Consider the following 113,850-nt stretch of genomic DNA (forward strand, 5'->3'; position numbering starts at 1 on the left):
AGATCACCGGGCTGCATCTGGTCCCGCGACACGGGCTGTCCGCCACGGGCCAGCGCCTGGCTTGAGTGCGGCAACGAGACACCGGCCTGCTGGAACGACCACATCACCAGACCCGAGCAGTCGAACGCGCTGGGCCCGGAGCCGCCCCACGAGTACGGAGAACCGATGCGGCTGAGCGCCGCCTGGATCACGGTGTTGGCCACCGGCGTGCCCGGCGCGGCCACGTCACCCGGCGGGATCGCGCCCGGCGCCGGCGGCGCAGGCGGCGCCGCCAGCACAGCCGGATCCTGACCGGGCGGAGGCGGCGGCAGCGGCGCACCCGGCGCCGGCGCTCCCGGCGCGGGCGGAGGCGGCGGCATCGCGGCCAGCGCGTCGCGCTGCGCCTGGGTCAGTGAGTCGTACTGCGCCTTGACCACGGCAATCTGGGCTTGGAGCTGACTCTGTTTGGCCTGCAGGTCCGCGCGCACCGCGGCGGCCTGCTCGGCGGCGGTCTTGGCTTCGGCGGCCGAAGCGGCCGAGGCCTTCTCGGCCAGTTCGGCCTGCTGACCGAGATCGATGAAGCGCGCCATCTGGGCCGACATCTCCGAGGCCATCACTCGTTGGATCGACAGTTGCTCGATCAGCCCCTGCGGCGAGGAGGCGGTCAGCATCGCGTCGAAGCCGGACGTGCGGCCACCCATGTACTGCGCTGCGGCGAGCCGGTCGACCTTGCCCTGATAGTCGGTGAGCTGCAGACGGGCCGACTCGAGGGCGGCGATGTCCTCAGCGTGCTTGGCCTCCGCCGCGCGCTGGATGTCGAGCTTGTTGTTGAGGTCCAACTGCGCCGAGTGCATGGCCTCGGTGGTCTGCTCGGCCTGACGGGACAACTGCTGGAGTTTGGCCAGCGCGTCTTCGGCGGGATCGGCGTGACCGTGCCCAGCGAGCATCCCGACGACAAGGGCCAAGCCGGCTATCGCACTGATGAAGATGCGTCGAGAACGACTGGTACTCCGGTGCGCGCGGTCGAACGTCAAGATTTCGTGTCCTTACAACTGCCGTAAACGAGCCGCCTCGAACTGCGATTAGGTCTCAGACAGGTTACGAAACGGCATCGGCCTTGTCCAACAAGAGACGCAAATTTAACAGTCGGTGCGCGTGATGCGCTGAGCCCCAACGATAACGCGTGTCGTCATGCCACACCCGCACCACCTTGTCGGTGGATGGGCACCAGACGCAACCTCGGCGCCAGCCCGACTTCGGCGAGCGCCTCGAGGGCCCGCTGCTCGTCGACGTGCAGCGTCTCGGGCACCCCGAGCAACACACTGACCACGCAGTCCTGGCATCCGGGGCCACGCACCGCGCAGTCGTCACAGTCGATGGTCAGCGTGCCGGTTTGGTCAGTGTTGTCGTCATCTCGGGTCATCACATCCGTCCTCTCGATCGGCGTCCAGCGCACGGTATCGACACCGACCGACAAGTCCTCCGACTCGGCGCGACGCCGCGTGTGTACCGGTATTTGTCACCGTCGCGGCTTACGTTTCTGCGCATGGATCAGTTGAGCTTCGCCGACATCGATCCATCGGCGGACCCGTTCGCCGGGCCGACGCTGCGGGAGACGACGTTCGTCGTCGTCGACCTCGAGACCACCGGTGGACGCGCCTCCGGGGACACGCACGACGAGATCACCGAGATCGGGGCGGTCAAGGTGCGCGGCGGCGAGGTCCTCGGCGAATTCGCCACCCTCGTCGACCCCGGACGCGCGATCCCGCCGCAGATCGTCGCGCTGACCGGCATCACCACCGCCATGGTCTACGACGCTCCGCGCATCGACGCGGTGCTCCCGGCGTTCCTGGAATTCTGCCGCGGCACCATCCTGGTCGCCCACAACGCGGGCTTCGACATCGGTTTCCTGCGCGCGGCCGCCGAACGCCACCACCTGCCGTGGCCCAAACCGCCCGTGCTGTGCACGGTTCGACTGGCCCGCCGGGTGCTGACCCGCGACGAGGCGCCCAGCGTGCGACTCTCGGCGCTGGCCCAGCTGTTCGGCGCGACCACCCGACCCACCCACCGCGCGCTCGACGACGCCCGCGCCACCGTCGATGTGCTGCACGGGCTCATCGAGCGCGTCGGCAACCAAGGCGTCCACACCTACGCCGAACTGAAGTCCTACCTGCCCGACGTCACCCCGGCCCAGCGTGCCAAGCGACACCTGGCGCGGGCACTCCCCCGCAGCCCCGGCGTGTACCTGTTCCGGGGACCGTCCCGGGAGGTTCTCTACGTCGGCACCGCCGTCGACCTGCGCCGCCGGGTCACCCAGTACTTCAACGGCGCCGACCCGCGCACCCGGATGAAGGAGATGGCCTCGCTGGCCACCGCGGTCGATCACGTCGAGTGCGCGCATGACCTCGAGGCCGGCGTACGCGAACTGCGTCTGCTGGCCGCACATGCCCCGCCCTACAACCGGCGGTCGAAGTTCCCGCACCGGTGGTGGTGGCTGACGCTGACCGACGAACCGTTCCCACGATTCTCGGCGGTGCGGACGCCGCGCACCGACACTGCGATCGGCCCGTTCCGCGCGCGGGCGGACGCGTACGACGCGGCAGAGCTGATCGCGCGGCTCACCGGCCTCCGCACCTGCACCACCCGGCTGGCACGTTCGGCCATGCACGGACCCCGATGTCCCGAACGCGAGATCGCACCGTGCCCGACCGCCCGGGGAATGGACGCCGACGCCTACGGCGCCACTGTCCGACACGCGCTGGCGTTCATGGAGGGCCGGGACAGCCGGCCGCTGGAGGTGGTGCTCACCGAGATCGCCGACCTGGCACAGCGCCACCGCTACGAGACAGCCGCGCGGTTGCGCGACCGCGCGGCCGCCGCGATCGACGTGCTCTGGCGGGGTCAACGCCTACGGTCGCTGACGACGCTGGGAGAACTCGTCGCGGCACGGCCCGACGGTCACCGGGGTTGGCACCTCGCGGTGATTCGGCACGGCCGGCTCGCCGCGGCCGGCTGCGCGCCGCGCGGCGTGCCACCGATGCCGGTGGTCGATGCGCTGTGCGCCGCCGCCGAAACCGTGCTGCCGGAGCCCGGTCCGCTGGGCGGAGCGCTGATCGAGGAGACCGCGCTCATCGCGCGCTGGCTGAGCCAGCCGGGAGTGCGGATCGTCCGCGCTGAGGAGGGCTACTGCACGCCGATCGGCGCCGCCGGACGCTGGGCGGACTGGGCGGCCACGGCGCGGTCCGCGCGGCTCGCGGCCGAACAGGCCGTCAGTTCAGAGCTGCTGACTGAACCGCACCCAACGCGCGAGCAGCTGTTCGGCCGCCCCGGAGTCGATCGCGTCCTTGGCGCGGGCCAGGCCGGACTCCCAGGCCGGAACCCACTTGGCGTCGCTGGATAGCCCGGCGTGGGCGACCATCGCCCCGGCCGCGTTGAGCAGCACCGCGTCCCGCACCGGCCCCTTGGCTCCGCCGAGCACCGCGCGCGCCTCGGCCGCGTTGGACTCCGCGTCGCCACCCACCAGCTCAGAAATCTCGGCGCGCGCGAAACCGAACGCGGCCGGATCGAACGTCAGCCGTTCCACGGTGCCGGCCTGAACGCGCCAAATCGTGCTGGTGGTCGTCGTCGTCAACTCGTCCAGGCCGTCGTCGCCGTGCACCACCAGCGCGCTGGACCCACGCGCGGCGAACACGCCGGCCATCACCTCCGACAGATCCGCCCAGGCACAGCCGATCAGACCGGCGCGCGGCCTGGCCGGGTTGGTCAGCGGCCCGAGCAGGTTGAAGACCGTCGGCACCCCCATCTCGCGGCGCACCGCGCCGGCATGCCGGTACGACGGATGGAACTGCGGGGCGAACGCGAAACCGATGCCGATCTCGGCGACGCTGCGCGCCACCTCGTCGGGCCCCAGATCGATCCGCAGCCCGAGCGCTTCGAGGGTGTCGGCACCGCCGGACAGCGAGGACGCGGCACGGTTACCGTGCTTGACCACCGGCACTCCGGCCGCCGCCACCACGATCGAGGCCATCGTCGAGAGGTTGACGGTGTTGGCGCCGTCCCCGCCGGTGCCCACGATGTCGACGGTCGCGGTACCGATCGTGTCCGTCGGCACCGGGACCGCGTGCTTGAGCATGATGTCGGCCATCTCGGTGACTTCCGCCGACGTGGGCCGCTTCATCTTCATCGACACACCGAACGCGGCAATCTGCGCCGGTGTTGCGGTGCCCGTCATGATCTGGTCCATCGCCCACGCTGTCTGGCCTGGCAGGAGCGATTGGTTGGTGGTCAACCTGCCCAGGATGACCGGCCAGGTCGGCTCGTTTCCGCGTCCCGTCGAGCCGGCGCCGGACTGGGGAGAAGGAGAAGTCACCCGCTGATTATGACGAATTGCCAGACCCGGGTGGAGTTCGACAACTACAAAGCGTCATACTTGCTCCTGTGACGAGCGTTGTAGGTACTTCGGGAACTGCCATAACGTCGCGCGTACATTCGCTGAACCGGCCGAACATGGTCAGTGTCGGCACGATCGTCTGGCTTTCCAGTGAACTCATGTTCTTTGCTGGACTGTTCGCGATGTACTTCACCGCGCGTGCCCAATCCGGTGGCGAGTGGCCGCCGCCACCAACCGAGTTGAACCTCGCCCTGGCGGTGCCGGTGACGCTGGTGCTGATCGCGTCGTCCTTCACCTGCCAGATGGGCGTGTTCGCGGCCGAGCGCGGCGATGTGTTCGGGCTGCGACGCTGGTACGCACTGACCCTGGCGATGGGCACGTTCTTCGTGCTCGGCCAGGGCTACGAGTACCTCCATCTGGTCGAGCACGGCACCACCATCGCCGGCAGCGCCTACGGCACTGTCTTCTACCTCGCGACCGGTTTCCACGGCCTGCACGTGATCGGCGGTCTGGTGGCGTTCGTCCTGCTGCTCTTCCGCACCAAGATGAGCAAGTTCACGCCGGCTCAGGCCACCGCGGCCATCGTGGTGTCGTACTACTGGCACTTCGTCGACATCGTGTGGATCGCGTTGTTCGCCGTCATCTACTTCGTCCGATGATCGGCTCGCCGATGAGTCCGATGATCGGCTCGCCGATGTGTCCGTTTATCGGCGTCCGATGCGTTCGATGATCAACTCGCGGATGAGGAAGACCTCTCCAAACCAGCGGATGAGAAGGGGTTCGATGCCTAGCAAGGCACCTGGAGCCGGTGGTCCGGCGACCATGAAACGCCGTCGGCTGCGCCGTCGGTTGTCGGCAGCGTTGCTGCTCGGTCTGGGTCTGACGTTTGCCGGCGGACTGGCCGCGACGCTGACCCCGACACCGCAGGTCGCGGTGGCCGACGAGTCGGCATCGGCGATGCTGCGCACCGGCCAGCAGCTCTACGAGACCTCGTGCGTGTCCTGCCACGGCGTCAACCTGCAGGGTGTGGCCGACCGCGGCCCCAGCCTGATCGGCGTGGGCGAGGCCGCCGTCTACTTCCAGGTCTCGACCGGCCGGATGCCGGCGATGCGCAACGAGGCCCAGGCCCCCGAGAAGGCGCCGCTGTTCGACGAGGGGCAGACCGACGCGCTGGGCGCCTACATCCAGGCCAACGGCGGCGGCCCCGTCGTCCCGCGCGACGAGAACGGCGAGGTCGCCGGACACTCGCTGCGTGGCGACAACCTCGCCCGCGGCGGCGACCTGTTCCGTCTGAACTGCGCGTCGTGCCACAACTTCACCGGTAAGGGCGGCGCACTGTCGTCGGGCAAGTACGCGCCCGATCTGGGCAACGCCAACGAAGCGCAGATCTACACCGCGATGCTGACCGGCCCGCAGAACATGCCCAAGTTCTCCGACCGGCAGCTGTCGCCGGACGAGAAGCGCGACATCGTGGCCTACGTCCGCGATTCGGCAGAAAGTAGATCCCCCGGCGGGCTCGGCCTCGGCGGCTTCGGCCCGACGTCGGAGGGCATGGTGGCGTGGATCGTCGGCATGGTGGCCATCATCGCCGGCGCGCTGTGGATCGGAGCACGGGCATGAGCGACAACCGCGACGACGACCTGAGGGGTACCGACGCACCGGGACAGACCGGAGAGCCGGGACAGCCCACCGACGCTGAACTCGCGCGGATGTCGCGCGAGGAGCTGGTCGAACTCGGCGGCAGACTCGACGGGGTCGAGGTCATCTACAAGGAGCCGCGCTGGCCGATTCCCGGCACCAAGGCCGAGAAGCGCGCCGAGCGCGCGGTGGCCTACTGGCTGCTGCTGGCCGGGTTCTCCGGGCTGGCACTGCTTTTGATCTTCCTGTTCTGGCCCTGGGAGTGGCAGCCCACCGGCTCCGAAGGTGAGTTCGTCTACTCGCTGGCCACCCCGCTCTATGGCCTGACGTTCGGCTTGTCCGTCCTGGCCATCGGCATCGGCGCCGTGCTGTACCAGAAGAAGTTCATCCCCGAGGAGATCTCGGTTCAGGACCGCCACGACGGGAGCTCCCCCGAGCTGCACCGCAAGACCGTGACGGCCAACCTCACCGATGCGCTGGAGGGCTCAACCCTCAAGCGCCGCAAGTTGATCGGCCTGTCGCTGGGTATCGGCTTCGGAGCCTTCGGTGTCGGCACCCTGGTGGCCTTCATGGGCGGTTTGATCAAGAACCCGTGGAAGCCGGTCGTGCCCACGGCCGAGGGCATGAAGGCCGAGTTGTGGACGTCGGGATGGACGCCGCGCTTCGAGGGCGAGACCATCTACCTGGCTCGCGCCACCGGACGGCCCGGCAATTCGCCCTACGTCAAGATGCGGCCAGAGGACCTCGACGCCGGCGGCATGGAGACGGTGTACCCGTGGCGTGAATCCGATGGCGACGGCACCACCGTCGAGTCCGAGCACAAGCTGTTCGACATCTCGATGGGCGTGCGCAACCCCGTCATGTTGATCCGCATCAAGCCGGGCGACATGTCACGCGTGGTCAAGCGCCGCGGGCAGGAGAGCTTCAACTTCGGTGAGCTGTTCGCGTACACGAAGGTCTGCTCGCACCTGGGCTGCCCGTCGTCGCTGTACGAGCAGCAGACCTACCGCATCCTGTGCCCCTGCCACCAGTCGCAGTTCGACGCACTGGAATTCGCCAAGCCGATCTTCGGCCCGGCCGCCCGCGCCCTGGCGCAGCTGCCGATCACGGTCGACCAGGACGGCTACCTCGTCGCCAACGGCGACTTCATCGAACCCGTCGGACCGGCATTCTGGGAGCGCAAGTCATGAGCCCACGTCTAGACGCAGCCGCGATCGCGGCCCGGCAGGGAAACGCGATCGACTCGCGGTACCACCCCTCGGCGGCCGTGCGGCGGCAGCTCAACAAGGTCTTCCCGACGCACTGGTCGTTCCTGCTCGGTGAGATCGCGATGTACAGCTTCCTCGTGCTGCTCCTCACCGGCGTCTGGCTGACGTTGTTCTTCGACCCGTCGATGGCACACGTCACCTACGACGGCGTCTACCAGCCGCTGCGCGGCGTGGGGATGTCGCGGGCCTACGAGACGACCCTGGACATCAGCTTCGAGATTCGCGGCGGTCTGTTCGTCCGCCAGGTCCACCACTGGGCCGCTCTGCTGTTCGCGGCGTCGATCATGGTGCACCTCGCGCGCATCTTCTTCACCGGCGCGTTCCGGCGCCCGCGTGAGGCGAACTGGGTCATCGGCTCGCTGCTGCTGATCCTCGCGATGTTCGAGGGCTTCTTCGGCTACTCGCTGCCTGACGACCTGCTGTCGGGTACCGGTATCCGCGCCGCCCTGTCGGGCATCACGATGGGCATCCCGGTGGTCGGCACCTGGCTGCACTGGGCGCTGTTCGGCGGCGACTTCCCCGGCGACATCCTCATTCCCCGCCTGTATGCCCTGCACATCCTGCTGATTCCGGGCATCATCCTGGCGCTCATCGGTGTGCACCTCGCGCTGGTGTGGTTCCAGAAGCACACCCAGTTCCCCGGCCCGGGCCGCACCGAGACGAACGTGGTCGGCGTGCGCGTCATGCCGGTGTTCGCCGTGAAGTCCGGCGCGTTCTTCGCCGTCACCGTCGGCGTCCTGGGTCTGATGGGCGGTCTGCTGCAGATCAACCCGGTGTGGAACCTGGGGCCGTACAACCCGTCGCAGGTCTCGGCGGGTAGCCAGCCGGACTTCTACATGATGTGGACCGACGGTTTGATCCGTCTGTGGCCGGCGTGGGAGTTCTACATCGGCAACTACACGATCCCGCAGGGCGTGTGGGTGGCCGTCGGTATGGGTCTGATCTTCGCCCTGCTGATCGCCTACCCGTTCCTGGAGAAGAAGTTGACCGGTGACGACGCGCACCACAACCTCTTGCAGCGGCCGCGTGACGCTCCGACACGCACGGCCATCGGCGCCGCAGCGATCTCGTTCTACCTGCTGCTGACCTTCGCCTGCATGAACGACATCATCGCGCTGAAGTTCAACATCTCGCTGAACGCGACGACCTGGATCGGTCGCGTGGGCATGGTGTTGCTGCCGGCGATCGTCTACTACGTCACCTACCGGTGGGCGGTCGGTCTGCAGCGCAGCGACCGTGAGGTGCTGGAGCACGGTATCGAGACCGGCATCATCAAGCGGTTGCCGCACGGCGCCTACGTCGAGCTGCACCAGCCGCTCGGCCCGGTCGACGAGCACGGCCACGCGATTCCGCTGGAGTACCAGGGCGCAGCTCTGCCGAAGCGGATGAACAAGCTGGGTTCCAGCGGTGCACCGGGAACGGGTGGCTTCCTGTCGGCCGATCCGATCGCCGAGCACGAGGCGCTGACCGAAGCCGCCCATGCTGCCGAGCGCAAGGCCCTCACGGCCCTGCGCGAGGTGCAGGAGCGCAACAGCGCGGGCAACGGCAACGGTTCGACCAACGGGCATCACTGACACCCGAAGAACTAAGTACGACAAGCTGATCCGTCTCGGCCGACAGGCCGGGGCGGATCAGCTTTTTGCGCTCCCCTCCCCCGACGTCGTGCGCCCACGGCGGAAAACCAGCCCAGTCGCCGCCACCACCGCACACCCGCTGCACGGCGAGGACCCAACCGCCCCCACGATCCGTCAGCGCAGGGCCACACAGCACAGCCGGCCGTCGTCAACCAACCAACGCGCACTCACGGCGACCGACCCCAACCAACGTGCACTCAGGGCGGAAAACCAGGCCGGTCGCCGCCACCACCGCACGCCCGCTGCACGGCGGAGACCCAACCGCCCCCACGATCCGTCAGCACAAGGCCACACAGCACAGCCGGCCGTCGTCAACCAACCAACGTGCACTCACGGCGACCGACCCCAACCAACGTGCACTCACGGCGGAAAACCAGCCCAGTCGCCGCCACCACCGCACACCCGCTGCACGGCGAAGACCCAACCACCCCCACGATCCGTCAGCACAGGGCCACACAGCACAGCCGGCCGTCGTCAACCAACCAACGTGCGCTCACGGCGACCGACCCCAACCAACGTGCACTCACGGCGCAAAACCAGCCCAGTCGCCGCCACCACCGCACACCCGCTGCACGGCGAAGACCCAACCGCCCCCACGGTCCGTCAGCACAGGGCCACACAGCACAGCCGGCCGTCGTCAACCAACCAACGTGCGCTCACGGCGACCGACCCCAACCAACGTGCACTCACGGCGCAAAACCAGCCCGGTCACCGCCACCACCGCACACCCGCGAACGCGCACGCTCGGCGACAGAGCCGGCAGAACGGCAGGGAAAGAGGCTCAGGACTCCAGCGCGGTACCGAGCTCGCGCAGGAAGTACCACGGAATGGCGGCCATCGCGACGGTCACCACCGCAGCGAGGCCGTACAGCACCCAGGCCACCACGTCCGTGCCGACAGCCATCAGATATGTCGACACCCCGACCAGCAGCGTGGCGACTCCCATCGCACCGGCCAGCGAGGTGGTGCAGCGCAGCCAGATCTGGTCGACGAGCGGCGACACGCGAGATGCTGTCGGTTCAGCCGACGCCTGTGGCCGCGGCGGCGCCGCGGCCGTCGCCGGAGGCACGCGCAGCTTCTCGGTCGGCGCCTCCGCACCACGCACGGGAGCGCTGACGGGCTCCTCGACCGGAGGTGCCGGCGCGGCGGGACGCGACTCGGTCGCTCGCCGCGCGCGCAGCAGCAGCGGCACCGCGGCGGCGATGACGGCCGCCGACACGGCGATGACGACATAGAGCACCCACGGCGTCCCCGTGTCGCCGGATGAGTCGACGTGGCCACGCCCGAGGTCGACCAGCGCGACCGTCGCGGCAACGGCGGACCCCAAAGCGGCCAACCACACCACTGCAGCGCCGACCAGCAGCAACCGGTCGTTGCGCTCGAGGGCGAACGGATCGAAGGTGATCCGCGACCGATTCGCGGAATCCGTCAGAGATGTCATCACTGGGCTCGCTAGCAGCTGGTCTGGGCGGCGTTGTTGGTGTTCGACGACAACACTTCGCCGTCGCTGGTGGTGATCGAACAGTTCAGCCGGCTCACCAGGAACAGGCTGGAGGCCTGCACGGAGCCGACCTCGGACTGCGAGATCGGGGTCACCGTCAGCGACCACGGGATGTAGACGTTGCGCTGGGTGCGGCTGCGCCCGGACGCGTCGATGTAGGTGACGGTGATGATGTCGCCGGGGGCCTTGGTCCCGGTCACCGAGTAGGTGACCTGGCGCGGCCCGGCCCGTGTGGTGGTCGGCGGCGGAGGCGGCGCTTCGCTCGTCGTCGGCGGAGTGGTCGTGGTGATCTCGTCCTGCACCGGCGGCAGGGAGCTGGTCGTCGTCTGCGGAGTGGCCAGATTTTCGGTCTCGCTCCGGGTGACCAGCACAGAAACCGACACCACCAGAGCCACCGCGGCGATGATCGCGACCACCCCGACCACCCAGGGCCAGCGGGGCGGATCCTGCGGCTCACCCACATCGGCGGCCGGGTCGTAGCTGTCGTAGTCATAGAGTCCCGCGTCGCCGGCGACGTACGGTGCGCTGACGAACTGTTCGGACTCGGGAGCCGAGTAGGCCCGCGGGTACTCCTCGGCCGCTCCGGCGTCGAACGCGTCGCCGTGGGAGGACGGCTGGCCCGGCTCCTCGCCTGGGAAATCCGCGCCGCCTGAGTCCGGTCCGGGGGGATTGGGCCCGCTCATCTACGCTAGTCCTTCTCGCCTGGCTGTCCGGCACCGGCGGGGGCCGTCACCGGCCCACGGTGCCCCGGCAACACTACCCAACGGGAGCACCGAAACGAGACGCTCACCGCCCGTTGCGGGCGAACTCATGCCTGATTGTGACCTTGCCCGGAAGGGCCGGCCGGGCACGCCGGACTCAGTGCTTCTCGGGTCCGATGTGGTACTCGAAGACCAGGCCGGAAACGGTTGCGATCACAAAGCAGATACCGGCGATGATCAGCCACGGCAGCCAGAACGCCAGCCCGACCGCGGTGACCGAGGCGGACAGCGCGATGAAGATGGGCCACCAGCTGTGCGGGCTGAAGAAGCCGAGTTCACCGGCGCCGTCGGCGATTTCGGCGTCTTCGTAGTCCTCGGGGCGGGTGTCGAGACGGCGGGCCACGAAGCGGAAGAACGTGCCGGTGATCAGCGTCAGACCGGTGGTCAGAACCAACGCGGTGGTGCCGGCCCACTCGACGCCGCCCTGGGCGAAGACCGCGGTCAGCCCGCCGTACACGATGGCGGACAGCGCGAAGAACGCCGTGAGGAACTCGAACAACCTGGCTTCGATATGCATCTGCTGTCCTACCTGTTCGCCTGGGCAATCTCAGGGGCACCCTCGCCGCGCCGCGTGTCGAACGGGCGCGTGGTGACTGCCACCGGGGACTGGTTGATCGCTTCCAGCGCCTCGGCGTTGGAGCGGCCGGCGATGCGCTGGTCGAGATAGGCCTTGAAGTCGTTGGGCTCGACGACCCGGACCTCGAAGTTCATCATCGCGTGGTAGGTGCCGCACATCTCGGCGCAGCGCCCGACGAACGCGCCGGTCTCGGTGATCTCGCTGACCTGGAACTTGTTGTCCGAGTTGTTCTGCTCGGGGTTCGGGTTCACGTCGCGCTTGAACAGGAACTCCGGCACCCAGAACGCGTGGATGACGTCGGCCGAGGCGATCTGGAACTCGATCCGCTTGCCCTTGGGCAGGACCAGGACCGGGATCTCGTTCGACGAGCCGAGGGTCTCGACCTTGTCGAAGTTCAGGTAGCTGCGGTCCTGGGGGTCCAGTCCGGCGATGGCGCCGACGCGCTCCTTGCCGTGGCTGTCCACGCCGCTGGGCTTGGAGGCCACCGCTTCCTTGCGCTCGTTGTCGACGCCGTCATAGGTCAGCGTGCCGTCGGCGAAGTTCACCGACTGGTAGCCGAACTTCCAGTTCCACTGGAACGCGGTGACGTCCACCACGACCTCGGGGTTGGGGTCCTTGTGCAGCATCTTCTCCTGCACCACCACGGTGAAGTAGAAGAGCACCGAGATGATCAGGAACGGCGTCACGGTCAGCGCCAGTTCCAGGGGCATGTTGTAGCCGAACTGACGGGGCAGTTCGGTGTCGCCCTTCTTCTTGCGGTGGAACAGGCTGGTCCAGAACAGCAGGATGTAGACGATGGCCCCGACGACGAGCGCGGCGATCAACGAGCCGATCCACAGCTCCCGGTTCGCGTGCGCTTCGGGAGTGATGCCCTTGGGCCATCCCAAACCGAGAACGTCTGACCAACTGCATCCGCTGAGCAGGACCGCCGTCCCTCCCAGGAGCAGGGACAATGCCACCAACTTAAGGCCGCGAGCGGACACGTTGGCGCCTCCTACCAAGTTCGTTGGACCGCCGTGCGGTCGACGGTTGCACTGAATACTACGCAGCGTAGACCACCCGATTCCAGCGAACCCAAGCGACCGTCACTCGACCGCCGTGGCGGGCCGGAACGGCCGCACCGATTAGGCATACTGGCGCGGTGTGCGGACTGCTGGCGCTGGTGACCGACCCTGCAACTGAGGTGTCTTCGGACGTCGTCGAGACCGTCTCCGGGGCCACCGCGTTGATGCGTCACCGTGGCCCCGACGAACCCGGCACCTGGAACGACGACCGTGTGGTGCTGGGCTTCAACCGGCTGTCGATCATCGACATCGCGCACAGTCATCAGCCGCTGCGCTGGGGGCCGCCGGAGGCGCCGCAACGCTATGCGCTGGTGTTCAACGGCGAGATCTACAACTACCTGGAGTTGCGCGACACCCTGCGCGCGGAGTTCGGCGCCCGCTTCCACACCGACGGCGACGGGGAGACCATCCTGGCCGCCTACCACCACTGGGGCACCGACGCCCTGACCCGGCTGCGCGGCATGTTCGCGTTCGCGCTGTGGGACAGCGTCGAGCAGGAGCTGCTGTGCGCACGCGACCCGTTCGGCATCAAGCCGCTGTATCTCGCCACCAGCGCTGCGGGCACGGTCGTCGGCAGCGAGAAGAAATGCCTGCTGGAGGTCGCCGGACCGTTGGGCATCGACCTGACGCTGGACGACCGGGCGGTGCAGCACTACACGGTGCTGCAGTACGTCCCTGAACCCGAGACGCTGCACCGCGGGGTCCGCCGCCTGGAGTCGGGCAGCTATGCGCGGATCCGTCCGGGGCAAGCGCCGCAGATCACCCGCTACTTCCATCCCACGTTCGACGCGGTCCCGTTCCCGGCGTCGGGTTCTGCGCAGCAGGAGCGCTACGACGAGATCACCGCGGTCCTGGAGGACTCGGTGGCCAAGCACATGCGCGCCGATGTGACGGTCGGGGCGTTCCTGTCCGGAGGTATCGACTCGACCGCGATCGCGGCGCTGGCCATGCGGCACAATCCGCGGCTGATCACGTTCACCACCGGCTTCGAGCGCGAGGGTTTCTCCGAGGTCGACGTCGCGGTGGCCTCGGCCGAGGCGATCGGCGCCCGCCACGTCACCAAGGTGGTCAGCCAGGCCGAGTTCGTCGAAGCGCTCCCGGAGATCGTCTGGTACCTCGACGAGCCGGTCGCCGACCCCGCGCTGGTCCCGCTCTTCTTCATCGCCCGCGAAGCGCGCAAACACGTCAAGGTGGTGCTCTCCGGCGAGGGCGCCGACGAGCTGTTCGGCGGCTACACGATCTATCGGGAACCGTTGTCGCTCAAGCCGTTCGACTACCTTCCCCGCGGACTGCGCAAGTCGGTGGGCAGGGTGGCCGCACCACTGCCGGAGGGGATGCGCGGCAAGAGTCTGCTGCACCGCGGCTCGTTGACGCTCGAGGAGCGCTACTACGGCAACGCGCGCAGCTTCTCCGACGCGCAGCTGCGCGCGGTGTTGCCCCGGTTCCGGCCGGAATGGGTGCACACCGACGTCACCGCACCGGTGTATGCACGCTCGGAGGGTTGGGATCCGGTGGCGCGGATGCAGCACATCGACCTTTTCACGTGGCTGCGCGGCGACATCCTGGTCAAGGCCGACAAGATGACGATGGCCAACTCACTGGAGCTGCGGGTGCCGTTCCTGGATCCGGAGGTGTTCGCGGTCGCGTCGCGCCTGCCCCACGACCAGAAGATCACCCGGTCGACCACGAAGTACGCGCTGCGTCGGGCGCTGGAACCGATCGTGCCGGCCCATGTGCTGAACCGGCCCAAGCTGGGGTTCCCGGTGCCGATCCGGCATTGGCTGCGTGCCGGGGAACTCCTGGACTGGGCGTATGCCACGGTGGCGTCCTCCGGCGCGGGCGACTACGTCGACCTTGCGGCGGTCCGGTCAATGCTCGACGAGCACCGCAACGGCACCACCGATCACAGCCGCCGCCTGTGGACGGTGCTGATCTTCATGCTGTGGTACGCGATCTTCGTCGACGAGACGGTGACGCCGACGATCCAGGAGCCGCACTACCCGGTGCAGCTCTAAGCGAGCGCTTGGGCGATCTCCTGGCCGGCCTGCTCGCCGTAGGCGGCGGTGAGCCGTTGCATCGCGGAGTCCTTGTCCCACGACCATTCCTGCGGGCCGGGGGCCTCGAGGACCAGTGTGGCCACCAGGGACGCCAGCTGGGCGGCCCGCTCCAGGGACAGGCCGGCGTCGCGGCCGGTCAGGAAGCCGGCGCGGAACGCGTCGCCGATGCCGGTGGGGTCCTCTTTGTGGGTCTCGGGAACCACGTCGACATGGATGAAGGTGCCGTCGCGGCCGACGAGGTCGACGCCCTTCTCCCCCAGCGTCGTGACCCGCAGCTGGATCTGGCTCATCACCTCGGCCTCCGACCAACCGGACTTCTGCAGGAGCAGGTCCCACTCGTAGTCGTTGGTGAACAGGTAGGTGGCGCCGTCGATGAGCCGCCGGATCTCCTCACCTGAGAGGCGGGCCAGCTGCTGGCTGGGGTCGGCGGCGAACGCCAGGCCCAGCGCGCGGCACTCCTCGGTGTGTCCGAACATCGCGTCGGGATCGTTGGCGCCGATGATCACCAGATCCGGTGCGCCGCCGCGCTCCACGATGTCGGCGAGCTTGATGTTGCGGGCCTCGGACATCGCGCCGGGATAGAAGGACGCGATCTGGGCCATGTCCACGTCGGTGGTGCACACGAAACGGGCGGTGTAGGCACTGTCGGAGACCAGCACGTGATCACAGTTGACGCCGTGGGAGGTCAGCCAGTCGCGGTACTCGTCGAAGTCCTTGCCGACGGCCCCGACCAGCGTGGGGTTGCCGCCGAGGATGCCCATCGCGTAGGCCATGTTGCCGGCGACACCGCCGCGGTGCAGAACCAGGTCATCGACGAGGAAGCTCAGGGACACCTTCTGCAGGTGGTCGGCGAGCAGCTGCTCGGAGAACTTCCCCGGGAAGCGCATCAGATGGTCAGTTGCAATCGATCCGGTCACCGCTATGGTCACGCAGTCGCACCCTTCATGTCGTGAGTCCCGCCCCGTTGTGTCTGTTGTCACCGGCTCGACGAACCGCGTGGACGAATCCCGTTCACCATAGTGTCGTCTCGGGCCGGCGGCTCGTCTCACCCCGTCACCTCGGTCGCGGACCCGAAGCCTCCGACCGGAGTTGCGCTAACCTGCGTATGAATCGCAGCGCAGTATTTGCACGCTGCCGTGCCGTATCCAGCGAACCCTCGGGAGAACATGTATGACTGGTCCGTACCCGCCCCCATACGGCGCTGGACCAGCAGGCCCGCAGAACTATCCGCAACCGCAGTACGGCGCACAGCCGTATCCGGGGAGTTTCTCGGGCGGCTACTCAGGCGGTTTCGATGGGGGTTATCCGGGGGCGCTGCCGCCCCCGGTCCCGTATCCGCCGCGGCGACGCAAGTGGGTGATCGGCGGGGTGGTGGCGCTGGCCGTCGTCGCTTTGGCGGGCGGGGCGATCGCGGTGGCGGTGTCCGGTGACGACGCAGACGAGGCGGCGGGTGGGCCGTTGACGGAGGCGGCCGCGCAGGCCGCGATCCAGGACTACGTGGACGCTCTGAACAACGGTGACGCCGAGGCGGTGGCCCGCCACACGTTGTGCGGGCTGTTCGATGCGGTGAAGGAGAAGCGATCGGATCTGGCGCTGGCCAGCTTGTCCAGCGATGCGTTCCGCAAGCAGTACAGCAGCGCGCAGGTGACGTCGATCGACAAGATGGTGCGGTCGTCGCCGACGCAGGCTCAGGTGTTGTTCACCATCCGGGTCACGCCGAAGACGTCGTCGTCGCGCAATCAGCCGAAGGAAGCCGACGAGCAGGCCGTCGCGCAGGTGTTGTCGATGGACGACCAGGTGCTGGTGTGTTCGTACCTGCCGCGCACGGCCGGCCAGTACTGATACCGACCGGCCGCCGCGGGCGGATCAGTTGAAGGAGTCGCCGCAGGCGCAGGAGCCGGTGGCGTTGGGGTTGTCGATGGTGAACCCCTGCTTCTCGATGGTGTCGACGAAGTCGATGGAGGCGCCCTGCACGTAGGGGGCGCTCATCCGGTCGACGGTCAGGTTGACGCCACCGAATTCGACGGTCAGGTCGCCATCGAGCTCCCGGTCGTCGAAGAAGAGGTTGTAGCGCAGTCCGGCGCAGCCGCCGGGCTGGACGGCGATCCGCAGCGCGAGGTCGTCGCGGCCCTCCTGGTCGAGCAGCGCCTTCGCCTTGGCAGCAGCGGCGTCCGTCAGGATCACGCCGTGTTGTGCCTGCACTGCCGACTCGTCCTGAACAGTCATCGAATCTCCTGTGTGATGTACGTGGGCGGAGCCCCTCCTACCCGTGGCTCCACATCGTCAACCGTACCCGCTCGCGACCGTATTCCCCATCTATCTCCAGCCTGTCGCGACCTCGGCGGCCAGCGCGCGCAGCTGGTCGGAGGCCTCGTCGATGGCCCGCTGGACCGATCCCGCGCGTTCGGCCAGCGAGTATGCGGCGGTGATCCCGGCAGCGTCGGCGGCGGCCGGTTCGAGGGTGACCTGACCGGCGAGCACGATGACCGGCAACCCGCGTGTGCGGGCGGCCGCAGCCAGCGCGCTGACGACCTTGCCGTGCAGCGACTGGTCGTCGCACCGGCCTTCTCCGGTGAGGACCAGGTCGGCGGCGGCGATGTCCTGGTCCAGGCCGGTGTGCGCAGCGATCACGGCGGCCCCGGACTCGCGCCGGGCGCCGAGGGCGAGCAGCGCGGCGCCGATGCCGCCGGCCGCACCGGCGCCGGCTTCCCCGCTGACGGCCCTGCCGGCGACGGCGTCCAATTCGGCGGCCCAGTGGGCCAACCGGCCCTCCAGGACGTCGACCGTGTCGGGGTCGGCCCCTTTCTGCGGGCCGAACACGGCTGCGGCACCCATCGGTCCGAGGAGAGGGTGTTCAACATCACTGGCGGCGATCAACTCCACCCCGGCCAGCCGGTCGCGTGCGGCGGTCAGTCCGCCCAGCGCGTCGACCATGCCGCGGCCACCGTCGGTGCAGCAGCTGCCGCCCAGACCGACCACGATGCGAGTGGCGCCGGCGGTGAGCGCGTCGGCGATCAGTTGCCCGACGCCGATGCTGTGCGCGTCGAGCGCGGTGCGCACCGTGGGGGGTCCGTCCAGCAGCGCGAGACCGCAGGCCTGCGCGCATTCCAGGTAGGCGGTGACCGGCGCCTGGTCGCCGTCGAGCACCCACCGGGCCGTGACGTCGGAGTCCAGCGGGCCCCGCACGGTCGACGTCCGCACCTCGCCGAGCCGCGTGGCCAGGACGTCGACGAAGCCCGGTCCGCCGTCGGACTGCGGCGCCAGGGTGAGGCGGTCATCGGGACGCGACGACGCCCAGCCCGCGGCGATCGCGCGGGCCGCCGCCACCGCGGTGAGGCTGTCGCCGAAGGAGTCCGGCGCGATCAGCACAGAGCGGCTCATCCGGGCAGACTATGACCTGATCACAGCCGTCGCACGCCGACGTGACGGCCACCGGCCGGGGTTCGGAGCACCCGTTGCGGACAGTAACCTGGCAGGCGTGAAACTCCTGGGCCGCAAGAACGACGACGCCGGCGACCCCGGGGACGACTCGTCCTCCGGTGCCGACGAGGGCGCGCAGGCCGCGCCGCAGAACCCGCGCTCCGGTCGGACGACCACCGCCCCCAAGGGCCGACCGACGCCGAAGCGCAACGAGGCTGCGCGCACCCGCAGGCCGGTGGCTCCGGCACCGATGACCACGGCCGAGGCCCGTAAGCGGCGCAAGGAGATGCGCGGCCCGAAGCTGTCGCGTGAGGAGAAGAAGGCGGTGCGCGCGGAGCGTCGCCTCGAGATGAACGAGCGCCGCGACCGGATGATGTCCGGCGACGAGGCCTACCTGCTGCCGCGGGACAAGGGTCCGGTGCGCCGCTACGTGCGCGACGTGGTCGACAGTCGCCGCAATCTGCTGGGTCTGTTCATGCCGTCGGCACTGTTCCTGATCTTCGTCATGCTGGCGGTGCCGTCGGTGGAGGTCCAGCAGCTGCTGTCGCCGGCGATGCTGGTGCTGGTGGTCATCATGGTGATCGACGGCTTCATCCTGGGCCGCAAGGTCAACCGCATGGTGGACGAGAAGTTCCCCAACAACACCGAAACAGGTTGGAAACTCGGGTTCTACGCCGCCAGCCGCGCCTCTCAGCTGCGCCGGATGCGCGCGCCGCGGCCGGCGGTCGAGCGCGGCACGCGCGTCGTGTGACGGCGTCGGTGTCCTATTTCCCCGAGGTCGCCGCACCTGACCCGCAGGCCGCGGCGGCCGCGCGGGAGCGCCAGGGTCGACTGACCAAGCCGGCCCACGCACTCGGTCGGCTCGAGGAGCTGTCGGCCTGGGTCGCATCCTGCCAAGGGGTCTGTCCGCCACGACAATTCGAGCGCGCCCGGGTGGTGGTGTTCGCCGGCGACCATGGCGTGGCTTCGTCCGGCGTGTCGGCCTATCCGCCCGAGGTGACGGCGGCGATGGTGGCCAACATCGACAGCGGCGGGGCCGCGGTGAACGCTCTGGCGGCGGTCGCCGACGCCACGGTCCGCGTCGCCGACATCGCCGTGGACACCGACCAGGCGCTGTCCCCGGCGATCGGGTCGCACCGGATCCGGCGTTCGAGCGGCAACATCGCGGTCGAAGACGCGTTGACCCCCGACGAGGTCGTCGAGGCCATCGAGGCGGGCCGGCGTATCGCCGACGAGGAGGTCGACTCGGGTGCCGACCTACTGATCGCCGGCGACATGGGGATCGGCAACACCACACCGGCGACCACGCTGGTCGCCGCGGTCACCGACACCGAACCCGTGGCCGTGGTGGGCCGCGGCACCGGCATCGACGACGCCGGCTGGGCCCGCAAGACCGCGGCGATCCGCGACGCGCTGTACCGCACTCGCGGACTGTCCGCCGATCCCGTTGCGCTGCTGCGGATCTGCGGCGGCGCCGATCTGGCAGCGATCGCGGGGTTCTGCGCGCAGGCCGCGCTGCGCAAGACGCCGCTGTTGCTCGATGGAGTTGTGGTGACAGCGGCCGCGCTGGCCGCCGACGGTTTGGCGCCCGGTGCGCGGGCATGGTGGCAGGCCGGGCACCGCTCGACCGAGCCGGCGCACTCGGTGGCACTGCGGCACCTCGGCCTCGAACCGCTGGTCGAGCTCGACATGCGTCTCGGCGAGGGCTCCGGTGCTCTGGTGGCGTTGCCGGTGCTGCGCGCCGCGGTGGCCACGCTGGCATCGATGGCGACCTTCGAGGAAGCCGGGATCAGCGGAGGCTGATCGTGATCCGTTCGGTCACAGGCGCGTTGGCGTTCGCGACGGTGACGCGCCGGGCGCCGCGGTCGAGGTGACCACGACGGTCGCCGCGCTGTGCCCGGCGGTCAGCTGAGCTTGGCCATCCAGCCGTGCGTATCGGCGAAGGTGCCGCGCTGGATTCCGGTGAGGGTGTCGCGCAGGGCCATGGTGATCTCGCCGGGTTCGCCGTCGGCGATGGTGAATTCGCCGTCGCTGTGCTTGACGTGCGACACCGGGGTGATGACGGCGGCGGTGCCGCACGCGAACACCTCGGTGATCTCCCCCGCGGCGGCCTTCTTCTGCCACTCGTCGACGTCGATCTTGCGCTCTTCGACCGCGAATCCGGCATCGGTGGCCAACTGCAGCAACGAATCCCGCGTGATACCGGGCAGCAGCGACCCGGAGAGTTCGGGGGTGACCAGCCGCGCGCTGCCTCCGCTGCCGAACACGAAGAACAGGTTCATGCCGCCCATTTCCTCGACGTAGCGCCGTTCCAGCGCGTCGAGCCACACCACCTGGTCGCAGCCCTGCTCGGCGGCCTGGGCCTGCGCCTGCAGCGAGGCCGCGTAGTTGCCGCCGAATTTCGCCGCACCGGTGCCGCCGGGCGAGGCGCGCACATACTCGTGGGACAGCCACACGCTGACGGGCTTGATGCCGCGCGGGAAGTAGGCGCCGGCCGGCGACCCGATGACCAGATAGCGGTACTGGTTGGCCGGGCGCACACCGAGTCCGGGTTCGGTGGCGAAGATGAACGGCCGCAGATACAGCGATTCCTCGCCACCGGCGGGTGGCACCCACGCCTCGTCGACGGCGATCAGCTGCCGCAACGATTCGATGAACAGCTCTTCGGGCAGTTCGGGAATGGCGATGCGGCGCGCTGAGGCACGCAGCCGTGCGGCGTTGGCCTCCGGGCGGAACGACACCACCGATCCGTCCGCCCAGCGGTAGGCCTTCAGGCCTTCGAAGACTTCCTGCGCGTAGTGCAGCACGATCGCCGAGGGGTCGAGCTGGATGGGCCCGTACGGGAGCACCCGCGCGTCGTGCCAACCCTTTCCGGCGGTGTAGTCGATCGACACCATGTGGTCGGTGTAGTACTTGCCGAAGCCGGGGTCGGCCAGGATCTGCGCGCGCACCTCGTCACTCGCCGGGTTCGCGGTGCGATCGACGGTGAATTCGAGGGCGTCAGTCATGCGGCGATTGTATATCTCGGCGGCCAGCGAATTTCCGGCCCCGACCGCACAGCTCAGCGGGTCTTGGTGTCCACGAACGGCGGCTTGACCACTTCGCACTCGACGCGGCGGCCGCGCACGTCGACGGCGAGCGTGGCACCGTCGGCGATGTCGGCGTCGGTGTCGATCAGAGCCAGCGCGATGCCGACTTTCAGTGTGGGCGAGAAGGTTCCGGATGTCGTGACGCCGACGCGGCTTTCCCCGTCGAGGACGTCGAGTCCGGCGCGCAGGACGCCGCGGCCCACCGCGCGCAGCCCACGCAACGTGCGTCGCGGTCCGGCTTCTTTCTCGGCGAGCAGGGCGTCGCGGCCCCAGAACGCGTCTTTCTTCCAGCCCACCGCCCACCCGCAGCGGGCCTGCACCGGCGAGATGTCCAACGACAACTCGTGGCCGTGCAGGGGATAGCCCATCTCGGTGCGCAGCGTGTCCCGCGCACCGAGGCCGGCCAGTTCGCCGTCGGCGGCCTTGACGCGGTCGACGAGGGCGTCGAACACGACGGCGGCGTCGTCCCAGGAGGGCAGCAGTTCGTAGCCGTGCTCGCCGGTGTAACCCGTCCGGCACACGCGCACGTCGACGCCGTCGAAGGTCGCGTCGGCGTAGCCCATGTAGTCCATGTCGGTGGGCAGCCCCAACGCACCGACGACGTCGGCCGAGCGAGGGCCTTGCACGGCCAGCACCGCGCGCGAGCGGTGTTCGTCGGTGACGGTGATCTCCGCGGGCGCGTGCTCCTGCAGCGCGGCGACCACGGCCGCGGTGTTCGCGGCGTTGGGGACCAGGAAGATCTCGTCGTCGGCGACGTAGTACGCGATCAGGTCGTCGATCACGCCGCCCTGTTCGGTGCAGCAGAGCGTGTACTGCGCTTTGCCGGGGCCGATACGGCGCAGGTCGTTGGTGAACGCCGAGTTGACGAAGTCGACGGCGCCGGGACCTTTCACCAGCGCCTTGCCCAGGTGGCTGACGTCGAACAGGCCGACGGAGGTGCGGGTGGCGGTGTGTTCGGCGACGGTGCCGGCGTAGGACACCGGCATCAGCCAGCCGCCGAACTCGGCGAAGCTGGCGCCGTGCTCCCGATGTCGATCCTCCAGCGGTCCGGCCAACAGGTTGTCGCTCACGGCGAACCACACTAGTAGGCCAGTGGATAGGGTGGTTGTCCGTGAGCACTGAAGTCGGTTACCAGTCCCCGTCCGTCACCGTTGCCGCCGCGTTGCCTGAGCAGCCGGTGGCGTCCTCGGTCCTGATCGTGCCGGTCGTCAGTGCAGGTGACGACGACTCCCGCGCCACTGTCCTCGACGCCGGGTTCCTCGCCGGCGACCGCATCACCGAGATCGAGAACGCGCTCGCGGCGCTGGGCGCCAAGGGCGGCGCCGAGCAGGTGACTCGAGTGGTCGTGCCGGGCCTGCCGGTCGACAGCGTGCTGGCCGTCGGGCTGGGCAAGCAGCGCGACGATGTGCCCGCCGAGACGATCCGCCGCGCCGCCGGTGTCGCCGCGCGGGCGCTGTCCGGGGTCGAGTCGGTTTTCACTTCGTTGTCGGCGCTGGACCTGTCGGCCGCGATCGAGGGTCTGGTGCTGGGTTCCTACCGGTTCACCGCGTTCCGCTCCGACAAGACCGCCCCGAAGGAAGCCGGGGTCGCCAAGATCGTCGCCCTGACCCAGAGCGAGGACGCCGAAGCCGAGGCCGCGCGCGCCGCGGCGATCGCCGGCGCGGTGGCCACGGCCCGCGACTTCGTCAACACCCCGCCCAGCCACCTGTATCCCGACGAGTTCGCCCGCCGCGCAAAGGCTTTGGGTGAAGCCGCCGGGATGGAGGTCGAGGTTCTCGACGACGCCACGCTGGCCGAGCAGGGCTTCGGCGGGATCATCGGCGTCGGTAAGGGCTCTTCGCGGCCGCCGCGACTGGTGCGGCTCGTGCACCGCGGCGGCTCGGGGCCGGACGCCAAGACCGTCGCACTGGTCGGCAAAGGCATCACGTTCGACACCGGCGGCATCTCGATCAAGCCGGCCGCCAACATGCACCACATGACCTCCGACATGGGTGGTGCGGCGGCGGTCGTGGCCACGGTGGTGCTGGCCGCCCGCCAACAGTTGCCGGTCAACGTCATCGCCACGGTGCCGATGGCCGAGAACATGCCGTCGTCGACCGCGCAGCGGCCCGGCGACGTGCTGACGCAGTACGGCGGGATCACCGTGGAGGTGCTCAACACCGACGCCGAAGGCCGGCTGATCCTGGCGGACGCGATCGTGCGGGCGTGCGAGGACAATCCGGATTACCTGATCGAGACCTCGACGTTGACCGGCGCACAGACTGTCGCGTTGGGCGCGCGCACGCCCGGGGTGATGGGCAGCGAGGAGTTCCGCGACCGCGTCGCGACCATCTCGCAGTCCGTCGGCGAGAACGCGTGGGCCATGCCGCTGCCCGAAGAATTGAAGGACGACCTCAAGTCGACGGTGGCCGACCTGGCCAACGTCAGCGGCTCCCGGTTCGCGGGCATGTTGGTCGCCGGGACGTACCTGCGCGAGTTCGTCGCAGAGAACGTGCAGTGGGCGCACATCGACATCGCCGGCCCGGCGTACAACTCGAGCGGGCCGTGGGGCTACAACCCCAAGGGTGGCACCGGGGTGCCGACGCGGACGTTGTTCGCGGTCCTGGAGGACATCTCGGTCAACGGCTAACGGTCCAGTTCTTCGCGGGCGGCGCGTTTGCGTTCGATGCGCCGGCGCGCGTCGTAGTCGCGCATCCGCTGCGGGTAACCGACCTTCTGCACGTCGTAGACGGGGATCTTGAGCTGCTTGGACAGCCGGCGGGCTCCGGCGTCTCCCCCGGCACGTCGCCGAGTCCACTCCCCGTCGGCGGCGACCAGCACGACGGTCACGTCGGTGACGGTGGTTTTCGGCTCGACGAACGCCTCGACGCCGGTGTGCTCGGCGACCCAGCGCTGCAGATAGCGCAGGTCGGCGGCAGGGTCGGACCCTTTGGCGGCCTGAGAGCGGCGCCGGCCGCGGAGCTTGTCGAACAGTCCCACCGTGGGCGCTCCCTTCTGTCGGCTCGGCCGACCCAGCCCCGACTGTCGGCTCGCCGACGGCGACCCGCCGATTTCGATAGTGCCAGAGCGACGCGAACCCATGTCCATGGCGAAACGTGTAGCCAGACGTGACAGGATGGGTACGCGAGACTTCGACTACTGCGACTGACCGTGCAAGGGAGCCACAACACATGGCCATCTCCGTTCAGATGCCCGCACTCGGGGAGAGCGTCACCGAGGGGACCGTCACCCGCTGGCTCAAGCAAGAGGGTGACACCGTCGAGGAGGATGAGCCATTACTGGAGGTGTCGACCGACAAGGTCGACACCGAGATTCCGTCTCCCGCCTCGGGTGTGCTGAAAAAGATCGTCGCGCAGGAAGACGACACCGTGGAGGTCGGCGGCGAGCTGGCAGTCATCGGCGACGCCGGTGACGATGACGGCGACGACAGCGGTTCGGACTCCGGCGATGCTGACGAAGACTCCGACGAAGAGGACAGCGCCGAGGAGCCTGCCGCCGACGAACCGGAAGACGAGCCCGCCGAAGAGTCCGAGCCCGAACCCGAACCGGCGAAGTCGTCGAAATCATCGGGAGGCGGATCGGGGTCCTCGACGCCGGTTCTGATGCCGGAGTTGGGTGAGTCCGTCACCGAGGGCACGGTGACGCGTTGGCTCAAGAGCGTGGGCGACACCGTCGAGGTCGACGAGCCCTTGGTCGAGGTGTCCACCGACAAGGTCGACACCGAGATCCCGTCGCCGGTCGCCGGAACGCTGCTGTCGATCACCGCCGAGGAGGACGACACGGTCGAGGTGGGCGGCGAGCTGGCCAAGATCGGGGAACCCGATGACGAGTCCGGCGACAGTGAACCGGAACCCGAGCCGGAGCCCGAGCCGGAACCAGAGCCCGAGCCCGAGCCCGAGCAGCAGACCACTCCGTCGGCCAAGCCGTCCGAGGAAGCCAAACCGGAGCCGAAGTCGGAATCCAAGCCCGAGCCCAAGGCCGAGCCGAAGTCGGAGCCCAAACCGGCAGCGGAATCGTCGGGCGACTCCGGTCCGTACGTCACCCCGCTGGTGCGCAAACTGGCCGCCGAGCACGACGTCGATCTGTCCTCGGTCAAGGGCACCGGTGTCGGCGGACGCATCCGCAAACAGGACGTGCTCGCCGCGGCGGACGCCAAGAAGGACGCCGGCAAGGCTCCGGCGGACAAGCCGGCAGCCGAGGCCCCGGCGAAGGCGGCCACCACCGCGCCGGCACCCCAGGGCGCACTGGCCCACTTGCGGGGCACCACCCAGAAGGCCAACCGCATCCGCCAGATCACGGCCAAGAAGACGCGTGAATCTCTGCAGGCCACAGCGCAGTTGACGCAGACCCACGAGGTCGACATGACCAAGATCGTGGCGCTGCGCGCCCAGGCCAAGACGCAGTTCGCCGAACGGGAGGGCGTCAATCTGACGTACCTGCCGTTCATCGCGCGCGCCGTCATCGATGCGTTGAAGATCCACCCGAACGTCAACGCGAGCTACAACGAGGACAGCAAGGAGATCACCTACTACGACGCCGAGCATCTCGGCATCGCAGTCGACACCGAGCAGGGCCTCTTGTCACCGGTGATCCACAACGCCGGCGACCTGTCGCTGGGCGGGCTTGCGCGCGCCATCTCCGACATCGCGGCGCGGGCCCGTTCGGGCAACCTCAAGCCCGACGAGCTCGCCGGTGGCACGTTCACGATCACCAACATCGGCAGCCAGGGCGCGCTGTTCGACACGCCGATCCTGGTGCCGCCGCAGGCGGCGATGCTGGGCACCGGCGCGATCGTGAAGCGTCCGCGGGTGATCGTCGACGAGTTCGGCAACGAGTCGATCGGTATCCGCTCGGTGTGTTATCTGCCGCTGACCTATGACCATCGGTTGATCGACGGCGCGGATGCCGGGCGGTTCCTCACCACGATCAAACGACGGCTCGAGGAAGGCGCCTTCGAGGCCGACCTGGGACTGTAGGCGCCAGTGTCGATGCCATCGGATTCGGTAATCGCGGTCGCGGGATCGTCGGGTCTGATCGGCACGGCGCTGGTCTATGCGCTGCGCGCCACCGATCGCCGGGTGCTGCGCCTGGTCCGTCGGGCGCCGACGAACGCTGACGAGGTGTTCTGGAATCCCGACACCGGCGAGTTCGACGCAGAAGCACTGCGCGGGGTCGACGCGGTGGTCAACCTGTGCGGTGTCAACGTCGGCCAGAAGCGGTGGTCGGGGGCGTTCAAGCAGAGCCTGCGGGACAGCCGCATCGGCCCCACCGAGGTGCTCTCCCGCGCCGTCGTCGACGCCGGTGTGCCCGTTCTGGTGAACGCCAGCGCGGTCGGTTTCTACGGGGACACGGGCAGCACCCCGGTCGACGAGACCGCCGGTCCCGGCGACGGTTTCCTGGCGCGGTTGACCGTCGACTGGGAGGCCGCGACCGCCACCGCATCGGCGCAGGGCCTGCGGGTGGTCCTGGCGCGGACCGGGTTGGTGATGGCGCCGTCGGGCGGCATGCTGGGCCGGATCAAACCGCTGTTCTCGCTGGGGCTGGGCGCCCGTCTGGGCAACGGCCGCCAATACATGTCGTGGATCAGCCTCGCGGACCAGGCGCGTGCGCTGATGTTCGCGATCGACCACGACGACCTGTCCGGGCCGGTCAACTTCACCGGACCGGCACCGGTCACCAACGCCGAGTTCACCACCGCGCTCGGGCGCGCCGTGAACCGTCCGACCGCTCTGGTGGTACCGGGATTCGCGCTGCGAACACTGTTGGGCGAGTTCGCCGACGAAGGGGTGCTCAGCGGGCAACGTGCCATCCCGGTAGCCCTCGAGAGGGCCGGATTCTCGTTCCGCCACAACACCATCGGTGAAGCGTTGGCGTTCGCCACCGCCCCGACCCGGGACTGAGGGTAGCGTCGGGCTCATGGCCTCCTCGGTTCGCTCTGCCTCCGCGGCGGTGCAGGTGCGCCGCCTGGGCACCATCGACTACCTCGCGGCGTGGGACGTTCAGCGCGACGTGGCCGCAGCCCGCGCCGCGGGCGGGCCGGACACCTTGTTGCTGCTCGAGCATCCGCCGGTCTACACCGCCGGAAGGCGCACGCTGCCCGAGGAACGTCCGGTGGACGGCACTCCCGTGGTGGAGACCGACCGGGGCGGCAAGATCACCTGGCACGGTCCGGGACAGCTGGTCGGCTATCCGATCATCGGGCTCGCCGAGCCGCTCGACGTGGTCGACTTCGTGCGGCGCCTGGAGGAGGCGCTGATCACCGTGTGCACCGAACTCGGGGTGCCGACGGGGCGGGTCGAGGGACGCTCGGGTGTCTGGGTGGCGAACACTTCGGCGCGGCCGCGCAAGATCGCCGCGATCGGCATTCGGGTGGCGCGGGCGATCACCCTGCACGGCTTCGCCCTCAATTGCGATTGCGACCTGGCGGCATTCGGTTCGATCGTGCCGTGCGGCATCTCCGACGCGGGGGTGACGTCCCTGAGCGCGGAACTGGGCCGTCGCGTCACCGTCGCCGAAGTCACCGACCGGGTCGGCGAGGCGGTGCTCGACGCTCTGGACGGCCGCATCACCATCGGTGCCGTCACGTCGGCGCGCGTAGACTCGGCCCAGTGACTATCGCTCCTGACGGCCGCAAGCTGCTGCGTCTGGAAGTGCGCAACGCCCAGACGCCCATCGAGCGCAAGCCACCGTGGATCAAGACCCGCGCCAAGATGGGCCCGGAATACAAAGAGCTCAAAGGCCTGGTGCGCCGCGAGGGTCTGCACACCGTGTGCGAGGAAGCCGGCTGCCCGAACATCTTCGAGTGCTGGGAGGACCGCGAGGCCACCTTCCTCATCGGCGGCGAGCAGTGCACACGCCGCTGCGACTTCTGCCAGATCGACACCGGCAAGCCCGCCGAACTGGACCGCGACGAGCCCCGGCGCGTGGCCGAGAGCGTGCAGGCGATGGGTCTGCGGTACTCGACTGTCACCGGGGTGGCCCGCGACGACCTGCCCGACGGCGGCGCCTGGCTGTACGCCGAGACGGTCCGCCAGATCAAGGCGCTGAACCCGAACACCGGTGTGGAGCTGCTGATCCCGGACTTCAACGCCGATCCCGCGCAGCTCGGCGAAGTCTTCGCGTCGCGTCCGGAAGTGTTGGCGCACAACGTCGAGACGGTGCCGCGCATCTTCAAACGGATCCGGCCGGCGTTCCGGTACGAGCGCAGCCTGTCGGTGCTGACGATGGCGCGCGACGACGGGCTCGTCACCAAGAGCAACCTGATCCTCGGTATGGGCGAGACGCCCGAGGAAGTCCGCTCGGCGCTGCGCGATCTGTACGACGCCGGCTGCGACATCGTGACCATCACCCAGTACCTGCGTCCGTCACCGCGCCACCACCCCGTCGAACGGTGGGTGCATCCCGACGAATTCGTCGAGCATCAGGACTACGCGACCTCTCTCGGTTTCGCCGGAGTGCTCGCCGGCCCGCTGGTTCGTTCCTCGTATCGCGCCGGAAAGCTGTACGCGCAGACGGTCGCGTCGCGGCCGACCGGAGCGGCTCGGCCGGCGACATCCACGCAAGTATCCTGAAGCAATGGCGAAGAGGCGTAACCCGGCTGAGGCCAAGGCGGCCAAGGCCGAGGCGAAGGCCGCCCGCAAGGCGGCGTCCAAACAGCGGCGTAGTCAGCTGTGGCAGGCGTTCCAGATCCAACGGAAAGAGGACAAGCGCCTCCTGCCGTACATGATCATCGCGTTCGTCGCGATCGTCGGCGCCTCGGTGGCCGCAGGCCTCTACGCCGGCGGTTTCACGATGTTCATGCTGATCCCGCTGGGCATCGTGCTGGGCGCGCTGGTGGCGTTCATCATCTTCGGCCGGCGCGCGCAGAAGTCGGTGTACCGCAAGGCCGAAGGGCAGACCGGTGCCGCGGCGTGGGCGTTGGACAACCTGCGCGGCAAGTGGCGCGTCACCCCCGGGGTCGCCGCGACCGGACATTTCGATGCCGTGCACCGGGTCATCGGGCGGCCGGGCGTGATCTTCGTCGCCGAGGGCTCCGCCACCCGGCTCAAGCCACTGCTCGCGCAGGAGAAGAAGCGCACCGCGCGGCTGGTCGGCGACGCCCCGATCTACAGCATCATCATCGGTAACGGCGACGGCGAGGTTCCGCTGTCCAAGCTGGAGCGGCATCTGAACAAGCTGCCGGCCAACATCACCGTCAAGCAGATGGACGCCCTGGAGTCGCGTCTGGCGGCGCTCGGCACGAAGGTCGGGCCTGCCGCCATGCCGAAGGGGCCGCTGCCGGCCAACGCGAAGATGCGTGGCGTGCAGCGCACCGTGCGGCGTCGCTGATCGTCGGTGTGCACCAGACCTAACGTCGGACGACGGCGGTCTTGGTCGCGAGGTCGTGCAGGCCGCGCAGGTCAGAGTCTGTGAACAGCGCCGGGATGACCAGGGTGATCAACAGCATTCGGGCAATGGCGCGTCCGAGTCCGACGAAGTCGCGGTTGTCGACGGAGACAACTTTCAAACCCAGTGCGATCTGCCCTGGTGTGAAGCCGAACAGTCGCACGGACACGATGCCGAGGATGATCCAGACGACCAACTGAGTGGTCTGCAGTGTCGCTGAGGCGGACAGGCCGAGCGTCGTGACAAGCGCCGCCAAGCCGAGCGATACCACCCAGTCCACCAGCAGCGCGGCGATGCGGCGACCGAACCGCGCGATGGAACCGGACCCCTCGGCAGGCAACCCGAGCCGCTCGCCGGGATACTGTCCGGGTCCCGAAGCGTCCGGACCCGACAGCCAAGATCGGAAACCGGAACCGGATGTGCTGGGCATGCAGTCAGGATAGGTGCAGCGCGGGAGCACACCGCCGGGTGTGAGGCCGTACGCGTAACGTCTACGCAACATGGGCTTGACTGCCGTGCAACATCATGTCCATACCGTCACCGGCGGGCTACCAAGTCAAAGGAGAGCAATCAGTGGCAGAACAGACCGCCGACGACATCATCAAGCTGATCCGGGACGAGAGCGTCGAGTACGTCGACATTCGCTTCTGCGATCTGCCTGGCGTCGTCCAGCACTTCTCGATCCCCGCGTCGGCGTTCGATGAGAGCGTGTTCGAGGACGGCCTCGCATTCGACGGTTCGTCGGTGCGCGGATTCCAGTCCATCCATGAGTCGGACATGATGCTGCTGCCCGATCCGGCGACCGCGCGTATCGACCCGTTCCGGCACGCCAAGACGCTGAACATGAACTTCTTCGTCCACGATCCGTTCACCCGGGAGGCGTACTCGCGTGACCCGCGCAACGTCGCCCGCAAGGCGGAGAACTACCTGGCCAGCACCGGGATCGCCGACACCGCGTACTTCGGCGCCGAGGCCGAGTTCTACATCTTCGACTCGGTGACCTTCGACTCGCGGATCAACGGCACCTTCTACGAGGTGGACTCCGAGTCGGGCTGGTGGAACACCGGCGAGCCGCTCGAGGCCGACGGCAGCCCCAACCGCGGCTACAAGGTCCGCCCCAAGGGCGGCTACTTCCCGGTCGCGCCGTATGACCATTACGTCGACCTGCGCGACGAGATGGCCACCAACTTGACCAATGCCGGCTTCATTCTCGAGCGTGGTCACCACGAGGTGGGTACCGCCGGCCAGGCCGAGATCAACTACAAGTTCAACACCATGCTGCACGCCGCGGACGACGTGCTGCTGTTCAAGTACATCATCAAGAACACCGCCTGGAAGGCCGGCAAGACCGTCACCTTCATGCCCAAGCCGCTGTTCGGTGACAACGGTTCGGGCATGCACGCCCACCAGTCGCTGTGGAAAGACGGCAAGCCGCTGTTCCACGACGAGTCGGGCTACGCCGGACTGTCCGATCTGGCCCGCCACTACATCGGCGGCATCCTGCACCACGCGCCGTCGCTGCTGGCGTTCACCAATCCGACGGTGAACTCCTACAAGCGTCTGGTGCCGGGCTACGAGGCGCCGATCAACCTGGTGTACAGCCAGCGCAACCGCTCGGCGTGCGTGCGTATCCCGATCACGGGCAACAACCCGAAGGCCAAGCGCCTCGAGTTCCGCTGCCCCGACAGCTCGGGCAACCCGTACCTGGCGTTCGCGGCCATGCTGATGGCCGGCATCGACGGCATCAAGAAGAAGATCGAGCCGCTGGCCCCGGTCGACAAGGACCTCTACGAGTTGCCGCCCGAGGAAGCCGCCAACATCCCGCAGGCGCCGACCTCGTTGGCCGCGGTGATCGACAAGCTCGAAGAGGATCACGAATACCTCACCGAGGGTGGCGTTTTCACCGAGGATCTGATCGAGACCTGGATCTCCTACAAGCGGGAGAACGAGATCATGCCGATCCAGATCCGTCCTCACCCCTACGAGTTCTCGCTGTACTACGACGTCTAAGTCGGCTCGCCGACGCGACGTCTAAGTCGGCGTAACCCTTTCTGCGCGAGCAGACGCTGAGGCCCCCAGAATCCCCGGATTTTGGGGGCTTTCGCGTCTGCTCGGCACATATTGGGCGGTCCAGGCGAGTAGCGTCGCCCTATGGTTCAGGGATTCGATGCGCGCCTCGCCGCATACTCGTCACCGATGCTGAGCATTTTCCGCATCATGTTCGGTCTGCTGTTCACTCTGCACGGCACCATGAAACTGTTCGGCTGGCCGCTCGGCGAAGCCGTTCCCGTCGGCTCTTGGCCGGCGTGGTGGGCGGGCCTGATCGAGGTGGTCACCGGACTGCTGATCACCGTCGGGTTCTTCACCCGTATCGCTGCCTTCATCGCCGCCGGTCAGATGGCGGTAGCGTACTTCTGGAAGCACTGGGCGATCTTCGGCGGCGAGCCCGCCAGCTTCTGGCCGAGCGAGAACCGCGGAGAGGTCGTCATCCTCTTCTGCTTCGGCTTCCTGCTCCTGGCCACACTCGGCGCCGGCGCATGGTCGATCGACGGGCGACGGCAGGTGGCCGGCGGTTCGCAGGTGCGGCGCAACCGCGTCGTCACCGGGACCGCCGCTCCCCCGGTCACCGCGACACCTGTGCAGCAGCCCGTGCGTCGCGGCGGATTGTTGAGCCGGTTCCGCAGGCCGCGGTACTAGCCACACCGGCGCGCCTGCGCCGGATTGCTGTGATCGTGACCCCGGAAAGCACCTCCCGATCATTTGCCAGAAAGCGGTGGGCATTCCTTTCTGCGAGTTAGCCCAGATCGCCGCCTACAGGAATCCGAACACCCCAAGCATCTCGCCTGTCCACTGCGCAACAGCGATCCCAGCCGACGACGGCCGAACGTGGCAGACGACTTTGCCGACACGGTCCGTCTTTTCTGTTGAACCGCCCTCTGAATAGTTGCTGCCCTGCTTAAATCAGCCTCGTATTGACGGCATGGCAATTATGGGGGGACCGTGGCCTACACCAAACACATCGGACGAGTCGGCGCCTTGGCTTTCGCACTCGGAGTCGGCTTCGGCCTGGGCGCCGCGCCGGGCGTCGCCGTCGCCGACGACAGTGCCTCCACGGGGGCTACCTCGGCGCGGGCCGACGACACCACACCGACTCGGGACCGCGATCGCAGGCCCAGTCGCGCCGGCAGCGCCTCCGAACGCACCCAGCGCACCGCGGACGTCTCCGACGAACCCGTCGACGAGCCCGCGGGGTCGAACAACCGCCACCGCACACTCCTCGACGAAGACTCGAACGACACCGCACCGGCCGACGCCACCGAAGCCGAACCCGATGACATCGACCCCCCGGTGGAACCGGTGGACGCCTCAACCGATACCGATCCGACCGAGATCAGCGCCCCCGAGCCCGTGACCGCTCCCGCCGTCGAGGTCGTCATCGACACGGCCGCCACCTCGGAACCGGCTGCGACGGAACCGGTGGACGACGCCGCCGAGTCGGTTGCCGTGACGGTGTCCCCGACAATCTCGACGCTGCTGTCGCCCACGGGTCCCGACGCCCCGATGGACTCGCCGGCCCTGTGGGTGCTGATGGCGGCCGCTCGTCGACAGGTCGGCCGTCTCGACGATGCCCGGCTGTCCGATTCCGGTGCTCAGGTACAGCGCACCAGCCTGCTCACCGCGCAGCAGGCGCTCGACATCCGTCGCATCGGCGATGTGGCTGTGGGTCTGGCCCCCACCGATGTGGTGGCGACCAACACCCGCGCTTATGTCGCCAACAGCGGCAGCAACTCCATCACGGTCATCGACACCGTCGGCGGCAGTGTGCTGCAGACGATTTCGTTGTCCTCAGCACCGACCCGACTGGCTGTCAACGAGGCCGGAACGCGGCTGTACGTGAGCAGCGCGCAGGCCGGCACGGTGTCGGTCGTCGACACCACCACCTCCGAGGTGATCAGAACCGTCCCGGTCGGCGACGTCCCCACCGGCATCGTGGTCAGTGGCAACCGGGTGTACGTGGTCAACAGTGCTGACGGCACCGTCTCGAAGATCAGCACCCTGACCAATCGGCTCGTCGGCACGGTTCGCGGTGTCGCCGAGGGTGTTTCGTCGATCGTGGTGAGCGCGAACGGCAGCCGGATCTTCACCACCAGCCACCAGTCGGGTGACTTGTCGTACTTCTCGCCGCTGTCGCTTTCAGCGACGACGATCACCGGCGTGACGACCGGGTCGGTGGGACTGACGCTCAACGCCGACGGTTCACGGTTGTATGTCGCCGACCCCAGCGGCAGCGTGCAGGTGATCGACACCGCAGCACGCGAGGTGGTCGACACCATCGCCGTGACGTCCGGTAGGCCGTTCTCGGTGGCGCTCAGCGCGGACGGCGCCCAGCTGTATGTCGCCCACAGCGACGGCGGCACGCTGTCGGTGTACGACCTGGAGACCAAAGCCGAACTCGGCACCATCGTCGCCAATCCCCATGCCGTCACGGCCGCGCCCGCGCTGGCGAGAACTCCGGACGGTCTGCAGCTCTACCTGGCCGACCCGACGAGCAATCGCGTGCAGATCCTTTCGCTCGTGGGCCCGAATGCCGATCCGGTGGCGCAGACGCCCGTGATCGACGAGCCCACAGCGACCGGCGTGGTCAACGGTTCGGTGGTCGTCACCGACGCCGACGGAAACCCGTTGTCCTACACGGTGAGCAGGCCGGGTAAGGGCAACGTGAAGGTGACCCAGTCCGGGGGTACCTTCACGTTCGTCTACACCCCCACCGCGACTGCGCGACATGCCGCGGCCGCCGTCGGGGCAGCTGCCGAAGCCAAGCAGGACACCTTCACCCTGACGGTGAGCGACGGGCAGCGCGGCGTGGTGACCATCCCGATCAACGTGACCATCAAGCCTGCCAACGCAATTCCCTCGGCCACGTTCCGGGCCCGCTCGTCGCTGTTCAGCGCCAACGTCACCGGCACCATCACTGTGCGGGACGCCGACCGCGACGCGATCACGTTCACCGCGTCCGAAACCGCCAAGGGCGGCACGGTCGAACTCGACGCCGACGGCACGTTCACCTACACCCCGTCCGCGGCCGCCCGTCACGCCGCCGCCGCAGCCGACGCCACCGCAGCCGACAAGCAGGACACGTTCACGGTCACGGTCGACGACGGTCACGGCGGCGTCACCGCCCTCACTGTGACGGTGAAGGTCAAGCCCGGCAACACCAAACCGCGCGCCAGCGTCCGCGTCGCCCCATCGCTGTTCAGCGCTGCGGTGTACGGCAGAGTCACCGCCCGGGATTCCGACGGGGATCCCGTGACCTACGCCGTGACGACCCCGCCCGAGGGCGGGGAGGTGACGCTCGGTGCGCGCGGCACGTTCACCTACACACCGACCGCGGCTGCGCGACATGCCGCGGCCGCCACCGATGCGACCGACGCCGACACGCAGGACACCTTCGACATCACCGTCGACGACGGCCATGGTGGCCGCACCACGGTGACGGTGACGGTGCGGATCAAGCCGCTCAACGTCGCTCCGTCGCGGCCGACGGTCGGCGACGTGACGACGGGAATCAACAGCGGTGTCGTCATCGGGAAGATCTCCGCCGGGGACACCGACGGGGACACGCTGACCTTCACGGCACGGCCCACCACCCGCAAGGGCACGGTCGCCATCGCCGCGGACGGCACCTTCACGTACACACCCACCGAAGCCGCGCGTGAAGCGGCCAGCGGGCGTTTCGCACCGTCGTGGGTCAAACGGGACAGCTTCATCGTGCGTGTCGACGACGGGCACGGCGGCGTGCGCCTGGTGACCGTGCGGGTTCCCATCGCGCCCGTGCACGTCAACCAGTCGCCGACGGACGGGGCATTCACGGCCGGCGAGCCAGATCCGGTGAGCGGCAGGGTGATCGGCACAGTGACCGCCACCGACGCCGAGAACGACGCGCTGACCTTCTCAGCTCCGATCGTGACCGCCAAAGGCGCCGCGCTGGTGGCGTCCAACGGCTCGTTCGTCTACACGCCCAACGACATCGCGCGACATCGCGTGACCGCCGACGACGCCACCGACGCCGACAAGATCGACACCTTCACGGTGACCGTCAACGACGGCTACGGCGGGACCCTCACCGTGCCGGTCACGGTGAAGATCGCGCCGTCGCTGAACCAACCGCCGACCGACGGCAGCTTCAGCTTCCTGGCCGATCCGGTCTCCGGTGTGGTCACGGGTATCGCCGTCGCGACCGACGCCGACGGCGACGCACTGCGCTATTCCGGCACCACGGCGACCGCCAAGGGTTATGTGATCGTGCAGTCGGGCGGCAGCTACACCTACACGCCGTCTGATGCGGCACGACTGGCCGCCGGTGCGCCGGATGCCAGGCGCAGCGACAAGGAGGACATGTTCACGATCACCGCGAACGACGGTCACGGCGGCGTGCTCGGCATCCCGATCCGGGTGCCGGTGGTCGGACTGCCCAGCGCACTGTGAGGATCCCGGCTGGGCGCGTGCGGGGGCTCAGCCCGCGTCGCGCGCCCAGGCCGGTTTGATGAAGACGCCTTCGGCCTCCACCGTGGGGCCCTCGGCGTCGAGCAGATAGCCGCGCGCGAACGTCTTCACGCCCTCGGAGCGTTCGATGAACGCCTCGGCCCGCAGCGGACCGAGTGGCGTGCCCCGCAGATACCGCAGACTGATCGTGCCGGTGAACTTCGGCTGCAACAGGCCTTCACTGGCCACCTCGCCCAGAATGTGGTCGAGCAGCAGTGCGCAGATTCCGCCGTGCACCCATCCCGGCGGCCCCTCATAGGCCGGACCCAGCGTGAACTCGCTCCAGCAGGCGCCGTCGGGCTCGTATTCGATGATCATCGGCGGGGCGATCGCATTGCGAAGGCCCACAGCAGGATTCGCCCACGCCACCGGCCGCCCGGTGTCGGCATGCCGCAGTGTCGAGCCGCCGTCGCGCCGGCGCGCCTCCAGCAGCGCGGTGGCGGACTGCAGATGCGCCAGCGCCTGCTGGACGGTGTCGTCGTCGACGTCGGTGTGGATGCCCACGTCGATCAGCTTGCGCAGCGCATCGGTCAGCGGTTCATACGATGTGCGTTGGCGCGAGTATTCCTCGTCGCTGATCGCCTCGAACGCGAAATTCACCTATCCTCCGTGCCTCATGGTCGGCTCAGCCTCCGTGTCCCATGGTCGGCTCAGCCTCCGAAAACCTTGCGGACCACGGCCTTCGCCCGACGTGTCACCCGTAGATAGTTGTCCAGGAACTCTCCGCCGTCGCCGTCGCGCCAGCCCGCCGCCACGGCGACCGCGTTGAGCAACCGTCCCGGCCCGGGCAATTGGTCGGTCGGCTTGCCGCGCACCAACACCAGCGCGTTGCGCGCCTTCGTGGCGGTCAGCCACGCGTCGCGCAGAAGCTCGACGTCACCTTCGGCGATCAACTCCGCAGCGCCGATCGCGTTGAGCGATTCCAACGTCGACGTGTTGTGCAGCGCCGGGATGCGGTGCGCGAAACGCAGCTGCAGCAGCTGCACGGTCCATTCGATGTCGGCCAGCCCGCCGCGGCCCAGCTTGGTGTGGGTGTTGGGATCGGCACCGCGCGGCAGGCGCTCGGCGTCGACGCGGGCCTTGATCCGGCGGATCTCGCGCACCGCTTCGGCGGACACCCCGCCGGCCGGGTACCGCGTCTTGTCCACCATGAGCAGGAAGCGCTCCCCCAGCGCGAGATCGCCGGCCACCCGGTGCGCCCGCAGCAGCGCTTGGATCTCCCAGGGTTGCGCCCACTGCGAGTAGTACGCCTGATACGACGCCAGAGTTCTCACCAGCGGGCCGTTTCGGCCCTCGGGACGAAGGTCGGCGTCGACCTCCAGGGGCGGGTCCGCGCTGGGAGTGCCCAGCCGGGCGCGGACCTGTTCGGCCACGGTGGTGGCCCACTTGACGGCCACCGACTCCTCGACACCCTCGGCCGGATCACACACGAACAGCACATCGGCGTCCGATCCGTAGCCGAGTTCGCCGCCACCCAGACGTCCCATCCCGATCACCGCCAGCCGTGCCGGGGCGCCCTGGTCGGGGGTGTTGGCCCGCGTCACGGCGTCCAGGGCGGCTTGCAGCACCGCGACCCACACGGACGTGAGTTGCCGGCACACGTCGGTGACCTCGAGCATGCCCAGCAGGTCGGCCGAGGCGATGCGCGCCAGTTCGCGCCGGCGCAGCGAGCGCGCCGCGGCGATCGCGCGCAGCGGATCCGAATGGCGCGCGGCCGAGGCCACCAGCGAACGGGCCGCCGCCTCGCTGTCGACGTCGCAGAGCTTTGGCCCGTTGGGGCCGTCGGCGTAGAGCTGGATCACCTCGGGTGCCCGCATCAGCAGATCCGGGATGTAGGCCGAGGTGCCCAGCACGTGCATCAGCCGTTTGGCGACGGCGCCTTCATCTCTCAATGTGCCGAGAAACCAACGCTGCTCGGACATCTCGTCGCTGAGTCGCCGGTAGTTCAGCAGGCCGGCGTCCGGGTCGGGTGTGTCCGAGAGCCAGTCCAGCAGCGTCGGGAGCAGGACCTGCTGTACGCGGCCGCGACGGCTGCTGCCACCGGTCAGTGCACGCAGATGGGTCAGCGCGCTCTGCGGGCCTTCGTAACCCAGTGCGGCCAGCTGACGTTCGGCGGCCTGCGCGTTCATCCCGCCGGCGAGGCCCAGCTGGGCGGGCCCGACGGACTCCAGCAGCGGTTGGTAGAACAGCTTGGCGTGCAGGCGCGACACGCGGTGGCTCTGCCGTTTGAGCTCTTCGCGGAGCACCCCCAGCGCATCGTGGCGGCCGTCAGGCCGCATGTGTGCCGCACGGGCCAGCCAACGCATGGCCTCCACGTCGTCGGCTTCGGGCAGCAGGTGGGTGCGCTTGAGACGCTGCAGCTGCAGTCGATGTTCGAGCAGCCGCAGGAACTCATACGACGCGGTCATGTTCGCCGCGTCGTCGCGGCCGATGTAGCCGCCTTCTCCGAGCGCAGCCAGGGCATCGACCGTCGAGGCCACATGGAGGGACTCGTCGTTTCGGCCGTGCACCAATTGCAGCAGCTGCACGGCGAATTCGACGTCGCGCAGTCCACCCGTACCGAGTTTGAGTTCCCGGGAACGTTTCTCGGCGGGCAGCAACTCCTCGACCCGGCGCCGCATGGCCTGCACTTCGGGTACGAAATCCTCACGCTCGCAAGCGGTCCAGACCATCGGCCGAAGGGCCTCGATGTACCGGTCGCCGAGTTCGGCGTCGCCGGCCGCGGGCCGTGCCTTCATCAACGCCTGGAACTCCCACGTTTTGGCCCACCGCTCGTAGTACGCCACGTGGGAGTCGAGGGTGCGGACCAGTTGGCCTTGCTTGCCTTCGGGCCGCAGCGCCGCGTCGACTTCGAAGAACGCATCAGCGGACAACCGCATCATCTCGCCGGCGATGCGGGTGGCGGTGGCCAGGCTGCTGTGCGCGTCGTCGTCGGCGACGAAGATGACGTCGACGTCGCTGACGTAGTTCAGTTCCCGCGCACCGCATTTGCCCATCGCGATGACGGCCAGGGCCGGCGGCTGCTTGTCGCCGCACACCGACTTCGTCGCCACTTCCAGCGCGACGGTCAGCGCCGCGTCGGCCAGATCGGACAGGTGCGCACCGACGACGGTGAACGGGAGCACAGGCTCGTTCTCGACCGTGGAGGCCACGTCCAGCGCGGCCAGCACCAGCATCCGGTCGCGGTACAGCGTCCGCAGCACCGGCACGACCGACGGTCCGGTACCCGCGCCGTCGACCGCCTGGCGGAACATCGCGATCAGTTCGTCGCGGTCGGGCAGATCGACGTCGCCGGCCAACAGGTGCCAGGAGTCCGGATGCGCGACCAGGTGGTCGCCGAGTGCGAGGGACGAGCCCAGCACCGCGAACAGGCGACCGCGCAGGCTGCGGTCCCGCAGCAGCTCGGTGTCGAGTTCGGCCCAGTCCCCCTCCAGCGCTTCGCGCAGGCGCAGAATCGCCAGCAGCGCCGAATCAGCGTCCGGCGCGCGCGACAACGACCACAGCAATTCGACGTGGGCGTCGGTGTTCCATCCCAGCTCGTCGAGGTTGGTCTGGGCGTTGGGCTGGACCAACCCCAACCGACCGACGCCGGGGAGCTTCGGGCGTTGCGTCGCGGGTTTGGCCATCTTTTCGAATCTACGGCAGCAGCAACACGGCCTAGAGCGACAGGTAGTTCTTCAGCTCGAACGGCGTGACGTGGCTGCGGTAGTTCTCCCACTCGGCCCGCTTGTTGCGCAGGAAGAAGTCGAACACGTGCTCGCCGAGCGCCTCGGCCACCAGCTCCGAGTTCTCCATCTCGGCCAGCGCGACGCCGAGGCTGCCGGGAAGTTCCTTGTAGCCCATGGCGCGGCGTTCCTCGGGCGTCAACGTCCACACGTTGTCCTCGGCCTCCGGGGCCAGGACGTAGTTCTTCTCGATGCCGCGCAGGCCGGCCGCCAGCAGCACCGCGAACGTCAGGTAGGGGTTGCATGCCGAATCGGGGCTGCGCACCTCGACGCGTCGCGAGGACACCTTGTGCGGCGTGTACATGGGCACCCGCACCAGGGCGGAGCGATTGGCCGCACCCCAGGACGCCGCCGTCGGCGCTTCGCCGCCGTGCACCAGGCGCTTGTAGGAGTTCACCCACTGGTTGGTGACGGCGCTGATCTCGTTGGCGTGTTCGAGAATGCCTGCGATGAAAGACTTTCCGATCGCCGACAGCTGCAGCGGGTCGTCCGGGCTGTGGAACGCGTTGTTCTCGCCCTCGAACAGGCTCATGTGGGTGTGCATGGCCGAGCCGGGATGTTCGGCGAACGGTTTGGGCATGAACGAGGCGCGCACCCCGTCGCCGAGCGCGACTTCCTTGACCACGTAGCGGAAGGTCATGACGTTGTCGGCCATCGACAGCGCGTCGGCGTACCGCAGGTCGATCTCCTGCTGACCGGGCGCGCCCTCGTGGTGGCTGAACTCGACGGAGATGCCCATCTGTTCGAGCGCGTCGATGGCGTGGCGGCGGAAGTTCGGTGCGGCGTCGTGCACCGCCTGGTCGAAATAACCCCCGTTGTCGGCCGGCTCGGGCGGTGTGCCGTCGTTGGGGCCGGGCTTGAGAAGGAAGAACTCGATCTCCGGGTGGACGTAGCAGGAGAAGCCCAGATCGCTGGCCTTGGCCAGTTGGCGACGCAACACGTGCCGGGAGTCGGCCCAGGAGGGCGATCCGTCGGGCATCGTGATGTCGCAGAACATGCGCGCCGAGTGGTGTTTACCGGACCCGTCGGCCCACGGCAGCACCTGGAAGGTGGACGGATCGGGTCGGGCGACCATGTCGGCTTCGGACACGCGGGCGAAGCCCTCGATGGCCGAGCCGTCGAAGCCGATGCCTTCCTCGAAGGCACCTTCGAGCTCCGCCGGCGCGATCGCCACGGACTTGAGGTAGCCCAGCACGTCGGTGAACCACAACCGGACGAAGCGAATATCGCGCTCCTCCAGTGTGCGCAGCACGAATTCCTTCTGCCGATCCATGCACCGAAGCGTAGGTTCCGGGTGTTAATTCTGTGTTAAGCCGCTGCTAGCAGCGCAATCCGGCCGGCGGGCGCACCGAGTCGATCAGGAACTCCACCACCGCGGTGTCGACGCAGGCGTCGCCGTTGAAGACGACCGTGTGCTGCACACCGTCGAAGCTGATCAGGTTCGCACCCATCTGCCGGGCCAGATCGACCCCGGATTCGTACGGCGTGGCGGGGTCGCCGGTGGTCGAGACCACCACGACCTTGCCGGGGCCGGGCGACGTCGCCGCACCCACGATGGGTGTGGGCGGCACCGGCCAGAGTGCGCACACGTCGCGCGGCGCCTGGCCGGTGAACTCGCCGTAGGACAGGAACGGTGCCGCGGCCCGGTTGCGGCGGTCGAAGTCGGCCCACACCGCAGGGTCTTTCGGGAACTCCGCGTCCACACAGCGGATCGCGGTGAACGCGTCCTGCCGGTTCTTGTAATGCCCGGTACGGTCGCGCTGCTGGTAATCATCGGCCAACAACAACAGGTCGATCGGGTCGGTGCCCCGCTGCAGTCCGAGCAGGCCGCTGGTCAGGTAGGTCCAGTACCGCGGTGAGTACAGCGCGCTGGCCGTGCCGGTGAGCGCGTCCTGGTAGCTCAGGCCGCGGGGGTCGGCCGTGGTGGCGGGCTGCTCGACCAGCGGGTCGACCAGGGCGTGGTAACGCTCGACGAACCGGGCGGGGTCGGTACCGAGCGGACAACCCGGCGATTCCGCGCAGTCGGCGGCATAGCGCTCGAACGCCCGCTGAAAGCCTGCCTGCTGCCGCAGGCTCTTGGCCAGCGGATCCATGGCCGGGTCCACGGCACCGTCGAGCACCATGGCCCGGATACGATCCGGGAAACGCGCGGCGTAGGCGGCTCCCAGTTGTGTGCCGTAGGAGAACCCGAGGTAGTTGATCTGCTGGTCCCCGAGCGCTTCGCGCACCACGTCCATATCCCGTGCGGCAGCGGCGGTTCCGACGTTGGCCAGGAACTCCGGGCCCATCCGGTTCAGGCAGGACGCCGCGAAGTCTTCGAGGATGCCCTCGATGTGCGCCACCCCGGCCGGGCTGTAGTCGGCCATCGGCTGGGCGCGGTACGCGTCGAACTCGGCGTCGGTGCGGCAGCGGAGTTGCGGCGTCGAATGACCGACACCGCGCGGGTCGATGCCCACCAGGTCGAAGCGGTCCAGCAGCTCGGCGCCGGCCAGCGCGGCCCCCATGCTTGCCACGGTGTCGACGCCCGACGCGCCGGGTCCGCCGGGGTTCACGATCAGGGCGCCGATCCGATCGCCGCGGGCGGGCACCTTGATGACCGCCAATTGAGCTTGTGCGCCTTCGGGTTTGGCGTAGTCGACGGGAACGTCGACGGTCCCGCACTGCGCGGTCGGAATGCGGGAGGGGTCTTTGACGACGCCGACGCACGATCCCCATTCCACCGTCTGGGGCGCCGCTGAAGCTGTCGGGGAGAACATCGCCGCGAACACGGCAACCGCCGCCAAGATCCGTCCCGCCCGAAGCATGGCTGTCATCGTTGCATGCCGCGACGGTGTGGGTCTTGCTCAGGATGCAACGGTGACCCGGCCGTTACCGAGGTCTCAGGTGCCGCTCAGCATCGAGTGCCCGGTGGCGGCAGAGTCAGGTCGACGAGGTAGCGCGTGGCGATGTCGTCGACGCACTTGTCGCCCTGCAGCGACACCGTGTGCTGGGTGCCTTCGTAGGTCAGCATGGTGCCGCCGAGCTGACGGCTCAGGTCCACGCCGGCCTCGTACGGTGTGGCGGGATCGTTGGTCGTGGAGATCACCAGAACCGGTGGCAGCCCGTTGACTTTGATCTCGCGTTGTTCGGTGGTCCGCGGAACCGGCCACATCGCACACGTGCCCATCGGGGCGTAGCCGGTGAACTCGCCGTAGGCCATGAACGGTGCGGCTTCGCGGGTGCGCCGGTCCAACTCGACGAGCTTCTCACGGTCGGTGATCGCGGGCTTGTCCACGCAGTTGATCGCGACCCGGGCGTCGGTCTTGTTGGCGTAGCGGCCTTCCCGGTCACGACCCATGTACAGGTCCGACAGCGCGAGCATGGTGTCGCCGCGGCCGTTCTTGATCTCGGTCAGCGCCCCGGTCAGGTGCCGCCACAGCGTCGGTGAGTACAGCGGCAGGATGGTCCCGACGACCGCGTCGTTGTAGCTCAGACCCCGCGGGTCGGCGGTCTCGGCCGGCTCGTCGACCAACGGCCATACCAGGGAGTGGTATTCGTCGACCGCCTTGGCCGGGTCCGTGCCCAGCGGGCAGTCGGCGTCTTTGGCGCAGTCGGCGGCGTAGTCGTCGAAGGCCTGCTGGAACGCGGCCGCCTGACGGACATCGGCTTCCATCGGGTCCGCGTTCGGGTCGATGGCGCCGTCGAGGATCATCGCCCGCACGTTCTGGGGGTAGGCCTCGGCGTAGCCGGCACCGATGCGGGTGCCGTAGGAGTAGCCGACGTAGGTGAGCTTCTCGTCACCCAGGGCGACGCGCATCGCGTCGAGATCTTTGACCACGCTGGCGGTTCCGACGTTGGCCAGGAACTCCTTGCCCATCTTGTCGACACAGCGGTCGACGAACTCGCGGGTCTGCTCCTCCATGTGCGCGACGCCCTCGGGGGTGTATTCGACGACGTTGTCGGCGCGCAGCCGGTCGTTGTCCTCGTCACTGTTGCACCACACCGCGGGGGTGGATCTCGCTACGCCGCGCGGGTCGAACCCGACGAGGTCGAAGCGCTCGCGAAGTTCCCGGGGCAGCGTCGCGATCATGCCGACCGCGGCGTCGACGCCGGATTCGCCGGGCCCGCCCGGGTTGATGAGCATCGATCCGATCTTGTCTCCGGTGGCTTTGAACCGGATCATCGCGAGTTGGGCGACGTCACCTGTCGGCGAATCAGGGTTGTCCCAGTTGACGGGCACCGAGAGCATGCCGCATTCGGCTCCCGGCGGGATGGTGCCCTGATCGGAGGGTCCAGCGGCATCCTCACAGGACTCCCACTGGATGGGCGACCCGGGCGGCGGCACCGAGATGACTGCCGTGCCCTCCACCATGTTGCTGCAGCCGGCGACGAGGGTCGCCGCGGCGGCGAGGGCCAGGCCGCTGCGGGCGGCCCCGGTCTTGAAGCTCATGGCACCACATGCTGCCATGGCGCGGCATCGATGCTGGCGAGGCGTGTATGGGCCGCGGCGGGCCTAGCGTGTCGCGGCGACCAGTTCGGCCATCGCCGGGGCGAAGTTGTCGGCCAGGTTCCACAGGTCGGGCAGCAGTTCCGGGCAGGAGACGATGCCGACGTCGAGGTTGCCGTTCAGGGACATCACCGTCATGTTCAGGCCGCTGCCGTGGAAGATCGGGCCCAACGGGTACATCGCTTTCACTTCACAGCCCAGCATGTACAGCGGCATCTGGGGGCCGGGGACGTTGGACACGACGAGGTTGTGCACCGGGCGGGCACCGCCGAGCCTGCTGCTGGCGTACACCCGCATCGCCGCGCCGAACACGGCTGGGGCGGCGAATTGCGTCCAGTCCTGCAGCAGGGTAGCCTCGATGGCCGAACTATGTTGTTTGGCAACCGAATTGGCTTCAGCGATGGCGCACAGGCGTTCGGCCGGGTCTTCGATACCGGTCTCGAGGCGGGCGAACATCCCCGAGACCTGGTTGCGGCCGGGGCGGTCGGAGCGGTCGTGCACGGACACCGGCACCATGGCGACCAGAGAGTTGTCGGGCAGTTCACCGCGCTCGAGCAGGTACCTGCGCAGCACCCCGGACACCAGCGCCATCACGACGTCGTTGACTTTGACCCCGAAGTGGTTCTTGACGGTCTTGACATCGTCGAGGTCCAGTTGGGCGAACGCGACGTTGCGGTGCCCGGTCACGTTGGCGTTGAAGGCCGTCTTGGGGGCGCTGAACGGCGGTGCCATGGTCAACCCGTTTCGGGCACGTTTGACCGTGTCGACGACGGTGGACACGGTGGCGGGCACCACGTTGGCCAGCCGCAGCGGTCGGGTGGCGAACCGCACCGCACCGCTGAGCGCGATCTCCAGACCGCTCGCATCCCCCGGGCCATCGACCGGATCGGGTGGTGGCGCGTCGGCCTCGGTCGCGCACAGCTGGGAAAGCAGGTTGGCTCCGGTGACTCCGTCGACGCTGGCGTGGTGGACCTTCGTCATCACCGCGATCCGCTGACCCTGCCCGCCCTCCCGGTCGGCGAGGTTCTCGATGACCCACATGTCCCACAGCGGACGCGTGCGGTCCAGCGGCAGCGACGCGAGGTGGCCGCAGATGTCGGCGAGCTCGACGCGTCCGCCGGGCGACGGTAGCCCGATGCGGTGCAGGTGCCGGTCGACGTCGAAGTCCTTGTCCTCCACCCACACCGGGTGGTCGAGATTGAAGCGGTTGTCCACCAGCTTCTCCCGGAACTCCGGCATCGCCTTGACGCGCTGGACCAGGTTGTCGCGCAGCCGGTCGAACGTGTAGCCGCCCGGCATCGTGGTGGTGTCCAGTTCCAGAACCGAGCACACGTGCAGCGGCTGGGCCGCGGTTTCCAGATAGAGGAAACTGGCGTCGAGCCCGCTGAGCCGTTGCATGTCGCGATCGTAGGCGCGGGCGCCGCGGGTGTGAGCAAATCCACTCAACACGCCTTTTACCTGCTCGCAACACGGTGGCAGACTAGGGACCTGTCAGCGAACCCGGGGACCCGCAGTGGCCTCGAGGATTTCGAACGACCGACCCGATGAGGGGACAACGATGTCTGAGCACACCGTCTACGGAGCCGCTTCGACGCCTAAGCCGCGTGTCAAAGTGCGCACCCACCACCTGCACAAATGGAAGTCAGAAGGCCACAAGTGGGCCATGCTGACCGCCTACGACTACTCCTCGGCCGCGATCTTCGACGACGCACAGATTCCCGTGTTGTTGGTCGGTGACTCCGCGGCAAACGTGGTCTACGGGTACGACACCACCGTTCCGGTCACCGTCGACGAGCTGATCCCGTTGGTGCGCGGCGTGGTCCGCGGTGCCCCGCACGCCCTGGTCGTGGCCGATCTGCCCTTCGGCTCCTACGAGAGCGGCGCGGCGCAGGCTCTGGCCACGGCGACGCGGTTCCTCAAGGAGACCGGTGCGCATGCGGTCAAGCTCGAGGGCGGCGAGCGGGTCGCCGAGCAGATCGCCGCGGTCAGCGCCGCGGGCATCCCGGTCATGGCGCACATCGGGTTCACCCCGCAGAGCGTCAACGGTCTGGGCGGCTTCCGCGTCCAGGGCCGTGGCGACGCGGCCGAGCAGACGATTCACGACGCCATCGCCGTGCAGGAAGCCGGTGCGTTCGCGGTGGTGATGGAGATGGTGCCCGCCGAGTTGGCCACCCAGATCACCGGCAAGCTGACCATCCCCACCGTCGGAATCGGCGCCGGCCCCAACTGCGACGCGCAGGTGCTGGTGTGGCAGGACATGGCCGGGATGACCAACGGCAAGACCGCGAAGTTCGTCAAGCGGTTCGGTGCGGTCGGCGACGAGCTGCGCCGCGCCGCAGTCCAGTACGCCGAGGAGGTCGCCAACGGCACCTTCCCCGCCGAGGAGCACTCCTTCTAGGCGAACTCGGCTTTACGTTTGGCCAGGAACGCGTCCACGCCTTCCCGGCCGTCTTTCGAGTCGGCGCGTCGGGCGATCAGTCGGGACTCCAGTTCCATCTGCTGTTCGAGCCCGTTGCCGAAGGTGTCCAGCAGCAGCGCCTTCACTCCACCATTGGAGCCCGCGGACGTCGCGGCCATCTGCTGGGCCAGTTCGTCGGCGCGGGCGGCCAATGCGTCGGGGGCGACGACCTCGGTGACCAGACCCCACTCGGCCGCCTCCGGCGCCGACAGGGTGCGGTTGGTCAGCATCAGCTGTTTGGTCTTGGCGATGCCGATCAGGCGCGGCAGGTAGTACGACGCGCTGCCGTCCGGGCTGAGTCCGACGCGGGTGTAGGCCATCGTGAACGACGCCGACTCCGCGGCCAGCACCAGGTCACCGGTGACCGCCAGCGAGAAGCCGGCACCGGCTGCGGTGCCGTTGACCGCGGTGATGACGACCGCGTCCATCCGGGCGAAGCTCGAGATCGCCCGGTGCAGGTCGTCGGCCACGCCCTTGACGTGGCCGCCGCGGCTCTCCGCCGTCGAGAAGTCCTTGAGATCCCCTCCGGCGCAGAAGAACCGCCCCGCCCCGGTGATCACCACGACCTTGGTCTCGGCGTTGTCGCACCGGGCAGCGGCGTCGGCCAGCTCCCGAGTCATGGTGCCGTTCATGCCGTTCGCGGCATCCGGGCGGTTCAGCGTGATCCGCGCGATCGCGCCGGTCTTCTCGAAACTCAGGGTCTGGTATTCGGTCACACCGGGACTGTATTACAGCGTGCCGTCCAGATACTTGGCCCGGCACGCACGACGCGCCAGCTTGCCGCTGGTGGTACGCGGAATCGACCCGGCCGCAACGAGTTTCACGTCAGCGATCGGCAGGGCGTGGGTGCGTGACACCGCAGCGCGGATGGTCTCGGCGACCGGCGCCGCGTCGACTCGGCCCGCCCCGGCGGCCCGTTCGGCGACGATGACCAGCACCTCACCGGTGGCGCCCGGCACCGAGAACGCCGCGACGAAGCCCGACCGCACCGCCGGGGAGGCCTTCGCCACCGTTGCCTCGATGTCCTGCGGGTAGTGGTTGCGCCCGTCGACGATCACCATGTCCTTGATGCGGCCGGTGATGTGCAGCTCGCCGTCGATGTACACACCGAGGTCGCCGGTACGCAGCCAGTGGGCGCCTTCGGCGCAGCCCTCGGCGTGGCTACCGGCCTGCAGGCGGGTCTGCAGCTTGTTGACGAACGTGAGCTCGGTTTCTTCGGTGCGACCCCAGTAGCCGCGACCGATGTTGTCGCCGTGCAGCCAGATCTCACCGACACGCCCGTCGGGCAGCTCGGAGTCGGTGTCGGGTTCGACGATGACGGCCCACTGGCTGCGTGCGACGTGGCCGCACGACACCTGGGGCACCGCGTCCGGATGGTCGGCCGGGACCACCACCGCGCGTCCGGCGTTGAGTTCGTGACGGTCCAGGTAGGCCGCCTTCGGCGCCGATCCCGATGCGGTGGTGGAGACGAACAGCGTGGCCTCGGCCATGCCGTAGGACGGCTTGACGGCCGACGGTCGCAGACCGTACGGCGCGAACGCCTCGGTGAACTTCTGGACCGAGGCCATGCTCACCGGCTCGGATCCGTTGATCAGGCCGGCCACGTTGCTCAGGTCGAGTTCCTCCCCCGCCGGCGGCAGGCCGCGCGTGGCGGCCAGCTCGAAGGCGAAGTTCGGCGCCGCGGCGAACATCGGCTTGTCCGTGGCGCCCAGCTCCTTGATCCAGCGGTACGGGCGGCGCACAAAGGACACCGGTGACATCAGCGTGATGTGGCCGCCGGCGAGAGCCGGGAACATGATCATGAGCAGGCCCATGTCGTGGAAGAGCGGCAGCCAGCTCACGCTGCGGATGTCCTGCTCCAACCCGACCGACATGATCATCTGCACGACGTTGGTGCAGGCCGAGCGGTGCGTGATCTCCACGCCCGCCGGCGTGCGGGTCGAGCCCGAGGTGTACTGCAGGTATGCGATCTCGTCGGTGTCGAGCGGCACCGGCATGAACCCGGCGCCCACTGTGTCGGGCACCGCGTCCACGGCGATCATGCGGGGACGGCGGTCCCGCGGCAGGGAGCGCAGGAAATCGCCGACGGCCTTGGCCGCCGAGGTGGTGGTCAGGACCACTGTGGGTTCGGCGTCGTCGAGCACCGCCTCGAGCCGCTCGGTGTGCCCGGGCAGCTCGGGCGCGAACAGCGGCACCGCGATCGTTCCGGCGTGGATGGCGGCGAAGAAGGCGACGACGTAGTCGACGCCCTGAGGGGCGAGAATCGCCACGCGGTCACCGGGCCGGGTGAGGTGCTGCAACCTTCCGCCGATGGCACGCAGTCGCGCACCCATTGCCTTCCAGGTCAGCTCGACGGTGGTGTCGTGGTCGAAATCGAGGTATCGGTAGGCCGGCTCGTCAGCGAACATCTCGACGTTGCGGTCCAGGAAGGAAGTCAACGTGACACCTGCCGGAATCGCGATATTGCCTTCGGCGTCGAGGTATTCCTCAAGCCTCGTTTCTGGACTCATAAGAACAGTCTAAGAGCTTGCTTTAGGAAATGTCGGGAGGGCCCGCGAACTTCGTCGGCGAGTCCCTGGGCGTAAGTGGATAATTCATCGTTCTGTGGCAAGCTTGTGATCTTTGACCCGCGTGAAATGAAGGTGACCGATGGCCGCTGACCCGACCAAAACCGCCAGGTACACCGAGATGGAGCGCAAATTCGAAGTCGTCGAAGGCACCGTGGCGCCGTCGTTCGACGGGCTGTCGGCCGTGGCGCGCGTAGAGCGAGGCCCGTCACAGTCCCTCGATGCTGTCTACTTCGACACAGCACACCGCGATCTCGCTCGCCACCGAATCACGATGCGCCGCCGTACCGGCGGCACCGACGAAGGTTGGCACGTCAAGCTGCCCGCGGGAACCGACACCCGCACCGAGGTGCGCGCTCCGCTGACCGGCGGCGACAGCAGCGAGATCCCCGCCGGCATCCGCGACGTGGTGCTCGCGATCGTGCGCGATTCACCGCTTTCACCGGTGGCGCGCATCAGCACCCGGCGCACGGTCGAGGTGCTCTACGACGCCGACGGCGAACAGATCGCCGAGTTCTGCGACGACGAGGTCACCGCCGCCCCCGAAGGCGGTGACGAGCAGCGGTGGCGCGAATGGGAACTGGAGCTGGTGCCCGGCGCCGATGTCGAGATGTTCGACCGACTGACCAACCGCCTGCTCGACGCCGGTGCGCAGCCGGCCGGCCACGGGTCCAAGCTCGGCCGGGTGATGGGTCCGGTGGCGACCCCCGAAAAGTCCTCGGCTGCAACCGATCCCCTGCACCAAGCCGTGGCCGACCTGGTCGCCGAGCTGCTGGAGTGGGACCGTGCGGTACGCGCCGACGCGCATGACGCGGTGCACCAGATGCGCGTCACCGTGCGCAAGATCCGCAGTCTCCTGCAGTCGGCGGAAGGCGCGTTCGCGGGTGCTGACGACTGGGTCCTCGACGAACTCCGCGAGCTCGGCGCAGTGCTGGGTGTTGCCCGCGACGCCGAAGTCTTGGCGGAGCGTTACGAGGATGCGCTGGATGCGCTTCCGGCCGATCAGGTGCGCGGGCCCGTGCACCAGCGTCTGGTCGAGGGTGCGCAGAAGCGGTATCAGACCGGCTGGAAGCGCTCTCTGGCAGCCATGCGCTCGCCGCGCTACTTCCGGCTGCTCGACGCGCTGGAGTCCCTGACAAGTGGCGATCAGAGCGAGTCGGCTCCCGAAAGCTCCACCGGGGAACGGATCGACGTGGCCTACACGCGGGTCCGCAAGGCCGCCAAGAAGGCGCGCAAGGCAGCGAAGGACCCGGAATCCGACGCCGACGAGGCCCTGCACCGAATTCGCAAGCGCGCCAAACGACTGCGCTACACGGCCGCAGCCACCGGCAAGGACAAGGTGGCCGAGCGCGCGAAAGCCGTGCAGTCGTTGCTCGGCGATCATCAGGACAGCGTGGTCAGCCGCGCGCACCTGTTGCGGGTGGCTGAGCTCGCCCACGCCGCCGGCGAGGACACGTTCACCTACGGGGTGCTCTATCAGCGGGAGATCGAGACGGCTCAGCGCTGCGAAGAGCAGCTGGACGATGCTCTGAAGGCGCTGGACAAGGCCGCGGCCAAGGCGATCGCCAAAGCCAAGAAGGGCGGATGAGCTGGCCTGTAAGCCGGATTCTGTTCCCTGCCGCCATCGCTGGCGGTAGGGCGGCGACCATCCATCTGGGCACACCGTTGCCGGGTACCTCGAGCGGCCTACCCGCAGGCATCGGGCGAGCAGCCCTCGAGCGCCTGCGCTGCCGCGCCCTCCACGCGGCATTCTTGGCCTTGCTTCGGGTGGGGTTTACCTAGCCGTCCCGGTCACCCGGAACGCTGGTGCGCTCTTACCGCACCGTTTCACCCTTACCTCCGCGCGAACGCGGCGGCGGTCTGTTTTCTGTGGCACTTTCCCGCGAGTCACCTCGGATTGCGGTTAGCAATCACCCTGCTCTGTGAAGTCCGGACTTTCCTCGAACCGTCGATCGACCTTCATCCCCCATCCGGCCAGTCAACGGTCCGCGGCCGCCCAGCCAGCTCATCCGCGATACACAAGGTAGTCGTTCTGCGCCGTCAGCGGTAATGAACTGATCAGCGACGCCGCAGCACGACCAAGTTGTCCAGCAGCACGGCCGGCTCGCCGTCGTGCCCGACGCCGTCGCGTTCGACGGTGGCGGCGTGCACCTGTTCCCAGTGCGCGTCGATGTCGAGAGCGCCCAGCACGTCGTCGACGGTGGGGAACACGAAGTCGTGCAGGTGGTCGGCCGACGGCGGCGCGGCGGCGTGGTCGACGATCAGCAGCGTTCCGCCCGCCGCGACGGCCGCGGCGGCGGACCGGAAGATCCTCGGCCGGTCCAGGTGCACGAACGACTGCAGGAAGTGCGCCGACACCAGGTCGAACTCACCGTCGGGGAAATCGGCGGACAGATCGCACTGCACAAACCGCGCCCGGCCGCCGACGCCGCGCTGCTCGGCTGCCGCGGCCGCACGTTCGAGTGCGGTTTCGGAGATGTCGACTCCCACCACCTGCCAACCTTTCTCGGCCAGCCACACCGAGTCCGCGCCTTCGCCACACCCGAGGTCGAGGGCCCGGCCCGGAGTCAGCGGTCCCGCCACCTTCTCGAGCCAGTGGTTGGCGCGCCCGCTCCATATCTGGGTCCGCTCCGAATAGCGATTCTCCCAATGCTCTTTGACGTCCTCGGGTCCGTTCATCGGGTCTCCTCCATCAGGCTGCGGACCACGGATGCCGCAGCACCCGATCCCGCTGCGATTGCCGCCGCGACCTGCGGCAGTTGGGCACAGACATCGCCGGCGGCGAACACACCGGGAACCGATGTCTGATACATCGGATCGATCTCGATGGCCTCGGCTGAGATCGGGTTCGCCGCAGCGAATCTGACGCCGAGTTTCGCCGCCAGCGCGCTGCGTTGGTACAGCGCGCTGGACACCAGAAGCCCGCGACGCGCCAGCCGATCGCCGTCGGCGAACTCCACCGATGCCAGCTGGGAGTCTTCGGCCACCACGCGCGCCACCGGGCGGTCGTCGATCCTGATTCCCGCTGCGCTCAGGCGGGCGAGGTCATCCTCCGGGATGGCCGGCGGACCGTCGGTGAGCAGGATGATGTCGGAGCTCCAGCCGCGCAACAGCAGCGCTTTGTGGACCGCCTGCGCACCGGCGGCCAGCACCGCGAGCGGCTGGTCACGGACTTCCCAGCCGTGACAGAAGGGACAGTGGAACACTGTGGAACCCCACAGTTGCGACAGCCCCGGCACGTCCGGGTATTCGTAGCGCATACCGGTGGCCAACAGCAGTCGTCGCGTCCGCGCGTTGCTGCCGTCGGCCAGATCGACGGTGAAGCCGCCCTCGTTCGGTGTTGCGGTGAGCACTTCTCCGTCGCGCACCGTCACCGACGGGTACCGGTCCAGTTCCCGACGCCCACGGGCGTAGAGCTGGGCCGGAGGTTCGCCGTCGTAGCCAAGCAGTCCCCCGATGCCCGGCGCTGAAAGGTTGCTCTGCGCACCGGAATCCACGACGAGGGTGTCTTTCCTCGCCCGCCCCAGAACGAGCGCCGCACTCAGTCCGGCCGCCCCGCCTCCGACGATCACGCAATCCCAGATCTTGTCCATGACCCGACCTTGCCCCACGCGCGTCGTCCTGCCAAGATTTCTTGCCATGGAGGCAAACGACGATTTCGATGCCCGGGTGCGCAGCCGGCTCCGGCAGCTGCGCCAACAGCGGGCCATGACGCTGGAAGACGTCGCGCAGCGCGCCAACATCGACGTGTCGACGCTGAGCCGCCTGGAGTCGGGCAAGCGCCGGTTGGCACTCGACCACCTGCCCCGACTGGCCGCGGCGCTGTCGGTCAGTACCGACGAACTGCTCACCCCGCCGACCGTCGAGGACCCCCGGGTGCGCGGGACCGCACATACGCGTGACCAGATCACGTTCTGGCCGCTGACGGCCGGTGGGCCGGCCGGCGGTCTGCACGCCTACAAGATCCGCATCAGCGCGCGCCGGCGTAAGCCGCCGACCGAGCTTCCGGTCCATGAGGGACACGACTGGATGTATGTGCTGTCGGGGCGTCTGCGCCTACTGCTCGGCGACCGCGACTTCACCATCGATCCCGGTGAGGCGGTGGAGTTCTCGACGTGGACACCGCACTGGTTCGGCGCGGTCGACGGGCCGGTGGAGGCGGTCGCGCTGTTCGGGCTGCACGGGCAACGGGTGCACGTGCACACTGATCACAAGTAGGAGGTCTGGTTGACCAGACGCACCGACGCCACCCCGTCGGGATAGAACTCCGCGACCGACAGCGATGCCAGATCCAGATGTAGCCGGTACAGGATGTTCGGTCCGGCGTCGAGCGCCAGCCGCAGCAACGTCTTGATCGGGGTCACGTGGGAAACGACGAGCACCGTCTGCCCCGCGCGGTCGGTGGTGAGCCGCTGCTGAACACGACGCACCCGCGTAGCGACGGCATCGAAACTCTCACCGCCGGGCGGTGATACGGCGGTGTCGCGCAGCCACTGACCGTGCAGCGCGGGGTCGCGCTGCGCGGCCTCACCGAACGTCAGCCCTTCCCACGCACCGAAATCCGTCTCGATCAGATCGTCGTCGACCTCGACGTCGAGGTCGAGTGCCTTGGCCGCGGCGGCCGCGGTGTCGTAGGCGCGCTGCAACGGCGACGCCACGACGGCATCGATACCGCCCATGCCCGCCAGATAGCGGGCCGCCGCGTCGGCCTGCCGGACGCCCAGCTCGGTCAACGGGGGGTTGCCGCGCCCGGAATACCGGCGGTGCACCGACAGTTCGGTCTGCCCATGCCGCAGCAACATCAGCCTCGTCGGCGCCCCCTGGGCGCCCGTCCATCCGGCCGGGTTGGTGACCACATGGGTTTTCGGTTCCGCTGTGGTGTCCGCGGCCGGCAGTTCGGCATCCATGGCGGCGTTGGCCAGGGCATCGGCATGGCTGTTCTGCGCGCGCGGGATCCACGTGTAGGTGATGCGGTCGAAATCGCGGGCGACCTGCCCGGCCTGCTGGTGCAGCGCCGCGAGGTCGGGGTGCTTGACGCGCCAGCGGCCGGCCATCTGCTCGACCACCAGCTTGGAGTCCATCCGTACGTCGACCTCGGTGGCGCCGGCGTCCCGCGCGGACTCCAGGCCGGCGATCAGGCCCCGGTACTCGGCGACGTTGTTGGTGGCCCGTCCGATGGCCTGCTGTGTCTCGGCGAGCACGTGCGCGCGGTCGGCGGACCAGACCACGGCGCCGTATCCGGCCGGACCCGGATTGCCGCGAGAGCCGCCGTCGGCCTCGACGATCACCTTCACGCTTGATATCCCTTGACCCGCAACAGGATCACCGAGCATTCGGGGCAGCGCAGCACGTCGTCATCGTCGGCTGCGGCGATGCGCGCCAGTTCCCCCTGGTCGATCTCCAACCGGCACGCCCCGCACCGCCTGCCCTGCAGCGCGCCGGCGCCCACGCCGTTGCGGGAGCGCTGGCGTTCGTAGAGCGTCAGCAGCGCTTCGTCGATCTGCGCGGCCAGTCGGTCGCGGCGCCCGGTGGTCTCCTCGCGGGTCCGCTCCAGTTCGGCGCGGGCGTCGTCGCAGGTGCGTTGGGCGTCGTCGTGGGCCGTCTGCAGGTCGTCGACGGTCTGCCGCTGCCGCGCGATCTCGGCTTCGAGTTCTTCGCGCCGTTCCATCACCTCCAGCAGCGAATCCTCCAGGCTGGCCTGGCGCCGTTCGAGGGTCCCGAGCTCGTGCTGCAGTTCGGTCAGTTGCTTGGCGTCGACGGTGCCGCCGGCCATCAGGGAGCGGTCGCGGTCCTCGCGTTGACGCACGCCGTCGATCTCGTGCTCGAACTTGGCGACCTGCGCGTCGATGTCCTCGAGCGCGATCTGCACGACCGCGAGCTTGTCGCCGGCTTGGCGCAGCGCGGTCTGCGCCTCGGTCAGCTGAGCCTGCTCGGGCAGGTTCTTCAACCGGTGCGCGACGCGGCTGAGCTGCGCGTCGAGTTCGGACAGTTCCAGCAGCGACCGCTGCTGGTTGACGTCGGCTTTCACGAGCAGTCTCCCTCGATGTTCCACGGGTCGGTGCGCACCTCGGACACGGTGACGGGCAGCGCCGCGCCGAACCGCGCCCGCAACAGTTCGGCCGCCTGGCCGCACCATGGTTGTTCACTGGCCCAGTGCGCCACGTCGACGAGTGCGACGTCGCTGACCCGGCGGTGCTCGTCGGCCGGGTGGTGACGCAGGTCGGCGGTCACGTAGGCCTGCACCCCGGCCGCCGCGACCTCGCTCAGCAGGGAATCCCCGGCGCCACCGCACACCGCTACGCGATGCACCGTCGTGGCGGGGTCCCCGCCGGCACGGACTCCCCACGACGTCGCGGGCAGGCCTGCCCGGACCCGGGATACGAACGCCGCCAACGGTTCCGGAGACGGCAGGGTCGCAATGCGCCCCAGGCCGACGTCACCGGGCGGGGTCTGCAGCGTGATCACGTCGAAGGCGGGCTCCTCGTACGGGTGGTGGGCGCGCAGGGCGGCGTACACAGCGCCGCGACGGCTCACCGGGGCCACCATCTCGACCCGGTCCTCGGCCACCTGCTCGACGGTGCCGACGGTTCCGATGGCCGGGGAGGCGCCGTCGTGGGGAAGGAACTGGCCCGTGCCCGGCACGCTCCAGCTGCAGTGCGAGTAGTCACCGATCTCGCCGGCACCGGCGGCGAACATGCCCGCACGTACCGCCTCGGCGTTCTCGGCGGGCACGAACACCACCCATTTGTCGAGTGTGGGTCCGGCGGGAACCGGGGACAGCACGTCGGTCACCTGCAGTCCGAGCGCGTCGGCCAGCGCGTCGGACACCCCGGGTGAGGCGCTGTCGGCGTTGGTGTGCGCGGTGAACAGAGCGCGTCCGGTGCGGATCAGCGAGTGGATGAGCGCGCCTTTGGCGGTGTCGGCCGACACCGTGTCGACGCCGCGCAGCAGCAGTGGGTGGTGCGCGAGCAGCAGGCCGCGCTCGGGCACCGTCGCCACCACCTCGGCGGTCGCGTCGACCGCCACGGTGACGGAGTCCACGGGCTCGGACGGGTCGCCGCACACGAGCCCGACCGAGTCCCAGCTCTGCGCGAGGGCGGGCGGGTAGGCCTCGTCGAGGACATCGATGATGTCGCCGAGCCGCACCGTCATCGCCTCACCTCGTCGTCGTCGCTGGACTGCCGCATGCCTGCCACGACACTAGTGCGCCGGTTCGGGCAGGTGGACATTGCTGGACAATGGGGGCGTGACCGACACGCTCGACAGTGCCCGCAGCCTCGTCCCGGTGAGCCGGGGCGACCTGGTGATCTTCGACCTGGACGGAACGCTGACCGACTCTGCCGAGGGCATCGTCGCCAGCTTCCGCCATGCGCTGGAGGCCGTGGACGCGCCGGTGCCCGAGGGCGATCTGGTCAGCCGCATCGTGGGGCCGCCGATGCCGACCACGCTGCGCCAGCTCGGCCTGGGCGAGCGCGCCGACGAGGCGATCGCGGCTTACCGCGCCGACTACACCACCCGCGGCTGGTTGATGAACCGCCCGTTCGACGGGATCGCCGATCTGCTGGCCGATCTGCAGGCCGCCGGGGTACGGATGGCGGTGGCCACATCGAAAGCCGAGCCCACCGCGCAACGCATCCTGGCCCACTTCGACCTGGACGGCTGCTTCGAGGTGATCGCCGGCGCCAGCCCCGACGGGACCCGCGCCCGTAAGGCCGACGTGGTCGCGCGCGCGTTGGCTGCGCTGGCCCCGGTGCCCGAGCGGGTGACGATGATCGGTGACCGCTCCCACGACGTCGAAGGCGCGGCCGAGCACGGCATCGGCACCGTCGTGGTGGGCTGGGGCTACGGCGCCGAGGATTTCCGCGACAGCTCCGGCGGCGCGCTGGCCCATGTCGCTACCGTCGCCGAGCTGCGCGAGGTGCTCGGTGTCTGAACTGCTGCACATCACATTCGTGTGTTCGGGCAACATCTGCCGCAGCCCGATCGCGGAGAAGATGTTCGCCCACCAGATCCGCGAGCGCGGTCTCGGCGAGCTGGTCCGGGTCACCAGCGCCGGCACCGGTCACTGGCACGAGGGTGAGCCGGCCGACCGTCGCGCCGGGCATGTGTTGCGTGAGCACGGCTACCCGACCGAGCACCGCGCGACGCAACTCACCGACGAACACCTGTCGGCCGACCTGGTGATCGCCCTGGGCCGCAACCACCTGCGGTTCCTGTCCGAGGCCGGTGTCCCGACCGAGCGGTTGCGGATGCTGCGGTCCTTCGATTCTCGGTCCGGCGCCCACGCCCTGGACGTCGAAGACCCCTACTACGGCACGCAGGACGACTTCGACGAGGTGTTCACCGTGATCGAGGCGGCGCTGCCCGGACTGCACGACTGGGTCGACGAGCAGTTGGCCCATCGGAAGGTCAGCTGAGATCATGCGGCGCTTCGCGTTCCTGCTGCGGCCCCAGTGGCTGGCGCTCTACGTCGTGGTCCTGGCGTTCGCGTACCTGTGTTTCACGGTGCTCGCGCCGTGGCAGCTGGGCAAGAACACCAAGACCTCACGGGAGAACGCGCAGATCGCCCGCTCTCTGGAGGCAGCTCCCGTCGCGTTGACGACGGTTCTGCCGCACCAGGATTCGGCTGCCCCCGACGAGCAGTGGCAGCAGGTCAACGCGACCGGACGCTACCTTCCCGACAAGCAGGTGCTGGCGCGGCTGCGAACCATCGAGGGGGAACCGGCGTTCGAAGTCCTCGTACCGTTCGCCGTCGACGACGGGCCCACGGTGCTGGTCAACCGTGGATTCGTCCGCCCGGTGGGGGGCTCCCAGGTCCCTGAGATACCACAGGCTCCGGACGAGACCGTGACCATCACGGCGCGGTTACGCGACACCGAGGCTCTGGCCCAGGGCAAGACGCCGTTCGAAGCCGACGGCCACCTGCAGGTGTACTCCATCAATACCGCGCAGATCTCGGCACTGACCGGTGTGCCGCTGACATCGACGTACCTTCAGCTGACCGACAACCAGCCCGGTGGGCTGGGGGCGATCCCGCTGCCGCATCTCGATGCGGGTCCGTTCCTGTCCTACGGGATCCAGTGGATCGCGTTCGGCATCCTGGCCCCGGTCGGCGTCGGTTATTTCGTGTACTCCGAGATCAAGGTCCGCCGCCGCGAGAAGGCACTCGCCCGCGCGTCCGATGACACGAGCGAACTCACCTCCGACGAGAAGCTGGCCGACCGCTACGGGCGGCGGCACTGACCGCTACGGCATGCGCGGCCTGCGGTCAGCGGATGCTGCCGTCCTGCGCGTCGACGCGGACCTCGACCTCGGAGCCGTCGGCACGCACCAGGTCGATCTTCCAGATCACCTGAGCGCCGTCGGTGTCGATCTCCATCTCGTCGAGCATCGTGTCGGGTTCCCGGTCGGCCGCGGTCTGCAGCGCACGCGCGGCGTCCACGCCGATCGACTCGGCTCTGCGGGCGTCGTCGTCGGGACCGTCCTGACGCGCCGACGAGATCACTCGGGTTCCTTCGGCGTCGACAACGACGTCGAACTCCTCGCCGTTGGACGCGACTTCGATCTCGAACACCCGTTGACCGTCACGCGTTTCGACCTGGACGTCGTAGGGCCGGCCGTTCGGGACAGCTCCGGTGGCGGTGCGCAGGGCCTCCCGCGCGGCCGGTACCGGCAGACCCGGACCGGCGGGGGTCGGCGGGAGAAGCGAGGCCGACGTCGGGGTCGGGCCCGGTGGCGGCGGGCTCGCTGCCGCGCCGGTCGTGTCGGTGACCGTCTCGGTCACCGTCTGAGGTGGCGTCTCACCGCCGTTCCCGCACGCACTCAGCGCACCCGCGAGCGCAACCGCAGCGATACCGGCCGAAAGATCGTGACGCAGCGCCATGGATCGGGGCTACCCCGCCGGATGCCCGGCCAACCGGATCGGGACCAACGCCCCTACCAGCCCGCCTGCCGTCGGCGTTGCCTGGAAGGGTGGCTACCGACAATCTGACCGCGCCGCACGTGCAGCGCCGTCGCAACGGTCCGCGCGGGCCGGTGTTCATGTGGGGCAACGTCGTCGTGCTTGTCTGGCTGACGGTTGCCATCGGATTGCTGGCCGCGCACGCTGCACTCGGCGTCCCCGCCTGGGTCGCGCTCCACGCACTGATGTTGGGTGCGGTGACCAACGCCATCGTCCTGTGGTCGGAGCACTTCGCCGAAGCGTTCTGCCGCATGCCCAGTCCGCCGCCACGGCGTCTCGCCCTCGGCCTGACTGCGTTGAACTCCTTCGTTGTTGCCGTGCTGGTCGGGGTGAGCACCGACATTGCCGCGCTGGTCGGCCTCGGCAGCACCGGCATCACGGTGATCGCCACTGTGCACGCCCTACATCTGCGCCGCGCGACGAGAGGTTCGGCGCCGGAAGCGTTCGACTACCTGCCGGGCTTCTACTGCGCGGCCAGTGTGATGCTCGCATTCGGCGCGGTCACCGGCGCGCTGCTGGCCCTCGGGTCGGCCGACTGGTACGCGCGGCTGTGGTCGGCCCACGTGCACCTCGCCCTGCTCGGCTGGGTGGGGCTGTCCGTCCTGGGAACCATGTTCACGCTGTGGCCGGTCACATTGCACGCGCGCATCCGCCCGCAGACCGCAGCCGCGGCCCGGCGCGCGTTGCCCGCGGTCTGCGCAGGCCTGGTCGTCGCGGTCGTCGGGATGCTGCTCCCCTCAGTTTGGCTCACCACCGCGGGGCTACTGAGTTATGCGGCAGGTATCGGTATTGCTGTCGCCCCGTTGGTCGGCAACGCCGTCCAGCGCAGACCCGAAGGACCGGCGGCGTGGATGCTGGGGTCGGCCATGGTGTGGCTGAGCATCGCGGTGCTGTCCGAGGCGGTGCGTCTGGTGGCCGCGGGCTCGCTGGCCGCGCTGCCGGCCATCGCCACCGGCGTGCTGCCGGTGTTGGCGGTGGGTTTCACGCTGCAGGTGCTGCTCGGCGCACTGACCCAGTTACTCCCGGCGGTGCTCGGCCGTGGTCCGGCCGAGCACAAGCGCATCGCTGAAACACTCTGGAGCGGCTGGCAATTGCGTGTACTGCTGCTCAACATCGCCGTGCCCCTGGTGGCCGGTCCGTGGCCCGCTCCCCTGCCGCTGATCGGATGGACGCTGGCCGCGGTGAGCCTGGCGACGTTCCTCGTGCAGGCGCTGCGCATCGCGGTCCCGGTGGCGCGGCGCGGATCCCTCGGTGAGGACCACCGCCACGTTGCCGGCACCACCACCGGCGTCGTCGCCGGACTCGCCGTCGTGGCGCTGGCGGTCGCGCTGGCGGGTACGGGCCAGACCAGCCGGCCCGTGGCGAGCACCGCCGAGCAGGTCCGCACCGTCGACGTGACACTGCAGGATATGCGGATCCGGCCCGACATCCTCGACGTCGCCCCCGGCACGCACGTGGTGCTGCGCGTGACCAACACCGACGCCATGCCCCATGATCTGCGGGTCGACACCGGTGCGCGCACTCCATTGCTGCGGCAGGGCCAGACCGCGCTGCTCGATCTCGGGGTGGTCGACGCCGATGTGCAGGGCTGGTGCACCGTGGCCGGGCATCGCGCCGCCGGGATGACGATGTCCATCCGGACCGCCGCCGGCGCCCCTGGCGAGCATGCTGTCCACCTCGGTGACGAGGCCGCCGCCCCGGAAGCTCTGGACCTGACCGCGGAACCCGGCCGCGGTTGGACACCCCACGACGCGCGCCTCGCGCCGGCCGCCGGCCCGCTGCACAGGGTCGAGTTGACGGTCACCGAGCGCGACATGGAAGTCGCGCCCGGTCGCATCGAAAGACGTTGGACCTTCGGCAATTCCGTGCCGGGACCCACGTTGCGCGGCAAGGTCGGCGACCGGTTCGAGGTGACGCTGATCAACGACGGCACGATGGGCCACAGCATCGACTTCCACGCCGGCATGCTGGCCCCCGACGTGCCGATGCGGACCATCACCCCCGGAGAGCGACTGACCTACCGGTTCACCGCACACCATGCCGGGGCGTGGCTGTACCACTGCGCCACCATGCCGATGTCGCTGCACATCGCCAACGGCATGTACGGCGCGGTGATCATCGACCCGCCGGATCTGGCACCGGTCGACCACGAGTACGCGCTGGTGAGTTCGCAGTTGTATCTCGGTGAGCCGGGAAGTCAGATCCAGACCGACAAGCTGCGCTCCGGCGATCCCGACGGCTGGGCGTTCAACGGCATGGCCGCGCAGTACGACCATGCACCGCTGACCGCGCGCGTCGGTGACCGGGTGCGCATCTGGGTGGTCAACGCCGGACCCGGGGACAGCACGGCTTTCCACGTCGTGGGTGGACAGTTCGACACCGTCTACGCCGAGGGGGCGTGGTTGCTTCGGCCGTCACCGGAAAGTGTTGGTGGGGCGCAGGTTCTGAATCTGGCGCCGGCTCAGGGTGGGTTCGTGGAGCTGACGTTCCCCGAGGCCGGCAATTATCCGTTCGTCGATCACGACATGCGTCACGGCGAGAACGGCGCCCACGGCGTCGTCGCGGTCACGGAGTGAGCTGGCGATGTTCGACATCTGGACCGTCGTGCGCTTCGTCCATGTGGTGGGTGCGATCGTGTGGGTCGGCGGGCAGCTGACCGTCACGTTGATCGTCCTGCCGCAGGTGCGCGAACGTCTCGGTGTCGCTGACCGCGCCGCCGTGATGCGGGCAGTGGGCAAGCAGTTTGCCCGGATCACGATGATGCTGTTCCTGCCGGTGCAGATCGCGACGGGCGTGCTGCTGGCCTGGCATTACGGCGTCACCTGGGCGTCGCTGGCGCAGCCCGGCTACGGACGCATCCTGGTGCTCAAGCTGGTCCTGTTCACCGGGGTGATGGTCGCCGCGACCCTGCACGGCATCGCCCAGTCCCGAGGACGCACGGAAGGGGCTCGGGCCGCCTCGATCGCGTCGCTGGTCGGCTCGCTCGGCGTGGTCCTGCTGGCCACCTGGCTGGCCGAGGGTTGAGCCTCGATGTCAGCGCGGCGCGTTCAGCGCCGGCGCCATGATCTCCTCGATGGACCCCGACAGGTACTGGGCGTACTGCGACGTGACGTGGTACCTGCCGGAGTAGACGAGTTGGTCGGCGATCACCGCCGGGCAGACCTCGGTGCAGAACCATGGGTCGACATTGATGAACGTCTGTCCCGTGAGTTCTGCGGCATCCGTCCACCCCGCTGTGGTCGCTACAGCGTCGGCGGCCGGCACGGCACAGCGGGTGAGGTCGGTGGGGTTGTTGGCCACACACTCCGACGGGCTTTCCGACGGCCGCGGAATGTTGCCGAGCATGAACGTCTTCGTGCCTGCGGGGAGTTCTCGCATGGTCTTCACCAAGCCGTCGCGCCAGATCTCCGGAGTTGTTTCGGTTCCGGGGCCCTGGTTGCCGCCGTCGTACCAGCCCGCCATCACCACGATCTCGGCCTTTTCCTGACCGATGACCTCCATCCGCCAGTCCTGCCAGTCGTCGCATTCGGTGTAGGCGCGTTCGAGCTGCCACTGGTAGTAGGTCAATGATGCGGGGCCGCAGTTGCTTTTCGTCAGCGCGATCACCCGCCATCCGGTGCGTTTGCCGATCAGATCGAAGGCCTTGTGCCACATCGAGGCGGCAGAGTCACCGATCATGACCATGGTCCGCTCGCCGGCGGTGTCACCGAGGGTGCACGGCCCGATGTCGTCGAGCCGACTCTGTTCCAGCGCCGGCTCGCAACCCTCGATCGACCATTGATCGGAGTAGTCGCCACTGGCGGCCAGCAGCTCGTCATTGGTGATGTTCGGGGGAAGGTCACGCAGCCCGGCGGCGACCTGAACCGCATTCAACACCTCGGCTTGTGCCACCGCGGCGGGAACGGGCGCGGATTCCAGAGCGATCTCCGGAGCCGACCGCTCGACGGCCGCCTGACACCCGGCTGTCACCATTGCAGCGCACATCGCTACGCCCGCAATGGTTTTGGCGGCAAAACGCTTCGCCATTCCACGATCCTTCCCGAAGACACTCACAACAACTGCTGAACAAGGGGAACCGGCAGGGCCCACCGGTAACGCTCGAAGGCCGCGACGGCGAAGATGACCGCGATGCTCAACGGAACGATGGCCAGGCTCAACCACGGGCGCGACGCAAGGACGCTCGACCGACGGATCGGGTTCTCGAATCCGTGGTACATGGCGGCCGCACCCACGAAGGTCGCACCGATGAGGAGCACCTGTACCACCCAGGAGAATTCGTCGCCGAGGCGGACTGCGGCGATGGCGAAGAGCGGCCAGTGCACAAGGTAGAGCGAGTAGGAGATGTCGCCGATGTAGACGACCGGGCGGCAGCCCAGCACGGTGGCCGCAACCGTCCGCTGCGCACACATCCCGGCCACGAGAAGTGCCGCGGCGCCGAGCACCGGGACCGCGGCGACCGAACCCGGGAAACGGCTGGTGTCATCGAGGAAGACGACCGACCAGAGGATCGCCGCGAGACCGGAACAACCCAGAACGGTGGCCGTCACCGGGTTCGCCGCAATCCTGGTGGCCAACCACGGTTGGGCCACCGCGATCAGACAGCCGATCGCCAGCTCCCACGCGCGGGTCAGCGGCGAGAAGAATGCCGCGGCGCCGTTGACCGACGTCAACACGACCGAATACGCGTAGCCGGCCACGATGATCGCGGCCAGCAGCCCGCACAGCATCTGCTGCAGCGTGATCCGGCGCGCGCGGGCCGCGATGGCGATCGCGAGGATCATCAGCAGCGGCCACACCAGGTAGAACTGCTCCTCCACCGCCAGCGACCAATAGTGCTGCAGCGGAGATGGATCGCCACCGAGCCGGGCGTAGTCGGTGCCGGTCTCGATGAAGCGGAAATTCGCCAAGAACAACGAGGCGGCGGTCGCATCGGGCAGTACCCGGGCTCCCCGCAGGAAACTGGTGAGCTCGAAGGTCGCGATCACCGTCAGGGCGATCACCAGCGTCGCGGCGGGGACGATCCTGCGGGCACGCTTGGCGTAGAAGTCGAGAAACCATGCGCCCCGGGACTGCCCCGACGCCTGCAGCAGCATCCGGGTGATCACGTAGCCGGAGATCACGAGGAAGACGTCCACGCCGACGAAGCCGCCGGAAAAGCCCGGCATGCCGACGTGATCGAGGATGACCACCAGCACCGCCACCGCACGCAGGCCTTGGATGTCGGCGCGGCGGGAGGGGTGCGAGGAGGTGCGCTGATCGCCGCGGGCGGCACCGACTGCAACCGCCACCCATCCCGCCTTTGCTCTACCCCGGGAGCTACGGGTGTAACTCCAGGGCGGGAGCCTAACAGAGGGTAGGCTAACCTCTGCTGCTACCCGGCGGAGTCGGCTGACTATGCGGTCGGCGGAGCCGCTCCGCGTCCATCGCGCGACCGGGCCGCGTCTCGCGAAACCCGCTTCCGCTCTTTGGCGATCCATGCCAGCCCGAACACGATTCCCACCGCAGCGAGTACCGCGGCGACCATCCCGAGAGTGGTGCGTCCGGTACCGAAACTCGCGATGGAGATCATGACGGCGAAGACGCCGATGCCGATCGCGATCAGCCCGGGTCTGCCGGCAGAGTTCTTCACTGCCTCGCCGGCGCGCGGCAGATGGGTGCGGTGGTGGTCGACGGGGTCTTCAGCGGGGTCGGCCATGAGAGCTTGACTCCTTTCAGTCACCGTTCGATGGACGTCCCCTACCCATGCCCGACTTAAACATGTGAGCCGTCTTCGCACTGTTTGCATCAGGGCCGCGGATGCTGTGCAGACGGAATCGTCTGGCGCACAACGCGACCGGCGTGGCGCCCCGGGTCGTCTTGATGACCGAAGCTCAACCGGTGGGCGCGAGTTCGTCGCCGATCTCCGGGCAGGCGCGCTTGATCTCGCCGACTACCCTGACGCTGCCCTGGTACCCGCCCATGTAGTTCTTGTCCGGCCACCCATTGGGCGGGCTGCTGGGGTCGCCGCGACTGACCCGCTCCAATTCTTCCGCGAGCGCCGTCACCAAGTTTCGCAACTCCAGATCGTCGATGGTCTCGGCGTCATCGCGGATTCCGGCCGCCGCCTGGGCCGTGGCGTCGGACAGGGTCGCGGCGGCGACGTCACCGGGCATTCCGGCGTGGATGTCCGGTAGGACCGCTGCCCAGCGCCGCACCCCGTTCTCCGCGGCCAGACAGTCGCCGGTGGGTTCGTCGCTCTCGGTGACGTAGCCGATGACGACCCACAGCGCCATGATCGGCGTTACCACCGCCAGCATCGTCAGCCTGATCCTGGCGCTGGACCAGTCCCGCCACGACATGACCGCAGCCTACGACGCAGCTGCGACAAAGGGTTTCGCTGGTGGGCGCGGACGGTATCGAACCGCCGACCGCTGGTGTGTAAAACCAGAGCTCTACCACTGAGCTACGCGCCCGATCCCGGGCAGGCTACACGCCGCCGGGCTCTAACCGGAAATTCTGCCCACCTGCGCCCAACGCCGCTATCGCGGAGGCGAAGACCGCCGCGTCGCGCTCCTCCCCCGGCTCACGGCAGTCAGCGAAGCGCACCACGCCTGACCGGTCGACGGCGAACGTGCCCCGGTTGGCGAAGCCCGAGACGTCGTTGAACACGCCGTAGGCCTGGCTCACCGCGCCGTGCGGCCAGAAGTCCGACAGCACCGGGAAGGTGAACTTGCGTTCGGTCGCCCACACCTTGTGCGTCGGCGACGGCCCCACCGAGATGGCCAGCGTGGCCAGATCGTCGGTGACGAAGTCCGACACGTGGTCGCGGATGTAGTCGAGTTCGCGTTGGCAGGTACCGGTGAACGCAAGCGGAAAGAACACCAGCAGAACGTCTTTCGCGCCTCGGAAGGCGCTCAGGGTCACCTGCTGGTTGTTCTGGTCCTTGAGGGTGAAGTCCGGCGCGCTGTCGCCGACAGCGAGCACGTCAGGCCCGCCGGCCGGCGGCCTTGGATTTGGGCTGCACCAGCCGGCTCGCGATCCAGTCCCCCAGGTTCGCCGATGACGTCTGCATCAACCCGGCCGTGGGCGCCGACTCGGCGATCTCAGCGGGTTGCACGTGGCCTGGTTTGCCGGTCTTGGGAGTGACGACCCAGATGACACCGTCGTCGGCGAGCGGCGTGATGGCGTCCATCAACATGTCCACCAGATCCCCGTCGCCGTCGCGCCACCACAGCAGCACCACGTCGACGACCTCGTCGGCGTCCTCGTCGAGCAGCTCACCGCCGCACGCGTCCTCGATGTCGGCCCGGATGTCGTCGTCGGTGTCCTCGTCCCAGCCCAACTCCTGGACAACCTGATCGTTTTGGATGCCCAGCATTCGGGCGTAGTTCGGGGGGTCACCCGCCGACACCACGGTCGTTCCTCCTTCAGTCATCACCGAGCACACCGTGCGCTCGGCCACACACGCGCTCTATCGTCGCACGCCATCGCTCATCAGCAAGCGCAGTTCACCGGTATGCCGCGTCGCAGCGATCCAGGGCCAGCGTCTTGGAGTCGTTCACGCGGGTGATCGCAGTGTTGATCTCGCCGATCGGATAATTCCCGGCAATCGCGGTGGCCACCCCGCGCGCCGAGTCGATCCAGCTGGTGAGCGCGTCGCGCAGCTCTGCCGGAAGTTGCTCGGTCATGCTCGCGGATACCCGGTCGGCGCTGTTGTTCAACGCGTCGATCGCCGGACCCATCGTCGGTGCCGCCGCAGCCGGATCCTCATTCAGCGCCGCGACGAACGTGTTGACCGCCCCGACGGCCTCGGCGCTGCTGGCGCTCATCTCCTCGCAGGACCGTTGGATCGCCTCGGTGATCAGCGCGGCCTGCCGCTCGGCTTCGCGGGCACGCGAGCTGGCCAGCGAAGCCGAGCTCGACGCCGACACCGAGGACCGGTACTGGGTGACCTCGGCATTCGGGGCCGCAGCGCCTCCTTCGGTGAGGTGCGTGCAGCCGACCACGACCATCGCCACCGCCGCCAGATTTCCGGTGACAAAGGCGGCAAGCCGAACCCGGGGGCAGCTCAGCCAACCGATCAGCACGTTGGCAGACGTTACCTTTTCGCCCGGCGTTTGACCCGCGTGTTCGGCACCCGACAACCACCTTCGCCGCACCACCCCACCCGGCGGAGCGGATGCGGCAGGATTGGACAAGGATAGGACGTACACGCACCCGGGAGCAGACCCACTCGACGGACGCGTGTACACCCACACCTCCCAACAAGGAGCGGAAGTTGACCACCGAGTTCGTGCGCCAGGACCTGGCCCAAAACTCCGGCAGCACAGGCGAACCCGATCGTGTTCGGGTGATCCGAGAAGGCGTCGCCTCGTATCTGCCCGACATCGATCCCGACGAAACCGGCGAGTGGCTCGAGTCTTTCGACGCCATGCTCGAGCGGTCCGGCCCGGCCCGCGCCCGCTACCTGATGCTGCGGCTGTTGGAACGCTCCAGGGAGAAGCGCATCGCGATTCCCGCGCTGACCTCGACCGATTACGTCAACACCATCCCGACCGAACTCGAACCGTGGTTCCCGGGCGACGAGGAGGTCGAGCGCCGCTACCGGGCCTGGATCCGGTGGAACGCCGCGATCATGGTGCATCGCGCGCAACGGCCCGGCGTCGGCGTCGGCGGCCATATCTCGACTTACGCGTCCTCGGCTGCGCTCTACGAGGTGGGCTTCAACCACTTCTTCCGCGGCAAGAGCCATCCCAGCGGTGGGGACCAGATCTTCATCCAGGGCCACGCCTCGCCGGGCATCTACGCGCGCGCCTATCTGGAAGGCCGGCTGACCGCCGAGCAACTCGACGGCTTCCGCCAGGAACACAGCCACCCGGGCGGCGGTATCCCGTCGTACCCGCATCCGCGGCTGATGCCGAACTTCTGGGAGTTCCCCACCGTGTCGATGGGGTTGGGCCCGGCCAACGCGATCTACCAAGCGCGGTTCAACCAGTACCTGCATGCGCGCGGGTTCAAGGACACCTCCGGTCAACACGTCTGGGCGTTTCTCGGCGACGGCGAGATGGACGAGCCGGAGAGCCGCGGGCTGGCGCACGTCGCCGCGCTGGAGGGTCTGGACAACCTGACGTTCGTCGTGAACTGCAACCTGCAGCGTCTCGACGGTCCGGTGCGCGGCAACGGCAAGATCATCCAGGAGTTGGAGTCGTTCTTCCGCGGTGCCGGCTGGAACGTGATCAAGGTGGTCTGGGGCCGCGAGTGGGATGCGCTGCTGCACGCCGACCGGGACGGCGCGCTGGTCAACCTGATGAACACCACCCCGGACGGCGACTACCAGACCTACAAGGCCAACGACGGTGGCTACGTGCGCGACCACTTCTTCGCGCGCGACCCGCGCACCAAGGCGCTCGTGGAGAACATGAGCGACAAGGAGATCTGGAACCTCAAGCGCGGCGGTCACGACTACCGCAAGGTCTACGCGGCCTATCACGCGGCGCTGGAACACAAGGGTCAGCCCACCGTCATCCTGGCCAAGACCATCAAGGGTTACACGCTGGGCAAGCACTTCGAGGGCCGCAACGCCACTCACCAGATGAAAAAGCTTGCGCTGCAAGACCTCAAGGACTTCCGCGATGTGCAGCGCATCCCGGTCAGTGACCAGCAGCTCGAGGACAACCCGTACCTGCCGCCGTACTACCACCCCGGCCCGGAAGCGCCCGAGATCCGTTACATGCTCGACCGTCGGCGGGCGCTGGGCGGGTTCGTCCCAGAGCGCCGAACCAAGTCCAAGGCGTTGCCGCTGCCCGGTCGGGACACCTACAAGGCGCTGAAGAAGGGTTCGGGCAAGCAGGAGGTCGCCACCACCATGGCGACCGTGCGTACGTTCAAGGAACTGTTGCGGGACAAGAACATCGGCCCGCGCATCGTGCCGATCATCCCGGACGAGGCCCGCACGTTCGGGATGGACTCGTGGTTCCCGAACCTCAAGATCTACAACCGCAACGGCCAGCTCTACACCTCGGTCGACGCGGAGCTGATGTTGGCCTACCGGGAAAGCGAAGTCGGCCAGATCCTGCACGAGGGCATCAACGAAGCGGGTTCGACGGCCAGCTTCACCGCCGTGGGCACGTCGTACGCGACGCACAACGAGCCGATGATCCCGATCTACATCTTCTACTCGATGTTCGGGTTCCAGCGCACCGGTGACGCGTTATGGGCCGCCGCCGATCAGATGGCTCGCGGGTTCGTTCTGGGCGCGACGGCCGGGCGCACCACGCTGGTCGGTGAAGGTCTGCAGCACGCCGACGGGCATTCGCTGCTGCTGGCCGCGTCGAATCCGGCGGTGGTCGCCTACGACCCGGCCTTCGCCTACGAGATCGCCTACATCATCGAGAGCGGTCTGGAGCGGATGTACGGCGAGAACCCGGAGAACGTCTACTTCTATCTGACGATCTACAACGAGCCGTATGTGCAGCCGGCCGAGCCCGACGGTCTCGACGTCGAGGGCCTGCTGCGGGGCATCTACCGGTATCAGCGCGCGTCGGAGAAGCGCAGCAACGTCGCGCAGATCCTGGCGTCGGGGGTCGCGATGCCCTCGGCGCTGAAGGCGGCCGAATTGCTGGCCGAGGAGTGGGACGTCGCCGCCGATGTGTGGTCGGTGACCAGCTGGAACGAGCTGAATCGCGACGGTGTGCACATCGAGCAGGAGACGCTGCGTCATCCGGACAAGGACGCCGGCACGCCGTACATCACCAAGGCGCTGGCCGAAGCGGCCGGGCCGGTGGTCGCCGTGTCGGACTGGATGCGCGCTGTTCCCGAGCAGATCCGGCCGTGGGTGCCCGGCACCTACATAACGCTGGGCACCGACGGGTTCGGTTTCTCCGATACGCGGCCCGCGGCGCGGCGGTTCTTCAACACCGACGCCGAGTCGGTGGTCGTCGGCGTGCTGCAGGGCCTGGCCCGCGACGGGAACATCGACGCCTCGGTGGCGGTCGAGGCGGCCAAGAAGTACGAGATCGACGACGTGTTGGCGGCGCCGGAACAGACGTCGGATCCCGGAGTCGCCTGACCTTGGAGGGTTCCGCCAGAATTGAGGCGTAGCTTTTAGGGATGGCCGACAACCGGTTCATCCCGCCTCGTTCCACGGTCGAGATCCTGGAGAGCGTCCCGGAGTCGGCGCTGCGCCGGCTCAAGCAGTACTCGGGCCGGTTGGCCACCGAAGCCGTGCAGGCCATGGGTGAGCGGCTGCCGTTTTTCGCCGAGCTCGAGGCGTCCCAGCGCGCCAGCGTCCAGCTGGTGGTCCAGACCGCGGTGGTCAACTTCGTCGAGTGGATGCGGCATCCCGACAGCAATGTCAGTTACACCGCGCAGGCCTTCGAGGTGGTTCCGCAGGACCTGCGTCGCCGCATCGCGCTGCGCCAGTCGGTGGAGATGGTGCGCGTGACCATGGAGTTCTTCGAGGAAGTGGTGCCCCTGCTGGCCCGCAGCGAGGAACAGCTGACCGCGCTGACCGCCGGGATCCTGCGCTACAGCCGCGATCTGGCCTTCGCAGCGGCCAGCGCGTACGCCGACCAGGCCGAGGCGCGCGGCGCGTGGGACACCCGGATGGAGGCCAATCTGGTCGACGCGGTGGTCCGCGGCGACGTCGGCCCGGAGATGCAGTCGCAGGCCGCGGCGCTGAACTGGGACGCGACAGCGCCGGCGACCGTCATCGTCGGGGTTCCGCATCCGGGCCGGGCCGAGTTCGCCGGGGACGAGGTCCACGATGTCGCCAACCGTCACCAGCGGGCGGCGCTGGCCGACGTGCACGGCACCTGGCTGGTGGCGATCGTCTCGGGCGGCCTGTCGCCCACCGACCGGTTCCTCGCCGATCTGATGAAGGTGTTCGGCGACGGCCCGGTGGTGGTCGGCCCGACGGCACCGTCGCTGGCGGCGGCCAACCGCAGCGCGACCGAGGCCATCGCGGGCATGAATGCGGTGGCCGGCTGGGCCGGCGCGCCGCGCCCCGTGTCGGCGCGCGAACTGCTGCCCGAACGCGCCTTGCTCGGCGACGTCACCGCGTCGGCGATCCTCGAGGCCGAGGTGATGCGGCCGCTGTCCGATGCCGGACCGGCCCTGATGGAGACGCTGGACGCCTATCTGGATTCCGGCGGCGCCATCGAAGCTTGCGCACGCAAATTGTTCGTCCATCCAAATACGGTGCGTTATCGCCTGCGTCGGATCGCCGATTTCACCGGCCGCGATCCGACCGTCCCCCGAGATGCTTACGTGTTGCGCGTGGCCTCCACGGTCGGCCGGTTGACCCGACAGGCGCACCAGGGCACGGCCAGTGAGGTTCGATCTGGGCAGCTCAGCGATGTTGTGCGGGTCACATCTACCGCCACCGGCCGCCGGTGAGTTGTTGCACAGCGGTCTCAGTAGAGTCGCATCACATGCTGTTTTGTTGGGTATCTACAAAAACCTAAGAAAGAGTTCATAGTCTCTTACACCCTGCAAAACCGTCTTCACAATGTTTTCTTAGAGACGTGCCTGACAAGACTGTGCTTGCATTCCTCGCGCCCGGACAAGGCTCCCAGACTCCCGGCATGCTCGCCGAGTGGATGGAGCTGCCCGGTGCCGCGGAGCGGCTTGCGGCATGGTCGGAAATCAGCGGGCTCGATCTGGCCCGCCTCGGCACCACCGCCACCGCCGAGGAGATCACCGACACCGCGGTGACCCAGCCCCTCGTGGTGGCCGCCACGCTGTTGGCCTACGAAGAACTGCAGAAGCGCGGCGTGCTCACCGGCGACGAGGAGATCATCGCCGCCGGCCACTCGGTCGGTGAGATCGCCGCCTACGCGATCGCCGGCGTCATCACCGCGGACGAAGCGGTCTCGTTGGCCGCCACCCGCGGCGCTGAGATGGCGAAGGCCTGCGCGCTCGAGCCCACCGGAATGTCCGCGCTGCTCGGCGGCGACGAGCAGGAAGTGCTGGCCCGTCTCGAGACACTCGACCTGGTCCCGGCCAACCGCAACGCTGCCGGGCAGATCGTGGCCGCCGGAGCGCTGGCCGCGCTGGAGAAGCTCGCCGAGGACCCCCCGGCCCGCGCCCGCGTCCGCCCGCTGGCCACCGCCGGTGCATTCCACACCCGATACATGGCCTCCGCGCTCGATGGGTATGCCACAGTCGCCGACCGCGTCAACCCGTCCGAGCCCAACGCGACACTGCTGTCGAACGCCGACGGTCGGCCGGTGTCCTCGGCGGCCGACGCGTTGGCCAAGCTGGTGGCTCAGATGACGCGCCCCGTGCGCTGGGACCTGTGCACCGCCACCATGAAGGAAAGCGGCGTGACGGCCCTGGTCGAGTTCCCGCCGGCCGGCACGCTGACCGGCATCGCGAAGCGCGAACTCAAGGGGGTGCCGACGCACCCCGTCAAGACCCCCGCCGACCTGGACAAACTGGCTGAGGCGCTGCGCGCCTGAGCCGGCGACAAGTTCATAGTTCGATTTCACCGTTCGAAGTAACAACCAAAAGATAGAAGGAGCCACCGTGCCCGCCACTCAGGAAGAAATCATCTCCGGTCTCGCCGAGATCATCGAAGAGGTCACCGGTATCGAGCCCTCCGAGGTCACCCCGGAGAAGTCGTTCGTCGACGACCTGGACATCGACTCGCTGTCCATGGTGGAGATCGCCGTGCAGACCGAGGACAAGTACGGCGTGAAGATCCCGGACGAGGATCTCGCCGGCCTGCGCACCGTCGGTGACGTCGTCGCCTACATCCAGAAGCTCGAGGAAGAGAACCCCGAGGCTGCTGCCGCCATCCGCGCTCAGATCCAGGGCGACAAGTGACCCGTCCTTCCACTGCTAACGGCGGTTTTCCCAACGTCGTGGTGACCGCCATTGAGGCCACCACGGCCCTCGCGGCGGACATCGAGAGCACGTGGAAGGGTCTGCTGGCCGGCGAAAGCGGAATCCGGATCCTCGAGGACGACTTCGTCGACAAGTGGGACCTGCCGGTGCGTATCGGCGGCCACCTCGTCGACAACGTCGACAGCCACATGACGCGCATCGAGATGCGCCGCATGTCGTATGTGCAGCGCATGTCGAAGCTCCTGGCGCGGCGTCTCTGGGACAACGCCGGGGCTCCTGAGGTGGATCCGGACCGCTTCTCGGTCGTCATTGGCACCGGTCTCGGTGGCGGCGAGAAGATCGTCGAGACCTACGACGCGATGAACGAAGGTGGGCCCCGCAAGGTGTCCCCGCTGGCTGTTCAGATGATCATGCCCAACGGTGCGGCGGCGGTCGCCGGTCTCGAGCTGGGCGCACGCGCCGGGGTCATCACCCCGGTGTCGGCGTGCTCCTCGGGGTCGGAGGCCATCGCGCACGGTTGGCGTCAGCTCGTGATGGGTGACGCGGACTTCGCCGTTGTCGGCGGTGTGGAAGGCGGTATCGAGGCGCTGCCCATCGCGGCGTTCTCGATGATGCGCGCCATGTCGACGCGCAACGAGGACCCCGCGGGAGCCTCGCGGCCGTTCGACAAGAATCGGGACGGCTTCGTGTTCGGCGAGGCCGGCGTGTTGATGATCATCGAGACCGAGGAGCACGCCAAGGCCCGCGGCGCCAAGCCGCTGGCCCGGCTCATGGGAGCGGGCATCACCTCCGACGCGTTCCACATGGTGGCCCCGGCCGCCGACGGTCAGCGCGCCGGCCAGGCGATGAAGCGAGCGATGGAGACGGCCGGGTTGTCCCCCAAGGACATCTCGCACGTCAACGCGCACGCCACCGCGACCCCGATCGGTGACACTGCGGAGGCCAACGCCATCCGGGTCGCCGGGGTGGAGCACGCCGCGGTGTACGCGCCGAAGTCGGCCCTGGGTCACTCCATCGGCGCCGTGGGTGCGTTGGAGTCGGCGTTGACCGTCCTCGCGTTGCGCGACGGCGTCATCCCGCCGACGCTGAACTACGAGACCCCGGACCCGGAGATCGATCTCGATGTCGTTGCGGGCGAGCCACGGTATGGCGACTACCAGTACGCCATCAACAACTCGTTCGGCTTCGGCGGCCACAATGTCGCTCTGGCCTTCGGTCGCTATTAGGAACACGAGCGTCTGACCCAGACCCGCAGAAAGGACGCGCGTCTCGACATGGCAACGCCGACAACAGGTAGCGGACTGCCCGATGTGGTGGTCACCGGGGTGGCGATGACGACGAGCGTCGCCACCGATGCGGAAGCTACCTGGCAGGCGCTGCTGGCCGGCAAGAGCGGCATCCGTCTGCTCGATGACCCGTTTGTCGAGGAGTTCGACCTTCCGGTCCGCATCGGTGGTCATCTGCAGGAGGAATTCGACGGCGAACTGACCGAGGTCGAGAACCGTCGGATGTCCTACCCGCAAAAGATGGCCACGGTGCTGGGCCGTCGGGTCTGGGCCCACGCCGGGTCCCCCGAGGTCGACCCCCAGCGGCTGCTGGTGTCGATCGGGACCGGGCTCGGCGGCGCCGAGGCACTGGTGTTCGCCTACGACGGCATGCGCGAGCAGGGCATCGGTGCGGTGTCCCCGCTCGCGGTTCAGATGTACATGCCCAACGGCCCGTCCGCGGTCGTGGGGCTCGAACGCTGCGCCAAGGCCGGTGTGGTCACACCGGTCTCGGCGTGCGCGTCGGGTTCGGAGGGCATCGCGCAGGCCTGGCGCAGCATCGTGCTGGGCGAGGCCGACATCGCCATCTGCGGCGGTGTCGAGCAGCGCATCGAGGCGGTTCCGATCGCCGGGTTCGCCCAGATGCGCATCGTGATGTCGACCAACAACGACGATCCGGCCGGCGCGTGCCGGCCCTTCGACAAGGACCGCGACGGCTTCGTATTCGGCGAGGGCGGCGCACTAATGGTGATCGAGACCGAGGAGCACGCCAAGGCCCGCGGCGCCAAGCCGCTGGCCCGGCTCATGGGCGCCAGCATCACCTCTGACGGCTACCACATGGTGGCCCCCGACCCCAACGGTGAGCGCGCCGGGTACGCGATGTCGCGCGCGATTCAGCTCGCCGGTCTGCAGGCCACCGACATCGACCACGTCAACGCGCACGCCACCGGCACCAGCGTCGGCGACGTCGCCGAGGGGCACGCCATCAATCTCGCCATGGGAGGGCACCGCCCGGCGGTGTACGCACCCAAGTCGGCGCTCGGGCACTCCGTCGGTGCGGTCGGAGCGGTCGAGTCGATCCTGACCGTGCAGGCCCTGCGCGACGGGATCATCCCGCCCACACTGAACTTGAAGAATCTCGACCCCGAAATCGACCTCGACGTCGTTGCGGGCGCAGCACGACCCGGCAATTACCACTACGCCATCAACAACTCTTTCGGATTCGGCGGGCACAACGTGGCACTCGCCTTCGGGAAGTACTGAGCAGCAGGAGAATTCATGACGACAATCGACAATCGCCTGGCGTCCGAAGCCAACGAAACCCTCGATCCGCGTGATCCGCTGCTTCGCCTGTCGACGTTCTTCGACGACGGCAGCGTCGAACCACTCCACGATCGCGACAAGTCGGGCGTGCTGGCCGCCGCGGGCACCGTCAACGGCGTGCGCACCATCGCCTTCTGCACCGACGGGACCGTCATGGGCGGCGCCATGGGTGTCGACGGCTGCAAGCACATCGTCGACGCCTACGACGTCGCGATCGAGGAACAGAGCCCGATCGTGGGCATCTGGCATTCCGGTGGCGCCCGCCTGGCCGAGGGTGTGCGCGCGCTGCACGCGGTGGGCCAGGTGTTCGAGGCGATGATCCGCGCCTCGGGCTACATCCCGCAGATCTCCGTCGTCGTCGGTTTCGCCGCCGGTGGCGCCGCCTACGGTCCCGCCCTGACCGACGTCATCGTGATGGCACCGGACAGCAAGGTCTTCGTCACCGGCCCTGACGTCGTGCGCAGCGTGACCGGCGAGGACGTCGACATGGTCTCGCTCGGCGGTCCCGACGCCCACCACAAGAAGTCCGGTGTGTGCCACATCGTCGCCGACGACGAGCTGGACGCCTACGAGCGCGGGCGTCGCCTGGTCGGGTTGTTCTGCCAGCAGGGGCATTTCGACCGCAGCAAGGCCGAGGCCGGCGACACCGACCTCAAGGCGCTGCTGCCCGAGTCGGCCCGTCGCGCCTATGACGTGCACCCGCTGATCGAGGCATTGCTGGACGAGGGCACGCCGTTCGACGAGTTCCAGTCCAAGTGGGCGCCGTCGATCGTGGTCGGCCTGGGCCGGCTGGCCGGCCGCACCGTCGGCGTGATCGCGAACAACCCGCTGCGTCTGGGCGGCTGCCTGAACTCCGAAAGCGCCGAGAAGTCAGCACGTTTCGTGCGGCTGTGCGACGCGTTCGGGATTCCGCTGGTGGTCATCGTCGACGTGCCCGGCTACCTGCCCGGCGTGGACCAGGAGTGGGGCGGTGTGGTTCGTCGCGGCGCCAAGCTGCTGCACGCGTTTGGTGAGTCGTCGGTCCCCCGCGTCACGCTGGTGACCCGCAAGATCTACGGCGGCGCCTACATCGCGATGAACTCGCGTTCGCTGAACGCCACCAAGGTGTTTGCGTGGCCCGAGGCCGAGGTCGCCGTGATGGGCGCCAAGGCCGCCGTCGGCATCCTGCACAAGAAAAAGCTGAATGCGGTCGAGGATCCCGCCGAGCGGGAGACGCTGCACGAGGCGCTGGCCGTCGAGCACGAGAAGATCGCCGGCGGTGTGGATTCCGCGATCGAGATCGGTGTGGTCGACGAGAAGATCGACCCGGCGCACACGCGGTCGAAGCTCACGCAAGCCTTGGCCGAGGCACCGATGCGTCGCGGCCGCCACAAGAACATCCCGCTGTAAGTTCCAAGCGCGAGCAGACACAAAATCGCACGGATCCCTCGGGATCCGTGCGATTTTGTGTCTGCTCAGCGAACGAGGGCGAGTATCTCCTCAGCGGTCGGTAGCGCGCGCTCGCGGTCCTCGGCGACCAGGCCGATGCGGGTGCGGCGATCGAGGACGTCGTCGACGGTCAACGCTCCCTCGTGGGTGACCGCGTACTCGAACTCCGCGCGCGTGACGTCGATGCCGTCGGCCACCGGTTCGGTGGGCCGCTCGCAGCTTGCCTGGACGAGCACGTTTGCCGACTCGGCGCCGTAACGTGCGACCAACGACGCGGGCAACGCGGCCGACGAACGCAGGGCGGCAACGGGATTCGCCGGCGCACCGACGAGCGGCAGGTTACGGGTCCGGCAGGGCCCGGCTTTCAGGCCGCGCACCTGCACGGCGCGGTCGACCACGTCTTCGGCCATGTAGCGGTACTCGGTGAGCTTGCCGCCGATGATCGTGAGGACGCCGGACGGTGATTCGGTCACCGCGTGCTCACGGGAGATGTCGGCGGTGCGTCCGGCGCCGGTGTCGATCAACGGCCGCAAACCGGCGTATGCGCCGATGACGTCGGCGGGGCTCAGCGACGTCTGCAGCGCGGTGTTGACGGTGTCGAGCAGGAACGTGGTCTCATCTGCCGTCGGTTCCGGGACGTCGGGCACCGGCCCCGGTGCGTCTTCGTCGGTGAGTCCGAGGTAGACCCGGCCGAGCTGCTCGGGCATCGCGAACACGAAGCGGTTGATCTCACCGGGGATCGGGATAGTCAGCGCCGCAGTCGGATTGCCGAATGCGGCGGCGTCGAACACCAGGTGGGTGCCGCGGCTGGGACGCAGCTTGATCGACGGATCGACCTGCCCGGCCCAGACCCCGGTGGCGTTGACTACGGCACGTGCGGTGACGTCGAGTGTCTGGCCGCTGAGCTGGTCGGTGAGGGTGACCGAGGTGCCGGTGGCCGCTGACGCGGCGACGCGGGTGAGGATCATCGCGCCGTGCTGGGCGGCGGTGCGTGCGACCGCAGTGACCAGGCGGGCGTCGTCGATGAGTTGGCCGTCGTAGGCCAGGAACGCGCCGTCGAGCCCGTCGCGGCGTACGGTCGGTGCCAGCGCGACGGCACGCTGGGCATCGATGCGCCGCGACCGCGGTAGGACGCTCGCCGGGGTGCCCGCCAGCTTTCGCAGACCGTCGCCGGCGGCGAAGCCGACGCGCACCAGAGTTCGTGCGGCGGTGCCCATCTGCGGCAGCAGCGGCACCAGTTGCGGCATGGCCTTCACCAGATGTGGGGCGTTGCGGGTCATCAGGATTCCGCGTTCGACCGCACTGCGTCGCGCGATGCCGACGTTGCCGGTGGCCAGATAGCGCAGTCCGCCGTGGACCAACTTGGAACTCCACCGGCTGGTCCCGAACGCCAGATCGTGTTTTTCCACCAGCGCCACCGACAGACCGCGCGCGGCTGCGTCGAGCGCAATACCGGCGCCGGTGATCCCGCCACCGATGACGACGACGTCGAGCACCGGCCGGTCACCGAGGCTGCGCAGTTCGGCCTCTCGCCGGGCGGCGTTCAATGCGGTGGTCACGGCTTCAGATATCCGCTCAGTACGCGGCCGAGTTCGACGTCGAGGGCGTTGGCGTCGAGCAGGTGGTCCACGGTCTGCGCCGACTGGATCGTCGACTGGGTGATCAGCAGGCACATCGCGGCCATCCCGCGGGGGTCGCCCGCGCGGACAGTCCCTGCGGCCTGGCCGCCTTCGATGGCGCTGGCGAGCGCATCGATGAGCATCTGCTGGCTGGTGCCCAGTCGGTCGGCGAAGTACGTCATCGCGATTGTCGGGGCTTCGCGGATGACGGACATGACAACCTCGTCGTTGCGCAGGTGGCGGGCCACGGCGATGACGCGGGCCACGATCGCGTCGCGGTCGACGCCGCCTTCGGGGATCGCGGCGAGCACGCCGGCGACGCGCTTGGTCAGCACCTCGGCGAGCACGAAACGGATGTCGGGCCATCGGCGGTAGATCGTGGGCCTGCTGACGCGGGCCTGCCGCGCGATCTCGGTCATCGTGACGCGCTCGATGCCGTGGGTCACCAGACACTCGGCCGCAGCGGCGAGGATGCGTTCCTCGACCGACGATCCAGAGTTACGGATTGACACCATCTGTAATACTGTAACTCATGAGTGGCCCTGATGCTCACCCGCTGCACCCCCCGATGCAATGGAACGCATGGGGCGACCCGGCACTGGCCAAGCCACTGTCACCAGGCATCCGCAGTCTGCTCACACAGGCGCTGGGCATCGATGCCGCCGATGTCGAGGCACCCGACATCGACCAGGTACGACTGCGCCCCTCCGCCCTGCCGCCCGCCGACCGCGCGGGGCTCGCGGCGATCCTCGGCGACCAGCACGTCGTCGTCGACGACCGCGGCCGACTGCTGCGCGCCGGCGGCAAATCGACACTGGACCTGTTGCGCCGCAAAGATTTCGGCATCCAGGACGCGCCCGACGCGGTGCTGTTGCCGGGCGACGAGCAGCAGGTGGCCCATGTGCTCGCCTACTGCGCCGACCACAGCATCGCGATCGTGCCGTTCGGCGGCGGCACCAGCGTGGTCGGCGGGCTCGATCCGCTGCGCGGGGACTTCAAGGCGGTCGTCACCCTGGATCTGCGTCGACTCGACCAGCTGCACGCCATCGACGACATCTCCTGGGAGGCCGAGCTCGGCGCCGGTGTGACCGGACCGCAAGCCGAACGTCTGCTCGGCGAGCACGGGTTCTCACTCGGCCACTTCCCCCAGAGCTTCTGCTTCGCCACCATCGGGGGATTCGCGGCCACCCGATCGTCTGGCCAGGATTCGGCCGGCTACGGACGTTTCGACGACATGGTGCGGGGATTGCGAGCCGTCACTCCCGCCGGCGTCCTGGACCTCGGTCGCGCCCCGGCATCGGCGGCCGGGCCGGACCTGCGGCATCTGCTTCTCGGCTCGGAAGGCACGCTCGGGGTGATCACCCGGGTTCGCGTACGCATCCATCCGATTCCCGCAGCGACGCGGTATGAGGCCTGGTCGTTCCCGGACTTCGCGACCGGCGCCGACGCGTTACGCGCGGTGGTGCAGACCGGCACCGGTCCGACGGTCATCCGGTTGTCCGACGAAGCGGAGACCGGGGTGAACCTGGCGACCACCGAACAGATCGGCGAACAGCAGATCACCGGCGGATGTCTGGCCATCACGACGTTCGAGGGCACCGAGGCCCATGTCGCCAGTCGCCATTCCGAGACGCGAGAGTTGTTGGCCGCCAAGGGCGGCACGTCCCTGGGTGACCAACCGGCCCGTGACTGGGAGCATGGGCGGTTCAACGCCCCGTATCTGCGCGACGCCCTGTTGGCTGCCGGAGCACTGTGCGAGACGTTGGAGACGGCCACCAATTGGTCCAACCTGTCCGCGGTCAAAATCGCGGTGACCGAAGCGCTGACCCGAAGCCTCGAAGAGTCGGGCACGCCGGCGTTGGTGCTGTGCCACATTTCGCATGTGTATCCGACCGGCGCCTCGCTGTACTTCACCGTGGTGGCGGGCCGGCGCGGCAACCCGATCGAGCAGTGGCGCGCCGCCAAAGCCGCGGCCTCGGAGGCCATGATGCGTACCGGCGCGACGATCACCCATCATCACGCCGTCGGCGCCGACCACCGACCGTGGATGCGTGACGAGATCGGCGACCTCGGCGTCGACGTGCTGCGTGCGGTCAAAGCGACCCTGGACCCGGCCGGAATCCTCAACCCGGGCAAGCTGATTCCGTGACCGACCGGGCACGCGTCACCGTCCTGACCAATCCGGCGTCGGGACACGGCAGCGCGTCGCACGCCGCCGAGCGGGCCATCACGCAGTTGCACAAGCGCGGTGTCGACGTGGTGGCGATCGCCGGCCGCGATCCGGCGCACGCCCGCGTGCTGGTCGAGGGAGCGCTCGAACGCGGCATGGATGCGTTGGTGGTCGTCGGCGGTGACGGGATCGTGTCGCTGGCACTTCAGGTCCTCGCCGAGACCGCCGTCCCGCTGGGCATCGTGCCCGCCGGGACCGGTAACGATCATGCGCGCGAGTTCGGCATCCCGACCAGGAATCCGGAAGCAGCAGCCGATGTCATCGTCGACGGTCGAGTCGACACGGTGGATCTGGGCCTGATCGAAGGCCTGTCCGACGGCACCCGGCGCCTGTTCGGCACCGTGATGGCCACCGGTTTCGACTCACTGGTGACCGACCGGACGAACAGGATGCGCTGGCCCCACGGGCGGATGCGCTACAACCTGGCGATGCTGGCCGAGCTGTCACAGTTGCGGCTGCTGCCGTACCGGCTGACCTTCGACGGCACCGAGGTGACGACCGAGCTCACGCTGGCGGCGTTCGGCAACACCCGCAGCTACGGCGGAGGCATGCTGATCTGTCCGCACGCCGACCCGCGGGACGGTCAGATCGACGCGACGATGGTGACCTCTGCGTCGCGGAGCCGCCTGGTTCGCTTGTTCCCGACGGTGTTCAAGGGCACCCACGTCGACCTGGACGAGGTGAGTACCGCGCGGGCACGAACGATCACCGTGGACTCCCCCGGCATCACGGCCTACGCCGACGGCGAATACGTGTGTCCGCTGCCGGTGCGGGTTTCCGCCGTCCCGGCCGCGCTGCAGATCCTGCGACCGGCCTAGCCCACGCCCCTGCTCAGCCAGCTGACCTCGCCGCCTTCGCCGCCGTCGCGGTAGGCCTCGAGCGCCTCGTCCCACGCCGTGCCGAGTACCGAGTCGAGCTCCGAGGCCAGCATGTCCGCGCCACTGGCCATCAGCGCCCGCAGCCGCATCTCGCCGACCATCACGTCACCGTTGGCGCTCATGGCGCCGCTCCACAGACCGAGCTGCGGGGTGTGGCACCAGCGGTGCCCGTCCACGCCGTGGCTGGGATCCTCGGTGACCTCGAACCGCAGCACCGACCACGAGCGCAGCGCATTGGCCAACTGGGCACCGGTCCCGACGGGACCGACCCAGTTGGTGACCGCGCGCAGCTGTCCGGGCATGGCCGGCTGCGGCGTCCACTTCAAATTCGCCCTCGCGTTGAGGGTCGACGACAACGCCCACTCGACATGCGGGCACACCGCCGCGGGCGAAGCGTGGATGTACACCACGCCCGTCGTGACGTCGGCGAATTGGTTCGCTGCACGCATCTGCTGCTCCTTCGGCTCCACGAGGGACGTCTTCCCCAACGACCTGGTGTACCGAACAGCAACACGAGTGAATGCAGATGAAGTTGTGGCTTGCGGGTCTATTGTGCCTTGTGGGACGGACGTTGCGCTAGTCCGGTCCCCACTCTCTCAGAGTTCTGTCAGACAACTCCGGCATGACTTCGTGAGCCCAGTCACCGAACTTGCGATCTGTCAGCACGACCAGCGCCAATGCGGCGTCCGGATCCACCCACAGGAAGGTCCCGGACTGGCCGAAGTGGCCGAACGTGCGCGGCGAGTTACCTGCCCCGGTCCAGTGCGGGGACTTGGTGCCGCGGATCTCGAAACCCAGCCCCCAGTCGTTGGGCCGCTGCACCCCGAAGCCCGGCAGCACCCCGTCGAGTCCCTCGAATACGACGCCGGTGGCCTCCTCGTGCATCGGCGCCGACACCAGCGCCGGGGCGAGCAGGTCGCCGGCGAAGACGGCGAGGTCGTCGACCGTGGAGGTGCCGCCGTAGCCCGCCGCCTCGGCACCACCCTCGAACGACGTCCCGCTCATGCCGAGGGGTGCGAACACCGCCTCTCGCAGGTAATCCGAGAACGGGATCTCCGAGGCCCGTTCGATGGTCTCGGCCAACACCGTGAATCCGTAGTTCGAGTAGATCCGCCGCGCGCCCGGCTCGGCGATGACCTTCGACGACGTCATCTCGTAGCCGGCGGCGTGGGCGAGCAGATGGCGCACGGTCGCGCCGGGTGGACCGGCTTCGGTGTCGAGATCGACCGCGCCTTCCTCGACGGCGACCTGCGCGGCGCGACCGACCAGCAATTTGGTCACCGACGCCAGCGCGAAGGTGCGTGAGGTGTCGCCGTGGCGGGCGATGACGCCGTCCTGCCCGACCACCGCGGCAGCGACAGTCGGGACCGGCCAGTCGGCCAGCACGTCGAGAGCGCTCATTGCGCCCGAGCCTAATCGGCTCCCCACGCCGCGCACAGCGCGGCCACGTGGCGGGCGTCGGTGCCGCAACACCCGCCGAGCACAGTGACGGACGGCAGTCGACGACGCAACGCCACGTGCCCGGCCGCGAACTCGTCGGGATCGCCTTCGTCCAGTTCGGTGGCGGCGTCCAGTTCGGCGTGGCTGCGCGCCGACGCGTTCGCCCGCAGCCCACCCACCCGGTGCCGCCACGGCCCGTCGTGACCGAGCGAAGCGCCGAAGTGGGTCGGGTGCGCGCAGTTCACCATGAAGAAAGCGGCCGCGGCGCCGGTCTCGGCGTCGGTCTGCTCGATCGCCTCGTGTAGCGGCTGTCCGGTCGGTAGCCGGCCATCGGTCTCGACGGTGAACGAGACGGCCGACGCGATGCCTGCGGCGAGGGCCGCGCGCACCACCCCGATCGCCTCGGCGACGTTGGTCATGGTGATCGCCGTGACCCGATCCGCCGACGTCTGCGCGAACGTCCCGATCTGCATCGCGTGGTAGTCCTCGGCCTCAGCCGTGGTCATCACCGTTCCTGGGTCGTAGCCGTCGCCGCGCGGACCGACACAACCGCTGACGACAGCCGCGACCCCGTCCGCAGGCGGCCGCGGAACGCACCTCTTCGGCGAGCTCCACGGCGGCGCGGTTCACCGCGTCGAGGCGTGCTGCGGAGTAACCCAGCTGGGCGGCCCAGTCCGGGTTGGCCCGCCAGGTCGGGGTCTCGACGACGAAGCCGGTTCCGTGGCGACGGGCGATGTCGAGGTAACCGTCGTAGTACCGGCGCAGCCGCGCCCAACCGTCGGCTTGCTCGAGCAACGGGAACGCGGCGAACGCCGGGAGGTCGCGGCCGTCGTGGAAGACCAGCTCGGTCTCCAGTCCGCCGTCGGTCACGAACACCGTCGGATTCATTTTCGGGCGATGTAGTAGAAGTTGAGCGGGTCGGTGTCGATCTCGCGCACGGTCACGTCGTCGAAGCCGGCGTCGGCGAGCATCGCGGTGGCCTGCTCGCGGCCCCAGCAGGTGCCCAGCCCGTCGCCGTCCAGCCCGAGCGACACGCTCATGCAGTGCATCGTGGAGACGGTGTAGAGGTACGGCGCGAACGGCACCCCGACGTTGTCCTCCAGCCGCGTCGATGCCTTGATGTCGACCATCAGGAACACCCCGCCCGGCCGCAATGCGCGGTGGATGTTGGACAGCACGCGCGCCGGGTGAGCCTGATCGTGAATCGCGTCGAACGCGGTGACGACGTCGAACGCATCCGCCCGCTCATAAGCGGCGACGTCGGCTTGTTCGAACGTGACGTTGGTCAGCCCGAGCCGGCGCGCTTCGTTGGCGCCGGTTTCCAGGCCCTCGTCGGAGAAGTCGACCCCGACGAACCGGCTGGCCGGGTACGCCTGTCCCATCACGTTCACGGCATGCCCGCTGCCGCAACCGAAGTCGGCGACGTCGACACCGGCGGCCAGCCGAGCCGGCAACCCGTCGACCATCGGCAGGATCACGTCGACCAGAGCAGCGTCGAACACTTCGCCGCTCTCCTCGGCCATCAGCGTGTGGAAGCGCGGGTACTCGGCATACGACAGTCCGCCGCCGTGGTGGAAGCAGGCGATGACTTTCTGTTCGACTTCGGCCAGCAGCGGGATGAACTGCGCGACGCGGGCCAGATTGTCGGGGCCCGCGTTGCGGGTCAGCACCGCTGCGCGGTACGGCGGGAGCGAATAGGTCCGCGTGGCAGCGTCGTAGTCGACGATCCGGGCACTGGCCACGCCGCCGAGCCATTCCCGCACGTAGCGTTCGTTGAGTCCCGCGGCGTCGGCGATCTGCGCGCTGTCGGCCGGTGGCAGCGCGGCCAGGGTGTCGAACAGTCGGGTCTGGTGGCCGATGGACAGCAGTATCGCCACGCTGGCCGCGTCGATGGTGCCCACGATCCGTTCGGCGAATTCTTCTGTGGTGCCGCCCGTGGAAGGGTCCTGCAATGTCGTCATGACCAGCAACGCTAAGCCGCGCGGCCGCCGTCGTCATCGGTTACGCGATGCATTTTCTCCGACCGGCCGTGGGGCGAATGATGCAGATCAGATGACGTTGTGGTCGCGTGCCCAAGAGACGGCTGCGGTCCGCGACGACACGCCGATCTTGGCGTAGATGTTGGCCAGGTGACGACCGACGGTCTTCTCGCTGAGGAACAGTTCTTGCGCCGCTTGTCGATTGGTGGCGCCCATAGCGATACGGGCGAGCACCTCGCATTCGCGGCGGGTCAGTAGCCCCGGCACCGCCGACCCGCAGACACCGGCGGCGTTCACACCCAGTTGGGAGTAGATCGCAGCGGCGGTCGCGGCGTCGGCGGCCGCGGCGTCCTCCTGCCTGAGTCCGCGGCGCGCCAGCACGATCCATTCGTAGACCTCGGCCGTGTCGTACCGGCTCTGCTGCACCCGGTACTCCCGCAACGCCTCCTGCAGGAGCGGTAACGCCGCGTCGAAGGCGCCGCGACGGACCAGCAGCGCTCCGCGGGCATGTGCCGCCCAGGCCCGGAATCCGGGCGTACCGAACGCGGTCGCATCGGATTCCAGTTCGCCGCAGTAGGTCTCGGCTTCAGTGAGGGCATCGCGGATGAGCGCGATCTGCACCGCGGCGCGCAGCAGCTGCACCCGGGCCAGCCGGTCGCCGTCGGCGAGCGCCACCCGGATTGCCGTCCATGCCGCGGCGACGTCACCGCGACGGCACGCCAGCAACGCCTCACCGGGTTGCGGATCCATCCCCAGCGTGCGGGCCCGCGCGAAAGCGTCGGCGGCACCGTCGAAGTCGCCCATCAGGCGCCGGACTTCGCCCAGCTGGTAGAAGCCCTCGGCGGCTGCCCAGCCGTTCACGTCCTGCAGTGCGCGACTGGCCGAGGCCAGGCGACTCTCCAGCACCCGGTAGTCGTCGGTGCCGATCTGCACCTGCAGGCGGTGGACGTCGCAGACGCCCCCGTAGGGCACCGATCCCGACAGGCCGCACCACTGCTCCATCGACTGCGTCCAGGAGCGCAACCGCGGGAGGTCGGCCAGCTTGTAGCAGTGGTGCAGCACGATGCAGTACAGGTCGCCGGCCCATTCGATGGGCACCTGGTCGGCCATCAACGGCAGCATCGCCTCGTCGATCAGCGCATAGCCTTCGGCGGTGCGGGCGTGCAGGATCGCATCGATACCCGCAGCGATCAGTCCCAGCGCGGTGACCGCCGGGCTGTCCAGCCGGTCGGCGAGTTCGCGCAACCGCAACACGTGTCGGCGCAGCGCGTCGAAGTCCTGCGTCACCGCGGCCACCACCGCGTCGAGGTAGACCAGATAGCCGTCGGCGATGCTGTCCTCGGCGCCGGCCAGCAGTCGGCGCGACCGGTTCATCCAGCCCTGGGCGATGTTGACGTCCCCACGCACCAGCCACGCCAGCGCCAAGTCGTTGGCCTTCATCGCCGCGGCCGTCGAGTCGGTCCGGGTCAGATCGGCGTACACGCGCTCGGCAGCCCGGGTCGACTCCTTGATGTGGCCGAGCCGCCACGCCGCGAACGCGAACGCATCCAAATCGTCGGTGCGCAGCGGGGCATGGCGGGCGGCCAGCTCGTAGGCCTGATAGGTGGTGTGCCAGTCCCGCCGCCGGTGCGCATCGCGCGCGGCGCCCAACAGGTCGGTGTCGGTGGAAGCCAGCATCGGCTCCAGTATCGCGCGTTCCGGCAGTTCAGGACAGTTGGATGGAGCGTTTCGCCAGCCCCATCCAAAAGCCGTCGATGACTTGACGGGGCGGGTGGCCGGGGTCGTCGGCGGCGCCGAGAGAGACGAACAACGGCGCGTAGTGCTCGATGGTCGGGTGTGCGTAGGGCATGCCGGGGGCCCGGTGGCGGAAGTCGATCAGTGCGTCGAGGTCACCGGCGGCCAGGCGCTCCTGGGTCCACGCGTCGAATTCGACCGACCAGCCGGGCGGTACCGCCTCCGGTGTCCAGTCCGAGAGGAACGGCAACCCGTGTGTGGTGAAGCCGGATCCGATGATCAGCACTCCGTGGTCGCGCAACGTCTGTAGGCGTCGGCCGAACTGCAGCAGCTGCCCGGGGTCCAGCGTGGGTAGCGAAATCTGCAGCACCGGGACGTCGGCGTCGGGGTACATGACGGTCAGCGGCACGTAGGCGCCGTGGTCGAGGCGGCGGTCGGGGTCGTGCTGCACCGGACCCGCATCGGCGAGCAGGGCCTCCACCTCCGTGGCGACGCCGGTGGCTCCGGGCGCCGGGTAGGTGACGTCGTAGTAGTGCTCCGGAAAGCCCCAGAAGTCGTAGGTCAGCGGCGTGGTGGAGTCGGTCGAGCCGATCGTCACCGGTGCGGATTCCCAGTGCGCGGAGACGACCAGGATGGCTGCGGGCCGCGGGATCTCCTGCGCCCAGGAACGCAGCTGCGAGACCCACAGCGCGTCGTCGATCAGCGGCGGAGCGCCGTGTGACAGATACAGCACAGGCATCCTGTCCGGCGGCACATCCCCAGTGTGCCCGATATAGGTTGTAGGCATGACTCAGACTGTGCGCGGTGTGATCTCACGTTCGAAGGCTCAACCGGTCGAGGTGGTGGACATCGTCATCCCCGACCCCGGGCCGGGCGAAGTGGTGGTCGACATCCAGTCGTGCGGTGTGTGCCACACCGATCTGACCTACCGCGAGGGCGGCATCAACGACGAGTTCCCGTTCCTGCTCGGCCATGAGGCCGCCGGAGTGGTCGAGTCGGTCGGTACGGGCGTGACCAATGTCGAGCCCGGCGATTTCGTGGTCCTGAACTGGCGCGCGGTGTGCGGGCAGTGCCGAGCGTGCAAGCGCGGACGTCCCCACCTGTGTTTCGACACTCACAACGCCGCACAGCCGATGACGCTGACCGACGGCACCCCACTGACTCCGGCGCTGGGCATCGGCGCGTTCGCCGACAAGACGCTGGTGCACGAAGGTCAGTGCACCAAGGTCGACCCAGCGGCCGACCCGGCCGCCGCCGGTCTGCTCGGTTGCGGCGTGATGGCCGGCGTGGGCGCGGCGATCAACACCGGCGCGGTCAACCGTGACGACACCGTGGCCGTCATCGGCTGCGGCGGCGTCGGTGACGCGGCCATCGCCGCGGCGGCCCTGGTCGGCGCCAAGCGGATCATCGCTGTCGACACCGACAACCGGAAGCTGGAGTGGGCCCGCGAATTCGGAGCCACCCACACCGTCAACGCGAAGGAACAGGATCCGGTCGAGGCGATCCAGGACCTCACCGACGGGAACGGCGCCGACGTCGTGATCGACGCGGTGGGCCGGCCGGAGACGTGGAAGCAGGCGTTCTATGCGCGCGACCTCGCCGGCACCGTGGTGCTGGTCGGGGTGCCGACGCCGGACATGAAGCTGGAGATGCCGCTGGTCGACTTCTTCTCCCGCGGCGGATCCTTGAAGTCCTCCTGGTACGGCGACTGCCTGCCCGAGCGCGATTTCCCCACCCTGATCAGCCTGTATCTGCAGGGCCGGTTCCCGCTGGACAAGTTCGTCAGCGAGCGCATCAGCCTGGATCAGATCGAGGACGCGTTCCACAAGATGCACGCGGGCGAGGTGCTGCGTTCCGTGGTAGTTCTGTGATGAGCGCTTGCGCGAAGAACATGCAGCGCTGATGAGCGCTTGCGCGAAGAACATTCGGCACTGATGAGTTGGCCAAACCAGGGAGGACACCGATGAACGGCGGACCCATCCAGCGGCTGGTCACCAGCGGCACATTCGAACTCGACGGCGGCAGTTGGGACGTCGACAACAACATCTGGCTCGTCGGCGACGACAAGGAGGTCGTGGTGTTCGACGCCGCGCACTCCGCGGAGCCGATCATCGAGGCGGTCGGCGGCCGCCACGTGGTGGCGGTGGTCTGCACCCACGGCCACAACGACCACATCACCGTGGCCCCGGAACTCGGCACCGCGCTCGACGCACCGGTGTTCATGCATCCGGCTGACGATGTGCTGTGGCGAATGACCCACCCGGACAAGGATTTCCGTTCGGTGGCCGACGGTGACACCATCCGCGTGGCCGGCACCGAGCTGCGCGCTCTGCACACCCCTGGGCACTCCCCCGGCTCGGTGTGCTGGCATGCGCCGGAGCTGAACGCGGTCTTCAGCGGTGACACGTTGTTCCAGGGCGGCCCCGGTGCGACGGGCCGGTCGTACTCCGATTTCCCGACGATCCTGGAGTCCATCTCCGGTCGGTTGGGCAAGCTGCCGGGCGAGACGGTGGTCTACACGGGGCACGGGGATTCGACCACCGTGGGCGACGAGATCGTCAACTACGACGAGTGGGTGGCCCGCGGCAGCTGAGCTGCCAATCAAAGTGGGCCACTGACCGCGGCTTCGGCGGCGCGACGCGCGCGCCCGGGCTACCGTCGTAGGCAACGGATTGTCCCGACGCCCCCGGAGGTCGCGATGCCCGAATCCAGCATCGTCGTGCGGCCGGAGCCCATGGACAGCGGCACCTACACGGCCGCGTCCCGGCTGCAGGCCGCCGGACTGTCACAGGCGATCGCGGTCTTCGAGCGGGCTGCGGCGGCGGTGCCGCTGCCTGCTCCGCCGCAGCCGATCGTGCTCGCCGACTACGGTGCGGCGACGGGACACAACTCGCTGCTGCCGATCGGCGCCGCGCTGTCGGTGTTACGCGGCCGCACCCGTCCGGAGCACTCGGTGCTGGTGGCCCACACCGACCGTCCGGACAACGACTTCACGGCGCTGTTCCGCACGTTGGAAGAAGACCCCGACACCTACCTGCGCAAGGACCGCGCCACTTTCGCGACTGCGGTGGGTCGCTCGTTCTACTCGCAGATCCTGCCGTCCAACAGTGTCCATCTGGGATGGAGCGCGTGGGCGATCCAGTGGTTGAGCCAGACACCCGCGGTCATCGACGGCCACATCCAGGTCGCCTACTGCGAGGACGAGGGTGTGCGCGCGGCGTACGCCAAGCAGGCCGCGCGCGACTGGCACGAGTTCATCGCGTTCCGTGGCCGGGAACTGTGCCCGGGCGGACGTCTGGTGGTGATGACGATGGCCATCGGTGAGGACGGCGAGTTCGGGTTCCGGCCGCTGCTCTCGGCGATGGTGGATGCGCTCGACGAGCTTGCCGGCACCGGTCTGATCCACGCCCGCGAGGTGACCCAGATGTGCATTCCGACGTTCGCCCGGCGCGCGGCGGATTTCGCGGCGCCGTTCGCGCCGTCGGGGCGTTTCGAGGGCCTGGAGATCGAGCATCTCGAGGTCTTCGACGCCGAGGACCGGTACTGGCGCCGCTACGAGTCCGACAAGGATTCGAAGGCATTCGGTACGCGCTGGGCGGAGTTCGCGCGGGCGTCGGTGTTTCCGGCGCTGCTGAACGCACTCGACGGTGGTACCGCGGATCCGCGCGCCACAGAGTTCTTCGACCGGCTCGAGAAGGCTGTCGCCGAACGGTTGGCGGCCGCTCCGGAACCGAGCCAGATCCCGCAGGCGCACGTGGTGTTGTCCAAGCGCCCGAGGACCTGACCGCGCTCAGAAGCAGCGGCGCAGACCTCCCGGCTCGCAGATCAGCGGGTAACGGTCGACCGGGAGGGCAAGCGGCTCACGGTACGCGAGAGTGAACGGCGACTTGATGATGCCCGGCTGCAATCCGCAGTTGCCGTTGTGGGCGATGCTGCGGGTTCCGGACATCGTCACGTTGTCGAACGAGAGGGTGTCGACCGTGGGCGCCCATGTGCCGTCCGGACACTTCATGCCGTTGGCGGTCGGGGTGCTGAAGCTCCACAGTCCGCCGACGAGGATCGCGTCGCCGCCAGGCGCCCCTTCGGAGCCGGCGACGTGCAGTGTGCAGCCGACGGGCAGGTGCAACGGTTCGCGCAGGTCCCCGACGACGGGCACACACGTGGGGTAGATCGTCCAGGTTCCGGGTTTGCCGTCAGCAGGCGTGTAGGTGTAGACGCCTTCCATCACGTCGGCGGCGTGGGCGGACGTCGCGGAGCCGACAGCGAAACCGAGGACGACGGTCAGCACGGCCGACACGGTGGCCACACCCCGCAGGATTTTCACGGTTGTTCCCTTCAGCGAACGCAGACGGTTTGTGCAGTATCCCAGTCGGGATGGCGATCAGTCACGTGTTTGTCCGGTCGGGACATCGGGTAGAGGTGCCGGGGCAAGCTCGAGTCCCGGGGTGATGCACATGACGAGAACGGCGGCGCGTACCGCTGTTCTCGTTGTCGTTGCGCTGGTGGCTGTGCTGACCGGCTGCTCGACCGGGCAGCGGGTGGACCTCGGTGAAGGCGCCGCAGGCAGTTTGGTGGCCGCGATCGCCGGGGAGCCAGATCAGCTCGACCCGCACAAGACCACCGCCTACTTCTCCTTCGAAGTGCTCGAGAACGTCTTCGACACGCTGGTCGAACCGGATGAGAACCTACAGATGCAGCCCGCACTGGCCAAGTCGTGGGAGGTCAGCCCCGATGAGCTGACGTGGACGTTCCGGTTGCGCGAGGACGTGACGTTCCACGACGGGTCACCGTTCACCGCCGACGACGTCGTCTACTCCTACCGCCGCATCATCGACGAGCAACTGACCAACGTCGACAAGTTCAGCGCCGTGACCGCGGTGGAAGCACCGGACCCGATGACCGTGGTGATCCGCGTGTCGCGCCCGACACCGAACATGCTGACCAACCTCGGCGGGTTCAAGGGGATGGCGATCGTGTCGCGTCGCAACGTCGAGAGCGGGCAGATCGCCACGCATCCCGTGGGCACCGGCCCGTTCAGTTTCCGCGGGCAGAAGAGCGGTGATTCGATCGTGTTGAGCGCCAATCCCCGGTACTGGGGTGGCGCTCCGACGTTGACGGGGGTGACGTTCCGCTTCATCTCCGAGCCGTCCACCGCGTTGTCGGCGCTGCAGGCCGGCGAGGTGGACTGGACCGATTCGGTTCCACCGCAGCGGGTTTCCCAGTTGCGGGAGGACGACTCGTTGTCGTTGGCGGTCACGCCCAGCAACGACTACTGGTATCTGGCGCTCAACCAGGCACGTTCACCGTGGAACGACGTGCGGGTCCGTCGCGCGATCGCGCACGCCATCGACCGCGACGCGATCGTCGCGGCCACCAGTTACGGCACCGCGCAGGCCAATCAACTGGCCATCCCGGAAGGCAATCCGTGGTACACGCCGTATGACCGCTACGACGACGGCGGACTCGACAAGGCCCGAGAGTTGTTGGCGCAGAGCGGCGCCACACCGAACAGCATGGACATGCTCGTCACCACCGAGTATCCGGAGACGGTGACCGCAGCGCAGATCATCGCCGACAACCTTGCGCCGCTGGGCATCACGGTGTCCATCCGCACCGTGGACTTCGCCACCTGGCTCGACGAACAGAACTCGGGCAACTTCGACATGCTGATGATGGGCTGGCTGGGCAACATCGACCCGGACGACTTCTACTACGCCCAGCACCACACCGACGGCACCAGCAACGCGCAGAAATTCTCCAACGCCGAGGTCGATCGGCTGCTCGACGCCGGTCGCGTCGAAACCGACCCCGTCGCGCGCTTCGACACTTACGCCAGGGCCGCGACGCTGATCGCCGACGAGGTCAGCTACATCTACCTGTACAACCCGTCGGTGATTCAGGCGTGGAATCCGGCGCTGAAGAACTATGAAGCCCGCCGCGACGGCGCGGTTCGGTTCCGCAGCGCCGGCTTCGACAGTGAGGACGCGACCTGACATGGCGCTCCCCCGACTGGTCACCCACCCGATCACCCGGTTCGTCGCGCGTCGGCTTGTCTATTCCGCGGTGGTGCTGCTCGGTGTTCTGGTGGTGGTGTTCGCCCTCGTGCATCTGGTGCCCGGCGACCCCGTCCGCATCGCGCTGGGCACCCGCTACACCCCGGAGGCTTACGAGGCGTTGCGCTCGGCGAGCGGCCTGGACCGTCCGATCGTCGTGCAGTTCTTCGCGTATCTCGGGTCGGCACTGACCGGTGATCTCGGGGTCAGTTTCCGTAACGGTGACCCTGTGACGGTCACGTTGCTCGAACGCCTGCCGGCCACCCTGTCGCTCGGGATCGTCGGCATCGCGCTCGCACTGCTGTTCGCCCTGCCGGCGGGGATCTACTCCGCGCTGCGCGAAGGCCGGATCAGTGACACCATCGTGCGGATCACCAGCCAGTTCGGGGTCTCTGTCCCGGACTTCTGGATGGCGATCCTGCTGATCGCGTTGTTCTCCACGACGCTGGGGTGGCTGCCGACGTCGGGTTACCGGCCGCTGTTCGACGATCCGGTGGGCTGGGCGCGCCACATCGTGTTACCGGCGCTGACGGTGGCGGTGGTGGCCGGGGCGATCATGACGCGGTACGTGCGGTCGGCGGTGCTCGACGTCACCGCCATGGGTTACGTGCGCACCGCACGGTCCAAGGGGCTCTCCCCTCGCGTCGTGACGTTGCGGCACACCGTGCGTAACGCGCTGGTGCCGATCCTGACGATCACCGGCATCCAGTTGGCCACTCTGCTGGGCGGCGTGATCGTGGTGGAGGTGGTGTTCGCGTGGCCCGGGCTGGGCCGTCTGGTGTACAACGCCGTCGCGGCGCGCGACTATCCGTTGATCCAAGGGGCGGTGCTGCTGATCGCGGCGTTGTTCTTGCTGATCAACCTGCTCGTCGACGTGCTCTATGCGGTGGTGGACCCGAGGATCCGGCTCGGATGACCACGGACCACACCGAACCCGGTCGGACGTCGTCGTGGCGGCTGCTTGCCCGCAACCCGGGCACGTTGATCAGTGCGCTGGTGCTGCTCGTGGTCGCCGTCGTGGCGGTGACCGCCGATTGGGTTGCGCCCTACGGGGTCAACGACATCAACGTCCCGAACGCGCTGCAACCGCCCAGTGGGTCGCACTGGTTCGGCACCGACGAACTGGGCCGCGACATCTTCTCGCGCGTCCTCGTCGCGACCCAGGCGTCGATGCGCATCGCCGTGGTCAGTGTCGTGTTCGCGGTACTGGTCGGCGTCACGGTCGGTGTGGTCGCCGGTTACCGGGGAGGGTGGCTGGACACCGTCCTGATGCGGCTCATCGACGTGATGTTCGCGTTCCCGGTACTGCTGCTGGCGCTGGCCGTGGTGGCCATCCTCGGTCCCGGGGTGACGACGACGATCCTGGCGATCGGCATCGTCTACACACCGATCTTCGCGCGGGTGGCCAGAGCGAGCACGCTCGGTGTGCGAACCGAGCCCTACGTATCGGCGTCGCGTGCGATGGGCAGCGGCGACCTGTACATCCTGCGCCGCCACGTACTGCCGAACATCGCCGGGCCGCTGATCGTGCAGACGTCGCTGTCGCTGGCGTTCGCGATCCTCAGCGAAGCCGCACTGTCGTTCCTGGGCTTGGGAATTCAACCTCCGGAGCCGTCGCTGGGCCGGATGATCTTCGATTCCCAGGGGTTCGTCACCATGGCCTGGTGGATGGCCGTCTTCCCGGGTGCGGCGATCTTCGTGATCGTGCTGGCGTTCAACATGTTCGGTGACGGCCTGCGTGACGTCCTGGATCCGAAGCAGCGCACGACCGTCGAAGCGCGCAGGGGTGAGCGATGACCGACTCCTCCCCTGTCCTGCGGGTCGAGGACCTCGGCGTGCGGATCGGCGCCAAGACCATCGTCGACGGGGTGTCGTTCGCGGTGCACCGCGAGCACACCGTGGGCATCGTCGGGGAATCCGGCTCGGGCAAGACGATGACGGTACTGGCCGCCACCGGTCTGCTCGACGCACCGGGCGCCCGGGTATCGGGAAGCAGCACGTTGGCCGGGGAGGCGCCGGTGCAGTTGGTCGGCGCCACCGGCCGCACACTGCGCAGCGTGCACGGCGCCCGCATCGGGTTCGTCTTCCAGGACCCCGGTACGTCACTGAACCCGTTGCTCACCCTGGAGCGTCAGATCACCGAGTCGCTCGAAACGCACAAACGCATGACGCGCCGCGAGGCCGGCCGTCGAGCGCTGGAGCTTCTCGAAGCGGTCGGACTCCCGGACCCGCAGACCCGCCTGCACGCCTACCCCCACCAGCTGTCCGGCGGACAGCGGCAGCGGGTGATGATCGCCATCGCGCTGGCGTGCGATCCGGAGCTACTGATCGCCGACGAGCCCACCACCGCACTGGATGTCACGACACAGGCGCAGATCGTGGAGCTGGTCCGAGAACTGCAGCGCGACTTCGGCACCGCGGTCGTGTGGATCAGCCACGACCTCGGGGTGATCGGGCAGGTGGCCGACGATGTGACCGTGCTGCGCGAGGGTGTACCCGTAGAACAGGCGCCCATCGATGCGATCTTCGACCATCCGCAGGCGGACTACACCCGCGACCTTCTGGCCGCCCGGCCGGTGGTCGACCGCGCCGGGCCCGACCCCGTGCCGTCGGCGCCACCGTTGCTCGAGGTGGAGCACCTCGACGTCGAGTTCTCGGTGTCCACGCCGGTGGGCCGCTCCAAAGTCCATGCGGTCAAGGACGTTTCGTTCAGCATCCGGCAGGGCACCACGCTGGGTCTCGTCGGTGAGTCGGGTTCGGGTAAGTCGACGATCGCGGCCTGCCTGACCGGGCTGGTCACGCCGGACAAGGGGACGGCCACTCTCGGCGAGGTGGACATCTTCACGGCGAAAGGCCGTGCAGCCAAGGCACTTCGGCGGCGCATCGGACTGGTGCTGCAGGACCCGTTCTCCTCGCTGGACCCGCGCGCGGCCGTCGAGACATCGATCGCCGAACCGCTGATCGTGCATCGCCTGGCCGACGGTCGAAGCGCCCGCAGGGCACGAGTCGCCGAATTGCTCGACCTGGTGGGACTGCCGACGTCGTTCGCGCAGCGGTATCCGCACGAACTGTCGGGCGGTCAGCGTCAGCGTGTCAGCATCGCCCGCGCGCTGGCCGCCGAGCCGGACCTGCTGATCCTCGACGAGGCGACCGCCTCGCTGGACGTTTCCGTACAGGCCCGGGTGTTGGAGTTGCTCGCGCGGCTACAGCACGAACTCGGACTGACGTATCTGCTGATCGGCCACGACCTCGCGGTGATCCGCCAACTCAGCCACGACGTGCTGGTGATGCGCAACGGCGAAGCCGTCGAGAACCGGCCCGCCGACGACGTGTTCTCCGCGCCGGAACAGGAGTACACCCGCGCACTCCTGGCGGCGGTGCCACCGGTGCGACCGACGCCATGAGAAAGTCGACGCATGAGTCAGCTCAGCGGCAAAGTCGCGTTGGTCACCGGGGCGTCGGCGGGTCTGGGAGCCGCGACCGCGACTTTGTTCGCCGAACGAGGAGCCAAGGTCTTCGGCATCGCGCGTGACACCGCCCTGATGGCGGACGTGTTCGCCGACCTGCCTGATGCGACGTTCGCGTCGGTCGACATCACCTCGCCGCAGGCCTGCCGGCAGGCCGTCGAGGACTGCGTGGCGCACTTCGGCCGACTGGACGTGCTGGCCAACATCGCCGGCTTCCACCAGATGCGCCACACCCCGACGATGTCCGACGACGATTGGGAGAACGATCTCGCCGTCAACCTGACGGGGCCGTTCTATCTGTGCCGCGCCGCGCTGCCCCACCTGCTGGAGACCGGCGGCAACATCGTCAACGTGTCCTCGATTGCGGGCGTGGAAGGCGAGGTGTACTCGGCCGGGTATTGCGCCGCCAAACACGGGCTGGTCGGTCTGACGCGGGCACTGGCCGTCGAGTTCACCAAGGAGCGGTTGCGCGTCAACGCGATCTGCCCCGGCGGGATGCCGACCGCGCAGACGACGGAGTTCCAGGCGCCGGAGAACGCCGATTGGGATCTGATCATGCGGATCGCCTCGCCGCGCGGGTTCATGGCGACCGCGGACGTCGCCAAGACGATCGCGTTCCTGGCCAGTGACGACGCCGCGGCCGTCCACGGAGCGGTGTACCGCGTCGACAACGGCAAAGGCGCAGGCTGACTTTCGCGCCGTCCACCGGCGCGAACACGCCGCGCAGGCGGTCGCGGGCTACCCGTCAGGACGCGGGAGATCGGCGCCACCGGGGCATCGAGCGAGTAAGGGTAGCCTTGGTCGGGTCTGCCAGGGTGGCTTCTCTGGTCGACTCCGAACGAAGAGGATTTCCATGAGATCAACCCGCAACCGCGCCGTCGCGACCCTCGCGGGGCTGGCACTGACCCTGGCCGCATGCGGTTCGACGCCCTCGGACGATGCGGCCGAAGGGGCCGAGGGCTCGTCGACGGTGCAGGTCGAGGACAACCTCGGCAGGCACACCGTCGCCACACCGCCGCGCTCGGTCGTCGCCACCGACAACCGCACCTTCGAGACACTCGACTCCTGGGGCGTCGAGCTCAGCGCCGCCGCCGTGGCGCTCATGCCGAGCACCATCGGGTACGTCGACGACGAGTCGATCGTCGATCTGGGCAATCACCGCGAACCCGACCTCGAGGCGGTCGTCGCGGTGCAGCCCGATCTGATCGTCAACGGCGGCCGCTTCGCCAGCTACCACGACGACTTCGTCCGCCTCGCACCCGAGGCGGTGGTCCTCGAGCTCGACCCGCGGCCGGGCCAACCGCTCGACGCCGAACTCAAACGGCAGACCACTGTGCTCGGTGAGATCTTCGGCAAACAAGACGCGGCCGAACAGCTCAACGCCGACCTCGACGCGGCGGTCGCACGGGTCAAGGCCGCCTACGACCCCGCCGACACGGTGATGGCCGTCATCACCTCGGGCAGCCAGATCGGTTATGTCGCACCGGGAGCCGGACGCACCCTCGGCCCGCTGTTCGACATTCTCGGCCTCACCCCGGCCCTCGAACTGCCCGACGGTTCGCAGAACCACCAGGGTGACGACATCTCGGTGGAGGCGATCGCCGACTCCAATCCGGACTGGATCCTGGCGATGGACCGCGACGCCGCCATCAACGTCGACGACCCGGCGTACCGGCCGGGCAACGAGATCATCGACGGATCCGAGGCCCTGAGAAACGTCGACGCGGTCAAGAACGGCGACGTCGTCTACATGCCGGCGGACACGTACACCAACGAGAGCATCCAGACCTACACGGAGTTCCTCAACGCGCTGGCCGACGCGTTCGAAGCGCGCAACTGAGCACCATCGGATGACCACCACCGGGATCGCGCGAGGCCGGGCGAAGGGTCGGTTGTTCAGTTGGCGCCTGCTGCTCGGTGTGCTGGGTGTCGGCGTCCTGGTTGTGGCGTCGTTGTTCACCGGCGTCTACGACGTGTTCGGCGGCGAAGGCGGCAGCGAGATGTTCGCGATCACCCGGATACCGCGCACGGTCGCACTCGTCCTGTCGGGCGCGGCGATGGCCATGTGCGGCCTGGTGATGCAGTTGCTGACGCAGAACCGCTTCGTCGAGCCGACCACGACGGGCACCACCGAGTGGGCCGGCCTGGGCCTGCTGACCGTGATGGTCCTGATGCCCGGCGCCGGCATCGCCGCCCGCATGGTCGGTGCGGTGCTCGCGGCTTTCGTCGGCACGATGGTGTTCTTCGCGTTCCTGCGTCGCGTGTCGTTGCGTTCGTCGCTGATCGTGCCGATCGTCGGGATCATGCTCGGCGCCGTCGTCGGGGCGGTGTCGACGTTCTTCGCTCTGCAGACCGACATGCTGCAGAGCCTCGGTATCTGGTTCGCCGGGAGTTTCACGTCGATCCTGCGCGGCCAGTACGAGGTGCTGTGGATCGTCGCGGTCGTCGTCGTCGCGGTGTTCGTCACCGCCGACCGGTTCACCGTCGCCGGTCTCGGCGAGGAGATCTCCACCAACGTCGGCCTGAACTACAACCGCATGATCCTGTTCGGCACGGCGCTCATCGCTGTCGCGACCGGTGTGGTCACGGTCGTCGTCGGCAACCTGCCGTTCCTCGGGCTGATCGTGCCCAACATCGTGTCGATGTTCCGCGGTGACGACCTGCGCAGCAACCTGCCCTGGGTGTGCCTGCTCGGCATCGCGATCGTCACAGTGTGCGACCTCATCGGGCGCACGATCATCATGCCGTTCGAGGTGCCGGTGTCGCTGATCCTCGGGATCGTCGGTTCGGTCGTCTTCGTCGCGCTCCTGCTACGCCAGCGTCGGCGCGGGTGAGGTGACGCCATGACTGCGACACCCGCGCCGGCCCAGCGGACCGCAGGGCCGTTCCCGACGCGGCGCGCCGCCCACCGGTACTGGGTGACCGTGTCGATACTGGTCCTGCTGGCCGTCGGATTCGCGGTCGGGTTGTTGGTGTGGGACAACCCGATGCCGGTTGGCTCCCAGGGCTTCTGGCGCATCGCCGAGCTGCGGCTCACCAGCGTCGTGGTGATGGCGGTGGTCGCCTTCTGCCAGGCCGTCGCCACGGTCAGCTTCCAGACGGCGACCAACAACCGCATCATCACACCGTCGATCATGGGGTTCGAGTCGCTCTACGTCGCCGTGCAGACCTCGGCGGTGTTCTTCCTGGGGGTGGCCGGAGTCGTTGCTGTGCAAGGCCTTCCGCAGTTCGTTCTGCAGGTGGCGCTGATGGTCGCCCTGGCGGTGGCGCTGTACGGATGGCTGCTGTCGGGTCGGTACGGCAACCTGCAGGTCATGCTGCTCGTCGGCATCGTCATCGGCGGCGGCCTGGGTTCGGTGTCGGCGTTCATGCAGCGGCTGCTCGAGCCGAGCGAATTCGACGTCCTGTCAGCGCGATTGTTCGGGTCGGTGGCCAACGCCGAGGCCGGCTACCTGCCCGTGGCGATTCCGCTCTGCCTGACCGCGGGACTTCTCCTTCTGGCCAATGCGCGGCGGCTCAACGTCATCGCGCTCGGGCCGGACGTCAGCCGCAACCTCGGACTCGACCACCGCTTCGAGATCATGCGCGTGCTGTTTTTGGTGTCGGTGCTCATGGCCGTCTCGACCGCCCTGGTCGGGCCGATGGTCTTCCTCGGCTTCCTCGTCGCGACGCTGGGGTATCAGCTCGCCGACACCTACGACCATCGCTACCTCTTCCCGGTCTCCGCACTGCTCGGCTTCGTGGTGCTCAGCGGCGCCTACTTCGTCATGCGCAACGTGTTCTACGCCGAGGGCGCCGTGTCGATCATCATCGAACTCGTCGGCGGGTCGGTCTTCCTCTACGTCATTCTCCGCAAGGGTGTCCTGTGATCAAGCTCAGCAACGTGGTCAAGCGCTACGACTCCGATGTCGCGATCGGCCCCGTCGATCTGGCGATCCCGGCCGGCGGAATCACCGCCCTGGTCGGACCCAACGGGGCCGGCAAGTCGACGCTGCTGACGATGATCGGGCGCCTGCAGGGCATGGATGCCGGCGCCATCGAGATCGCGGGGTACGACGTGGCGAGCACCGCGTCGAAAGACCTCGCCAAGATCGTGTCGATCCTGCGTCAGGAGAACCACTTCATTACGCGGTTGACGGTGCGGCAGCTGGTCGGGTTCGGCCGGTTCCCGTACTCGCGCGGCCGGTTGACGGCGGCCGACGAGCAGATCATCAGCGACGCGATCGACTTCCTGCACCTGCAGGAGCTCGAAAGCCGTTACCTCGACCAGCTTTCCGGTGGCCAGCGCCAGCGCGCCTATGTGGCGATGGTGCTCGCCCAGGACACCGAATACCTGTTGCTCGACGAGCCGCTCAACAACCTCGACATGCGGCATTCGGTGCAGATGATGCAGCACCTCAAGCGCGCCGCCGACGACCTGGGGCGCACCGTGGTGATCGTCCTGCACGACATCAACTTCGCCGGCCACTACGCCGATCAGATCTGCGCGGTGAAAGACGGGCGGATCGTCGAGTTCGGTCCGCCGTCGGAGATCATGGTCGACGACGTGCTCACCCGCGTCTTCGACACCCCGGTCTCGGTGATCGATGGACCGCGCGGCCGACTCGCCGTCTACTACTAGAGAATTCGTGAACCAGCGTGCTGAGGGCTTCGACTAGAGCTTGAACCGTCCGGCGAAGCCGCGCAGCGGCAGGTCGGCGCTGGTGATGATTCCCGGCGGCGCGGCCACCACGGAGCGGATCGCGTTGAGCGCCGGCAGACCGGTGACCGTCATGCCGATCGAGGCGAACGCGGCCGGGTCGGACAGGTCGACGCCGGGCTTGGGGAAGATCATGTGCTTGTTGTAGATGTTCGGGTCGCCCTTGATGTGGGTGATGTAGCAGCCCTTGATGTCCCAGCTCGGGTCGGTGTGCGGGGTCATCTGCCACTCCAGATGTGTTTCCACGCGCGGGATTCCGTCGACCATGCCCTGGTACTTGATGTAGTTGCCGCCCAGGGACCCCTTCGGCAGCTGGTACCAACCAAGGTCGACGTCCTTGGTGCACGCGCCCAGTTCGTAGGAGAACTTCACTTCATCGAGTTCGAGCCCGAAGCAGTCGGCCATCAACAGCACGCTGTCGGCGAACACCCGGGTGTACTTCTCCAACTTGCCGGGAATCTCGGGATCGTCGACCGGTTGGCCGTAGCCGACCTCGATCCAGGTGTCTCTGGAGTGGTGGCAGGACACGTCGACCGACTCGATGGTGGTGACGTTCTCGATCTCGGCGACGTCGGCCGAGCAGACCACCCCGAGGATCTGGTTCAGTCCCGGGTTCATCCCGGTGCCGTAGAACGTGGATCCGCCTTTCTCGCAGGCTTCCTGGAGCAACTGCGTCACCGGCTTGCCGGAGTGGTGGGGGTGGTTGCGGTCGCGGTGCCAGCCGGTGATCCAGTCCGCGGTGGTCACGATGTCGATTCCGGCCTCGAGGATCTGCACATAGAGGTCCTCGTCGGGGAACACCCCGTGGAAGGTCAGCACGTCCGGCTTGGCGGCGATGACCTCCTCGACGGTGCCGGTGGCGGTCACGCCGATCGGCGCCAGCCCGGCGAGTTCCCCGACATCCTTGCCGATCTTCTCGGGCGAGTAGCAGTGCACGCCGATGAGCTCGAGGTCGGGGTGGCTGGCGATGCGCTTGATCATCTCGGTGCCGACGTTGCCGGTCGCGACCTGAAACACCTTGATCGTCATGAGGTTGCCTTTCTGCGGGCGGCCAATTCGGCGGCGCTGCCGCCCTTTCCATCGGGATAGAACTTCATGGCCCACTTGCGGATCGCGGTGAACCCTTCGACTTCGGAGCCGGCCAGCGCGGGCGGGTCGGAGTACCGCTGGTGCGCCCAGATGTGGATGTCCTGGCTGAACTGGCGGATCACCTCGGCGCCGAACTCGGTGGCTTTGGCTTGCGCGCGCGCCGGGTCGCGCACGTCGGTTTCGGGTCGGCCGATGTAGACCATGAACCGCACGTCGGAGGTGGAATCGTCGACGGGGGTGATCGCCGAGATCGTGCGGTTGTCGATCATCCCCCAGCTCTTGGTGACGGCGATTCCCAGTCCGCCGTTGATGGCTTCGACGCCGCTGCGGACGTCGTCGATGGTTTGTCCCTCGTCGCCTTCGAAGGTGATCGTGAAGTCGACGTAGGACACCGGGCCGTCGAAGTCGTGGCGGGTGAACTTCGGGACGATCGGGGTGTCGTGCACGTACTTGAAATGGGCGAAGTCCACTCCGTTTTCGAGTACGTACTGCGGGTGCATCTCGAGACCCTGCCGAAAGAGTCGCTGCTGCGGGTAGTAGTCGTCGAGAGTCCTGCCGTCACCGAAGTCGGCGAAGATGTCCGGGGCGTCGAAGAACGGTGCGCGGTCTTCGATGTCGTGCCAGATGTAGATCGACTCGTTGCGTTCGACCACCGGGTAGGTCTTGATGCGCCGGCCCCGGTTGGGTCGGTCCTCGTACGGTATGCAGACGTTGCGGCCCTGCTGACTCCACTGCCACCCATGGAAAGGGCATTGCAGGACTTCGCCTTCGACCACGCCACCGAATCCCAGATGGGCTCCGAGGTGCTCGCAGTACGCATTCATCACGGTCAGCTGTCCGGACTCCGCACGCCAGGCGATCATCTCCTGGTCGAAGTACTTCATGGTGTGCACGTCACCGACCGCGATCTCGTCGGACCACGCGACCTGGAACCAGCCGGTCGGCTTCATCGACAGGGGCGGCTTGGCCATGCACGGATGATAGGTCAGTCGACCACAGAAACATAGTGGGTTCTACGAAACTTTCGGTACGCTGTTCGCCATGACCGACGTGTCCCCCGTGCGGGTTCGACGTCCGAACCGGCGTGGCCAGGCCACCCGCGCCAACATGCTGCAGGCGGCGCTCACCGCACTGGCTTCGGGCGATCCTGCCTCGGTGTCGGCGAACCGGATCGCCAAGGACATCGGTGCCACCTGGGGCGCGGTGCAGTATCAGTTCGGCGACGCCGACGGTTTCTGGGCGGCCGTGCTCCACCTGACAGCACAGCGCCGCGCCGACCTGTTCAGCGACGTCGATACCCATGCACCGCTGCGGGATCGTGTCGCCGGAATCATCGAAACGCTGTATCACGGCCTGTCAGCGCCGGATTCGCGTGCCATCGAGAATCTGCGCGCCGCGCTGCCGCGCGAGCCCGAGGAACTCGAGCGGTTGTACCCGCAGACCGCCGCCGAGCTCTACTCGTGGGGCCAGTCGTGGTTGCAGACTTGCCGCAACGCGTTCGCCGGCCTCGAGGTCGACTCCGAACGCGTCCGCGAAGTGGCTGCGCTGATCCCGGGTGCCATGCGTGGGCTGGCGTCGGAACGGCAGTTGGGCTCCTACGCCGACCTCGACGTCGCGCGCCGGGGTCTGACCAACGCGCTGGTGGCCTACCTTCAGAGCAGCGACATCAGCGACACGTAGCACGTGGTTCCGGCCACGATGCTCAGCACGGCATTGCGCCGCCACAGATGCAGACCGGCGGTGACCACGACCGCGAGCAGCAGATACCCGCGTTGTTGAACGGTCTCTCCGGCGACCGTGCGCAGCGTGTAGATCGCCAGGATGAGCATGACGCCCACCGGCATGTGCACGCCGAGATAGGTGACCAGCCGGCTCTGCCGCAGTGGCGCCAGCACGGCGAACGGCAGCGCGCGCAGCGCCCAGGTCACCGCCGCGCTGATCACCACGAGCAGCGCGACGTAGGCGTTGTCAGGCATGCCGGGTCCGCATTCGAACCAGCAGCACCACCGCGAACGCGGCGAACGCCGCGATGAGCATCTGCCCGGGAACCAACACCCACGCCAATACCGCGATGGCCCCTGCCAGCGCGGCGGTCATGGGATCGGGACGCTGCCGGTACGCGTCGATGGCCAGCACGACGAACAGCGCGGTCAGCGCGAAGTCGAGTCCGACGAGCCGCTCGATCGGCAGCGCCGCGCCGACCAGTCCGCCCAGCGTCGCTCCCGTCACCCACAGGGCGTGTAATGCCGCCTGCATCAACAGGATCTGCCGACGCGCCCACGTCTGCGCCGCGGGACTGACTCCAACCGCGTAGGCCTCGTCGGACAGCGTGTAGGTGCTGTACAGCTTGGCGGGTAACCCGTCGACGCGATGCAGCGGGAAGGACAGCGCATAGAACACATGGCGCGAGTTGACGATCAGCGTCGTCAGCGCGACCGTGGCGAACGGCGCCGCCGAGGCCGCCAGGTGCACCATCAAGAATTCCAGTGACCCGGCGTAGATGACCGCGGCGAACACCGGCGCCCACCACCACGCCAGCCCCGCATGCACGACCAGCAACCCCAGTGCGACGCCGAGCGGAATGAACGCCAAACCGACCGGCGCCGTCAGCGCCAGAACCCGGCGCACCGACCGGTCAGGCGGCAACGGTCAAAGATGTCTTGCCGGTGCGGATTCCGACGTCGTCGAAGGCCTTTTCGATGGCGGCGACCTGCGCGGGGGTCCATTTCAGTACCTGCGCGGCGGTGTTGACCACGGCGGCACGACCGTCGACGAACATCGCCGCCGCACCGAGCTTCGACAACGATTGATAGAACAGCGTCGCCCACATGTCATCGGTCACAGCGGCTGTGGCGGGATCGGTCATCATCCGGTAGGCGGCGTGGCTGAAGATCGTGCTGTTGAGATGTTCTCCATGGTCGTCGCCGGGCAGGTCGTACCGGTCCGCGTAGTGGGCGCGGTAGGGCCCCAGCGACGTGCTCATCGACCCCGGATCGGCCAGGTCGCGGATCGCGCCGAGCTCAGAGTCCTCACCGATGAGCCAACGATCCCGGCCCTGCTTGCCTTCAATGAGCATCCCGAGGATGTCCGCATACGCTTCGTTGAGCGCTCCGGACTCCGCATGGTCAAGTACCGGCAGACCGCCGCCGACCACGGAAGTCACCACAGCATGGGTGAATTCGTGTCCGACGACGTCGAGGGCGGCCTGCAGGTACCCACCGTTGCCGAACACGAACTGCCGGCGAATCGGGTCCCAGAACGCGTTGGCGTAGGCGGCCGAGCGCGCCGGCGAGTACCGGATGCTGACCTCAATGAGCGCACCGCGGTCGTCGAAGGAATCGCGGCCGAGCACGGTGGCGAAGAAGTCGTAGACTGCGGCAGCGTTGGCGTGGGCAGACACCGCGGCCCGGTCCCATCCGAACCAACCGCGCTTGATCACCCGGCCCGGCAGCACCGGACCGAGGCGCCCGAACAGTGGGTAGGACGTCCGATAGGTCGCGATGTTGCGTGCGGCGTCGTACATTTCGCGGATTCGCAGCCAGGAGACCTCACGTGTCTCGGTGGTGATCTCACGGTAGTCGCCGAGCCAGTCCCGGGCATATCCGGTCACCGTGTAGGCCGAAGCGCCGGCGCTCGTGACGATGACCTCGCCGACGTACGGGCCGTCGGCGTGGAACACCAGCGTCTCCCCCGACGGCGCCGGCTCCCCGGTCTCCGGCCGTTCGACGATCACCCGCCACGCCAGCCGGGGATCCCGGTCGTCGAGCGCATAGACGACGAGTTCGGCGGTGTGCAGCGAGGTTTCGGGGAAGATGCCGCGCGCGAACCGCCGCACCTCGTCGATCTCGTCGAGCGTCGCGTCCGGTGTGACGTCGAAGCTCTGCCCCACGCCGCGGTAGTTGTTGAACAGACCGGTCACGACGCCGGTGAGGTCGGTCACCAAAATCACCTGACTGCCGAGCACCTCGACGCCGCCGATGGATTCGGTGAAGCGGTAGGTGATCTCGGTCGAGGATCCTTTTCCGACGGTGCCGACGGTGATCCCCGACGCCCGGGCGAAGTTCTCCGCGATGCCCAATGTCACGGCCATGGCGTTGAGCACCTCGGCTGCGTCGGCGGTGGTGTTCACCCGGCGGTCGGTGAAGCGTCCGTCGACGGCTCTGATCCTGCCCTGGTCGTCGGTGACGATGGCGACGTCGTCATCCCCGCCCGCGCGCGCGGCGGTTGCGGCGATGGTCACTACCACCCGGGTCGGGCCGCCCAGACCCAGGAGACCGAGGAGTCCGTGAACGTGGAAAGGGTTGCCGACGGTGTCGTCGACGGTCACGGTGAAGGTGTCGGCACGTCCGGAGCCGTCCGGGGTGTAGACGAAGCCGCCGGCGCGGTCCAACGCCACGGTGCCGTGCGCGGGTCCGGTGCGGAGTGCGTAGGTGAGCGCGACGTCGTCGTAGTCGACGGCATTGAAGTTGCCGGTGATGTCACCGTCGGGGCCGGGGCCGGACATGGTGACGTCAGCGCGGGGGCGTTGATTGTTCCAGGTGTACTGGCTCTGCCGCACGCCCAGCCACAGCGACTCCAGCAGCGAGGACACCGGCGCCGCCGGCAGCGGTAGGTCGTCGGCGATTCCGCGGAGGCCGACCCACGTCAGGGTGTCGGTGACGACGTCGGCGACGGTGACGGGACGTTGGGCGACCACGCTGCGCAGGGTCACGGGGGTAACTGCTTTGGCCGACGAAGTCGCCTCGCCGGATTCGGTTTCGGTGACGCGGGTCGCTATCGGGTCCGGCTCCGCGGCGTCCGCCTCGAGCGTCTCGGTCACCTCGGGGATCTCGGCCCGCGGTTCTCGTACGGTCGAACGTGCCGGTTTCTCGTCGCGGGTGTACGGGTCGGCCGCACGCGCAGACCGCCGGCGCTCGGTTGTACGTGTCCCGTCGGTGGCGGTGCGGCGCTCGGCGCGCGGTGCGCTCTTGCCGGACGGGCCCTGGCTCGCCGATGAGTCCGACGATCCCTGGGAATCTGAAGATTCTGACGGTGAGGCGACGGCGGCAGGTGCTCCTGCGACGATGCCCACCCCGATACCGGCCGCGACCAGCCCGACGCCCAGAACCCGCCACGGGTCGCCTGGCTTTTGCACACCGCTGGTCACCATTGACCCCCCGATTCGCCCGCGGCAGTCGTGAAGACCGACCGTAGCAAGGGAATTTACCCGAGGGATTGCAATCCCAGGAAGCGGCTACTCTGGACCGGTGCCACTGCTGCTCGGCCCCGTCCTGCGCCACGTGAGCGATACCACCGCCTCGGTGTGGGTGCAGACGGATGCGCCGGCCGAGGTCACTGTGCTGGGCTGCTCGGCGCGCACGTTCGAGGTGCAAGGCCACCACTACGCGCTCGTCCCGGTGACCGGGCTGACCCCGGATTCCGTCACCCCGTATGAGGTCTCCGTCGACGGTGAAACATGTTGGCCGGAAAAGGATTCAGAGTTCCCGCCGAGCGTGATCAAAACCCGTGGCCCCAAGTGCGGACACCGTCTGCGGATGGTCTTCGGATCGTGCCGCTATCCGAAGACCGGCGACGCGTCGCTGGACAAGAAACTCGGACTCGACGCACTGGACTGCTATGCCACCCGGCTCAACACCATGCCCGTCGAAGAGTGGCCCGACGCACTCTTACTACTGGGCGATCAGGTGTACGCCGACGAACTGACACCCGAGGCCCGTCGTCGTCTGGCCGGACGGCGCCGGAACCGGCGTCGGCCCCCCGACGAGGTCGTCTCGTTCGACGAGTACGAGGGGCTCTACCGGCATACCTGGGGCGACCCGGAGATCCGCTGGATCATGTCGACGATCCCGACGGCGATGATCTTCGACGACCACGACATCCGTGACGACTGGAACACCTCGGCAGCGTGGCGGGCCGAGGTGAACACCAAGCCGTGGTGGCGTGACCGGATCCGCGCCGGGTTGGCCTCCTATTGGGTCTACCAGCACCTGGGCAACTTGAGCTGCGAATCGTTGGCCGCCGACGAGGACTATCGCAAGGTGCTCGCCACCGACGGGGACTGCTGGGACCTCCTGGTCGAACTCGCCGATCGTGCCGACAGCGAGGTCGACGGCGAAAAGGGTCTGCGGTTCAGTTTCCGCTGGGACATGGGCCGCAGTCGCTTGATCATGGTCGACTCCCGCAACGCCCGGATCCTCGACAGCGGCGAACGCAAGATGCTCGGCGACCGTGAGTTCGAGTGGTTCGAGGACCAGGTCGCCGGATGCCTCGACAGCGTGGACCATGTGGTGATCGGGTCGTCTCTGCCGTGGTTGTTGCCGCCGCTGATCGGTGACATGCAGACCGCCAACGAGATCTCCGCCGACCAGCCGGGATGGCGCGGAAAGTTGGCCGAACAAATCCGTCAGGCAGCGGATTTCGAGCATTGGCCCGCGTTCATGAAGTCGTTCCTGCGGCTCAGTGAAGTGATCAGACAAGCCGCCACCCAACCGACGGACGGACCGGCGACGGTGTCGGTGTTGTCCGGCGACGTACACCACAGCTACGCCGCGCGCGCCGACTTCACCGGCGGGACTGATGCCCGGGTGCATCAATTGGTGTGCTCACCGGTGCACAACTATGTACCGCTGTTCGTCCGGCCGGTGTTCCGTCTGGGCTGGTCGCCGCGGCTGGCTCGGGTCAGCCGGCGCTGGGCGCGCCGCCGCGGGTCGGCGCCGCTGCCGATGTCGTGGCGCAACCTCAGCGGGCCGTTGTTCGGCAACACCATCGCCACGCTGTCCATGGACGGGCGTGACGCCGAGGTCTGGTTCGAGCAGCCGCGCGACAACGGCGAGCTGGCCACCGTGGCGAAAGTGGAGCTCACCGAACCTCCCGGTCGGCGCGCTCGCCAGTAGCTGAGCGACGCCCCCGGAAGGTGCCGTTCGATTAGCCGGTGGCTTCGCGCGTCCCGACGGCGACCGTCAGCAGGACGACGGAGTCCTCGAGAGTGGCCAGGCTGTGGCGTTCCCTCGGAATCAGCACGTACTCCCCTGCGGACAGCTCGACCGAGCCCTCCTGCGCTTGCAGTCGGACTCGTCCGCGCAGCACCTGAAGCGTTGCCTCGCCGGGACTTTCGTGCTCGTCGAGCCCGTGACCTTCGGCCAGCGCGAGCAGGGTCTGACGCAGCGCGTGCTCGTGCCCGCCGAACACCGTATGGCCGGAGCGGCCCGAGTTGGCGTTGCGCGCCTCTTCCAGTTGCTTGTCAGCGAGCTCGTTCAGAGAGATGACATCCACGTGTCGTTTCACCGTCCTTCATCGTCGTTCGCTTACCGCCGGCGTCTTCACCGGCGTCACCAGGAGGCTGACCTGGCAGGCTCCTCCACGCGGATCAGGCTTCACCTGGACTCGATGGTTCTTCCCGAGCGCGTCTGCATTGATGTCGATGACTTCCTGGATGAGGCCTTGTTGGATGCCTCGAACCACTTCGGGCGCCGTCGTCGCGATGTCGGCCAACGGGCAGGTGCAGATCTCGATCATCACCTCGCCAAACGAGTTCAGGACCGAGCTGACCTGGAAGCCGAGTTCGTCGAGCGTGGCCACCACCAGGTCGGTGACCGTCGATTCACTTCGCGGACGAGCCAGACGGACGCGGTGGGCGAGGTCGGCGCCGATCCGCAGCGACCGGGCCTCGCGCTCTTCGGCGGACCCACCCAGATGCTGGGCGAACAGCGCGACGATGTCGGCGTAGTCCAGACGCGGCACCACCTCGTAGGTGACCCGCGGCCGTCCGGCGCCCGGCCCGCGCCGGTGCGCGCTGCGCCGGATCAGTCCTCGGTCTTCGAGAGCGCTCAGGTGGAAGCGCGCGGTGGTGATGTGGATGCCGAGCGATTCGGCCACACCGTGGGCGTCGAGCGGGCTGTCGGACTGTCGCAGCAGCGTCAGCACCCGTTGCCGTTGCTGGCCGGCAGTGCGGTCACGGTCGGCAGTCGAGGACTCGGTGCGGTGAAGCTGCACTCAACCCCCTCGACCCGTCGACGGAAGACGACGCTCGCGCGTCACCCTGTCACTCTATCGGTGGTCTGCGGGACGACGCCGACCACTGCGATCGCGGTCAGCGACTTGCGGTGGCGCTGGAACACCCGCCGCATGCCCACAACGCGTTTGCGCGCCGCGGGATGGCGGATGATGTTGCCGACGATCTTGAGGGCGCCCAAGAAGCCCTCGTCGGCGACAACGCGCTTGGGATTGAGCAGTGCCATGTCCGCGTAGTCGACGCTCGCGATCTCGAATCCGGCCTCGGTGAGCAACTGCGTCCATTCGGCGCCGGTCAGCGGCCGGGCATTGACTTTGATCGAGCGGGCGAGGTTCTTGCGGATGTCGTCTTTGATGTCCCCGGAGATGGTGTCGGGCTTGAGGCCGAGCTCGTGGATGGCGTAGCGGCCGCCGGGACGCAGTACCCGGAACGCTTCCTCGACGATGGCGCGCTTGTTCTTGTCGCCCTGCATGGTCAGCATGGCTTCGCCGACCACGACGTCGGCGCTGTTGTCGGGCAGGCCGGTCTGGGCGGCGTCGGCGACCACGACGGTGCCGTCGACCGGGGCGACAACCGAACGCACCGCCTCGGTCGCCGCGGCGGTGTCGTCGACGCCGACGTAGTTGCGCGGATGCAGCGCGACGATGTCCTTAGCGGTCCGCCCCAGGCCGGGGCCCAATTCGACGACGTCGGCGCCGTTGATGCGCGCTGACGCCAACAGGCGAGTGGTCAGTTCCAAACCGCCGGGGCGCAGCACCCGCTTGCCGAGCCGAGCCAACAGCCAGTGCCCCGGCAGGTCGGCCATCGACCGGTTGGCCAACGGAAGTTGGTGTGCAGTCATGTCAATTCCTCCTCATCAGTACCGCAGCCGACAGCGGCGCGGTGAACAACGCGCAGGCATAGATCAGCGCACCGTTCGGGCTCCAGGGTGGTTGTAGCGCGATGTCCTGTCCGGTGGCGTACACCGCGTTGAACACCGGCAGGTAGCGCTGCAGCGATGCGCCGTGCGGCAGATAGCCGGCGGCCGTCTCGGCGACGAACGCCCACAGCAGCACCGCCGCGGTCGCTCCGACCGGATTCGGGATCAGTGCCCCGACACCGATTCCGGCGCCCGCGGCGAAGAAGGCGTACAGCGGCACGGTCCACAGCAGACGCCCCCCGACCGTGTCGGTCAGCGACACCGTGCCGTACACCAGCGGGGAGACCATCGGCAAGACGGCCAGGACGATGATCAGGGTGACGACGCTGACGATCGCGCCGAGGATTCCGTAAAATACCCAGCGGCCCAACAGGACTGGTGATCGTCGCGGTATGGCCAGACGGACGTAGTCACCGGTGCGGTACCGGCCGTCGGCCGACTGGCCGTCCGCGGCCGCCACGGCGACGAGGACCATGGTGATCGTGATGACCCAGTAGGCGCTGTTGGACGTCGAGACGGCCAACACCGAGATCTGTCCGGGGATGCGCGCGAAACGTTCGGCGACGGCGGCGATTCCGAGGGTGATGAGGATTGGCAGGAGGACCGCGGTCGGGATCAGCGCAACCCACAGCCGACTCGGGCCGCCGGTTCTGATCAGTTCGGCGTGCGCGCTGCGCACCGTTGCGGGCATCATGCGGCACCGACCAGGGTTTGTTCGAGCCAGTGCTGGCGGTCGGTGCCGTCAGGGACGAGGTCACTCAGCGGGCCCGAGACGTCAACATGACCGTCGACCAGGATGGTCGCGCGGTCGGCGGTCTGCACCACCTCGCTGAGCAGGTGAGTGGCCACGACAACCGCTTTGCCCTCTTTTCCGAGACGGCGCAACAGGTTTCGGAACCAGAGAATGGCCGGCACGTCGAGACCGTTGAGCGGTTCGTCGAAGATCAGGGCGGCCGGGTCGCCGAGCAGCGCGCCGGCGATGGCCAGCCGTTGGCGCGCTCCGAGCGACAGCGCGGCGATGCGGCGGTTCCGGTGTGCGAGCATGCCGGCTTCCGCCAGTGCGCTGCGCACGGCATCGTTCGGGAGGCCGCACAAGGCGGCCCGCCAGGCCAGATGACGCCAGACGGTGTGTCGCGGATCGAGTCCGGCGGGGTCGATGTGGACGCCGAGGCTCCCGGTCACCGCGACCGTCCCGCGGTCGGGGCGTTCGAGCCCGGCGATCAGACGAAGCAGTGTTGTCTTTCCGGCACCGTTGAGCCCGAGCAGCGCGGTGACGGTGCCGGCCGGAAAGGTGACGGTGACGTCGTCGAGCGCGGCGCGGTGCCCGAAGCGCTTGTCGAGGTGGGATACCTCGATCACGGCGAGCTCACTGGAAGTTGCACGGGATCGGCAATCCGAGCGTGGCGATCCCGTTGCACAGCGACTTGCTGGCCAGCTTCCACCGTCCGTCGATGCGTCGCCACTCGGCGACCACCTGAATCGTCGGAGATCCCTGCCGATGGGCGTTGATGACCGCAGTGTGCCGATCGCCGTCGTGGGTCTCGGGCCCGGTGACCTGGCTGTAACCCCTTGGTGGACGGAAGAATCCGATGCGGTACACCATCTTCGGGACCACGACCGCTCGACTGCCGCCTTCGAGTTGGGCGGCCTTGATGTGATCGGGCGCCGGTGTGGCGACCAGCAGCCGGATCTGTGCGTCCAGTTCCTCCAGTGCCGGTACCTCCGTGGTGATCGCGAAATCTTCTTGCGCCTGGGCCGCCGGGGCGCACAGTCCCGCGGTCAGCACAGCCGCGAACACGGCCGCCAGCATGCGCAGACGAGTCGACATGGAGCGGACTCCTAATTTAGAGGAAATTTCTCCGCTAATTTACGACCGGCCATGTGATTAGGCAAGGCTTACCGACCCGAGTCTGGTGATTCAGTCGGCGCCGATGGGGTAACTCAGGCACCGAGGAGGCGCCCCATGAATGTCCACTCGTTGCTCCGTACTGCCGAAAAGGTCAGCGCGGTCGATCAACCGGCCGAACGGGCCGCAGACACGGTTGACCAGCTACTCGGAAACGGCGTGGCCGCCAAGGCATTGCGCGGGTCCTGGCTCGGCCACCCGGTACACCCGCTGCTGATCTTCCTGCCGTTGGGGTCCTGGATGACCGCACTGCTTTTCGACGTGTTGTTCCGGGATCACACGACCGCACGCCGACTACTCGGCGTCGGGTTGGTCGCAACGCCGCCGACCGCGCTGGCGGGTTGGGCTGATTTCCCGCTGCTCAACCGCGAGCAACGCCGGGTGGGTCTGTTGCACGCGGTGACCAACGGCGCGGCGATCGTACTGGTCGGGATGGCCTACCGGGCGCATCGCAAAAAGCATCACCGGCGCGCGACCACG

At 68.2% G+C, this 113,850-nt stretch carries 105 protein-coding genes, 1 tRNA gene, 1 other RNA gene and 1 pseudogene (2 of these 108 running past the window's edge); 50 read left to right on the top strand and 58 right to left on the bottom strand.

Annotation, left to right across the window (positions count from 1 at the left end):
• On the bottom strand, positions 1-1,013 hold the 5' portion of the coding sequence (ripC, locus tag ACQI46_RS06100) for a peptidoglycan hydrolase RipC (RefSeq protein WP_427093072.1). The gene continues 139 nt to the left of window position 1, outside the view; the window shows 1,013 of its 1,152 coding nt (coding positions 1-1,013); it begins with the start codon at positions 1,011-1,013; its stop codon lies beyond the left edge, outside the window.
• Between the two features lie 155 nt (positions 1,014-1,168).
• Positions 1,169-1,402 carry a hypothetical protein gene (locus ACQI46_RS06105; protein ID WP_427093073.1) on the bottom strand — a complete coding sequence of 78 codons (234 nt, stop codon included), beginning with the start codon at positions 1,400-1,402 and terminating at the stop codon, positions 1,169-1,171.
• 123 nt (positions 1,403-1,525) lie between these two features.
• Here ACQI46_RS06105 and ACQI46_RS06110 point away from each other — a divergent pair.
• A pseudogene (locus ACQI46_RS06110) lies at positions 1,526-3,316 on the top strand (DEDD exonuclease domain-containing protein); the annotation flags it as partial.
• On the opposite strand, the gene trpD reads toward ACQI46_RS06110, so the two are convergent.
• Positions 3,254-4,348, bottom strand: coding sequence for an anthranilate phosphoribosyltransferase (gene trpD / locus ACQI46_RS06115; RefSeq protein WP_427093074.1), 1,095 nt, complete (start codon positions 4,346-4,348; stop codon positions 3,254-3,256). The pseudogene ACQI46_RS06110 and the gene trpD overlap by 63 nt on opposite strands.
• A gap of 68 nt (positions 4,349-4,416) precedes the next feature.
• On the opposite strand from trpD, the gene ACQI46_RS06120 reads away from it, so the two are divergent.
• The 4 genes from ACQI46_RS06120 (at position 4,417) to ACQI46_RS06135 (ending at position 8,849) form a co-directional block, all read left to right on the top strand.
• Complete coding sequence (locus ACQI46_RS06120; protein WP_427093075.1) at positions 4,417-5,028, top strand: cytochrome c oxidase subunit 3; 612 nt, start codon at positions 4,417-4,419, stop codon at positions 5,026-5,028.
• 124 nt (positions 5,029-5,152) lie between these two features.
• Entirely contained in the window at positions 5,153-5,989 is an 837-nt protein-coding gene (locus ACQI46_RS06125; protein WP_427093076.1) for a c-type cytochrome, read from the top strand.
• Positions 5,986-7,197, top strand: coding sequence for a ubiquinol-cytochrome c reductase iron-sulfur subunit (locus ACQI46_RS06130; protein WP_427093077.1), 1,212 nt, complete (start codon positions 5,986-5,988; stop codon positions 7,195-7,197). Before ACQI46_RS06125 ends, ACQI46_RS06130 begins: the two co-directional genes overlap by 4 nt.
• Positions 7,194-8,849, top strand: a complete 1,656-nt coding sequence (locus ACQI46_RS06135; protein ID WP_427093078.1) for a cytochrome b — start codon at positions 7,194-7,196, stop codon at positions 8,847-8,849. The genes ACQI46_RS06130 and ACQI46_RS06135 overlap by 4 nt, the downstream gene beginning before the upstream one ends.
• Positions 8,850-9,690: 841 nt before the next feature.
• Here the strand turns inward: ACQI46_RS06135 and ACQI46_RS06140 are convergent.
• The 4 genes from ACQI46_RS06140 to ACQI46_RS06155 form a co-directional block, all read right to left on the bottom strand.
• Complete coding sequence (locus tag ACQI46_RS06140) at positions 9,691-10,350, bottom strand: DUF2561 family protein (protein ID WP_427093079.1); 660 nt, start codon at positions 10,348-10,350, stop codon at positions 9,691-9,693.
• An 11-nt stretch (positions 10,351-10,361) separates the two neighbouring features.
• Positions 10,362-11,093: an MmpS family transport accessory protein gene (locus ACQI46_RS06145; RefSeq protein WP_427093080.1), complete on the bottom strand. Its 732-nt coding sequence runs from the start codon at positions 11,091-11,093 to the stop codon at positions 10,362-10,364.
• A gap of 175 nt (positions 11,094-11,268) precedes the next feature.
• Positions 11,269-11,688 carry a cytochrome c oxidase subunit 4 gene (locus ACQI46_RS06150; RefSeq protein ID WP_427093081.1) on the bottom strand — a complete coding sequence of 140 codons (420 nt, stop codon included), beginning with the start codon at positions 11,686-11,688 and terminating at the stop codon, positions 11,269-11,271.
• An 8-nt stretch (positions 11,689-11,696) separates the two neighbouring features.
• Positions 11,697-12,812, bottom strand: a complete 1,116-nt coding sequence (locus ACQI46_RS06155) for a cytochrome c oxidase subunit II (protein WP_427093201.1) — start codon at positions 12,810-12,812, stop codon at positions 11,697-11,699.
• A gap of 77 nt (positions 12,813-12,889) precedes the next feature.
• On the opposite strand from ACQI46_RS06155, the gene asnB reads away from it, so the two are divergent.
• Complete coding sequence (gene asnB / locus ACQI46_RS06160; RefSeq protein WP_427093082.1) at positions 12,890-14,827, top strand: asparagine synthase (glutamine-hydrolyzing); 1,938 nt, start codon at positions 12,890-12,892, stop codon at positions 14,825-14,827.
• Here the strand turns inward: asnB and ACQI46_RS06165 are convergent.
• Complete coding sequence (locus ACQI46_RS06165) at positions 14,824-15,798, bottom strand: carbohydrate kinase family protein (RefSeq protein WP_427093083.1); 975 nt, start codon at positions 15,796-15,798, stop codon at positions 14,824-14,826. The two genes, asnB and ACQI46_RS06165, sit on opposite strands and share 4 nt — an antisense overlap.
• A 241-nt stretch (positions 15,799-16,039) precedes the next feature.
• Here ACQI46_RS06165 and ACQI46_RS06170 point away from each other — a divergent pair, with 241 nt between their 5' ends.
• Positions 16,040-16,711, top strand: a complete 672-nt coding sequence (locus ACQI46_RS06170; RefSeq protein WP_427093084.1) for a hypothetical protein — start codon at positions 16,040-16,042, stop codon at positions 16,709-16,711.
• A gap of 24 nt (positions 16,712-16,735) precedes the next feature.
• Here the strand turns inward: ACQI46_RS06170 and ACQI46_RS06175 are convergent, their stop codons facing one another.
• A complete protein-coding gene (locus tag ACQI46_RS06175) occupies positions 16,736-17,095 on the bottom strand; it encodes a HesB/IscA family protein (protein ID WP_427093085.1) in 360 nt (119 codons plus the stop codon).
• A 90-nt stretch (positions 17,096-17,185) separates the two neighbouring features.
• The gene (locus ACQI46_RS06180) at positions 17,186-18,250 is read right to left on the bottom strand and encodes a glycerate kinase (RefSeq protein WP_427093086.1); all 1,065 of its coding nucleotides are present in this window, start codon (positions 18,248-18,250) and stop codon (positions 17,186-17,188) included.
• A gap of 97 nt (positions 18,251-18,347) precedes the next feature.
• Between ACQI46_RS06180 and ACQI46_RS06185 the strand changes: the two genes are divergently transcribed.
• Together ACQI46_RS06185 and cobT are read left to right on the top strand one after the other, a co-directional pair.
• Positions 18,348-19,040 (top strand): DUF3043 domain-containing protein, encoded by a 693-nt coding sequence (locus ACQI46_RS06185; protein WP_427093087.1) that lies wholly within the window; start codon positions 18,348-18,350, stop codon positions 19,038-19,040.
• Positions 19,041-19,048: 8 nt separating this feature from the next.
• Positions 19,049-20,092: a nicotinate-nucleotide--dimethylbenzimidazole phosphoribosyltransferase gene (gene cobT / locus ACQI46_RS06190; protein ID WP_427093202.1), complete on the top strand. Its 1,044-nt coding sequence runs from the start codon at positions 19,049-19,051 to the stop codon at positions 20,090-20,092.
• Positions 20,093-20,193: 101 nt separating this feature from the next.
• Here cobT and ACQI46_RS06195 read toward each other — a convergent pair whose 3' ends face one another.
• Positions 20,194-21,297, bottom strand: a complete 1,104-nt coding sequence (locus ACQI46_RS06195) for a branched-chain amino acid aminotransferase (protein WP_427093088.1) — start codon at positions 21,295-21,297, stop codon at positions 20,194-20,196.
• A 53-nt stretch (positions 21,298-21,350) separates the two neighbouring features.
• Complete coding sequence (gene gcvT, locus ACQI46_RS06200) at positions 21,351-22,448, bottom strand: glycine cleavage system aminomethyltransferase GcvT (protein ID WP_427093089.1); 1,098 nt, start codon at positions 22,446-22,448, stop codon at positions 21,351-21,353.
• A gap of 41 nt (positions 22,449-22,489) precedes the next feature.
• Between gcvT and ACQI46_RS06205 the strand changes: the two genes are divergently transcribed.
• The gene (locus ACQI46_RS06205) at positions 22,490-24,007 is read left to right on the top strand and encodes a leucyl aminopeptidase (RefSeq protein ID WP_427093090.1); all 1,518 of its coding nucleotides are present in this window, start codon (positions 22,490-22,492) and stop codon (positions 24,005-24,007) included.
• Here the strand turns inward: ACQI46_RS06205 and ACQI46_RS06210 are convergent.
• Positions 24,004-24,357, bottom strand: a complete 354-nt coding sequence (locus ACQI46_RS06210) for an oxidoreductase (RefSeq protein WP_427093091.1) — start codon at positions 24,355-24,357, stop codon at positions 24,004-24,006. The genes ACQI46_RS06205 and ACQI46_RS06210 overlap by 4 nt on opposite strands.
• A gap of 191 nt (positions 24,358-24,548) precedes the next feature.
• Here ACQI46_RS06210 and sucB point away from each other — a divergent pair, with 191 nt between their 5' ends.
• The 5 genes from sucB to ACQI46_RS06235 are packed head-to-tail and all read left to right on the top strand — an operon-like array spanning position 24,549 to position 29,706.
• Complete coding sequence (gene sucB / locus ACQI46_RS06215; protein ID WP_427093092.1) at positions 24,549-26,354, top strand: 2-oxoglutarate dehydrogenase, E2 component, dihydrolipoamide succinyltransferase; 1,806 nt, start codon at positions 24,549-24,551, stop codon at positions 26,352-26,354.
• A 12-nt stretch (positions 26,355-26,366) separates the two neighbouring features.
• Positions 26,367-27,278, top strand: coding sequence for a TIGR01777 family oxidoreductase (locus ACQI46_RS06220; RefSeq protein WP_427093093.1), 912 nt, complete (start codon positions 26,367-26,369; stop codon positions 27,276-27,278).
• Positions 27,279-27,294: 16 nt separating this feature from the next.
• On the top strand, positions 27,295-27,990 hold the full coding sequence (gene lipB / locus ACQI46_RS06225) for a lipoyl(octanoyl) transferase LipB (protein WP_427093094.1): 696 nt from the start codon (positions 27,295-27,297) through the stop codon (positions 27,988-27,990).
• Complete coding sequence (gene lipA, locus ACQI46_RS06230; RefSeq protein WP_427093095.1) at positions 27,987-28,949, top strand: lipoyl synthase; 963 nt, start codon at positions 27,987-27,989, stop codon at positions 28,947-28,949. The genes lipB and lipA overlap by 4 nt, the downstream gene beginning before the upstream one ends.
• Before the next feature lie 4 nt (positions 28,950-28,953).
• Positions 28,954-29,706, top strand: coding sequence for a DUF4191 domain-containing protein (locus tag ACQI46_RS06235; protein ID WP_427093096.1), 753 nt, complete (start codon positions 28,954-28,956; stop codon positions 29,704-29,706).
• Positions 29,707-29,725: 19 nt separating this feature from the next.
• Here the strand turns inward: ACQI46_RS06235 and ACQI46_RS06240 are convergent, their stop codons facing one another.
• Positions 29,726-30,193 (bottom strand): RDD family protein, encoded by a 468-nt coding sequence (locus ACQI46_RS06240; RefSeq protein ID WP_427093097.1) that lies wholly within the window; start codon positions 30,191-30,193, stop codon positions 29,726-29,728.
• A 143-nt stretch (positions 30,194-30,336) separates the two neighbouring features.
• On the opposite strand from ACQI46_RS06240, the gene glnA (ACQI46_RS06245) reads away from it, so the two are divergent.
• The 3 genes from glnA (ACQI46_RS06245) to ACQI46_RS06255 all read left to right on the top strand — a co-directional run bounded on the left by glnA (ACQI46_RS06245) (position 30,337) and on the right by ACQI46_RS06255 (position 36,249).
• On the top strand, positions 30,337-31,773 hold the full coding sequence (gene glnA, locus ACQI46_RS06245; RefSeq protein WP_427093098.1) for a type I glutamate--ammonia ligase: 1,437 nt from the start codon (positions 30,337-30,339) through the stop codon (positions 31,771-31,773).
• Between the two features lie 141 nt (positions 31,774-31,914).
• Positions 31,915-32,460, top strand: coding sequence for a DoxX family protein (locus ACQI46_RS06250; RefSeq protein WP_427093099.1), 546 nt, complete (start codon positions 31,915-31,917; stop codon positions 32,458-32,460).
• A 303-nt stretch (positions 32,461-32,763) separates the two neighbouring features.
• On the top strand, positions 32,764-36,249 hold the full coding sequence (locus ACQI46_RS06255; RefSeq protein ID WP_427093100.1) for an Ig-like domain-containing protein: 3,486 nt from the start codon (positions 32,764-32,766) through the stop codon (positions 36,247-36,249).
• A 27-nt stretch (positions 36,250-36,276) separates the two neighbouring features.
• On the opposite strand, the gene ACQI46_RS06260 is transcribed toward ACQI46_RS06255, so the two are convergent.
• From ACQI46_RS06260 to ACQI46_RS06285, 6 genes are all read right to left on the bottom strand, one after another.
• Positions 36,277-36,906: a PaaI family thioesterase gene (locus tag ACQI46_RS06260; protein ID WP_427093101.1), complete on the bottom strand. Its 630-nt coding sequence runs from the start codon at positions 36,904-36,906 to the stop codon at positions 36,277-36,279.
• Between the two features lie 50 nt (positions 36,907-36,956).
• Positions 36,957-39,932 carry a bifunctional [glutamine synthetase] adenylyltransferase/[glutamine synthetase]-adenylyl-L-tyrosine phosphorylase gene (locus ACQI46_RS06265; RefSeq protein ID WP_427093102.1) on the bottom strand — a complete coding sequence of 992 codons (2,976 nt, stop codon included), beginning with the start codon at positions 39,930-39,932 and terminating at the stop codon, positions 36,957-36,959.
• Between the two features lie 31 nt (positions 39,933-39,963).
• The gene (glnA, locus tag ACQI46_RS06270) at positions 39,964-41,304 is read right to left on the bottom strand and encodes a type I glutamate--ammonia ligase (protein WP_427093103.1); all 1,341 of its coding nucleotides are present in this window, start codon (positions 41,302-41,304) and stop codon (positions 39,964-39,966) included.
• Between the two features lie 46 nt (positions 41,305-41,350).
• Entirely contained in the window at positions 41,351-42,844 is a 1,494-nt protein-coding gene (locus ACQI46_RS06275) for an alpha/beta hydrolase (RefSeq protein ID WP_427093104.1), read from the bottom strand.
• Between the two features lie 77 nt (positions 42,845-42,921).
• Positions 42,922-44,460, bottom strand: a complete 1,539-nt coding sequence (locus ACQI46_RS06280) for an alpha/beta hydrolase (protein WP_427093105.1) — start codon at positions 44,458-44,460, stop codon at positions 42,922-42,924.
• Between the two features lie 63 nt (positions 44,461-44,523).
• Positions 44,524-45,915 carry a WS/DGAT/MGAT family O-acyltransferase gene (locus tag ACQI46_RS06285; protein ID WP_427093106.1) on the bottom strand — a complete coding sequence of 464 codons (1,392 nt, stop codon included), beginning with the start codon at positions 45,913-45,915 and terminating at the stop codon, positions 44,524-44,526.
• A 160-nt stretch (positions 45,916-46,075) separates the two neighbouring features.
• On the opposite strand from ACQI46_RS06285, the gene panB reads away from it, so the two are divergent.
• A complete protein-coding gene (panB, locus tag ACQI46_RS06290; RefSeq protein WP_427093107.1) occupies positions 46,076-46,915 on the top strand; it encodes a 3-methyl-2-oxobutanoate hydroxymethyltransferase in 840 nt (279 codons plus the stop codon).
• Here the strand turns inward: panB and ACQI46_RS06295 are convergent.
• The gene (locus ACQI46_RS06295; protein ID WP_427093108.1) at positions 46,912-47,691 is read right to left on the bottom strand and encodes an enoyl-CoA hydratase/isomerase family protein; all 780 of its coding nucleotides are present in this window, start codon (positions 47,689-47,691) and stop codon (positions 46,912-46,914) included. The two genes, panB and ACQI46_RS06295, sit on opposite strands and share 4 nt — an antisense overlap.
• A 12-nt stretch (positions 47,692-47,703) precedes the next feature.
• On the bottom strand, positions 47,704-49,485 hold the full coding sequence (locus tag ACQI46_RS06300; RefSeq protein WP_427093109.1) for a fatty acyl-AMP ligase: 1,782 nt from the start codon (positions 49,483-49,485) through the stop codon (positions 47,704-47,706).
• Positions 49,486-49,624: 139 nt separating this feature from the next.
• On the opposite strand from ACQI46_RS06300, the gene ACQI46_RS06305 reads away from it, so the two are divergent.
• Complete coding sequence (locus tag ACQI46_RS06305) at positions 49,625-51,130, top strand: CYTH and CHAD domain-containing protein (protein ID WP_427093110.1); 1,506 nt, start codon at positions 49,625-49,627, stop codon at positions 51,128-51,130.
• Here ACQI46_RS06305 and rnpB read toward each other — a convergent pair.
• The 3 genes from rnpB to ACQI46_RS06320 all read right to left on the bottom strand — a co-directional run bounded on the left by rnpB (position 51,124) and on the right by ACQI46_RS06320 (position 53,135).
• Positions 51,124-51,550, bottom strand: an RNA gene (gene rnpB / locus ACQI46_RS06310) — RNase P RNA component class A. The two genes, ACQI46_RS06305 and rnpB, sit on opposite strands and share 7 nt — an antisense overlap.
• 50 nt (positions 51,551-51,600) lie before the next feature.
• On the bottom strand, positions 51,601-52,221 hold the full coding sequence (locus ACQI46_RS06315) for a class I SAM-dependent methyltransferase (RefSeq protein WP_427093111.1): 621 nt from the start codon (positions 52,219-52,221) through the stop codon (positions 51,601-51,603).
• Entirely contained in the window at positions 52,218-53,135 is a 918-nt protein-coding gene (locus ACQI46_RS06320) for an NAD(P)/FAD-dependent oxidoreductase (protein ID WP_427093112.1), read from the bottom strand. Before ACQI46_RS06320 ends, ACQI46_RS06315 begins: the two co-directional genes overlap by 4 nt.
• A gap of 46 nt (positions 53,136-53,181) precedes the next feature.
• Here ACQI46_RS06320 and ACQI46_RS06325 point away from each other — a divergent pair, with 46 nt between their 5' ends.
• The gene (locus ACQI46_RS06325) at positions 53,182-53,760 is read left to right on the top strand and encodes a helix-turn-helix domain-containing protein (RefSeq protein ID WP_427093113.1); all 579 of its coding nucleotides are present in this window, start codon (positions 53,182-53,184) and stop codon (positions 53,758-53,760) included.
• Here the strand turns inward: ACQI46_RS06325 and ACQI46_RS06330 are convergent.
• From ACQI46_RS06330 to ACQI46_RS06340, 3 genes are read right to left on the bottom strand one after another with little or no spacing between them, the layout of a single operon-like run.
• Entirely contained in the window at positions 53,751-54,836 is a 1,086-nt protein-coding gene (locus ACQI46_RS06330) for a bifunctional RNase H/acid phosphatase (RefSeq protein ID WP_427093114.1), read from the bottom strand. The genes ACQI46_RS06325 and ACQI46_RS06330 overlap by 10 nt on opposite strands.
• The gene (locus tag ACQI46_RS06335) at positions 54,833-55,570 is read right to left on the bottom strand and encodes a zinc ribbon domain-containing protein (RefSeq protein ID WP_427093115.1); all 738 of its coding nucleotides are present in this window, start codon (positions 55,568-55,570) and stop codon (positions 54,833-54,835) included. Before ACQI46_RS06335 ends, ACQI46_RS06330 begins: the two co-directional genes overlap by 4 nt.
• Positions 55,567-56,694, bottom strand: coding sequence for a Nif3-like dinuclear metal center hexameric protein (locus tag ACQI46_RS06340; RefSeq protein WP_427093116.1), 1,128 nt, complete (start codon positions 56,692-56,694; stop codon positions 55,567-55,569). Before ACQI46_RS06340 ends, ACQI46_RS06335 begins: the two co-directional genes overlap by 4 nt.
• Positions 56,695-56,788: 94 nt before the next feature.
• Between ACQI46_RS06340 and ACQI46_RS06345 the strand changes: the two genes are divergently transcribed.
• The 3 genes from ACQI46_RS06345 to ACQI46_RS06355 are packed head-to-tail and all read left to right on the top strand — an operon-like array spanning position 56,789 to position 58,785.
• Entirely contained in the window at positions 56,789-57,475 is a 687-nt protein-coding gene (locus ACQI46_RS06345; RefSeq protein ID WP_427093117.1) for an HAD hydrolase-like protein, read from the top strand.
• Positions 57,468-57,959, top strand: coding sequence for a low molecular weight protein-tyrosine-phosphatase (locus tag ACQI46_RS06350; protein ID WP_427093118.1), 492 nt, complete (start codon positions 57,468-57,470; stop codon positions 57,957-57,959). The genes ACQI46_RS06345 and ACQI46_RS06350 overlap by 8 nt, the downstream gene beginning before the upstream one ends.
• A gap of 4 nt (positions 57,960-57,963) precedes the next feature.
• The gene (locus tag ACQI46_RS06355; protein ID WP_427093119.1) at positions 57,964-58,785 is read left to right on the top strand and encodes an SURF1 family protein; all 822 of its coding nucleotides are present in this window, start codon (positions 57,964-57,966) and stop codon (positions 58,783-58,785) included.
• Between the two features lie 25 nt (positions 58,786-58,810).
• On the opposite strand, the gene ACQI46_RS06360 is transcribed toward ACQI46_RS06355, so the two are convergent.
• Positions 58,811-59,425 carry a PepSY domain-containing protein gene (locus tag ACQI46_RS06360; RefSeq protein ID WP_427093120.1) on the bottom strand — a complete coding sequence of 205 codons (615 nt, stop codon included), beginning with the start codon at positions 59,423-59,425 and terminating at the stop codon, positions 58,811-58,813.
• Positions 59,426-59,514: 89 nt separating this feature from the next.
• Between ACQI46_RS06360 and ACQI46_RS06365 the strand changes: the two genes are divergently transcribed.
• Positions 59,515-62,079 (top strand): multicopper oxidase domain-containing protein, encoded by a 2,565-nt coding sequence (locus ACQI46_RS06365; protein WP_427093121.1) that lies wholly within the window; start codon positions 59,515-59,517, stop codon positions 62,077-62,079.
• Between the two features lie 7 nt (positions 62,080-62,086).
• The gene (locus ACQI46_RS06370; protein WP_427093122.1) at positions 62,087-62,527 is read left to right on the top strand and encodes a hypothetical protein; all 441 of its coding nucleotides are present in this window, start codon (positions 62,087-62,089) and stop codon (positions 62,525-62,527) included.
• Between the two features lie 9 nt (positions 62,528-62,536).
• On the opposite strand, the gene ACQI46_RS06375 is transcribed toward ACQI46_RS06370, so the two are convergent.
• From ACQI46_RS06375 to ACQI46_RS06410, 8 genes are all read right to left on the bottom strand, one after another.
• Positions 62,537-63,475, bottom strand: coding sequence for an SGNH hydrolase domain-containing protein (locus ACQI46_RS06375; RefSeq protein ID WP_427093123.1), 939 nt, complete (start codon positions 63,473-63,475; stop codon positions 62,537-62,539).
• 77 nt (positions 63,476-63,552) lie between these two features.
• Positions 63,553-64,791: an acyltransferase family protein gene (locus ACQI46_RS06380; protein ID WP_427093124.1), complete on the bottom strand. Its 1,239-nt coding sequence runs from the start codon at positions 64,789-64,791 to the stop codon at positions 63,553-63,555.
• Between the two features lie 104 nt (positions 64,792-64,895).
• On the bottom strand, positions 64,896-65,198 hold the full coding sequence (locus ACQI46_RS06385) for a hypothetical protein (RefSeq protein ID WP_427093125.1): 303 nt from the start codon (positions 65,196-65,198) through the stop codon (positions 64,896-64,898).
• 175 nt (positions 65,199-65,373) lie between these two features.
• Positions 65,374-65,841, bottom strand: a complete 468-nt coding sequence (locus ACQI46_RS06390; protein WP_427093126.1) for a hypothetical protein — start codon at positions 65,839-65,841, stop codon at positions 65,374-65,376.
• Positions 65,842-65,880: 39 nt separating this feature from the next.
• Positions 65,881-65,955: transfer RNA gene (locus tag ACQI46_RS06395), tRNA-Val, on the bottom strand.
• 13 nt (positions 65,956-65,968) lie between these two features.
• The gene (locus tag ACQI46_RS06400; RefSeq protein ID WP_427093127.1) at positions 65,969-66,466 is read right to left on the bottom strand and encodes a peroxiredoxin; all 498 of its coding nucleotides are present in this window, start codon (positions 66,464-66,466) and stop codon (positions 65,969-65,971) included.
• A 1-nt stretch (position 66,467) separates the two neighbouring features.
• A complete protein-coding gene (locus ACQI46_RS06405; protein WP_427093128.1) occupies positions 66,468-66,917 on the bottom strand; it encodes a DUF3052 domain-containing protein in 450 nt (149 codons plus the stop codon).
• Between the two features lie 73 nt (positions 66,918-66,990).
• Entirely contained in the window at positions 66,991-67,569 is a 579-nt protein-coding gene (locus tag ACQI46_RS06410) for a hypothetical protein (RefSeq protein ID WP_427093129.1), read from the bottom strand.
• A gap of 191 nt (positions 67,570-67,760) precedes the next feature.
• On the opposite strand from ACQI46_RS06410, the gene aceE reads away from it, so the two are divergent.
• The 7 genes from aceE (at position 67,761) to ACQI46_RS06445 (ending at position 77,307) form a co-directional block, all read left to right on the top strand.
• Positions 67,761-70,550 carry a pyruvate dehydrogenase (acetyl-transferring), homodimeric type gene (gene aceE / locus ACQI46_RS06415; RefSeq protein ID WP_427093130.1) on the top strand — a complete coding sequence of 930 codons (2,790 nt, stop codon included), beginning with the start codon at positions 67,761-67,763 and terminating at the stop codon, positions 70,548-70,550.
• 41 nt (positions 70,551-70,591) lie between these two features.
• Positions 70,592-71,878, top strand: coding sequence for a PucR family transcriptional regulator (locus ACQI46_RS06420; RefSeq protein WP_427093131.1), 1,287 nt, complete (start codon positions 70,592-70,594; stop codon positions 71,876-71,878).
• Positions 71,879-72,021: 143 nt separating this feature from the next.
• Positions 72,022-72,942: an ACP S-malonyltransferase gene (locus tag ACQI46_RS06425; protein ID WP_427093203.1), complete on the top strand. Its 921-nt coding sequence runs from the start codon at positions 72,022-72,024 to the stop codon at positions 72,940-72,942.
• A 67-nt stretch (positions 72,943-73,009) separates the two neighbouring features.
• Positions 73,010-73,309, top strand: a complete 300-nt coding sequence (acpM, locus tag ACQI46_RS06430) for a meromycolate extension acyl carrier protein AcpM (RefSeq protein ID WP_427093132.1) — start codon at positions 73,010-73,012, stop codon at positions 73,307-73,309.
• A complete protein-coding gene (gene kasA, locus ACQI46_RS06435) occupies positions 73,306-74,556 on the top strand; it encodes a 3-oxoacyl-ACP synthase KasA (protein ID WP_427093133.1) in 1,251 nt (416 codons plus the stop codon). Before acpM ends, kasA begins: the two co-directional genes overlap by 4 nt.
• A 48-nt stretch (positions 74,557-74,604) precedes the next feature.
• Positions 74,605-75,858: a 3-oxoacyl-ACP synthase KasB gene (kasB, locus tag ACQI46_RS06440; protein WP_427093134.1), complete on the top strand. Its 1,254-nt coding sequence runs from the start codon at positions 74,605-74,607 to the stop codon at positions 75,856-75,858.
• 15 nt (positions 75,859-75,873) lie between these two features.
• The gene (locus ACQI46_RS06445; RefSeq protein WP_427093135.1) at positions 75,874-77,307 is read left to right on the top strand and encodes an acyl-CoA carboxylase subunit beta; all 1,434 of its coding nucleotides are present in this window, start codon (positions 75,874-75,876) and stop codon (positions 77,305-77,307) included.
• Between the two features lie 65 nt (positions 77,308-77,372).
• Here ACQI46_RS06445 and ACQI46_RS06450 read toward each other — a convergent pair whose 3' ends face one another.
• Together ACQI46_RS06450 and ACQI46_RS06455 are read right to left on the bottom strand one after the other, a co-directional pair.
• Positions 77,373-78,905, bottom strand: coding sequence for a glycerol-3-phosphate dehydrogenase/oxidase (locus ACQI46_RS06450; RefSeq protein ID WP_427093136.1), 1,533 nt, complete (start codon positions 78,903-78,905; stop codon positions 77,373-77,375).
• The gene (locus ACQI46_RS06455) at positions 78,902-79,480 is read right to left on the bottom strand and encodes a TetR/AcrR family transcriptional regulator (protein ID WP_427093137.1); all 579 of its coding nucleotides are present in this window, start codon (positions 79,478-79,480) and stop codon (positions 78,902-78,904) included. Before ACQI46_RS06455 ends, ACQI46_RS06450 begins: the two co-directional genes overlap by 4 nt.
• A gap of 53 nt (positions 79,481-79,533) precedes the next feature.
• Here ACQI46_RS06455 and ACQI46_RS06460 point away from each other — a divergent pair, with 53 nt between their 5' ends.
• Positions 79,534-81,114 carry an FAD-binding oxidoreductase gene (locus ACQI46_RS06460; RefSeq protein WP_427093204.1) on the top strand — a complete coding sequence of 527 codons (1,581 nt, stop codon included), beginning with the start codon at positions 79,534-79,536 and terminating at the stop codon, positions 81,112-81,114.
• Positions 81,111-82,013, top strand: coding sequence for a diacylglycerol kinase (locus ACQI46_RS06465; protein WP_427093138.1), 903 nt, complete (start codon positions 81,111-81,113; stop codon positions 82,011-82,013). Before ACQI46_RS06460 ends, ACQI46_RS06465 begins: the two co-directional genes overlap by 4 nt.
• Here ACQI46_RS06465 and ACQI46_RS06470 read toward each other — a convergent pair.
• The 7 genes from ACQI46_RS06470 to ACQI46_RS06500 all read right to left on the bottom strand — a co-directional run bounded on the left by ACQI46_RS06470 (position 82,010) and on the right by ACQI46_RS06500 (position 87,965).
• On the bottom strand, positions 82,010-82,522 hold the full coding sequence (locus ACQI46_RS06470; protein WP_427093139.1) for a DUF3145 domain-containing protein: 513 nt from the start codon (positions 82,520-82,522) through the stop codon (positions 82,010-82,012). The two genes, ACQI46_RS06465 and ACQI46_RS06470, sit on opposite strands and share 4 nt — an antisense overlap.
• A 127-nt stretch (positions 82,523-82,649) precedes the next feature.
• Positions 82,650-83,474 carry a serine hydrolase domain-containing protein gene (locus tag ACQI46_RS06475; protein WP_427093140.1) on the bottom strand — a complete coding sequence of 275 codons (825 nt, stop codon included), beginning with the start codon at positions 83,472-83,474 and terminating at the stop codon, positions 82,650-82,652.
• Positions 83,475-83,485: 11 nt separating this feature from the next.
• Positions 83,486-84,019 carry a homocysteine S-methyltransferase family protein gene (locus ACQI46_RS06480; protein WP_427093141.1) on the bottom strand — a complete coding sequence of 178 codons (534 nt, stop codon included), beginning with the start codon at positions 84,017-84,019 and terminating at the stop codon, positions 83,486-83,488.
• Positions 84,006-84,401 carry a homocysteine S-methyltransferase family protein gene (locus ACQI46_RS06485; protein ID WP_427093142.1) on the bottom strand — a complete coding sequence of 132 codons (396 nt, stop codon included), beginning with the start codon at positions 84,399-84,401 and terminating at the stop codon, positions 84,006-84,008. Before ACQI46_RS06485 ends, ACQI46_RS06480 begins: the two co-directional genes overlap by 14 nt.
• Positions 84,398-85,474, bottom strand: a complete 1,077-nt coding sequence (locus ACQI46_RS06490) for a class I SAM-dependent methyltransferase (RefSeq protein ID WP_427093143.1) — start codon at positions 85,472-85,474, stop codon at positions 84,398-84,400. Before ACQI46_RS06490 ends, ACQI46_RS06485 begins: the two co-directional genes overlap by 4 nt.
• Before the next feature lie 87 nt (positions 85,475-85,561).
• Positions 85,562-87,169, bottom strand: a complete 1,608-nt coding sequence (locus ACQI46_RS06495; RefSeq protein WP_427093144.1) for a LuxR C-terminal-related transcriptional regulator — start codon at positions 87,167-87,169, stop codon at positions 85,562-85,564.
• A gap of 28 nt (positions 87,170-87,197) precedes the next feature.
• Positions 87,198-87,965: a dioxygenase family protein gene (locus tag ACQI46_RS06500; protein ID WP_427093205.1), complete on the bottom strand. Its 768-nt coding sequence runs from the start codon at positions 87,963-87,965 to the stop codon at positions 87,198-87,200.
• 46 nt (positions 87,966-88,011) lie between these two features.
• Between ACQI46_RS06500 and ACQI46_RS06505 the strand changes: the two genes are divergently transcribed.
• From ACQI46_RS06505 to ACQI46_RS06515, 3 genes are all read left to right on the top strand, one after another.
• A complete protein-coding gene (locus ACQI46_RS06505; RefSeq protein WP_427093145.1) occupies positions 88,012-89,097 on the top strand; it encodes an S-(hydroxymethyl)mycothiol dehydrogenase in 1,086 nt (361 codons plus the stop codon).
• A 92-nt stretch (positions 89,098-89,189) separates the two neighbouring features.
• A complete protein-coding gene (locus tag ACQI46_RS06510) occupies positions 89,190-89,819 on the top strand; it encodes an MBL fold metallo-hydrolase (protein ID WP_427093146.1) in 630 nt (209 codons plus the stop codon).
• A 105-nt stretch (positions 89,820-89,924) separates the two neighbouring features.
• Positions 89,925-91,010, top strand: a complete 1,086-nt coding sequence (locus tag ACQI46_RS06515; RefSeq protein WP_427093147.1) for an SAM-dependent methyltransferase — start codon at positions 89,925-89,927, stop codon at positions 91,008-91,010.
• A 6-nt stretch (positions 91,011-91,016) separates the two neighbouring features.
• On the opposite strand, the gene ACQI46_RS06520 is transcribed toward ACQI46_RS06515, so the two are convergent.
• On the bottom strand, positions 91,017-91,550 hold the full coding sequence (locus tag ACQI46_RS06520) for a hypothetical protein (protein WP_427093148.1): 534 nt from the start codon (positions 91,548-91,550) through the stop codon (positions 91,017-91,019).
• A gap of 130 nt (positions 91,551-91,680) precedes the next feature.
• Here ACQI46_RS06520 and ACQI46_RS06525 point away from each other — a divergent pair, with 130 nt between their 5' ends.
• The 9 genes from ACQI46_RS06525 (at position 91,681) to ACQI46_RS06565 (ending at position 101,367) form a co-directional block, all read left to right on the top strand.
• Positions 91,681-93,219 carry an ABC transporter substrate-binding protein gene (locus ACQI46_RS06525; RefSeq protein ID WP_427093149.1) on the top strand — a complete coding sequence of 513 codons (1,539 nt, stop codon included), beginning with the start codon at positions 91,681-91,683 and terminating at the stop codon, positions 93,217-93,219.
• A gap of 1 nt (position 93,220) precedes the next feature.
• Positions 93,221-94,195 (top strand): ABC transporter permease, encoded by a 975-nt coding sequence (locus tag ACQI46_RS06530; RefSeq protein ID WP_427093150.1) that lies wholly within the window; start codon positions 93,221-93,223, stop codon positions 94,193-94,195.
• The gene (locus ACQI46_RS06535; RefSeq protein ID WP_427093151.1) at positions 94,192-95,076 is read left to right on the top strand and encodes an ABC transporter permease; all 885 of its coding nucleotides are present in this window, start codon (positions 94,192-94,194) and stop codon (positions 95,074-95,076) included. Before ACQI46_RS06530 ends, ACQI46_RS06535 begins: the two co-directional genes overlap by 4 nt.
• Positions 95,073-96,683 carry a dipeptide ABC transporter ATP-binding protein gene (locus ACQI46_RS06540; RefSeq protein WP_427093152.1) on the top strand — a complete coding sequence of 537 codons (1,611 nt, stop codon included), beginning with the start codon at positions 95,073-95,075 and terminating at the stop codon, positions 96,681-96,683. Before ACQI46_RS06535 ends, ACQI46_RS06540 begins: the two co-directional genes overlap by 4 nt.
• Before the next feature lie 12 nt (positions 96,684-96,695).
• Positions 96,696-97,436 (top strand): SDR family NAD(P)-dependent oxidoreductase, encoded by a 741-nt coding sequence (locus tag ACQI46_RS06545; protein WP_427093153.1) that lies wholly within the window; start codon positions 96,696-96,698, stop codon positions 97,434-97,436.
• A gap of 163 nt (positions 97,437-97,599) precedes the next feature.
• Positions 97,600-98,586, top strand: coding sequence for a siderophore ABC transporter substrate-binding protein (locus tag ACQI46_RS06550; protein WP_427093154.1), 987 nt, complete (start codon positions 97,600-97,602; stop codon positions 98,584-98,586).
• Positions 98,587-98,596: 10 nt separating this feature from the next.
• Positions 98,597-99,580: an ABC transporter permease gene (locus tag ACQI46_RS06555; protein ID WP_427093155.1), complete on the top strand. Its 984-nt coding sequence runs from the start codon at positions 98,597-98,599 to the stop codon at positions 99,578-99,580.
• Between the two features lie 9 nt (positions 99,581-99,589).
• Positions 99,590-100,615, top strand: coding sequence for an iron chelate uptake ABC transporter family permease subunit (locus ACQI46_RS06560; protein ID WP_427093156.1), 1,026 nt, complete (start codon positions 99,590-99,592; stop codon positions 100,613-100,615).
• A complete protein-coding gene (locus ACQI46_RS06565; protein ID WP_427093157.1) occupies positions 100,612-101,367 on the top strand; it encodes an ABC transporter ATP-binding protein in 756 nt (251 codons plus the stop codon). The genes ACQI46_RS06560 and ACQI46_RS06565 overlap by 4 nt, the downstream gene beginning before the upstream one ends.
• Positions 101,368-101,400: 33 nt before the next feature.
• On the opposite strand, the gene ACQI46_RS06570 is transcribed toward ACQI46_RS06565, so the two are convergent.
• Together ACQI46_RS06570 and ACQI46_RS06575 are read right to left on the bottom strand one after the other, a co-directional pair.
• Complete coding sequence (locus ACQI46_RS06570; RefSeq protein WP_427093158.1) at positions 101,401-102,474, bottom strand: dihydrodipicolinate reductase; 1,074 nt, start codon at positions 102,472-102,474, stop codon at positions 101,401-101,403.
• A complete protein-coding gene (locus tag ACQI46_RS06575) occupies positions 102,471-103,505 on the bottom strand; it encodes a Rieske 2Fe-2S domain-containing protein (RefSeq protein ID WP_427093159.1) in 1,035 nt (344 codons plus the stop codon). The genes ACQI46_RS06570 and ACQI46_RS06575 overlap by 4 nt, the downstream gene beginning before the upstream one ends.
• A 70-nt stretch (positions 103,506-103,575) precedes the next feature.
• Here ACQI46_RS06575 and ACQI46_RS06580 point away from each other — a divergent pair, with 70 nt between their 5' ends.
• Positions 103,576-104,214 carry a TetR/AcrR family transcriptional regulator gene (locus ACQI46_RS06580; protein ID WP_427093160.1) on the top strand — a complete coding sequence of 213 codons (639 nt, stop codon included), beginning with the start codon at positions 103,576-103,578 and terminating at the stop codon, positions 104,212-104,214.
• On the opposite strand, the gene ACQI46_RS06585 is transcribed toward ACQI46_RS06580, so the two are convergent.
• From ACQI46_RS06585 to ACQI46_RS06595, 3 genes are read right to left on the bottom strand one after another with little or no spacing between them, the layout of a single operon-like run.
• On the bottom strand, positions 104,187-104,510 hold the full coding sequence (locus tag ACQI46_RS06585) for a branched-chain amino acid transporter permease (protein ID WP_427093161.1): 324 nt from the start codon (positions 104,508-104,510) through the stop codon (positions 104,187-104,189). The two genes, ACQI46_RS06580 and ACQI46_RS06585, sit on opposite strands and share 28 nt — an antisense overlap.
• Entirely contained in the window at positions 104,503-105,180 is a 678-nt protein-coding gene (locus ACQI46_RS06590) for an AzlC family ABC transporter permease (protein ID WP_427093162.1), read from the bottom strand. Before ACQI46_RS06590 ends, ACQI46_RS06585 begins: the two co-directional genes overlap by 8 nt.
• Positions 105,170-107,668, bottom strand: coding sequence for a M4 family metallopeptidase (locus ACQI46_RS06595; protein WP_427093163.1), 2,499 nt, complete (start codon positions 107,666-107,668; stop codon positions 105,170-105,172). Before ACQI46_RS06595 ends, ACQI46_RS06590 begins: the two co-directional genes overlap by 11 nt.
• A 112-nt stretch (positions 107,669-107,780) precedes the next feature.
• Here ACQI46_RS06595 and ACQI46_RS06600 point away from each other — a divergent pair, with 112 nt between their 5' ends.
• Positions 107,781-109,427, top strand: coding sequence for an alkaline phosphatase D family protein (locus ACQI46_RS06600; protein WP_427093164.1), 1,647 nt, complete (start codon positions 107,781-107,783; stop codon positions 109,425-109,427).
• A 31-nt stretch (positions 109,428-109,458) separates the two neighbouring features.
• Here the strand turns inward: ACQI46_RS06600 and ACQI46_RS06605 are convergent, their stop codons facing one another.
• The 6 genes from ACQI46_RS06605 to ACQI46_RS06630 are packed head-to-tail and all read right to left on the bottom strand — an operon-like array spanning position 109,459 to position 113,274.
• Positions 109,459-109,806, bottom strand: a complete 348-nt coding sequence (locus ACQI46_RS06605) for a cupin domain-containing protein (protein WP_427093165.1) — start codon at positions 109,804-109,806, stop codon at positions 109,459-109,461.
• A gap of 18 nt (positions 109,807-109,824) precedes the next feature.
• The gene (locus ACQI46_RS06610) at positions 109,825-110,526 is read right to left on the bottom strand and encodes a helix-turn-helix transcriptional regulator (RefSeq protein WP_427093166.1); all 702 of its coding nucleotides are present in this window, start codon (positions 110,524-110,526) and stop codon (positions 109,825-109,827) included.
• A gap of 41 nt (positions 110,527-110,567) precedes the next feature.
• The gene (locus ACQI46_RS06615; protein WP_427093167.1) at positions 110,568-111,386 is read right to left on the bottom strand and encodes a methyltransferase domain-containing protein; all 819 of its coding nucleotides are present in this window, start codon (positions 111,384-111,386) and stop codon (positions 110,568-110,570) included.
• A gap of 1 nt (position 111,387) precedes the next feature.
• Entirely contained in the window at positions 111,388-112,158 is a 771-nt protein-coding gene (locus ACQI46_RS06620) for an ABC transporter permease (RefSeq protein ID WP_427093168.1), read from the bottom strand.
• Positions 112,155-112,823 (bottom strand): ABC transporter ATP-binding protein, encoded by a 669-nt coding sequence (locus ACQI46_RS06625; RefSeq protein WP_427093169.1) that lies wholly within the window; start codon positions 112,821-112,823, stop codon positions 112,155-112,157. The genes ACQI46_RS06620 and ACQI46_RS06625 overlap by 4 nt, the downstream gene beginning before the upstream one ends.
• 7 nt (positions 112,824-112,830) lie before the next feature.
• On the bottom strand, positions 112,831-113,274 hold the full coding sequence (locus ACQI46_RS06630) for a hypothetical protein (protein ID WP_427093206.1): 444 nt from the start codon (positions 113,272-113,274) through the stop codon (positions 112,831-112,833).
• Positions 113,275-113,427: 153 nt separating this feature from the next.
• Between ACQI46_RS06630 and ACQI46_RS06635 the strand changes: the two genes are divergently transcribed.
• Positions 113,428-113,850, top strand: the 5' portion of a protein-coding gene (locus tag ACQI46_RS06635) for a DUF2231 domain-containing protein (RefSeq protein WP_427093170.1). 147 nt of this gene lie beyond the right edge of the window; only the first 423 of its 570 coding nucleotides appear in the window; the start codon lies at positions 113,428-113,430; its stop codon lies off the right edge, out of view.

It is taken from the genome of Mycobacterium sp. SMC-4 (assembly GCF_050205565.1).
GTDB lineage: Bacteria > Actinomycetota > Actinomycetes > Mycobacteriales > Mycobacteriaceae > Mycobacterium.

Bases quoted from the DNA above. Each gene is read 5' to 3' on its own strand.
- ACQI46_RS06105 (WP_427093073.1), bottom strand. From the start codon at position 1,402: ATGACCCGAGATGACGACAACACTGACCAAACCGGCACGCTGACCATC.
- ACQI46_RS06125 (WP_427093076.1), top strand. From the start codon at position 5,153: ATGCCTAGCAAGGCACCTGGAGCCGGTGGTCCGGCGACCATGAAACGC.
- ACQI46_RS06130 (WP_427093077.1), top strand. From the start codon at position 5,986: ATGAGCGACAACCGCGACGACGACCTGAGGGGTACCGACGCACCGGGA.
- ACQI46_RS06135 (WP_427093078.1), top strand. From the start codon at position 7,194: ATGAGCCCACGTCTAGACGCAGCCGCGATCGCGGCCCGGCAGGGAAAC.
- ACQI46_RS06140 (WP_427093079.1), bottom strand. From the start codon at position 10,350: ATGACATCTCTGACGGATTCCGCGAATCGGTCGCGGATCACCTTCGAT.
- ACQI46_RS06145 (WP_427093080.1), bottom strand. From the start codon at position 11,093: ATGAGCGGGCCCAATCCCCCCGGACCGGACTCAGGCGGCGCGGATTTC.
- ACQI46_RS06150 (WP_427093081.1), bottom strand. From the start codon at position 11,688: ATGCATATCGAAGCCAGGTTGTTCGAGTTCCTCACGGCGTTCTTCGCG.
- ACQI46_RS06170 (WP_427093084.1), top strand. From the start codon at position 16,040: ATGACTGGTCCGTACCCGCCCCCATACGGCGCTGGACCAGCAGGCCCG.
- ACQI46_RS06175 (WP_427093085.1), bottom strand. From the start codon at position 17,095: ATGACTGTTCAGGACGAGTCGGCAGTGCAGGCACAACACGGCGTGATC.
- ACQI46_RS06180 (WP_427093086.1), bottom strand. From the start codon at position 18,250: ATGAGCCGCTCTGTGCTGATCGCGCCGGACTCCTTCGGCGACAGCCTC.
- ACQI46_RS06195 (WP_427093088.1), bottom strand. From the start codon at position 21,297: ATGACTGACGCCCTCGAATTCACCGTCGATCGCACCGCGAACCCGGCG.
- sucB (WP_427093092.1), top strand. From the start codon at position 24,549: ATGGCCATCTCCGTTCAGATGCCCGCACTCGGGGAGAGCGTCACCGAG.
- ACQI46_RS06220 (WP_427093093.1), top strand. From the start codon at position 26,367: ATGCCATCGGATTCGGTAATCGCGGTCGCGGGATCGTCGGGTCTGATC.
- lipB (WP_427093094.1), top strand. From the start codon at position 27,295: ATGGCCTCCTCGGTTCGCTCTGCCTCCGCGGCGGTGCAGGTGCGCCGC.
- ACQI46_RS06235 (WP_427093096.1), top strand. From the start codon at position 28,954: ATGGCGAAGAGGCGTAACCCGGCTGAGGCCAAGGCGGCCAAGGCCGAG.
- ACQI46_RS06240 (WP_427093097.1), bottom strand. From the start codon at position 30,193: ATGCCCAGCACATCCGGTTCCGGTTTCCGATCTTGGCTGTCGGGTCCG.
- ACQI46_RS06250 (WP_427093099.1), top strand. From the start codon at position 31,915: ATGGTTCAGGGATTCGATGCGCGCCTCGCCGCATACTCGTCACCGATG.
- ACQI46_RS06265 (WP_427093102.1), bottom strand. From the start codon at position 39,932: ATGGCCAAACCCGCGACGCAACGCCCGAAGCTCCCCGGCGTCGGTCGG.
- glnA (WP_427093103.1), bottom strand. From the start codon at position 41,304: ATGGATCGGCAGAAGGAATTCGTGCTGCGCACACTGGAGGAGCGCGAT.
- ACQI46_RS06275 (WP_427093104.1), bottom strand. From the start codon at position 42,844: ATGACAGCCATGCTTCGGGCGGGACGGATCTTGGCGGCGGTTGCCGTG.
- ACQI46_RS06280 (WP_427093105.1), bottom strand. From the start codon at position 44,460: ATGAGCTTCAAGACCGGGGCCGCCCGCAGCGGCCTGGCCCTCGCCGCC.
- ACQI46_RS06285 (WP_427093106.1), bottom strand. From the start codon at position 45,915: ATGCAACGGCTCAGCGGGCTCGACGCCAGTTTCCTCTATCTGGAAACC.
- panB (WP_427093107.1), top strand. From the start codon at position 46,076: ATGTCTGAGCACACCGTCTACGGAGCCGCTTCGACGCCTAAGCCGCGT.
- ACQI46_RS06300 (WP_427093109.1), bottom strand. From the start codon at position 49,485: ATGAGTCCAGAAACGAGGCTTGAGGAATACCTCGACGCCGAAGGCAAT.
- ACQI46_RS06305 (WP_427093110.1), top strand. From the start codon at position 49,625: ATGGCCGCTGACCCGACCAAAACCGCCAGGTACACCGAGATGGAGCGC.
- ACQI46_RS06315 (WP_427093111.1), bottom strand. From the start codon at position 52,221: ATGAACGGACCCGAGGACGTCAAAGAGCATTGGGAGAATCGCTATTCG.
- ACQI46_RS06320 (WP_427093112.1), bottom strand. From the start codon at position 53,135: ATGGACAAGATCTGGGATTGCGTGATCGTCGGAGGCGGGGCGGCCGGA.
- ACQI46_RS06325 (WP_427093113.1), top strand. From the start codon at position 53,182: ATGGAGGCAAACGACGATTTCGATGCCCGGGTGCGCAGCCGGCTCCGG.
- ACQI46_RS06340 (WP_427093116.1), bottom strand. From the start codon at position 56,694: ATGACGGTGCGGCTCGGCGACATCATCGATGTCCTCGACGAGGCCTAC.
- ACQI46_RS06355 (WP_427093119.1), top strand. From the start codon at position 57,964: ATGCGGCGCTTCGCGTTCCTGCTGCGGCCCCAGTGGCTGGCGCTCTAC.
- ACQI46_RS06360 (WP_427093120.1), bottom strand. From the start codon at position 59,425: ATGGCGCTGCGTCACGATCTTTCGGCCGGTATCGCTGCGGTTGCGCTC.
- ACQI46_RS06370 (WP_427093122.1), top strand. From the start codon at position 62,087: ATGTTCGACATCTGGACCGTCGTGCGCTTCGTCCATGTGGTGGGTGCG.
- ACQI46_RS06375 (WP_427093123.1), bottom strand. From the start codon at position 63,475: ATGGTGACAGCCGGGTGTCAGGCGGCCGTCGAGCGGTCGGCTCCGGAG.
- ACQI46_RS06385 (WP_427093125.1), bottom strand. From the start codon at position 65,198: ATGGCCGACCCCGCTGAAGACCCCGTCGACCACCACCGCACCCATCTG.
- ACQI46_RS06390 (WP_427093126.1), bottom strand. From the start codon at position 65,841: ATGTCGTGGCGGGACTGGTCCAGCGCCAGGATCAGGCTGACGATGCTG.
- ACQI46_RS06405 (WP_427093128.1), bottom strand. From the start codon at position 66,917: ATGACTGAAGGAGGAACGACCGTGGTGTCGGCGGGTGACCCCCCGAAC.
- ACQI46_RS06420 (WP_427093131.1), top strand. From the start codon at position 70,592: ATGGCCGACAACCGGTTCATCCCGCCTCGTTCCACGGTCGAGATCCTG.
- kasB (WP_427093134.1), top strand. From the start codon at position 74,605: ATGGCAACGCCGACAACAGGTAGCGGACTGCCCGATGTGGTGGTCACC.
- ACQI46_RS06445 (WP_427093135.1), top strand. From the start codon at position 75,874: ATGACGACAATCGACAATCGCCTGGCGTCCGAAGCCAACGAAACCCTC.
- ACQI46_RS06455 (WP_427093137.1), bottom strand. From the start codon at position 79,480: ATGGTGTCAATCCGTAACTCTGGATCGTCGGTCGAGGAACGCATCCTC.
- ACQI46_RS06460 (WP_427093204.1), top strand. From the start codon at position 79,534: ATGCAATGGAACGCATGGGGCGACCCGGCACTGGCCAAGCCACTGTCA.
- ACQI46_RS06470 (WP_427093139.1), bottom strand. From the start codon at position 82,522: ATGCGTGCAGCGAACCAATTCGCCGACGTCACGACGGGCGTGGTGTAC.
- ACQI46_RS06475 (WP_427093140.1), bottom strand. From the start codon at position 83,474: ATGAGCGCTCTCGACGTGCTGGCCGACTGGCCGGTCCCGACTGTCGCT.
- ACQI46_RS06480 (WP_427093141.1), bottom strand. From the start codon at position 84,019: ATGACCACGGCTGAGGCCGAGGACTACCACGCGATGCAGATCGGGACG.
- ACQI46_RS06485 (WP_427093142.1), bottom strand. From the start codon at position 84,401: ATGAATCCGACGGTGTTCGTGACCGACGGCGGACTGGAGACCGAGCTG.
- ACQI46_RS06490 (WP_427093143.1), bottom strand. From the start codon at position 85,474: ATGACGACATTGCAGGACCCTTCCACGGGCGGCACCACAGAAGAATTC.
- ACQI46_RS06495 (WP_427093144.1), bottom strand. From the start codon at position 87,169: ATGCTGGCTTCCACCGACACCGACCTGTTGGGCGCCGCGCGCGATGCG.
- ACQI46_RS06500 (WP_427093205.1), bottom strand. From the start codon at position 87,965: ATGCCTGTGCTGTATCTGTCACACGGCGCTCCGCCGCTGATCGACGAC.
- ACQI46_RS06505 (WP_427093145.1), top strand. From the start codon at position 88,012: ATGACTCAGACTGTGCGCGGTGTGATCTCACGTTCGAAGGCTCAACCG.
- ACQI46_RS06510 (WP_427093146.1), top strand. From the start codon at position 89,190: ATGAACGGCGGACCCATCCAGCGGCTGGTCACCAGCGGCACATTCGAA.
- ACQI46_RS06515 (WP_427093147.1), top strand. From the start codon at position 89,925: ATGCCCGAATCCAGCATCGTCGTGCGGCCGGAGCCCATGGACAGCGGC.
- ACQI46_RS06525 (WP_427093149.1), top strand. From the start codon at position 91,681: ATGACGAGAACGGCGGCGCGTACCGCTGTTCTCGTTGTCGTTGCGCTG.
- ACQI46_RS06530 (WP_427093150.1), top strand. From the start codon at position 93,221: ATGGCGCTCCCCCGACTGGTCACCCACCCGATCACCCGGTTCGTCGCG.
- ACQI46_RS06535 (WP_427093151.1), top strand. From the start codon at position 94,192: ATGACCACGGACCACACCGAACCCGGTCGGACGTCGTCGTGGCGGCTG.
- ACQI46_RS06540 (WP_427093152.1), top strand. From the start codon at position 95,073: ATGACCGACTCCTCCCCTGTCCTGCGGGTCGAGGACCTCGGCGTGCGG.
- ACQI46_RS06545 (WP_427093153.1), top strand. From the start codon at position 96,696: ATGAGTCAGCTCAGCGGCAAAGTCGCGTTGGTCACCGGGGCGTCGGCG.
- ACQI46_RS06550 (WP_427093154.1), top strand. From the start codon at position 97,600: ATGAGATCAACCCGCAACCGCGCCGTCGCGACCCTCGCGGGGCTGGCA.
- ACQI46_RS06555 (WP_427093155.1), top strand. From the start codon at position 98,597: ATGACCACCACCGGGATCGCGCGAGGCCGGGCGAAGGGTCGGTTGTTC.
- ACQI46_RS06560 (WP_427093156.1), top strand. From the start codon at position 99,590: ATGACTGCGACACCCGCGCCGGCCCAGCGGACCGCAGGGCCGTTCCCG.
- ACQI46_RS06570 (WP_427093158.1), bottom strand. From the start codon at position 102,474: ATGACGATCAAGGTGTTTCAGGTCGCGACCGGCAACGTCGGCACCGAG.
- ACQI46_RS06575 (WP_427093159.1), bottom strand. From the start codon at position 103,505: ATGGCCAAGCCGCCCCTGTCGATGAAGCCGACCGGCTGGTTCCAGGTC.
- ACQI46_RS06580 (WP_427093160.1), top strand. From the start codon at position 103,576: ATGACCGACGTGTCCCCCGTGCGGGTTCGACGTCCGAACCGGCGTGGC.
- ACQI46_RS06585 (WP_427093161.1), bottom strand. From the start codon at position 104,510: ATGCCTGACAACGCCTACGTCGCGCTGCTCGTGGTGATCAGCGCGGCG.
- ACQI46_RS06615 (WP_427093167.1), bottom strand. From the start codon at position 111,386: ATGACTGCACACCAACTTCCGTTGGCCAACCGGTCGATGGCCGACCTG.
- ACQI46_RS06620 (WP_427093168.1), bottom strand. From the start codon at position 112,158: ATGATGCCCGCAACGGTGCGCAGCGCGCACGCCGAACTGATCAGAACC.
- ACQI46_RS06630 (WP_427093206.1), bottom strand. From the start codon at position 113,274: ATGCTGGCGGCCGTGTTCGCGGCTGTGCTGACCGCGGGACTGTGCGCC.